This is a genomic window from Flavisolibacter ginsengisoli DSM 18119 (genome assembly GCF_900129295.1).
Lineage (GTDB): Bacteria > Bacteroidota > Bacteroidia > Chitinophagales > Chitinophagaceae > Flavisolibacter > Flavisolibacter ginsengisoli.
Window position 1 is genome coordinate 241,174 of the sequence record NZ_FQUU01000002.1, and the last position, 115,343, is coordinate 356,516.

Consider the following 115,343-nt stretch of genomic DNA (forward strand, 5'->3'; position numbering starts at 1 on the left):
GCTGATAGCCATCACCTAACTAAAATATTTCCAATAAAAAATAGGTTTATTTCTCTCAAGAAAACAATCAATGCAACTCCTGAGCTATGTAGTTCATTCTCCTTATTACCATATTATTTAAGGATCAACACCGGTTTGGTAGCATTACGATAAATGGCTTCAGAAATGCTTTTATGGGTTAAAGCGTAAAGAAAACTATACTTGCCTGGCAAGGCAATAATAATTTCTATCGGTTGCTTTGCTTCAAAATTCAAAATACCCTGTATAATATCTGTTTCATTAGTATAGAAGATCTGGTGCGGAAAGTTCTTTAGTATCTGGTGTAATTTTTCCTCAGTAGATTTAAATTTCTCATCCGGCTGAACATAACGCATGCCGGGATCTACATTTAATACATCCAAAATCACTTCTTCCCATGGCGACGATCTTGGAAGGCTGTTTATTTTTTCCAACCATTGTATGGCATTGAAGTTACAGGGTACGAGCGCGTGTTTGACGGGTTTATAAACGTAGCCTGCTGGCACGATTAGCACACGAACGGGACTTATTTTGGCAATGGTTATTACATGACCCGAAATATAACTATCACTTGAATAACTATAATGATCACTTCCCAAAATAATAAGGTCAACATCTTCTTCTTCTATTATTTCGATTACTGATTTGATCAAAGGGTATTCACTTACTGCCGTCATTATCTTAACCCCAGGCAATAAAGCTGCAACCTTGTGACAAATCTTATCAAGTGCAGCAATCGTTTCTTCTCTTTCCATTTGCTTATAATCCTGGCTTACATTGCCATATTCGGCGGAAACAATAATTGATTCAAACATTGAATCATAAAGAGATTTTAAAAGAATGATGCGGCCATAATTATATGTTCTGGACCAATGTATGGCAAACTCAAGCGCATTATCAGATGTATCAGAAAAATCGATAGGCACAAGTAATGTTTTCATATTGGTGTTGCTTTTTATTGGATACTAATCCATAAACTGTGGTGTATGAAGTTAATGAATTGTTTAGTTTGAGTGTACAACCATTAAGGCATTACTCCACCTTGATTGAACAGCCAGAATTTTAAAAAGCGCTAATTCAAATCCTATAATCTCAGTTACCGTTTTTATAAACTACTGTTCGCCATCAGCAAAAACACTGATGAGAATCATAGCATCACGAAACTACCTGAAATAGTTTTACTGCGTTAAAAAGCGCTCAAACCGTGTATTCTAATTCTGCAATATTTATTCTGTTCAATCAATTGTATTTATGAAAAGTAATTCAGTGATGAATAATGAACTGCCGGCAACAGATCCCCGCGTTAAACTTCTAGCAGCCAAAATAAAAAAGGAAAACTTCAAACCAGATGCACTTATAGAGATTCTTCATTCAGCTCAAAATTCTTATGGCTACCTTCCAATGAATGTACTTGCATATATAGCCAAAGCCCTTCATCTTCCACCTTCAAGGATCTATTCCACAGTTACGTTTTACCACTTTTTCTCTCTTAAGTCAAAAGGTGAACATACCTGCCTTGTTTGCACCGGCACTGCATGTTATGTTAAAGGGGCCCAGGCTATCTTAAATGAGCTGGAAAAAAAGACAGGTCTAAAAGCCGGGCAGGTATCTGCAGATAATAAATTAGGCGTTCAGGTAGCGCGATGTATCGGGGCATGTGGACTGGCACCCGTTGTGGTGTTGGATGATGAAGTGCAGGCAAAAGTTACAACTGATGAAATCATCAATAAGATCATAGATAAAATCGGGACAAAATGAACAGACAAGAATTTAAAGACCTGGTAATTGCTGAAACAGAAAAAACAAAAAACAGCACATGCAAGCATAAGATATGTATTTGCTGTGGTGCAGGTTGCATTTCTTCCGGATCTGAAGCAGTAATGAAAAAGTTACAGGAAGAAATAATAGAAAGGGGATTACAATCAGAAGTGGAAATTATACCAACAGGTTGTATGGGGCCCTGCAACCAGGGACCATTAATGAAATACCTTCCAGAGAATTCCATTTATCAAAAAGTAGATTGTTCAAATATCTCGCAGATCGTGCAAAGCCAGGTAATAGAAAAGAAACCCATTGAGCACCTTCTTCTTTTTGCCGACTCAAGGGAAAGGCCCTTTTCTAATGCAGATGAGGATCCCTTCTTTAGCAAACAATTAAAGATCGTTTTAAAGAATTGTGGTCAACTGAATCCCGAAAGGATTGAAGATTATCTTGTCCATGAGGGTTATAGAGCATTAGATAAAGCACTGTTTGAAATGTCACCTGAAGATGTGATAGCAGAGATCAAGCAAAGCCGGATGCGAGGTCGTGGTGGTGCTGGCTATCCAACTGGTCTTAAATGGGAAACAGTATATAAATATGTAAATGACCAGAAATACGTGATCTGCAATGGAGATGAAGGTGATCCTGGTGCTTTTATGGACCGCAGCGTTTTGGAAGGTAACCCTCATAGGGTTTTAGAAGGAATGGCAATAGGCGGTTACGCCGTTGGAGCCAGCAAGGGCTATGCTTATATAAGAGGCGAATACCCCTTGGCTATCAAACGTTTTGAAGCCGCCATCAAACAAGCTAAAAAAATGGGATTACTTGGGCCTAATATCCTTGGAAGTAATTTCTCCTTTGATGTGGAGGTAAGAATAGGAGCCGGGGCTTTTGTTTGTGGTGAAGAGACCGCCCTTATTGCTTCCATAGAAGGAAAACGTGGAACGCCGAGACCCAGGCCTCCATTCCCGGCAGAGAGTGGTCTTTGGGGAAAGCCAACCCTTATAAATAATGTGGAAACCTTTGCAGGCATTGCGCCTATTATCAATAATGGCGGTGAGTGGTATAGCGAGATCGGAACTCCCAAAAGTGCAGGTACAAAGGTTTTCGCACTCGCTGGAAAAATCAATTATTCCGGCCTTATTGAAGTGCCTATGGGCACATCACTCAGGGAGATCGTTTTTGATATTGGCGGAGGTATCCAGGGTGGTGGAGAATTTAAGGCTGCTCAAACCGGCGGGCCTTCCGGTGGATGTATACCCGCAGAGCACCTTGATGTGAAGATGGATTATGAAGCGTTGGTAAACCTGGGATCTATTATGGGATCAGGAGGATTGATCGTTATGGATCAATCATCTGATATGGTTGATGTTGCCAGGTTCTTTATGGAATTCTGTATGGATGAAAGTTGTGGCAAATGTGTCCCTTGCAGGGTAGGAACCAAAATGATGCATGACCTGTTGCAAAAGATCTGTGACAACAATGCCTCAAGAATAGACCTGGAAAGACTGGAAGAACTGGCTGTTTATGTAAAGGAAGCAAGTTTGTGTGGACTTGGAGGGTCTGCTCCTAACCCTCTGTTAAGCACCCTTCGGCATTTTAGAAATGAATATGAAACCAGGATAGGCAAATACGAAGAAAAGCACATTGAAGTACCCCAAACATCTGAAGTATGAACACAATAGATATTAAGATCAATGAAAGGTCACTAAAAGTGTTACCTGGAATTACCATCCTCCAGGCTTGCAGGGATAACGGAATTGATATATTGACAATGTGTCATTTAAAAGGTCTTTCTGATGTCGGTGCCTGCCGGCTATGCCTGGTAGAAATAGAAGGAATCAATAAATTATTGTCAGCCTGTACAACCAGGGTGGCCAGCAATATGGTCATCCGTACAGATACAGAAAAAATAAAACGCTACCAGCGTATCACTACAGAATTATTCTTCGCTGAAAGAAACCATGTTTGTTCTGTTTGTGTTGCCAATGGCAACTGTGAGTTACAGGAATTAGGATATAAGGTGGGAATGGATCATATACGCTATCCATTCCTGTTTCCTGAATGTAAGGTAGATACATCGCATCAATACTTTGTAATGGATCATAACCGGTGCATTATGTGCACCAGGTGTGTGCGGGCATGTAGCGAAGTTGAAGGTGCCTTTAACTGGGATGTGAAAAATCGTGGATTCCAGGTAAGAGTGATCTCTGATTTTGATACCCCCTGGGGTGAATCTATTACCTGCACATCTTGTGGCAAATGTTTGCAGGCATGCCCTACCGGAGCATTATGGTCAAAAGACGTTGTACAGGGTCAGTTGGAAAAACACCCTGAGATGATAACGGAATTGGTAGAGAAAAGGAAATTGTTATTGACCTGATGAGTGTTGCAGAAGGGTTTTTCTATAAATGCAACAATTACAAAGTCAATGAATGAAATTAAAAAAGTAACAATGACAAAGAAAAAAATAGGTACCGTATGGCTCGGGGGATGTTCGGGCTGTCACATGTCGCTACTTGACATAGATGAAAGAATATTGGATGTTGCCAGGTTGGCTGACATTGTAAAATGTCCGATTGTGGATGGCAAGGAATTTCCGAAGGTAGATATTGCACTGGTGGAAGGCTCCGTAACAAGTGATGAGCATTTACACGAAATACTTCATATCCGTAAACAGGCCAAACTATTGGTTGCATTAGGTGATTGTGCAGTGATGACAAATGTTACGGGTATGCGCAATTATTTGCAATTAAATGAAGTATTTGATACTGCATATGTCAATGCAATAAGTAATGACCAATCCGGCACAGTGCCCAATCACCCTGCGTTACTGCGTCTGCATGACAAAGTATTTCCGTTGCAGGAAGTGGTTAACGTAGATTATGTAATTCCTGGCTGCCCGCCAAGTGCGGATGCCATCTTTTATGTACTGTTCGAATTTTTAAATGACAGGGTACCCGATTTAAACGAAGTAAAAAAACTTAAATATGGTTAACGAAGATAGGAGACAGATCCTTATATCACCAGTCACCCGCATAGAAGGCCACGCCAAAATCACTATACGCCTGGATGACCATGGAGAGGTTGATGAAGCATTGTTCCATGTAAATGAATTCAGGGGCTTCGAAAAGTTCTGCGAAGGAAGACTATATACTGAAATGCCCATCATCACTCCACGTATTTGTGGAATATGTCCTGTCAGTCACTCCATTGCCAGCGTAAAAGCTTGCGAAATGATACAGGGCATACAACCTGCATATGCAGGAAATATATTGAGACGGCTGATACATATTGGACAAAATATTTCTTCACATGCATTGTCCTTTTTCCATTTATCATCTCCCGATTTTTTATTGGGTTATGACAGTGACCCGGTGAACAGAAACATTCTTGGCCTGGCTGAAAAGTTTCCTGACATAGCCCTAAAAGGGATCAGGCTGAGAAAATTTGGACAAGAGATCAGCCAGAGGATAACGGGCAAAAAGATCCATATCAGTGGCATTGCACCGGGTGGTATGGCTTTCCCCCTGTTAGAAGAAAACAGGCTCGCCTTATTAAACTGGATTCCCGAGGCAAAGGAAACCGTACAATTGGGATTAAGTATCATTAAGAAATTCCATGAAGAAAATGCAGAAATGGTGAACAGTTTTGCAGTTTCGCCAACATTATACCTGGGCACTGTAGGTCCACAGGGAGAACATGAATTATATGATGGCAAGCTCAGGTTCATCGATGAAAATGGAAATATCTTACAAGACCAGTTAGATCCAAAAAGATATTTGGAATTTATAGCCGAACGCTCCGTAAGTTGGTCCTACCTGAAATATCCATATTATAAGCCTCTGGGTTATGAAAAAGGCTTTTACCGGGTTGGGCCACTGGCTAGGTTGAATGTAGCCAGCAAAATGAAAACCCCGCTTGCTCAACTGGAGTTTGAAAATTTCAAGAATATTGCAGGCGGCAGACCAATTCACGGCACTTTTTATTATCACTATGCACGCCTTATAGAAGCTTTAAGCAGTGTGGAAGAAGCAGAAATACTTTTGAATGACCCGGAAATAACTTCTGATCATATTCAAACCCATGGAAAATGGAACTACACAGAAGGTATTGGCTGCTCTGAAGCTCCAAGAGGCACCTTATTCCACCATTATATTACAGATGAATCAGGCAAATTATTGAAAGTAAACTTGTTGATCGCTACAGGACAAAACAATCCTGGTATGAACAAGAGTATCACAGAGGTGGCAAAACAATATGTTAATGGAAATGACATCAAAGAAGGAATGCTAAACAGGGTAGAATCAACTATCAGGTGCTATGACCCCTGTCTTTCCTGTTCTACACATGCCATTGGAGCAATGCCTTTACAGGTGGAAGTAATGAACGCAAATGGACAAATCATACAAAGAATAGAAAGAGGTTAATTTCTCAGTGAACCGATCCATTCAAGGATGAGGCTAATTGCCTGCTGGCAATTAGCCTTTGCTTTTTCAGATATTGTATCACCTATATTAAAATCATGTCCCCTGACAGCGCAAATAAACAGGGACATCTTAATACCATAAACCTTTTCAGACAAGGCAGCCAACATTGCTGCATTTAAATGATGTGAAGAAGATAATGGTGACTCATCATGTGGATACAGTTTATACAGGTCAGCGTCCTTTCCTTCTATAGAAGCATCTGTTATAAGTACATGATCAAAATGCAAAAGATCTTCAACCAATTCAGCCTCGAGTTGCTGAACAAGCATGGTGTTTACTCCCGGAACCTGCATTTGTTCTATAGCATTGCATATATAATTTCCAATTCCATCATCCCCACGAATGGTATTACCTACCCCAACAATGCAGATAGTATAGGCTTTAGTGTTCTGCATAATTCATTTTAGCATATCCTGGGTAGTTGATCGCCGGTTAAAAAATTTACCACCCTTTTACCCCCTATGCGGCTTTTCATAACAACTTTACCAGGATGGTCCAATGTTACTTCGCCAATAATAGCTGCTTCTGTTCCATTACTGTCAGCATTGAGTTGAGCCAGGAAATCAGTAGCAACATTTCGGTTTACAATAGCTATAAAGATCCCCTCATTGGCCACATACAGAGGATCTAATCCAAGCATTTCGCAGGCGCCTTCAACCTGCTCCATTATCGGCAGGTTGTTTTGGTCAATTGAAAACCCCAATCGGGTCAATTCTGCCACTTCATTTAAAACGGATGCTATCCCCCCACGTGTAGGGTCTCTCAGGAATTTAATATCATTACCAAATCTATCCAGCAAACCAGTAATGGTGTGATTCAGATTTACTGTATCACTGACAATTGTTGTTTCAAATTCCAGCCCTTTACGCACACTCATGATAGCAATGCCATGGGTAGCAATACACCCGCTGACAATGATCTGGTCTCCTGGCTTAATACGCTTGTGGTGAATAGATGCACCTGGATGAATGATGCCAATGCCGGAAGTATTAATGAACAGCTTGTCCCCTTTGCCTTGTTCCACAACTTTAGTATCACCTGTTACAATTTTCACCTCAGCCTTATGCGCTGCCTGTTTTATACTTAAAAGCACCTGGAAGAAGTCAGACATCGAAAGTCCTTCTTCAATAATAAAAGAAAGGGACAGGTATTTAGGAATAGCCCCACACATCGCCAGGTCATTTACTGTTCCATTAACAGCCAATTCACCAATATTACCACCCGGAAATATAAATGGGCTTATCACATAACTATCGGTGCTGAAAGCTACATTACCACTCAAGGGAAAACTTGCACCATCATGCTGTTGATCCAGCAGATCATTTCCCAGGATATCAAACACGCCGTTTTGTAATAGTCTGTGCGTTAATAAGCCTCCGCCACCATGTCCTAAGGTGATCACATCAAAATCGAATTTGGGAAGCGGGCAACTCGTTTTCATACCGTTTGTATAGTTAATTCATGAATATTGACTTACCTGCGTTGATGCATAATGATAATAAGCAGCACAGGCCCCTTCACTGCTTACCATGGGAGCCCCAAGTGGGTTTTCCGGCTTACATTTATTTCCAAAATTGGGACATTGGAAAGGTTTCTTTAAACCCTTCATAATAGCACCGCTTATGCATTCTTTATTTTCTGCCACATAAGGAAGATTAAGATCGAACTTTAGCCTTGAATTATATTTCCTGTACATTTCGGTAACCTCATACCCACTACATGGTATATTACCAATACCTCTCCATGTTCTGTCACTGATTTCAAACACCTCATGAATTGTTTCCTTTGCCAAAATGTTACCTTGCCTATTCACTGCTCTTGCATATTGGTTCTGCACCTGGTATTCCCCATTTTCCAATTGCTGTACAGCCATCAGGATCCCCTGCAATAGGTCAACAGGCTCAAAACCTGTGATCACAATGGGAATTTTATATTTTTCTGCTATAGGGTAATATTCTTCCATTCCCATGATAGCACAGACATGTCCCGCTGCTAAAAATGCATCTATCGTATTTTCCTGATCCTGTAAGATAGCTTCCATGGCAGGAGGAACAAGCACATGTGATGTAAGTATAGAATAATTAGACAGATTTAGCTTATGAGCCTGGATGACACTAAGCGCATTGGCAGGGGCTGTAGTTTCAAATCCTACAGCAAAAAACACAACTTCCTTTGAAGGGTTTGCCACCGCCAATTGAACCGCTTCGAGTGGGGAATATAAAATCCGCACATCAGCGCCTTTAGCTTTCGCTTCAAGTAAATTGGTTGAAGACCCAGGCACTCTTAACATATCACCGAAAGAACATAGAATAACACCAGGTTGCTGTGCCAAATAAATAGCTTCATCAATAACGCTTACAGGAGTAACGCAGACCGGGCATCCCGGGCCATGTACCATAGTAATGCCAGGAGGCAGCATGTCCAATATTCCATTTTTAACCAGGCTATGTGTTTGGCCGCCACATATTTCCATTAAGGTCCATGAGCCTTGTGTAATGCGATGAAGCTCATAAAGATATTGCTGCACCAATCCGGGATCCCTATATTCTGAAAGATGCTTCATGTAACTGGGAATTTAAGTTCTTTCGCTTCATCCATTTTTTCAAGGTATTCCAGGGTTAGCAAAGCTTCCTGTTCGTCCACAATACTTATTGCAACTCCTACATGTACCAGCACATAATCACCAATCACAGCTTCAGGAACCATACATAAGTTTACCTCCTTCATAATACCATAAAAAGCAACCTTTCCAATTCTAAATACTCCATCATACTGGCCGGCAATAGAAATGATCTTTCCAGGTATGGCTAAACACATATAATTCAATTTTGAAGGTGAAGTGATTCTTTTTCTATCTGGATGCTATGTTCAATAGAATACCTGGCTAATTGGCCGAAACCTATGCATTCATCATTACAACTTAATTGATTGTGAAAATAAAGCCCGAAGTCTTTCTCAAAGAGTTGCAAAATAAGGTCGACAAGCAATGCATTTTGAAATACGCCCCCGCTAAATGCAATCTTATTGACTCCAAAATCCTTCGCAGTTTGCCCGATACATTGTGCCAATGAAACAAATACTTTAAAAGCGATTCGGCTGACAGGAGTACCGCCTAGTTTTTCCTCCATAATTTCCTGTACCATGAGGTTCCAATCAAGCCTGTTTCTAAACCTGGGAACAGGATAATACTCAAGACTTTTATCTGGCGAAAGTTCAGCCAGGGCTTGCAGCTTCATAGCAGCTTCTCCTTCAAACGTATTGATATGAAGGACATCGAGCATTGACGCTATTCCATCTAACAGCCTACCCATACTGGAGGTTAATAATGGAGATGGCTGAACTACCAATTTTTCCATGTAAACCTGCTCAGGTTCAGTAAAATGTTGTAATGCCTCTTTAAAAAACCGTTTATTGTTACAGAGTAATGAAAGAGCGGATAATCTTGGTTCAAGACTCATCTTATCGCCCTGCAGCCATGGAAAATAATCAAGGTGTGCTACCCGGCTCATATACCCCCCTTCCAGTAGGAAAAATTCCCCTCCCCATATTTGATGATCATCTCCATAACCTGTACCATCCCATATGATACCCATTATAGGTTCTTCAGCGTGCAACAGGCCATTTTCAGCAAGTACAGCCCCAAAATGTGCTTCATGATGTTGCACCTCTATCACGGGAATTTGAAGTTGATCTCCTAATTCTCTCCCAAAGTTTGATATGGCATAGTTGGGATGCTTGTCAACCAGGATAGTTTGTGGACTGAATTGCAGCATATCCATAAGGTGCTGTAAAGATTTCCTATAGCTCTGGTGCGCACCATAATCTGACTGGTCGCCCAAATATTGACTAATATATAAATTGTTACCAACTGCCAGCGTAAATGCACTTTTCAATTCTGCACCGGCTGCAAAGATCTCTTCATTAAAATAAAAAGGATTTGAATGATAATTAGGAGCTATTCCACGTGACCGCCGAATAATTATTTGCCTTCCTCCTGTGGTATACTGCATTACACTATCATCCTGGGGAGTTACGATGCGTCTATCAAACGTCAGCACATAATCAGCATATTGGGTTAAATGCAGTAAAGCCTCTTCATCATCGTATATAATGGGAGATCCACTTAAATTTCCACTTGTGGCCACTAATGGAACCTTAACAGCTGATGCTACAAGCGCAAGCAATGCTGTATAAGGAAGCATCACCCCTATCCTGTTTAAGCCCGGAGCAACTAATTCCTTACAAATTGAAGTATGTACTTTATCCTTCAACCTGCAAAGTACCACTGGAGCAATATTGCTTTTCAGGGCATTACTCTCCAGTTCGGAAATTATCAAATCCTGCTTTGCTATTTCTAAAGAGAGGTATAATAAAGCGAAAGGCTTTTGGAGGCGATGCTTCCTCTTTCTCAATAATGAAATGGCAATTTCATTGGTAGCATCACATACCAACAAATATCCTCCCACACCTTTTATGGCTACTATATTTCCTTCAAGTATGACATTCCTGATACCTGCTATAATTTCTGTCGCGCCAATAGCCAGCTCTTCACCTTTACTATTGTACCATTTTATAGGAATAGGGCATTCGGGACAAGAATTTGTTTGACTATGGTGGCGCCGATTATTAATATCAGCATATTCATTCTTGCAGTTGGTGCACATGGTCATGTCTGCCATTGTTGTTCTCATCCTGTCGTATGGAAGGCCGGTCATTATAGAATACCTGGGTCCGCATTCTAAACAAGTGGTGAAAGCATATCCATATCTCCTGTTATCCTTGTTGGATATTTCTGAAAGGCATGTTGGACAAATGGCTATATCTGGCGGAAGCATCATGTCAGGTTTACCACATTCAATGCTTTCATTAATGGTAAATGATGTAAAATGCTGCTGCCCTATTTGTCTCATGCTATGGGCAGTGACTAATGAATTAGCCGGTGAATGACTTGACAGGTATTGATAAAACTCCTGGGCAAGTTCCTTAGAAGCGTTCATTTGTATGCAAATGCCACCATTGGTATTAGAAACAGATCCATTAATATGCCTCTTGACCGCCTGTTTATAAATAAATGGTCGGAAACCAACGCCCTGTACCAAACCCTTAATATTGATCTCCCAGCTTTGCATATTATGAGGTTTGAGGCACCTGCATTTTTTGTTGTATCCAGGCAAACCATTCACTCAATCCTTTACCAGTTGTACAACTCACTTCCAAAATCTGCAGATCAGGATTCACTTGTAATGCATAGGATTTCGCTTTATCCATGTCAAAAGAAACATAGGGCAGCAAGTCTGTCTTATTAATGATGCAAAGTGTGGAAGTATGAAACATGTCAGGATATTTAAGGGGCTTGTCTTCCCCTTCTGTTACACTCATGACCACTACCCGCTCCTGTTCACCCAGGTCAAACATGGCAGGACAAACCAGGTTTCCCACATTTTCAATAAACAATACAGAATTTTCTTTAGGGTTTATTCCCTGCACAGCATGCAGTATCATATGAGCATCTAAATGACAACCCTTTCCTGTATTGATTTGTGTAACCTTTGTTCCTGTAGCATGTATGCGATCTGCATCATTACTGGTATATTGATCACCTTCTATAACGTAAAAACGGAAGTCTTTATTCAATTGTTTTAAGGTGCACTCCAGCAGGGTGGTTTTTCCCGAGCCCGGAGAACTGACCAGGTTGATTGCTAAAATATTTTTGGCCATAAAGTAACCCCTGTTCCTTTCTGCCAGCAGGTTATTGCCCGATAGAATATCCTTTTCAACATCTATTGAGCGTTTGCCTTCATGAGTATGTAAATGGCCGCCATCATACTCATGATGATGGCCATGGAAATGCTTCCCAGGTTCCCTGAAAGAAATGTTCTCTTCATCATTACAACCACATGTAACGCACATATGTTTTCGATTTTAGTATTAAAACAATCAAGTAACGATCATGCTTTTGATCCTTAGTTCCTGGCCATTCAGTATCGATACGGAATGACTATTACAATCCGGGCATGGATCAAATAATTCCTGAACAAAAAACTCAGATCCGCATACAATGCACCGAGCCCTTCCATCAATTCTCTTTATGTGCATGGCCGCATTTTCCAATAAAGTTTCTTTCACACCATATTCCCAGGCAAATCTTAAAGCTTCTACCTCCACTGTTGCCAGGCATCCTATCTCCAGTTCTATTTCTTCTACCCTCGCAGCTTTAACTTTAGCAGCTTCATTTTCCGCAATGGAAACAATACTCTGTACAATTGAAAGCTCATGCATCAATTAGTCTTTTTTCACCACCTTCCTCATCCGTATTATAAGGAATGCAACACCTGCTATCAACAATATCGGCAATGCGAAATGTACGGGCTCAACCAAATAATGAGTTACAGTAAACCCGTCTGTTGAACCATGACCCTCATGGGCCGTTACCAACATTGGCATCAGGATAAAAAGCACGGATGCGAAAGGCAATAATCGTTTCATAAATTCTTCTTTATTAAATAAGTAATATTAAATACATCAGCCACCATATTTACTAAGTACGATCATTACAGAAAATGATAGTTGTCATAATCGGGACTAATACTATTTTAGAATTCATCTCTATATTGTGAAATACATTGTTGGGAAAAAGTGACCAGGGTCGCTTTCATTTATTATATTCAGGAATTGCTTTTTGAGCAGGTAAGACATTGATAAAAAGATACCAGCTGAAATAAAGTTTTCGGGTAAGCACAATCCTAATTAAATATGCCCAAACCCATAAAGACCAAAGAAATCAAAACCGGCATTCCTTCTGATAAAAAGGCAACAAGCCTTGAAGATGAAGATGCAGATGATGACACGTGGAAATCAGTTCAGCCAAAACTGATCACAAGCCAGGAAACTATAGAAGTAGAAGGCCACGATATTATACTTACAAATGTTGAAAAAGAATTATGGAACGGCATTACCAAGGCACATTTAATTACATACTATCATTCAATTGCCGCTTTCCTCTTACCCTATTTAAAAGACAGGCCCCTTGCACTGAATATCAGTCCTGAGGGACCTTTTAAAGAGAGTGTCTTTATACGTGGATTAAAAGGACATTATCCTGCCTGGGCCCATATATATCAAACAGAAAGGAAACACAAGAAGGCGGGCAAAAGCGATACGATCGACTGGCTGGTATGTAATGACCTGGCCACCCTGCTTTACATGATCAATTTAGATTGCATTGACATTCATCCATGGAGTTCCCGAACTATGACTCCTGGATATCCTGATTATATTTCTATAGACCTGGACCCAAGCGATAAGGATTTTGAAAAGGCAATAGTTACCGCAAGAACAGCTAAGGAACTGTTTGATAAATACAGGATCAAATCATTTATAAAAACTTCCGGGAAGACAGGCCTCCATATATTTATTCCATGTTGCTCCATACAATTCGGTGAAGCAAGAATTATTGCTGAAAATTTGTGTAATGCCATACACCAACAATTACCAGCCATTACCACCATGGAAAGATCGGTAAGTAATAGGGGCAATAAATTGTATGTCGATCCCAGCCAGAATGATTTCAGTGACCGGCTTGCTGCAGCCTATTGTGTACGGGCCAATAAACTGCCCACTGTTTCCACACCACTGGAATGGAAAGAAATAAAATCTGGTCTCCACCCCAGGAAATTTACTATAGAAAACATTCTTAAAAGACTGGAAAAGAAAGGCGATCTATGGAAATATCTTCTTTCAGAAAAGATAAGGACCGGCAACCTAAAGGGTATCAATGCTTTTCGCTAATCTCTATTTACCCAAATTTTTAAAATAGTGAAAGCTCATTACTATCCTTACCTAATGGCGGTAGATCAGGCCAGTTAAAAGGTTCGTCTTTTTGTTTTTTATCTGGCCTCTCCTTTTGTGTTCTAATGGTATGTACAGGGTAGTACTCCATGTTTTCAGAAGGCAATTCATAATCCAGTATAGCTTCCATTTCTGCTTCCTGCAGGTCACTTGCAAGCCATCTTTCCTCCAGTTGTTTATCAGCCAGGAATAGAGGCATCCTATAAGGATTATCACCACTATTATGTATCTGGCGCATGATATCATTGCCTGGCCTGGTGATAAGTGCAAAACTGTTTTGGGAAGCGCTGTATAACCCCGGGATGCAAAACAATGACCTGTTTTTTAATTTCACATAATAAGGCACTTTCTTCTTCCATCCTTTTATTTCCCGGTGTTCGTAAATTCCGGTTACAGGAATCAGGCATCTACTGTTTCTCCTTCTATACCACCTGGATTTTTTATCATTTAAAATCCTTTCTGATTGGGCATTAAAAGAAACTATACCCGGAGCTACTTCTATCCCCCACTTTAATGGTGTTAAGGCCCGGATTCCATCATGGCATATAATAATGGGATAAGACTTTTCTTCCCTTATCTGGAAATGCCGGTTCATATTATAATCCAGCCCCAATTGCGGATCCAATACCAAACCGGGGAGGTAATCAGTAACCATTTCAATGGTAGTAGAAAAAGAAATATCATAACACATCAGGATAGCTTTTCTATTTCTTCAAATTTAACCTTTACCTGCCGTCCTTTGTAGCTAAGCCTTACAAATAATTCACCAAACTGAACCTCATAGTTTGTATTAACGGTTTCCCCTGCCTTAGGCGTCCAACCAAGTTCAGCTACATATTTTTTTGCTTTTTCCTTCATTCGGTCAGTAATGCCTGCTTCCCAACCTGGCCGAAAAACTGGGAAATAGATCTTGTAATCAGCTGGCATACCAGCAGCTATATACAGCCTTTCTCTGTGCGTACCATCTTCCCAATCATACAAAAAACGCATAGGGTCATACGCAATGGCTCCTAAATGATCCTGCGCAGTAGTTAACATCTCGTAGTGGCTGATCAGGAAATAGCCTTTTATACCCTGCTCATTTATGTTTCTAGCCCTGTCGAATCGCTGCCTTACAAAATACCGTTTGCCAGAACCTACAAAAGCCTCCAATAATTGAATAGTTAAAGGATGAAAGGGATTGAACATACTAACTTGCTTTTATGACCTGGTGTAGGCGCGTGGTGTAGGCACCAGAAAGATTCCCTTGTTTTAACTTCCAGTTCTGTCCATAATCCTGAACTCCAAAGCGAACTACATCCTTTCCAAACACCTTGTTAAGCTCATCTACCTTTTCCATCAACTTTTGGTCTTTTTCATAGGTCAGCGTTTCAAACAACCCAAGCTGCACTTCCTTTTGAGGAATAAGGTCCAGCATCATCACGCCTGCCTTTTGATAATTGTATCCTTCCCTGAAGATCATATCCAATGCTTTCATGGCATGTTTTAATAACAGGGTTGTTAGGTTGGTAGCCATCTCCAGTTCCAGTGTTATGGATTGGAAATATTGTGGGTCTTGTGGCCGATGGGGATTTGTTTGCAAAAAAACATGAACCCTGCGGGCACATGTTTTTTCCTTTCTCAATTTTTCACCACAGGAAGAAGTAAACTTGGCTATGGACTGCGCTACCTCGTTCTTCCTGGTGATCAGTTTTCCAAATGATCTGGAAGTACATATATTTTTACGCACTTTGGTAGTTTCTTCCCATGGAATGCAATTGATGCCTTTGAGTTCATGAAAAAGCCGTTGTCCTACCACACTCATTTCCTTTCGTATCCATTCTTCAGGTGCCCTGTTTACGAGGTCAAGTGCCGTAACAAACCCTTTACCCGATAACAAAGCTTCAAACTGTTTTCCAATTCCCCAGACATCCCCGATTTTTGTCGCTGAAAGAAGCATTTCCACCAATTCTTTTGTATCCGCAGAAAATACGCCTTCCCCTGGCCTGTTCTTTTTAGCATACCTGTTGGCCATTTTGGCTAGTGTTTTTGTAGGAGCGATTCCAACTGTTACCGGTATACCAGTACAGCGGCCTACCATATCCTTTATTTCACTGCCCAATTCTTCAAGGTCTTTATATTTCATTCCCGACAGATCTGCAAATATCTCGTCCACAGAATAAACTTCTGCCCTGGGCACTAATTCCTTTATCACCTGCATTACCCTTCTGCTCATATCATCATACAGTGTATAATTGGAAGAGAAAACATTCACTTCTTCCTTTTTTATCAGCTCATCTATCATAAAGGCGGGTTGCGCCATCTGGATGCCTAACTCTTTGGCTTCTTCGCTTCTTGAAATAGCACAACCATCGTTATTAGACAAAACAATCAATGCCCTTCCAAGCAAGCCAGGGTTAAATACCCGTTCACAGGAGCAATAAAAATTATTACAATCTATCAAGGCAATCATACGGGGTATTTTGAAACCTGTATTACCACAGCAGTAACTACGCCCCAGATCCTAAAATCCATATCTTCCGTAATGACCAGGGTTTTATACTTCCCGTTAGCCGGCACCAGGGTGTGACTGCCCTTATCCTTTACATAATATTTTACAAGGAACTCGCTGTCCACTGAAGCAATTACTATTGAATAATTTTTTGGTCTTAGTGATTTATCAACGACCAGCAAAGCTCCAGGGGGGATATGCGCATCGATCATTGAATCATTTACGGCCCTTACATAAAAAGTAGCAGCAGGCCTTTCAATAAGTTCCCTGTTCAGGTCTATCTCCTCCTCTGCATAGTCACTTGCCGGTGATGGAAAACCTGCTTGCACTGTACCTAAATATGGAATGGATTGACACATCATAGTTACTAAATTATTTAGCAAATCTTAGTCCTTTTTTCCAAACTGCCAATCACAACTTATCCACTACCTATTCTTTTAGACCATAAAAACGCTTAACCACAATTCCAAATAGTCATATAAAAATTGCTTTCTCCCTTAAAAGGAATTGTAGCCGGAAAGGTTATTATACCCTAATCAATTCAGAATTAACTGGTAACAAATATTTCAGGCACACTCCCTCCGCTTATCTTTGATCCATGCTTAAGATCGGATTATTTGGAACGGGGCACCTGGGAAAATTTCACCTTAACAACTGGAAGGAAATACCTGGTATAGAAATTACCGGCTTTTTTGACCCTAATGATGAAACTGCAGAAGTTATTACAGCAACCTATGGAATAAAACGTTTTACCGAACAAGACGCATTAATTGATGCCTGCGATGCCATTGACGTGGTCACTCCTACTCAATTTCATTACTATATATGTGAGAAAGCCATAAAAAAAGGGAAGCATGTATTTGTGGAAAAACCTATGGCTCATACAATGGAAGAAGCCAGGACGCTGGTAGCACTGGCAGCAGAATCTAAGGTGAAATTCCAGGTGGGTCATGTAGAGCGTTTCAACCCGGCCTTCCTGGCTGCAAAAGATCTTGAACTGAACCCCATGTTTATTGAAGTTCACCGGCTGGCCCAATTCAATCCCAGGGGTACAGAAGTTAGTGTTATCCTTGACCTCATGATCCATGATATAGACGTTATCCTTAGCCTGGTGAAAAGCGAGGTAAAATCTATTTCAGCCAATGGTGTTGCTGTAATGACAGATACGCCTGACATTGCCAACGTACGCATTGAATTCAATAACGGGTGTGTAGCTAATCTAACTTCCAGTCGCATATCCATGAAGAAGATGCGAAAGATCCGGTTGTTTCAAAAAGACGCGTATATTGGTATTGACTTCCTCGAGAAAAAAACTGAGGTCATCAAATTAAAACAGGAATCCGATAAGAATGTATTTTCCTTTGACATTGAAACACCAAAGGGCACAAAGACCATTGCTATTGCCAATCCGACTGTACCTGAAGTAAATGCAATCAAAATGGAGCTACAGGAATTTGTTGCAGCCATCCAAAATAACACCCAACCTATAGTAAATGAGATTGACGGTTTCAGGGCTATGGAAGTCGCACACCAGATTTTGTACAAGATCAATTATAACCTTACTGCTTCTTAGGCAAATGGGCAATCACAGAATCATCCACCCTTCCTGGTACGCCTTGTCAGATTATGCCATGGGTTTTCTTGCCTGGGCCGGATTTTTTTTCTTACGAAAGAGTTTACTGCAGGAAGTGTATGAAACCGATTACACTTTCTGGTTAGGCGTATTTTTTATCCCTGCCGGATGGCTTATTCTATATGCGCTTGTGGGCAGTTACCACTCCCTTTATAAAAAATCAAGGCTCACAGAAACCTTAAGGACCTTTGTTTGTAGTTTTTTGGGATGCATTCTATTGTTCTTCCTTTTCATTTTGGATGATGTACATAATAATTATACATATTATTATAAAGCCTTTGCTGCTTTATTCTTTATTCATTTCTCCCTTACGCTTATTGGCCGGCTGATCATTTTAACCTACGCCAAAATACAACTGGACTCAAAAGCGGTACGGTTCAAAGCGATAATTGTGGGGCACCCACTAAATGCAGAGAAAGTATTTGCTGAGTCTGAAAAGAATTTAGAAAGAGAGGGGTACTATGTGCAGGGATATATTGCTTCCGGAGAGGCAGTAGGGTTTTCATCTGTTATCGAAAAGCTTGGCGATTTAGAATATCTGGAACAAATTATTGATGAGCAAGAAATCAGCCTGGTTATCATAGCCATAGATAAGAATGAACAGCCGCTTATTGCAGCCATTATTAACAGGTTATCTGAAAAAGATGTTTCTATTAAGATCCAGGCAAATACACTGGATATTCTTGCTGGTTCAGTCAGAACCAGTAATATCCTGGGGCCTGTTTTAATTGATCTGCACACAGGTCTTATGCCTGAATGGCAATTGCATATTAAAAGGGTGATAGATGTAGTATTATCATTTTTGTTCTTGCTGTTGCTTTCTCCTTTACTTGTGTACATTGCCATTAAAGTGCGCCTTTCATCGGCTGGTGCAATCATTTTTATACAGGAACGAATAGGATTTAAAGGCAAGCCTTTTAAAATGTTTAAGTTCCGGTCGATGTATGAAAATGCTGAAAAAGACGGACCTCAATTATCATCAGATGGTGATCCCAGGATCACCAAATGGGGAAGGACAATGCGCAAATGGAGGCTGGATGAATTGCCCCAGCTTTGGAATATTTTGCGTGGAGACATGTCACTCGTGGGACCTCGTCCTGAAAGGAAATATTACATTGAACAAGTGGTCGCGCAGTTCCCCTATTACAAGTACCTTTTAAAAGTGAAACCTGGTCTCACTTCATGGGGCATGGTACAATATGGGTACGCAGAAAACATAGAAGGAATTATGGAAAGAAGCAAATTCGACCTGGTTTATATAGAGAACATTTCCCTTTTACTTGACTTTAAGATTTTACTGCATTCCATGAGGATCATATTATTAGGAAAAGGCAAGTAATTCCTGCTGCATTTCAGATTTGCAAAATTGAATTCTATTTTTGATCAAACATATTTCCTTGCAAAAACTATTTCTCATCCTGGCTGCATGCTGCTTTTTCCATAATGGCATCGCTCAATATTGGCAACAAAAGGTTTCATACGTTATAGATGTAACGCTTAATGACAAGGAAAAAACATTGGATGCCTATGAAAAGATAACCTACACCAATAACTCTCCTGATACACTATCATTCATCTGGTTTCATCTCTGGCCAAATGCTTATAAAAACGATAAAACAGCATTTAGTGACCAGTTACTAGTCAATGGAAATACAAAATTCTATTTTTCTGATAAGGAACAAAAAGGATATATAAACAGGCTGGATTTTAAAGTGAACGGTATACCGGCCCGAACAGTGGACCACCCGGAATATATAGACATTATTAAATTACTATTGCCAAAACCACTTGCCCCGGGACAGGAAGTAATCATTAGCACCCCATTTCATGTAAAGTTGCCTTTTAATTTTTCAAGGGGAGGATATGATGGCCAATCATTCCAGGTATCACAATGGTACCCAAAACCTGCAGTGTACGATCAAAATGGATGGCACCCTATGCCCTACCTTGACCAGGGAGAGTTTTACAGCGAATTTGGCAGCTTTGATGTTCGCATCACAGTACCTGCCGATTACGTTGTGGCAGCTACAGGCAATTTGCAAAACGAGGAAGAACTAAAATGGATGGCTACAAGGAATGATACATCAGGTACGTTCCCAGCCCCCAGGACCCATACCAAAGTAAAACAAACCAGGAAGCCAGGATCAAAAACTATTAGCAACAATCCTGTACAGGCCACCGCCCAACAAGCCCAAACAAAAACACTTCAATACCTGCAAAACAAAGTGCATGATTTTGCATGGTTTGCCAACAAGAAGTTTATTGTTAATCACGATTCCTGCCTGTTGCCTTCAGGAAGGCAAATCCAGGTATTTACTTACTATACAAGGGAAGAAAAAGAAACATGGAATGCATCAACTTCTTATGCAAAAGATGCGATACGTTTTTATTCCAGTGAGGTTGGAGAATATCCTTATGATATTGTAAGCGTGGTGCAGGGCCCACAAAGTTTCGGGGGAGGAATGGAATATCCAACCATTACCATCATTTCTCCCATGCCTTCTGCCAAAGAACTGGATGTAACCATTGCACATGAAATAGGACATAACTGGTTTTACGGCATTCTAGCCAGTAATGAAAGAGACCATCCGTGGATGGACGAGGGCCTCAACTCTTTTTATGAAAAGAAATACACGGAAGGCAAATATGGAAGATCCAGCCAGGAAGAAGAACTTTTCTTTCAAACGAAGGCCCTCAGACATACAGATCAGCCAATAGAAACAACTTCCCAACAGTTCAGCGAAAGTAATTACGGTCTTGTGGCCTATCATAAAACAGCTGAGTGGATGGCCTACCTGGAAGAAAAACTTGGAAAGGAAGCTTTTAGAAATGCCATGCAGCGTTATTTTAAGGATTGGCAATTCAGGCATCCCCAGCCTACTGACTTCCGGGAAGAGATAGAGCAAACGTCACCACAGGTGGCCAATGAATTGTTTCCTTTATTATCTAAAAAAGGCATCCTGCCAAACCATGAACTTAATGGTTCAACAATCATCTCTCCTGTAATAAAACATTCAGTCAGGAATTACCTGCTCAATCCAACCCGCAATGCACTGATCCTTTCACCTGCCATAGGCATTAACAGCTACGATAAGTTTATGATAGGTGCCATTATTACTAATTACAAATTACCACCATCAAAATTCCAATTGCTGGCCATACCCTTGTATGGAACAGGGTCCAAACAATTCAATTGGCTGGGCAAACTCAATTATACTATTACTTCCAACGGGATCATTCGTAAATCAGATGTATTTGTAAATAGCTCCCGATTTTCAATGGATGAATTCACAGGTACAGCAGGAGAAAAGATCAGGATGCAATTCCGAAAGATCACTCCCGGCATTAAACTAACCTTCAGGGAAAATGATCCGCGAAGTACAATCAACAAGTACATACAATGGAAAACCTTTTTTATAAACGAGGAATCTATTCATTTCACCAATGACAGCATCATATCGGGAACGGATACAACATTGGTCACCAGGTATTCAACTAATTCCAAAGACCGGTACCTGAACCAATTGAAGTTTGTTTATGAGAATTCCAGGGCACTTTATCCTTTCAATGCAAGCCTACTGGTTGAACAGTCAACTGACTTCATCCGCCCATCAATCACTGCCAATTATTTTTTCAATTACCCCAAAAAAGGCGGCTTGAATGTTCGCTTCTTTGCAGGTAAGTTTTTATACCTGAATGGAAAAACCATAGCTAAACAATTTGCCAACGACAGGTATCACCTGAATATGAGCGGGGCAAAGGGCTACGAGGATTATACCTATTCAGATTATTTCATTGGCCGCAATCGTTTTGAAGGTCTGGAAAGCCAGCAGATAATGATCAGGGATGGAGGATTTAAAGTAAGAACGGATCTGTTAGCAGATAAAACCGGCAAAACTGACGACTGGTTGACAGCTTTAAATTTCACAACCACAGTCCCGGATAATATCAATCCCCTTTCAGTATTACCAGTGAAGATCCCTTTACGTCTTTTTCTTGATGTAGGCACTTATGCAGAACCATGGAAGACCAATACAGGTGATAGCAGGTTTCTGTTCGATGCAGGCATCCAAATTCCTTTGCTGGCCGAAACATTGAATATTTATATACCATTGTTGTACAGCAAGACCTATGGAGATTACTTCAAATCTCATAAGCCTGAAACCTCTTTCTGGAAGAACGTTTCATTCAGTATTGATCTTTTTAATAGGGACATTAAAGCACTTAACCGCGAAGTGGAATTCTAATGAAGGAACAAATGCTGATACAATATGTTCCCCATGAAAACATCAATAAAGAGAAATGGGACCACAGCATCCTTACCGCTGGAAATGGATTGATCTACGCTTATTCCTGGTACCTGGACAGGATGGCGGATAATTGGGATGCCATTGTAATAGGCGATTATGAATTGGTGATGCCATTGCCATGGCGTAAAAAAATGGGAATAGATTACCTGTACCAGCCTGCCTTTGTTGCGCAGTTAGGCCTATTTGGAAATGATATTACTTCAGACCTGCTTCAACAATCTTTTCTTGCCATACCGGCGAAATTCAGGTACTGGGATATGCCGCTCAATCATGCAAATAATTATACTCTGGAGGAGTATCAATTGAATCAAAGAACCAATTACATTCTCTACCTGGATAAACCATACACAGAATTAAATAATAAATACAGGGAAACTACCAGGCGAAATATTAAAAAAGCATTGGGTTATGGTTGCATAGTAAAAAGTGGTATTGATATTAATGAGGTCGTCAGCCTTGCCAGTGAACAACCCCAACAAAATGAAACGACTGTACAGGATTACACAAACTTTGCCTATATCTATGGTCAATTAGCAAAGGGGAAAAAGGCCATAACTTATGGTATCTATTCTACCACAAACCAATTGCTTGCTTCCTGCGCACTTCTATTTTCCAACAATAGGTGGTATTACATCCTGGTAGGCAATCATCCTAACGGCAGAACAATGGGAGCCTCTCATTTATTGATAGATGCTTTTATAAAAGATCATGCAGGCAGGCAGGAGATCCTTGATTTTGAGGGCAGCGACCTGCGCAACCTGGCCTTTTTTTATAGCAGCTTTGGCGGTACGCAGGAAAGATATGCCACTATCAGGTTGAACCGTCTTCCATGGTATATAAGATGGCTTAAAGAATAATGCTTCACCTGCTTAAAAATCCCTAACATACCTATTCATCTCCTGTCTATCTTTGCGGCAAAATTTTGATACATGAATTTGCATGAGTACCAGGCAAAAGAACTACTGAAAAAATATGGCGTTCCGGTACAGGAGGGTATTGCAGTCAGCACCCCCCATGACGCGGAAGAAGCCTATCGCCAGATAAAAACCCAATACGGAAGCAACTTTGCTGTGGTTAAAGCACAGATACACGCAGGTGGCCGCGGTAAAGGAAAAGTTCGTGAAACAGGCATCAATGGTGTAAAAGTTGTTAAGTCGGTTGATGAAGTTTGTGAAGTATCGCAAAAGATTCTGGGCGGAACGCTTGTTACCATCCAGACCGGCGAAGCAGGAAAAGTGGTTAATAAGGTATTGATAGCACAGGACATGTATTATGATGGCCCCAGTGAGCGCAAGGAATTCTACCTTTCTATTTTACTGGACAGGTCAAAAGGTGAAAATGTGATCATGTACAGCACCGAAGGTGGAATGGATATAGAGGAAGTGGCCCACAAAACCCCTGAAAAGATCTTCAAGGAGTGGGTATACCCGGCCGGCTTGCTGCAGGGATACCAGGCACGTAAGATCGCTTTTAACCTGGGGTTAAAAGGGGATGCTTTTAAGAACATGGTAAAGTTTGTTACTAATTTATATAAAGCCTACCTGGGTCTTGATGCTTCCATGCTCGAGATCAATCCACTTTTCAAAGCTTCCGATGACAAGATCGTTGCTGTGGATTGTAAAATGAACCTTGATGACAATGCACTGATGCGCCACCCGGACCTTGCTGCGATGCGTGATGTGGCCGAGGAAGATCCTACTGAAGTAGAAGCAGGTAAGCATAACCTGAATTTTGTAAAACTGGACGGGAATGTAGGTTGCATGGTTAATGGCGCCGGCCTGGCTATGGCAACTATGGATATGATCAAGTTGAGTGGTGGAGAACCAGCTAACTTCCTTGACGTTGGTGGCACTGCCAACGCTCAAACAGTAGAAGCAGGATTTCGTATCATCATGAAGGACCCTAAAGTAAAAGCTATCCTGATCAATATATTTGGTGGTATTGTACGTTGCGACCGGGTAGCGCAGGGGGTGATAGATGCCTATAAAAATATGGGCAACATTGAAATACCAATTATTGTTCGCTTGCAGGGTACCAATGCTGAAGAGGCTAAGAAACTGATAGATGAAAGTGGCCTTAAGGTTCAATCAGCTATTTTGTTAAGCGAAGCAGCACAATTAGTAAACAAAGCTGTTGCTGCAGCTTAAATAATACATTTTACAATGTAAAAGGCTACGGGTATACCTGTAGCCTTTTCTGTTTTATCCTATAAACAATAAACTTAAGTTATTATAATATAAAATATATTTTAACTGAAGAAATAAGCTATAGTTTTGATTATGTCCGAATTCAATATTCCTATGATAGTGGATAACATTCGTTATCAATTTACATTTACCAGGATACATAGCCCCTTAGCTGAAAAGTATTTTGTAACTGCTAATAACTTTCTCTCTGAGCCATTTTCTTTTGAAATGAAAAAGGACGAAGCCGCCAACTGGAAAGTAATTCTACCTGCACCAGAATGGGCAATGGAAATAGAACAAAAACTGGCTGCTGCCATCCAGGAAAACCTTCCTGTTAATTCTATCTAAAAAGAGGAATTATCATTTATATTGGCCCTTCTTTGTAAAGCTTCTGTTTGATCAGGAAGAATAAGATTTCCTTGTTACTAACAGGGAATTCCTACCTACCCTTCTATTATTTGCCATGCTGCAATAGATTTGCATTACCCAATAATGAATGGTGCAGCCCGATAATTTTATAAATCAATGTCATGAATCGCATTGACAGGTTGTTAGGAATTGTCACATTTTTGCAAACCAAAAAATATGTACCCGCAGAAAGGATCGCGGTCAAATTCGATATTAGCATAAGAACGGTTTACAGGGATATTAAGGCATTATCAGAATTAGGCATACCCGTTAGTTTTGAGAATTCAAAAGGCTACTTCCTGGTACAGGGTTATTTTCTGCCACCTGTATCTTTTACCAATGAAGAAGCCAATGCCCTATTGTTAACTGAAGCATTGGTATATGGATTTGCGGATCATTCTATCCAAAAGCATTATTCCACCGCATTAAATAAGGTAAAAGCAGTTTTACGTTCCAACCAAAAAGATAGCCTTGACATGCTATCCAATGCCATCCGCATTCAAAAACCCTCCTGTTATGATCTGCACCTGGAATATTTATCGGTATTACAAAATGCTATTACTGCGAAAAGGATCATTGAGTTAGAATATAAAAGCCTGGAAGAAAAGGTAAGCACAAGAAAAGTGGAACCGATCGGCCTCGTATTTTATGCTTTCAACTGGCACCTGATAGGATGGTGTCATAAACGTATGGAGTACCGCGACTTTAAGGTTTCACGCATCTTATCAGTGCATCAATCAAACTTACCTTTCACTGTACCTGAACACATGCACCTCAACGATTACATGAAACTATTACCGGTAAAATATTAATAGTTTTCAGACTGCCATAGGGTTGACAGTGGCACCCATTTATTTTGCTCTTCTAAACATATACATATGACGTTCACTCAAAACTTTTTAAAAGAATTGGAAACAGAGGCCATTACTACACGAAAAATGCTTGACCGGGTACCAGATGATCAGTTTAGCTGGAAGCCGCATCAGAAAAGCATGAGCGTACTTGAACTTGCCACCCATATTGCAGAAATTCCCGGATGGATACCAATGGTATTGAATACATCTGAAATGGACTTTGCCAATAATGATTACAAACGTCCAACTATCAATAACCACCAGGACCTGATAAACTATTTCACTCAATCAATGGAAGCTGGAAAAGCAGCTTTGTTAAGTGCAAAAGATGAACAGCTAAACGATACCTGGACAATGCGTAGTGGAGAAAAAATATTTTCTTCAGACCCAAAACTGGAAGTACTGAGAGGAGTTTTCAGCCAGGTCATTCATCACAGGGCGCAATTAGGCGTCTACCTGAGAATGCTTAATATTCCCATTCCCGGCAGTTATGGACCAAGTGCCGATGATGCTGAATTTGCCTAAACTTCCAGTAACCCGGCACTGCCGGGTTATTTTAATATATCATGCTTCTTCATATAATTCCAATGGCAGATCATCAGGATCCCTGAAGAAACAAAATCGCCGGCCTGTATATTCATCAATTCGTATAGGCTCCACAGTGATGCTCTTGTTGACAAGATATTCCACAGCTTTTTCAATATTTTCTACCCGGAAAGCAAGGTGGCGTAAACCTGCCGCTTCCGGCGAGGAGGGTCGTGGCAAGGGATGAGGAAAAGAAAATAATTCAATGATATAATTACCATCCAGGCACAGGTCTAATTTGTAAGAGTTTCTTTCCTTCCTGTAAACTTCCTGTTTCACAGAAAAGCCCAACACCTGGGTATAAAATGCTTTAGAACGCAGGTAATTGCTGCAAATAATAGCAATATGGTGTATTCCCTTCAATCCTTCCATTTTCATCCTTTGTATCAAATGTAGATCGAATACTCAAAAGCAGTAGAAGTGCAAGCTGTTTGCCTATAAATTACACCAAATAATAATCCCCTGCTTCTTCCGCAGGGGATCAAAAAATTCAGGCGGTGGTAGTGACTTGCTTCAAAGGGACAGACGCCTGTGGCTTTTCAAAGGTTTGAATCAAATGGTTTTTAATGGATACCTGGATTTTAGTTGGTTTTTCTCAGATGATTAAATATCACTCCTATTTTTCTCTATACCATCATCATAGATGCCTAATTCAATAGCCTACTAATTAATTTTAATTACACCTAGTTATTATCCCTTATTTCTCCAGCCAGTTATTAAATTGCGCCATGGAAATTTCAAATGGTTTACCAAAAGAGATCAACATCAGGAAAATAGAGGAACGTGACAACAGGGAACTCGCCTCCATAATTCGTTCTACATTGAAAGAATTCGGGGCTAACAAACCCGGCACTGTATACTACGATAATACCACGGATTCGCTCTACCAGCTATTTGAAAAAACACCAGGATCTATTTATTATGTGGCAGAATACAATAATGAACTTGTTGGTGGCGGTGGCATTTTCCCTTCACCGGGTTTGCCTGGGGGCACCTGCGAATTGGTTAAAATGTACCTGTTGAAGAAAGTAAGGGGATTGGGATTAGGAAGATTGCTAATTGAAAGATCCCTGGATTTTGCTAAGGCTTATGGTTATACACAAGTATACCTGGAAACAATGCCCGAATTAAAATTAGCACTGAAAGCATATGAGAAGCTTGGCTTTAAATATATTGATTCAGCCCTTGGCAATACCGGGCATTTTGGTTGTGATCTTTTCATGACGCTTGACCTGAACAAGCATGAAGCATCAACATAAACTGAAAGATGGACAAGGGATTATTGTTGTTGTTGTAAAGGAAGGCATTCGTAAACCGGGCTGAATAAATAGATCCTTTTTGTAGCCACTTCTTCACATCTGAAACGTTTCCTTATTTTCTCTCCTTTTTTGAACACTCTTCCATCCGGGGTTTTAAACAACATGCCAATATTCACATCCTCTACAAAGACCAGGTGACCCTTTTTATCATCATAATTTTTAAGGGTGCGTAATAGCAATTCATCTGCACAACTGGAGGCAGCAGGATTGTGTAAAGATTGCATAAGGGCATGCCTGATATCATCAGGAAACACTTTATGCTCTATGAAGCGCGCCAGCAACTGCCCAAAAATAGCCTTCCATTCCCGGCCATGTGAGGCTACTTTATTGCCATACTTTTCGAAAGTAAGTAAATGCGCCAGCTCATGCAGCAACGTGATCAGGAAGGCATATTTATTCAAATTACCATTTACACTGATCCGGTGATTGCTGGCATGTGTGCGGTGACGGTAATCGCCGAGAATGCTTTTGCGGTCACGCGCAACAGTTAGATGCACATGATAAAACTGAAGATAAGCCAGTACTTCTTCCAGGGTATTGGGTGGAAGATATTCCTGTAGTGTTGAAATGGGGGCTTCTTTTTTACTCATGAGGACTCTTCCTCAACAATTTCATTAGGATTGATACTTCCATAAAACTATATACCAGGTACAGGGCCATGCAGGTAAACAAGGCAGGTTTATTATAGGTTGTCTTGTAAAGAGATACATAAATAAATACCACAATTACACAAAGAAATAGTTTAATCATCATGCCTGAATAAACAGAACGGACAAAGACATGCGGATTAGGATTTTTCAATCCTTTCTGTGCCAGGAAAAAAGAAACAAGTGTGATCAGTAAAAGTATCAGGTTTCCTATAATGAGCACGTCCTGCTCCATTCCCCACCTGGCTAACATACTCCTCCCTGAAATAAAAAAAACATTCAAGGCAATAAAAAATATAGCTATTGGGAAAAACGACTTAAAGTTCCTCTTGGCCATTATCTGTTTTCTTTTTTGAAGTATCCTTTACCAATTGATAGATCATGACCACCAATATAAAAAAGGGCAGTAACCATACCAGGAGTGGCATGGAAAACCTGGCCCATTGATCTATTTTCATTCCAATAAATACAGCCAGCCCCAGCGACACAAATAATTGTGTACCCCACCCGGCATATCGCATCAGGTCTGAATTTGGCCTATTTTGCTTCTGCTGTTTGTTCATCAACTGTACTCATTACTACCACGCTTGCCGGCACTGCACCCATCTGGCATTGACCATTAAATATTGCTGTTGGATCAATTTGCAGGGTGGCAGCATGGATATTTCCCTGCACATTACTTTCACCACGAAGTTGCAATACTTCCATTACCGTGATATTGCCATTGACCTTACCGGTAATATCTGCCTGCTTGCCATGAATATTGCCTTCTACGTATCCTGTAGGGCCTATAACTACCTTGGCTGAGGAGATCACGTTTCCGTGAATGGTACCATCTATACGCAGGTCGTTCTCACTTTTTACATCGCCCTGCAAATTAGTGCCTTCACTGATCAGTGTGGCACTGTTGCCGATCTTGTCGGAGATGCCATTGGTTTTTTCTTTGTTGAACATAGGAATTGGTTTATGGATTAAAAATAATCAATCATTTGAGATTTCCTCCTTCGGAACCTGGAATTGTGTGGTATCGAGCTTTAAATCAGCATTTCCCCCTAACACTTTTTTTAACCCGTCAATATACTGCACCTGGTAATTGACCTGCTTTTCCAGTGAATCTGTAACATATTTAAGCTGGCGGTACTCCCTGCCTATGCCTGCATTTCCATATCCGGGAATATAATATTTGAGGGGGGTAAAGACGATCAGTGCCACAGTGAGGCCTGTCAAAAGCACAAATATGGTACTCAGCATGATATAAACACTCATACGGGAAAGCCGAAAGGTAACCACCTCCTCATACGTGTCATCATTCATGACCACAAGCCGGTAGCGGTTCTGTAATCGCTGCAAGGTGGAACCGGCATCTAGTTTTGCCATAGAAATCTGTTATGGCGCTAAAGATAGAGAAAACCCTGTCACCCAATAATCAACCATTACTATGACCAAAATGAGCTTTCAATTATTCACATTAAAATATTAATTTATTCATACCCCGCCGTTACAACTGGAACCCCCATATTAACTATCCAGTTTTAAACTTCAGGATTCCTGTTTTGAAGTAACCAAAAGTCATGGAAATGAAGAGATAAACCATAGATATCCCGAGGATATCCCGAGGATAAGCCGACGATAAGCCGACTCTTATAGAGTCGGGATATCCCCGGGACATCTATGGTTTATGTATGTGATAACGGTAGGATACGATGCAGTTTGGTAGTAGTTTGAAATAAGCTGGAACAAGCCTTGATAGCCTGGCTTTTTCTTAGAAGAATTGGTAAATGGAGCAAAAAAATGCAGATATTGCTTGTAGACAGAGTCTGGAAACCAGGTTAAAAACCAAAATAAATACTTCGTATTTATACTAAAATCTTTGAATTTCAGTTTATAACAGTTTAGTTTGCGACCGAAAATGAGTATTACCCGTCCATTGTTATTAGGCCTTATTGGATTGCTTGGAAGTGCTGCTTTTGGGACATTATCAGCACAAATGGGCTTTAACCTGGAGGTAAAAAAGCCAAAGCCTTACGAGGAACGGGTTTTGAAAGCTGAAAAGACCCCTACTGATAAAAAGATCAAGCCTACCAAGCGATTTTTCCAAAACCTTACTACGCATTACAATTACTATTTCAACGCCAATAATAAGCTTAACGAGGTTATAGAAAGAGCTAAAGCAAGCCACAGGGACGATTATGCTCAGCTATTACCTTTCTATAATTATAGCCTTGATGCTACAGCTGGCGACCAGCAGGAGCTGGATTCCGTAATATATAAATCCCAGACTGGCCTGGTCATGCATGACCTGCGCAGCGACTGGGCAGACAATATGTACCTGCTTTGGGGCGCAGCCTATTATTTCCAGAAGAAATTCGATTCTGCCTCCCTCATGTTTCAGTTCATCAATTATGCGTTTGCAGAAAAGGAAAAGGATGGCTATTATAAATATATTGGCAGCCGCATGGATGGCAATAACGCCCTAAGTATCTCAACCAAAGAAGATAATAGCCTTGTAAAAAAAGTATTTTCCACCTCACCCAGCCGTAATGATGCTTTACTATGGCAGGTAAGGACCTTGATAGCAAATGATAACCTGGACCTGGCCGGAACACTTATTGCCACCCTGAAAAATGACCCCGGATTCCCCGAACGCCTGCATGATGAACTGGAAGAAGTCCAGGCATTCTGGTTTTACAAAAACGGCATATGGGATAGTGCTGCAGTTCATCTTTTACAAGCACTTGATGTGGCGCAGAATAAACAGGAGAAGGCAAGATGGGAATACCTTGCTGCGCAATTATTTGAAAAGAAAGGAAATATAGAGGAGGCCCGCAACTGGTATAGTAAATCAATAGGCCATGGCACAGATCCAATAATGGATGTGTATGCCCGGCTGAACCTGGTACGCATAAATAAGGAGGGCGGCGAAAACTATATTGACCAAAATATTGCTGAGTTGCTGAAGATGGCTAAAAGAGACCGGTTTGCTGATTACCGGGACATCATCTATTACATGGCCGCCCAGATGGAGATAGACCGGGGAAATTTTGCTGCTGCCCAGGAACTACTTTTAAAAGCATCAAAATATAATAATGGCAACCTGGCATCGCGCAGCAATGCTTTCTTAATGATTGCGGACCTGGCATATAATCAGAAAAATTACAAAACCGCAGCATCTTTTTATGATAGTGTCCGCACAAATGAGCTCAAAGAGGAAGAAGTAAAAAGAGTTGAATCCCGCAAGCCATCACTTGCCAAAGTGGTAGCAGATATGGCTGTTGTTTCCCGGCAGGACAGCCTGCAACGGATAGCTTTGATGCCCGAAAATGAACGTAAAGAACTCATAACCAAACTTGCCAAGAAACTTCGAAAGCAACAGGGCCTGGCTGAAGAGAACTCAGGGGCATATGCAAGTGGTAATCTGCCTGTCATTTCTCCGAATGCTCCTCCAGTAGATCTTTTCAATACTGAGACCAAGGGAGAGTGGTATTTCTATAATAATGGCTTAAGAACAGGTGGTGCTGCACAGTTTAAACAAGTATGGGGTAACAGGCCTAATACCGATAACTGGCGAAGGTTTTCTCAGGTTTCAAATCAGCTACTGGCCAAGGTTCCGGCAGGCGCCACGCCCAATGCGCCCCAGGCTGCGCCAACAACTCCTGTTGACAATACCCCGAGTTACGAAACTTTGATAAAAAATGTTCCGTTAACACCAGAAGCAGTTCAGTTTTCCAACGACTCCATCAAGAATTCGCTTTTTAACCTGGGTAATGTGTACCTGAATGAAATGGAAGATTATGCTTCGGCTATAGAAGCGTTTGAAAGATTGCGCAGCCTTGATGCCTCCTATGCGAAAATGGATGAAGTTTTATTTGGTTTATATTATGCCTATTCAAAAACAGGCAATACAGGAAAAGCCAGTGAAGTGAAAAACCTGCTTTCCGGGAAGTTTGCGGGATCAAGGTTTACCTCTATTGTAACTTCAGGAAAGGATCCTGCTGCAAAACAAGGAGTATCTCCACAATCAACCAGGGATTACGAAGCTATATATGACCTGTTTTTAGAAGGGAAGTTTGACGAAGCTGAAGCTGCAAAGAAAAGAGCTGATAGCATATATCAAACCAATTACTGGCAACCACAGCTACTTTACATAGAGGCCGTTTACCACATACGCCAAAGGGATGACAGCACAGCCAAAAGCGTTTTGAACACCCTGATAGCTCAAAATGGAAATACACCCCTTGGCGCAAAAGCAAAGAACCTTCTTAACGTGCTAAGCCGGCGACAGCAGATTGAAGATGAATTGAATCGCCTGAATATTCAGCGCCCGGCAGAGGATACTGCTAAAGTTGTTTTGCAGCCCGTGATCAAGCCCGAGGAACCCAAATACCAGATGGCACAAAGAGACACTGTGCTTGCTAAAAAACAAGACCAGCCTTTAGTAAAAGCTGTACCCCAACGACCAGTGGATACACTGGCTCAAAAACCTATTGTTGTACAGAAAAAAGTGAACACTGTATACCAGTTCGAACCTGCTTTTGGTCATTATGCAGTTATAGTTTTGGAAAAAGTAGATGGCATTTTCAGTGGTGAAGCCAAAAATGCATTTTCCAGGTATAATAAAGAAAATTATTACAACCAGGATCTTCCGGTTAATGTGGTGGACCTTGATTCAGTTCACAAGCTGATGTTGATAGGGTCATTTGATAATGCGCAGAAGGCTATTGAATATGTTCAAAAGGCACGTAAACTGGCTCCAAATGAAATTGTGCCCTGGCTGAAGCCTGAGAAATATTCATTTAGCATCATAACTTCTTACAACCTGGAAGTATTACAAAACCTTAAGGACTTAAACCAATACAAGAAATTTTTGGAGCAAAACTTGCCCGGTAAATTATAGGTGAAAAAATATATAAGGTATATGTAACCCAGGTGTTCTGAAACACGATAACCCTGGTTCCTGATTTTATTGTTTAGTTAATTGTAGCTGGCAAACTTTAACCTTGCATTACACCCTATTTTTTAGTTTTGAAGGTTTAAAAGAAGATAAAGGGATGATTATGCTAAATAAGCATTTTCTCTCTTATCTTGCCGGAACCCTGGACAAGGAAACAGAAGAAGTATTGGATTCTACTCTCCTGTTTTCAAAATCCCTTAAATATATCTCATGAAAAAAAGCGTACGAATCTTTTGGACCATTGTTCTCTCCTGCGTTGGCGTTTTTGTATTTTTTGTTTTTCTATGTATGGTAGGCGTGTTTGGTAAGCTTCCTTCCTTAAAGGAACTCGAAAATCCAAGCATTTTACAATCATCAGAGGTGTATGCATCTGATGGAACTTTGATGGGTAAATATTACAGGGAAAGAGGTAACAGAAGCAACTCTGATTACAGGGATATTTCAAAACATGTTATCAATGCCCTGGTAGCTACAGAAGATGAGCGTTTTTACAGCCACTCGGGCATAGATGTAAAATCTACTTTAAGGGCTGTGTTCCTGTTAGGTAAGGAAGGCGGAGGTTCTACCATTACCCAGCAATTAGCAAAAGCATTATTAGCCCAGGGAAGTAAGAACAGGGCATGGAGGGTAATAGAAAAGTTTAAGGAATATATAGTTGCCATCAGGCTTGAAAGAAACTTCACCAAGGAAGAGATATTAGCACTTTATTTAAATGCCGTGCCTTACGGAGACAATATTTATGGAATAAGATACGCGGCGCGCACTTTTTTTCAGAAGGAACCTGACCGTTTAAATCCTGTGGAAGCTGCCGTGCTTGTGGGTATGCTAAAAGGAAATTATTTGTATAACCCAAGGGTACACATGAAGGCGGCATTTGACCGAAAAAATGTAGTGATAGGCCAGATGGAAAAAAATGGATACATCACTCCGGCCGAAGCAGCAAGGTATAAGGTGATGCCCATTCCACTTAACTATAAAAAGCTGGATGAAAATTCGGGTTATGCTCCTTACTTCAGGGAAGTATTAAAGGACGAGCTGGAAGATATATTAGAAGGTTTGACAAACGCCAGTGGTGATCCATATAATGTGTACGATGACGGACTAAAGATCTATACTACTATCAACCCCAAGATGCAGCAATATGCTGAAGAAGCAGTAGCACAACAAATGCCTGTACTTCAAAAAGCTTTAAACAATCAAAGAAGTATCAAATCGGGAAGTGTATGGAAGGATCACCAGGATGTGCTGGATCGTGCTATGCGGAACAGTGACCGGTGGAGAAACCTGAAAGATGATGGACTGACAGATGAAGAGATAAAAAAGACATTTTCAGTAAAAACGGAAATGAAGGTTTTCGCCTGGAATAAAAACAGGGAAACAGATACGGTGATGACACCTATGGATTCTATCAAATATCACAGGCAAATGATGCAAACAGCCTTTATGGTAAATGATCCTGTTACTGGCGAAGTAAGGGCCTGGGTAGGTGGTATTGACTTTAAGACCTATAAATTTGACCATGCCAATTTAAAGACCAAACGGCAGGTAGGGTCTGCTATCAAACCCTTGTTGTATTGCCAGGCCATGGAAGAAAGAGGTTTTACACCTGAAACCATGGTAGAAGATGTGCAGCAGACTTTCGGTAAGGATCAATTGGTTCCAGCCACCGGCAAATCGTGTACGGGGCGTACAATGACCATGGCTTCAGCTTTAGCCTGGTCGCGAAATTGTGCCACGGCCTATATAATGAAACAGGTTGGGCCTGCACAATTCGCCAATTTTATAGAACGCCTGAATATTCCTACCAAGATAGAACCCTACCCTTCTATAGCGCTGGGATCTTGTGATCTTTCCTTATTTGAAATGATGTGGGGTTACTCTATTTTCCCTGGACATGGCTTCTCTACAAAGCCAAGCTTTATCTCACGTATCGAAGACAGGAATGGTAATGTGATCAAGCGGTTTGATCCTGGTATGAACCGTAAAGAAGCAGTGAGCGAAGTAACGGCATACAATATGTGTAAGATGATGGAAGGGCCAGTGACCAAGGGAACAGCAGCCGGGCTAATGCAGGCATTGGGTGCAAAGGAAATGGGAGGTAAAACCGGTACCACCAATGGTAATGCTGACTTCTGGTTCATGGGTTATTCGCCACAACTGTTAGCAGGTGTTTGGGTGGGAAGTGATGACCGTTTTATCAGTATTGAAAGTGCAGCATTTTTTGGAGGTACAGCAGCACGACCTATCTGGCAATCTTTTTTCAAGAAAGTGTATAATGATAAGACACTTGCTATAGACAGAAATGCAGAATTTGTGAAGCCTGCAGACCTGCAAAATGAGATCAACAATGCGGATATGATGAGAATCATTGATGAAACGGTTCCTTCAGATGACAATACAGGTACTAACGCGGATGAATATACACTGGATACCTCTCATAATATCCCGGCTGAGTCGCAGGCGCCCATTGATGAAAACGCACCTATTCAAAAGAACACCAATCCAAAGAAGGACACAACAAAGAAGAATACAAAGATTGGCGAAATGAATCAAACCGATCAGAAGCCCGAGAAGAAAGGCTTTTTCAAACGCCTGTTTGGAGGTAAGGATAAAAACAAGGATGAGAACAAGCCAAATGATTATTGATACTATATCGAAAACAAAAAGCCTCTTTATGGAGGCTTTTTGTTTTATAATGCATTTCATTTCCTTAGCCCGTTAGGCAAAAAAACAAATTATTAATTTATGGTTTAAGAACAACTTTTACGCAATCATCTACCTTGTTCTTGAACATGTCATATCCCCTGGTAGCATCTGAAAGAGGAATCTTGTGTGTGATAATATCATCCAGCACTACTTTGCCATCTCTTACAATTTCAAACAAATGGTCTATATATTTTTGAACAGGTGCTTGTCCAAATTTCATAATGAGCCCTTTATCAAATATGCGGTGAATAGGAAAGTTATCATATGGACTTCCATATACACCCACAACTGAAACAATACCGCCTCTGCGCACTGCCTGCGTGCACCAGTCAATAACTTTCATTGTTCCTTTCTCAGCATTCCACACAGCTTTTGCCTTTTCAAGAAAAGAACGTTCGGCTTCTGTTCCTACTGCATCTATGGCTACGTCCGGGCCCCTGCCATTTGTCATTTCCCTGAGCTTTTCCATTAAATGTTCATCGTGCGCATTGAGTGTTTCCACCTTATTGACCTCCTTCGCTTTATTAAGCCGGTAGTCTAAAGGATCAACTGCTATCACTCTTTTTGCGCCACGAAGCCAGGCCGCTTTTTGCGCCATAAGACCAACAGGCCCGCTACCGAAAATGACGACTGTTTCCCCGCCTTTCACTTCTCCCCAGTCAACAGCAGTCCATCCCGTAGGGAAGATATCTGTCAGGAATAACACCTGGTCATCGCTCAACCCATCTGGTATGATCTTAGGACCATAATTAGCCTTTGGTACCCGTACATATTCCGCCTGTCCCCCACTGTAGCCACCATACAGATCGGTATAACCAAACATACCACCACCTTTGCCTTTCATCATATCGCCTTCAGGCCCATAATGATCAGGATTGGTTTGTTCACAATGCCCGGGTAAATCATGTGCACAGAAAAAACATTGGCCACATGCGATTGGAAAAGGAACCACTACTCTATCGCCCTTTTTAACCTTTTTAACTGCTGGTCCAACCTCTTCCACAATACCCATGAATTCATGACCCAAAACCTGGTCACGCAGTTGAGGGAAAAACCCATCATATATGTGAAGATCTGAACCACATATGGCCGTTGACGTTACTTTAAGTATAATGTCATCCGGAGCTTCAATCCCCGGATCCGGCACATTGTCAACACTAATATCTCCAATCTTGTGAAACACCGCTGCTTTCATATGCTATTTTTTAAATTAGACAAGCAAATAATAAAATCCAGTGCAGTAAAAATCACGCCATGTGAAGGTTAAATTGACTGGTGAATAGCAGAGTCGGCACAACATTTTCAGTAGTATGTAAAAAGCTATTATGAATACCAGAAAAGATAACAGTAACAGGATACCAGAAAATGATCCATCCAAAGCAATTGATAGCAAAAAAGAGGTAGCCGACTCCAATGACGAAAAGATTGACCAGGATTTTCCAGGATACCCTCATTATCCAGCCAAAGAGGATATTATGGATCAGCGTACAGATACGCATCGCGTAGATATGGATGTAGAAAATATTCCCGCAAACCGTAATACAACAGGTGTTAGTCAAAGGTTTTCAAATGATTCCGATAGACAAAGGTCAGAAAACGCTATGCAACCTCAGCCTGGCTCTGGTAATGATGACCTCGGGATTAAAATGGGTAATGAAGCAGACGTTACAGATGATGAATTGGCAGTTCTTAATGCGACCGATGCCGAAATTGGGGTACCACAGAATATTTCCAATGAAGACCTGGCTGACCTTGATGTTCCCGGAAGCGACCTTGATGATGAGAATGAAAGCATTGGAGAAGAGGATGAAGAAAACAATTATTACAGCCTTGGTGGCGACAGGCATGAAGGACAGGAAGAAGATCCTTATTCTGATCCAAAGCGGGGTAATGATTAAGAAAGCCCAGGGATCAATAATGCTATATACTGTGCTTTATGAATAACGGCAAATATGTATTATTTATCTTTTGCTTCTTAGCGGCATATTGCAGCCCTATGCGAAAGATTAATATCAAGAACAGGTCAGGAGGTGATGTAGATGTTACCTGGAAATTAAAAGATCTGGATAGCCTGTATTTAAGCCCATTCTTTCTGAGCAATTCAAAAACAGTTGCCTTCCACTTAAAAAGCAATAAACCTTATAATGATATAAAAATGTCCTTTGGCATGGGCTCCTGGCCAAAGGACAGTTTATATGCCATAACAGAAAGATTGGAATCCTTAGAGATAAAATCACATGGGGGCACCATATTCCTGGACTCATCTGATAAAATATTTTCTTTTTTATACCACAGGAGAAAAGGAATAGGTAACCGTAAGATTGAAATACTGATCACAAAATGAATTCGGTCATTATTAACAATCATTGCACTTCGTTAATAAAAGGGATCAAATTATTTACAGATTCATTACCTGAATAACAGCATGGGAAGTATAAAATGGCATATTGGATGCTCCGGATTTCATTATAAAGAATGGAAGGAAGAATTTTATCCGGCGGGATTAGCCCAAAGTAAATGGTTCAATCATTATACGCAACATTTTAATACACTTGAACTCAATGTTACCTTTTATCGTTTTCCCACACTAAAATCATTGCAGGTATGGAATGAAAAATCACCTGATGGTTTCAGCTTTTCGTCTAAAGTGCCAAGGTCAATCACGCATTATAAAAAGTTTATCGATACCGAAAGAATGATGGATGATTTCTATTGTTTGTTAAAAGAAGGATTGGGCAACAAACTGGGTTGCGTGCTGACACAACTTCCCCCACAATTTAAATATTCTGAAGAAGGCCTGGAACGTATACTGAAACAGTTAAACCCTGGTTTTAATAATGTGATTGAATTCAGAAATGAAAGCTGGTGGAGAAAAGACGTTATGGATATCTTAACTGAACATCAGGTAAGTTTTTGCGGGGTAAGCTTTCCCAAGATCATTTACGATGATGCCATCATAAACAGGCCCTTAGCCTATTATCGCTTTCACGGAGTGCCAAGGCTGTTTTATTCAGAATATGAAGCATCCTTTATTGAGAAGATCTACCAACAACTAAGCAGCAATACCACTGTAACAGAAGCATTTATTTATTTCAATAATACGGCATCAACAGCAGCCCTGCATAATGCCCGGCAGTTTAAAAAACTGGCAGGAGAATAATCTTTACCTTAATGGAATGATAGCGCAAACTCCATGGATAGAAAGGACTTTTAATTTTGATTTTCCTTTAGGTCTGTTCCCCGTTATTTTTAGCAGGCTGGAAGGAAGCATCTTCAGGTTACATAGCCTGCTATTGAATGCAGACGAGGACCTATGCAGTATTAATGATAAAGGTTGGTCGGTAAAAGAACACACAGGACATCTCAGTGACCTGGAAGGATTGTGGAAGAAAAGACTTGAAGACTTCATGTCGAATAAAGCTATTTTAACACCTGCCGACATTAACAATCCAGGAACCAAAGAGGCGCGTCACAATGAAAAAACTCTGGAGCAATTGCTATCCCAATTCACTTTAAAAAGACAGGGAATGCTGGAGTCTGTTTATAATGCGGATACCGCCTTATTATCCCGTACATCAGTACATCCAAGGTTGAATATACCTATGAGGTTTATTGATGCCCTGTATTTTGTAGCTGAACATGATGACCACCATATCAGTGCGATCTCTACCCTGTTAAGAAAACCTGTAGGATAGGCTTTTCGGGTAACAATGATATAATGATCGTGAAGTGATTTATTGTACCACTTCTGTGATCACTTTCCCAATGGAAGCATCTGGCATCTGAATATGAAGCATCGCAGCAAGTGTAGGTGCAATATCTGTCATGTACACCTCCCGGTTAGAGTTGCCATGCTTTATTTTCCAACCGAACCATACGAGGGGTATATGCGTGTCATAAGGATTCCATAATCCATGTGATGCCCCTACCCTCCAGCTATCAACACCGGCAGGCTTGAATATGATTATTATATCTCCACTTAAGCTGGGATTATAACTATTATTCAAAACCGTCTTTAAATTTCCAGGAATTGATGAAAGATTAATATTGGACATATCTATGGCGAAATCTACAGAAGGATTTCTTTCAAGGAAATCTATGATATACCTCTTAACTTCTTTTTTATCGATACTGTTTTTTGCCAATACGGTATCATTTAAATAATATTGGTAATTAATATACCTGGCAATTATATTCTTGACTTTAAAATGATTTTGCAAGCTGTCATTCAAAGAAACTCTTAATGCTGCTTCTTCCAAACCAGCTACATTAATTTTATTATCGTACAGGAAAGTGGGGTTATGGGCTACACCATGATCTGATGTGAGAAATAAAAGGTATTGTCCTTTACCAATTGTCGCGTCCAGGTATTTAAAGAAGGTGGAAAGATCCTTGTCCAACCTTAGATAAGTATCTTCCACTTCAATTGAATTAGGTCCAAAGCTGTGTCCTATATAATCAGTAGAAGATAGGCTTAGAGCCAGGAAATCTGTGACTCCCCTTTTACCTAACTGTTCTGCCTTTATGGCTTCACGGGCCATGTCGAGGGTATATGTATTACCAAAAGGAGTGGTTCGGAAAGATTCATAACGGTTAGCAACTATTGTCGCTGTTTTGTGAGGGAAGGTAATATCTTCAGTCCCTAATTTATTTTCATATCGATTACTATCAGTGGTACTTTGATCATAGGACGCAATTGGATATAAGGTATTCCAGTTCTGTTTCAGATAGACATCAGGAGTTTTTTTAGCATTGAATGCTTTGACCCATGTTGGCAGATCTTTCATATAATAGCTGCTGCTGATCCATCCGCCACTTGCGTTATCAAACCAATAGGAGGCATTGGAAAGGTGTCCACCTGGCAAAATAGATGCCCTGTCTTTTAAAGCAATTGATATTGTTTTTGTTTTAAAATTGGTCGCCAGCCTCAATTGGTCAGTTATGGTATTAGCCCACAAATTTGCCGGCGACATCTCACCAGCAGTAGAACTGCTACCCACGGTACTTACTGTTGTATCATCGGTACAATACACTATTTTCTTCTGTGACTTGTCATACCAGTAATTACCCATGATACCGTTTAAAGCAGGTACACTACCCGTATAAATACAAGAATGACCAGCTGCAGTATGTGCAGGCAGGTAAGGAATAAAAGTATTCTCACAACTAAATCCTTCTGAAAGCAATCTTTTGAATCCTCCATCACCATACCTATCATAGTAACGGTATAAATAATCCCAACGCATCTGATCCACAACAAGGCCAACCACTAGTTTTGGTCTGTTCAATGATTGTCCCTGCCCTGCAATAGAAAGGACTGCCAACAATAAAACCGCAATTTTCCTCATCAAAAATTATTTAAGTGGCAAATTTAGTTGTTGAATGACCTCCGGGAAAATTGATGCATTATTATTAAGTGAATACCTTTAGCAGGATAATTTTATATGAAAAGATTTGTACTTCTACTTTTTACTTTTAGTAGCCTCCGGGTCACTTCTCAAAATAATATAGTGAGCCTTATCCAGGCAGAAAAGGATTTTGCTGCCTATTCAGTATCTCATAATACCAAAGCAGCATTTTTAAAATATCTTGACAGTGCGGGAGTAGTGTTTGAAAACGGCAATCCTGTGAATGGAATAGAAGCATGGAATAAAAAAGAAGTGCGGAAGGGAATTTTAAACTGGCATCCCCAATTTGCAGAAATATCAGCATCTGGCAACCTGGGATATACTACAGGTCCATGGACCTTTCAGCCCAAAACAATAACAGATAGTGTAGTTGCGAGAGGACAATATGCTACGGTCTGGCAACTTGACAAAAAAGGAAACTGGAAATTTATAGTAGATCTTGGTATTAATGAAACCCCCATCGCTGATATAAAGGAGGTTGAAGAAATAAATGTAAATCTGAAAACATACGCCCCTATTGATTTAAGCTCCCTTTTAAAAGCGGAGAAAGCTTTTATCTGGCAATTCAACAATGATAAGATAAAGGCATATAAACAATACCTTTCAAAAAAAACGGTTTTGAACAGGAACAGGCATTTACCAGCGACCCGGGCAGAGGAACTGGCCAATAGCATTAGCGAAACTCCTGCTGAAATTAAATTCCAGGTCGACCATTCAGGCATTTCTAACAGCGGAGACCTGGGGTTTGTTTATGGAATAAGTTTGTATAAGGATAAGAAAGAAAATTATTTACGTGTGTGGCGTAGAGAAAATCATGGTTGGAAAATAGCCATGGATGTGGTTCGATATTAAGATGATATAAGGTCTTTTACCTCATTAAAACTTAAGCATGCTGCCTTAAAACCTTATTCTTTTAACACATGATCGCTTTGATTGTTTTTGCATTCTTCCCTAACCTTAACCTTTCAAAACCCCTATTCATGCTGAATTTCTTATTTTTGCGACCGCAAACAGACAGGATTTATACCGGACCACTCTATTATTCAGCACTAATGAAAGGTGTAATTCGCTAAAAATTCATGTTATTCATAAATTAAAACTGTAAATGTGATATGGCAGATCTTTTTGAACGTCTTGTGAAAAATTATGGTCCCCTTGGGCAGCATCGCGAAAGAGCGCATGGTTATTTTGCATTCCCCAAACTGGAAGGAGAAATAGGAAGTAGGATGAAATTTAGAGGGAAGGATGTTATAGTATGGAGTTTAAATAACTATTTAGGATTGGCTAACAATCCTGAAGTACGCAAAGCTGATGCTGAAGCTGCAGAACAATATGGTCTTGCTACGCCAATGGGTGCTCGGATGATGAGCGGAAATACCAATTTTCATGAACAACTGGAAAAAGAGCTAGCTGAATTTGAAGGAAAAGAAGATGCCTGCCTATTGAACTACGGTTATCAGGGCATGGTAAGTATTATTGATGCCTTATGCAGTCGCCATGATGTAATAGTTTATGATGCAGAAAGCCATGCCTGTATCATTGACGGAGTCCGTTTACATCCTGGTCATCGATATGTTTTTAAACATAATGACCTTGAGGACCTGGAAAAACAATTACAGCGCGCTACAGCACTAGTTGAAAAACAAAATGCAGGTGGCATCCTTGTTATTACTGAAGGTGTCTTTGGAATGGCCGGGGACCAGGGTAAATTAAAAGAGATCATCTCTTTAAAGGACAAGTACGAATTCCGTATGCTTGTAGATGATGCACATGGTTTTGGTACATTGGGAAAAACAGGTGCCGGGGCCGGTGAGGCACAAGGAGTGCAGGATAAAATTGACCTGTATTTTTCAACTTTTGCCAAATCGATGGCTTCAATTGGTGCTTTTGTAGCAGGAGATAAAGCTATTATTGATTATATCAGGTACAATATCCGTAGCCAGATATTTGCCAAGAGTCTTCCTTTACCAATAACAATTGGAAATTTAAAAAGACTTGATCTTTTAAGAACCAGGCCAGAATTTAAAGACAAGCTTTGGGAGAATGCCATGAAATTGCAGAATGGCTTAAAAGAAAAAGGATTTGACATAGGAAATACTGATTCTCCTGTTACCCCCGTTTATATGAAAGGTGGTGTGGAAGAAGCAACTGCCATGGTTATGGACCTGAGAGAGAACTACGGAATTTTTGCTTCGGTAGTGGTATATCCTGTTATTCCTAAAGGACATATTATTTACCGCCTCATACCAACCGCCGTACATACCGACCAGGATATTGAAGAAACCCTGAAAGCTTTTGAAGAAACAAAGAAAAAGCTTGATAACGGGGATTACAAAGTTGAAGCTATTCCTGACATGGCAGAATACAGTGCAAAAAGATTTGAATATTTTGGCAGCAAACCCAAATCCTCCAAATAGGATAACATAATAATTATAGACAAAAGCACCGCCCCGGCGGTGCTTTCCTGTAAATAAGGCATTGTAAATCTTAACGTAATCCAAACAAATAGAGCATTCCTGCACTTGCTTAACTTGCTCCATTATTTTTGTAAGCCCTACATTTACCCATAAATCTTTCTAAACGCATGAGAAGTTTATTTTTATTTTTCTTTTTCATTCCCTTACTAACGATTGCCCAGAAACAAAAGATCACGCTTGAGGACATTTACAAAAAGCCAACCTTCAGAGGCGAATACGTACCTGGATTTGAAAAGGACGATGATGAGAAATTATTTGACCCCTCTACTGTAACTGATGCTTCAGGCAAAGGGATCGATACAAAAGATTATACTGTTAGTGCTGACAAGAAAAGAATACTTTTCTTTAATGGTCGTGAGCCTATATACCGCCGATCTTCGAAATCAACAGTGTATCTCTATGATATAGCATCAAAGAAAACGATACAACTGAATGAGGGTAAGGTGCTGCACCCTACCTTTTCACCTGATGGTTCCAAAATAGCCTATGTATTTGATAACAACCTGTATGTTTATGACATCGCCGGCGCCAAAACCACCCAGGTCACTACAGATGGAAAATGGAACCAGGTTATCAATGGTAACTGTGATTGGGTATATGAAGAAGAATTTGAATTTACACGCGCTTTTGAATGGAGTCCAAATGGTACTTATATAGCCTATTACAAATTTGATGAAAGCAAGGTAAAGGAATATGAATTTACTGTCTTTGACAAAGCTTACAATGAACAGTATACCTACAAATATCCAAAAGCAGGAGAGCAGAATTCCAAAGTGGATATTCATATATACAATGTTTTAAATGGCCAGGATGTTAAGGCAAAGTATCTCCAGGGGGACATTTATATTCCACGAATTAAATGGACACAACAGGACGATAAATTGGTTATCTACTGGATGAACCGTCACCAGGATGACTTGAAATTATTAATGACCGAGGCTTCAACAGGAAACCTTCAGACCTTGTATGAAGAAAGTAATAAATACTATGTAGAGATCAATGACAACTGGTGGTTCCTGAAGGATGGTAAAAACTTCATTTTCACCAGTGAAATGAACGGGCATAATCAATTATTTCTCTATAGTCTTGATGGGAAAAAGCGGGTAACTATCAGCAAAATGAAATATGACATCGCAGAAGTAAATAGTGTTGACGAAGATGCACGTATGGTGTATTATACCCTTGCCTATCCCACTCCAATGGACCGTAATGTATTTGCTTCTGATTTTGATGGAAGAAACACCTACATTCTTACAAAAGGAGCTGGCTGGCACAGGGTTGAATTCAATAAAGACCATTCACAGTTCTATGATTTTTACTCTAACATCAATACTCCACAAACAGTTGCCTTATATACTGTTCAAAAAGACAAAAAAGGTATAACAGCGATAAAAACAAAAACCGTCAATGAAAATGAGAAGCTGAAAAAAGCATTGGACAATTATGAATTGGGAACGGCCGACTTTCTTCGTATCCCTAACTCTAAAGGAGATACACTCAATGGATGGATGCTGAAACCCGGCAATTTTGATCCTAAGAAAAAATACCCTGTACTATTTTGTAACTATGGTGGGCCTGGATCACAACAAGTGGTCAATAGATATGGGGCGGCTAGCATGTGGCACCAGCTCTTAGCCCAAAATGGTATTATCGTAGTCAGTATAGACAATACCGGAACAGGTTTTAGAGGAGAAGAATTTAAAAAGAAGACGTACCTGCAATTGGGCAAATACGAGATAGAAGACCAGATAGATGCTGCTAAATACCTTGGTTCTCTGCCCTATGTAGATAAGAACAGAATAGGTCATTGGGGCTGGAGCTTTGGAGGGTTTATGAGTTCCCTTGCCATTACGAAAGGGTCGGATGTCTTTAAGGCGGCTGTAGCAGTAGCTCCTGTAACTTCCTGGAGGTTTTATGATAACATCTATACCGAACGTTATATGCGTACCCCCCAGGAAAATCCTGAAGGATATGATAATAATTCCCCAATCAATTTTACTGATAAAATAAAAGGGAAGTTTTTATTAATTCATGGAACTGCAGATGATAATGTCCATTTTCAGAATAGCGTGGAAATGGTAAAGGCTCTTGTAAAAAGCAATATAGATTTTGAAAGCGCTTATTATCCTAATAAAAATCATGGCATCTCAGGTATGGCTGATAACACCAGCTTTCACCTTTGGTCAAAAATGACGAAATGGATCTTTGAGAACCTAAGGGATAATACCACACCGCTGGGAAGCGACCAGGAAAAGAGCAAAAAAAGCTTTTAGCATTAATTATATAATTTTAAAACAGGCCGTTTCAAATTTCTTTGAAACGGCCTGTTTTATATTGATAGGCTGTGCAGGCTTATGTTTAATCTATCTATTACTGTTTATCAATTCTGCAGGATTAAAAAACATATACTAAGTCAACCATTTTTTAGTTGATAAACTTTTCAAGCTAGCACTATTTCATATTCCCTAACTTATTTTTTCTGGTTGTATCTTCATTATTCATGAAGAAAATTGCAGTTGCCATAACAGGCGCAAGTGGATCAATTTATGCAAAACTGGTATTGGAAGCTCTTACCCAATTAAAAGACCAGGTTAGTGAATTATCTGTTGTTATGACTGATAATGCCCGACTGGTGTGGCAGACAGAGTTAGGCAATGAACAGTATGAAACATTTGATGCCAAATATTTTTCAACCAAAGATTTCATGGCACCTTTCGCATCTGGATCAGCTCAATATGATGCGCTCATTATTGTACCCTGCTCTATGGGTACACTGGGAAGAATTGCTTCGGGTATTTCCAATGATCTTATAACAAGAGCAGCAGACGTAATGCTTAAGGAAAGAAAAAAACTAATTTGTGTAATTCGCGACACACCGTACAATCTTGTTCATATTCGAAATATGGAAACTGTTACTTTATCCGGGGGCATTATATGCCCTGCTTCTCCCTCTTTTTACAGTCTTCCTCAATCTATTGAAGAAGCAGTACGAACTGTTACTAATCGTGTGGTTGATCTTGTTGGCTTAACAAATCGTTCATATCGTTGGGGACAAAAGAACTTACCCGAGGATTAGATCAATTATTGTAATTACCACCAGCATTGATCCAGTCAACAATTTTTTGCTGGTCTGCAGCAGACAATGCAGCATTTGGTGGTTGGGGCATTTGAGTTGCTGTACCTGCCTGGTCCACCGCCCTGGCTTTTATCCTTGCTTTATTGGTGACTATGTTACAATCAACTGCCCAATTCATTCCTCCATTCTGTACCGTATTATTATGACAGGAAACACAGTTGGTTTGAAGAATGTTCTTTACCGCGCTGAATAATGCACCCGGAGCCACAGGATCTATTTTCACGGTTGCAGAATTGGAACATCCGTCAGCATTTTTAGCAACCACTGTATAAGTTCCAACCGCTAGGTTTGTGAATTGATTGGAAGCCTGGAATGCACTGTTATTTATACTATAAGTAAACCCAGTTCCACCAGTTGCTGTAATGGAAATAGTCCCTCCGGTGCCACCGCACGGCACACCATTAGTTGCCGTGCCATTGACAATAATATTCACACCGGAACAACTATTTTCTGCCACCACTGTAAAAGATTTACTTCCCGAACAACCATTGGAATTTTTGGCTGTAATATTATAATTACCGGGAGCAAGATTCGTAAAGTTCCCTGAAGATTGAAAAGCTCCATTATTAAGGCTGAATGTAAAACCTGTACTACCGGTTGCACTAGCTGCAATGCTTCCATTATTCTGTCCTGAAGTAGCATTGGTAACAGTTCCGGCAATGGCAATTGTTATACCTGCGCAGGGATCAGCAGGTGTATTGGTGCTTCCACCGCCTTTGCTACAGGAATAATAGAGTATACTCATTAAAAAAAGGACTAACAAGGATAAATGCTTCATACAATGGTTTTGGTAATTGTATATACGCTATCCTTTTATTTTGGTTGCTTGTAAGGATTGCTATGCTTTTATATATTCGGATAATGACATTAAAAAAGCGAGGCATTGGCCTCGCTTTTTTAATATTAGATGCACACAAGATTATATCTTGCCAAATTGTTTCCTGATTAGATTCAAAGCACTTCCAGCCTTAAACCATTCTATCTGCTGCTCATTATAAGTATGATTTAATTTGATCTTGTCAGCTTTCCCATCTGAATGATTTAATACAGCAGTAACCTGTTTTCCAGGGACAAAATCTGAAAGACCAATGATATCTATTGTATCATCCTCCTGGATCTTTTCGTAATCATCCTTATTAGCAAAAGTTAGGGCCAACATTCCCTGTTTTTTGAGGTTTGTTTCATGAATCCGTGCAAAGCTTTTAACGATAATAGCTCTAACACCCAGATGCCTTGGTTCCATGGCTGCATGTTCTCTTGAAGAACCTTCACCATAATTCTCATCTCCCACAACAACTGAACCTATACCTGCTGCTTTATAAACCCTTTGAGTAGCTGGTACAGGACCATATTCACCTGTTAATTGGTTTTTTACAGTATCTGTTTGATTATTGAAATAATTAACAGCACCAATGAGCATATTATTGGAAATATTATCAAGGTGTCCGCGATATTTTAACCATGGACCCGCCATGGAAATATGATCGGTGGTACACTTTCCTTTTGCTTTGATAAGCAATTTTAAACCCATTAAATCTTTTCCATCCCAAGGTGTAAAAGGACTTAATAATTGCAAACGTTGCGAACTTGGACTTACAGCAACTTCTACCTCTTTACCATTTGCAGAAGGCGCCAGGTACCCCGGGTCCTCCACTGAAAATCCTTTAGGAGGCAATTCATATCCCTTAGGTTCATCAAGCATTACTTCCTGGCCAATTTCATTAATTATCTTATCCTTTAATGGATTAAAAGAAAGACGGCCGGCTATAGCATAGGCTGTTACTATTTCAGGAGATGCTACAAAGGCATGTGTAGAGGCTAACCCATCGTTTCGTTTTGCAAAATTCCTGTTGAAGGAAGTCACAATGGTATTTTTCCTGTTAGGGTCATCGATATGGCGAGCCCATTGACCAATACATGGACCGCAGGCATTAGCTAACAATACCCCTCCTATTTCACCAAAAGTTTCCAAATAACCGTCCTTTTCAATTGTATATCTTACTAACTCCGATCCTGGAGTAACTGTAAATTCACTTTGGGCCTTTAAACCTTTTGTTTTCGCCTGGCCAGCAATGGATGCAGAACGGCTTATATCTTCATATGAAGAGTTGGTACAAGATCCGATAAGAGCCACTTCTATTTTATCAGGCCATCCATTAGCTGCAACAGCTTCCGCCATTCGGGAAATTGGAGTTGCAAGATCCGGCGTAAAAGGTCCATTAACATATGGCTCCAATTCATTCAGGTTGATCTCTATCAGCTGATCATAGTATTTTTCAGGATTTGCATAGACTTCAGGATCAGGACGGAGGTATTCTTTTACATGATCAGCAAGGTCAGCAACTGCTGCCCGACCTGTAGCTTTCAGGTAAGCACCCATTTTATCATCATAGGTGAAAAGAGAACAGGTAGCTCCAATCTCCGCTCCCATATTACAAATAGTAGCTTTACCAGTAGCGCTCAGGCTGTCCGCACCTTCTCCAAAATATTCAACAATAGCTCCGGTTCCGCCCTTTACAGTCAGTATACCGGCTACCTTCAGGATCACATCCTTGGCCGCAGTCCAACCATTCATTTTTCCAGTCAGTTTAACACCGATCAGTTTTGGCATTTTCAGCTCCCAGGGAAGTCCTGCCATAACATCCACGGCATCTGCGCCACCAACCCCAATGGCAATCATACCCAATCCTCCGGCATTAGGAGTATGCGAATCTGTGCCTATCATCATTCCTCCTGGAAAAGCATAGTTTTCCAATACAACCTGGTGAATGATTCCAGCTCCTGGCTTCCAAAAACCTATGCCATATTTATTAGATATGGAAGAAAGGAAATCGTATACTTCTTTATTTGTATCAATAGCTGCACTCAGGTCCTGGTCAGCACCAAGTTTAGCTTGTATCAGGTGATCGCAGTGGACTGTAGAAGGAACAGCGACTGTATCGCGCCCACAGGTATCAAATTGGAGCAAGGCCATTTGGGCTGTTGCATCCTGCATAGCCACCCTATCTGGTGCGAAATCAACGTAATCTTTACCTTTTTCGTACGTTTTAGTAGCTGGCTTAAAAATATGAGAATAAAGGATTTTTTCCGCAAATGTCATAGGGCGGTTCAAGAGGTTGCGGGCGGTTTGAACCTTGAAGGGTAATTCACTATAAACTTTCTTTATCAAATCCAGATCAAAAAGCATAGGTAGATTTTTAAGGTAGAGTTCGTTCAGGCATTGCTTTTGCTATCCTGTTTAAAAAGTGGTGCAAAGTTACTTAAAACCACGTTAGAATTTAGCCATGGAAGAGTTGTATTATGACAAAAAAATATAAATTAGCGACATGAAGAGGTTTAAAACATTTATTGAATGGCAGGCATTTGGAGTTTGTTCTGCTATTGGTGACAGATTGGGAATAGCAACATCGCGTATCCGTATGTGGTTTATGTATATCTCTTTTTTGACACTTGGTTCACCTATAATAGTTTATATGGTTCTCGCTTTTTGGATGAATATCAAAAGGTATATACTTGCTGCCCGCAGGAACCCGGTGCGTTATCTTTAATTTCTTTTAAGGAGAGTAGTGTTTCCCTAAAGCCTTATTGGTAATGCCAGATAAAACTTTATTACCAAAGGATAATCTGGTGTTTCTAAATGGTTTTTATGACCTTTAGTTCCCATAACCTGGACAGAGAAAGTGTGAAGAACCTGCAATTGGTTGGCGAAACGTTTCTATTTATTAAGCTTCTATTTACTTATAGGAGTTCTTTAAGCTTTTCCACTACCTTGTCCACTTCATCTATTGTATTGTATTTGCTAAAGGAAAACCGGACAGTTGTATAATGATCTTCTTTATGCAAAGCCTTCATTACATGAGATCCTGCATTAGCACCGCTGGAACAAGCGCTGCCACCTGAGGCACAGATATTATTAATATCAAGGTTCATTAAAAGAAACTCAGAATGATCAGTTTTGGGGAAACATACACTCAACACTGTATACAAGGCATCATCTCCACAATTAAAACTTACACCGGGTATATTTTCTTTTATTTTTTCGGCCATGTAAAGCTTTAATTTCCGTATGTTATTACTTTCTTTTTCATAATCATCCATTGCTATATCCAGCGCCTTTGCAAAACCAACAATGCCATATACATTTTCAGTACCGGCACGCATATTTCTTTCCTGTCCACCCCCGAAAATAAAGGGCTTTATGTTGATGTCTTCATTTACATATAGTATTCCTACACCCTTAGGTCCATGAAATTTATGACTTGACGCAGAAATAAAATGCACATGAATCTCACTGAGATTTATTGGATAATGACCCACAGTTTGAACACAATCAGAATGAAATATGGCATTATATTTTTGACACAATTCCCCTACTTTTTTGATGGGCAATAAAACACCTATTTCATTATTTGCATGCATTAAACTAACCAGGCATTTATGCCCCTTCTCTGTTTGTTCTTCCAATTGAGATTCAAGATCCACAAGGTCAATATGGCCATCTTCCTTAAGCTTAACATAACTCACTTCCACGTTGGTAGTATGTCCGTAATGCTCAACTGTATGCAGCACCGCATGGTGCTCTATTTGCGATGTAATGATATAGCTACAGCCAAGATCACGAATTGAAGCAGCAATAGCCGTGTTGTTACTTTCCGTTCCACCACTTGTAAAGAAAATAGAACCTGGCTTTACGCCCAGTGCTTTGGCTACAGATTTCCTGGCATTTTCTATAGCCAGGCGGGTTTCCCGGCCATAAGAATATATTGAAGAAGGATTTCCAAAATTTTCTTTCATATATGGAAGCATGGCTTCCAGTACCTCAGGTGATAAAGCAGTTGTTGCTGCATTATCAAAATAGATGCGTGTATCATTCATGGGTAATGAACTATTTTTTAATACCTTATCAGTAATGGTCACAGGCATAACCGATCAATATTTGAATTAAATGCCAACAAGGCTATGGTTTTTTAACTGCATTCTTTAATGTCCTGCATTAGTCTTTTGGCAATATTATTCGCAGTAGTCTCAAAGTTACTTTCTGCATAAATACGGATTATTGGTTCTGTGTTTGAGGTTCTCAAATGCACCCAGTCCGAATCAAATTCGATCTTCAGTCCATCCTCAGTATTTATAGGGTTATTCTTATACTTCTTTTTTATTTTATCGAATATGGAACCAACATCAATTCCATTTTCGAGTTCTATTTTATTCTTGGAAATAAAATAATCCGGATAGTTACCACGAAAAGATTTAAGTCCTTTTTTAAAATTGGCAAAATGACTTAAAAACAAGGCAATACCTATCAAAGCATCACGTCCATAATGGAAATCCGGTACAATTATTCCTCCATTACCTTCCCCACCTATAACTGCGTTAGATTCTTTCATTTTTCTTACCACATTGACTTCTCCAACCGCAGAAGGAAAATACTCGCCTCCATGTTTTTCAGTGACATCTTTTAATGCTTTAGTGCTACTCATATTACTCACCGTATTTCCCTTTCTCTTACTTAAAACATAATCTGCCACAGCCACAAGGGTGTATTCTTCGCCAAACATGCTACCATCTTCACACACAAAAGCAAGGCGGTCAACATCAGGGTCTACTGCAATTCCAAAGTCAGCCTTTTGCTTAACCACTTCATTGCTAAGTGCAGTCAGGTATTCTGGCAAAGGCTCAGGGTTATGGGCAAACCTGCCATTCACTTCACCATTCAAAACAACTACATCAGCAACGCCCAGTGCCCTTAATAACTGTGGAACAATCAAAGCGCCAGTAGAATTGATACAATCAACTACAACCTTATATTCTTTTTTAGCTATAGCCTCCTTATCAATTATTGGATAATTTAAAACCAGTTCTATATGCTTTTCCAGGTAGCTGTCATTTTCAAGGATGCTTCCCAGTTTATCTACAACTGCAAAACCCAATTCTTCTGACTTAGCCCTGCTCAAAACTTCAGCGCCCACTTCAGCATCTATAAATTCACCAGCATCATTCAACAACTTCAAAGCATTCCATTCCTTCGGATTATGACTTGCCGTAATAATGATCCCTCCATTTGCATTCTCAAGTTTGGTAGCTATTTCAACTGTAGGGGTTGTAGAGTATCCAAGATCTATTACATCAATACCCAGGCTCACAAGAGTATTCACTACCAATTGACTTACCATGCTTCCTGATATACGGCCATCGCGTCCTACCACTATTTTTGCAGGAAGGGACTTATTATATCTTCTTTCAGCAATAATATTTCCATAGGAAGCTGTAAACTTTACAACATCTATAGCTGTTAAAGATTCACCTGGCTTGCCACCAATAGTTCCTCGAATGCCTGAAATGCTCTTAATCAATGCCACAAAAACAAATTTAACCCCCTCGCCGACAGTTGGAGATTAGGGGTGGCAAAAATACGGTTTTAAGATTTCTCCCTGAAAGTTGAAATGCCTCCTGAGGTTACTTTTGTAAAAAACAAGTGATGCCCATAAAAGAATGGTATAAAGAATGGTTCAACTCTCCTTATTATCATAAACTATATTTTGAACGGGATGAAAATGAAGCACGGCAATTTATGGACAGACTAGTTGACCATTTGAAACCTCCATCCGAAAGTTTCATGCTGGACCTGGCATGCGGCAAGGGAAGACATAGTAAGTACCTGGCATCCAAAGGATTTGATGTTACCGGAATAGACATTTCAGCTGAAAGTATCAATTATGCCCTGCAGTTTGAAAACAGCCGCCTTCATTTCTTTCAGCATGATATGCGTTTACCGTCATGGATCAACTATTTTGATTATGTATTTAATCTCTTCACTTCATTTGGGTACTTCCCAACACGAAGAGAACACGATGATGCAATGAGGACAATGGCCCAATGTACTAAACCAGGTGGCAAAATATTAATTGATTATCTCAATGTACATTTTGTAGAAGAAGGCCTGGTCCATAATGAATTAAAACAAGTGGACGGAACAGAATACGAGATTCACCGGTGGCATGATGATGATTATTTTTATAAACGAATCATTGTCAAAGATGAACTCCTTGAACATCCTGTGGAATACACAGAAAAAGTTGCCAAATTTAGTCTGGGAGATTTTACAGAAATGCTCTCTTTTCAAAATTTGCAGATACTAGAGGTATTTGGTGATTATTATTTAAAACCATATAGTGTTACCACCACTCCCAGGATGATCATCCTTGCAGAAAAGAAACCATTAAAATTATCAAAAAACAGTATATAGTTTTCCTAGGGGTGCTTCAAATTTCCTACAGGCTTATTGTTGATAAGCATATATTTTGCCGTTTCATAATAAGCTGTGGCTATTTCAGACAATTTTCTTTGAATAGAATCTAGCTGGGACTTACTATAAGTAACTTCGTTATTTAGCTGATGTAATTCTTCTTTATTAAAGTTCAGGTTTTTAGTAAAATAGAAATGGTTGCTAACAATACCGATCCTTCCTTCATCATGCGCAATAGTAAAAGCATAATGTTCCCTGCCATTATTTTGAAGTAAATCTTTGCCAAGAGTCGTATTAAGATATGTTTGCCCAGCTATGCCAGCAAGGGTTGGCAAAACATCTATTTGCGAAACAACTTCGGATCTTTTTTGAGGAGGTAATAATTCAGGTGCATAAATTATAAAAGGTACATGTTCTTCAGTTAGCCTTTCATCAGTCCAGACTGAGGGATAAACAGCCTTAGCATTTCCTGAAACTCCATGATCACCAATAAAAACAAAAATGGTATTCTTAAAATAGCTTTCATTTTTTGCAGCTTCTATAAAATGCTTTATACTGAAATCAAAATAACGGAATGCATTATATTCTTCGACAGTTTCAAAACCCCATTTTTCAAGTTCAGCAGGTAAAGGTGCCTGTTTTTGGAATTCCTTGTCTCCATCAGGAATTGTAAATGGCCTGTGATTATCAGCAGTCTGAATAATGGCAAAAAATGGATTCTTTTGTTTAGAAAACACACTATTGGCTTCTTTTAAAAGATCCATATCACTTATGCCCCAAACATTAACAGGCTTTGACTTGAATTTTCCTTCAGTTATCAAATCAACACCACTAATATTTTTCACCAATCCTTCGAAATTATTAAAGCTAGGACTGCCGCCAAGGAAATAAAATTTTTGATAACCCTTAAAATCATTAATAATAGTATGCTGGTGAATTGCCTCAGGATTGCGGCTACTAAACTTTGACAATTGGACATCGGGAATGCCTGTTAACGTCGCAAAAAGACCTCTGGCAGTTGAAAAATGAGGTGTAAAACAATGGGTGAAGAATATGCTACTATCTGCTATTGATTGGAAAAATGGAGTTGTGTTCAAAGCATTGCCACTCAGGCTGCTCTTATACATACTAAATGACTCACAGAGCACCAAAACAATATTAGGCCTGGATGACAGGCTATTTGATGAAGGATGAATTACCCGGTTATAAGAAAAATTATCCCTATCAAGATCCATTAGTCCAGCCATAACAGGAAATAGCTCTTTTGCTTTGGATTCACTGAATTGAGGCTTCCGGAACTTTAATGTGGAGAAGAAGTTTTGGAGAGGATTTAAAGCCAGGTAAGATTTGAAGCTGTCACTGTATGTAAATGCCGCATTCCATTTTAAAGGTTGACTCCCGATTCTCCCATAAGCAATCATAGCCAGGAACAATGCCGTTGCTAAAAACCATTTCCTGTCATATTGTATGGCCTTTCCCTGGGTCTTCAATGATACTTGCCCATGGAGTTTACGGAACATATTACGGATCAAAAGGACAGATAAGACAAGACCTGCTACCATCCATATTATTGGATAGGATTGCCATAACATAGCAGCTGAAATACCTGGATCTTCGGCAAAATTCAGTGCACTGGCATTCAATCTGGTCTTATTATAGGAAAAACAACCAAAATCCGCAGCAAAAAAGAAAAAAATAAAAAAGGTTGCTATTGCAAGGTACCAGGTCCAGAATTTCTTGGTCTGTTCTGAATAAAACGGCGACCATTCCCGAAAGAAGCTTGCCACTACAAGGGGCAAAAGGATAAAGCTTATCCAGCGAAGATCATATCGCAGTCCCAATAAAAATGATGGAATATGGTCACTGAGAAGCTTACCATCTGGTTTAAATGCAATAAAGGTGATGAAACGCTGAAGAGTGAACATCAATAAAAAGACTACCATAAGGTTTAGAACCCAATGTAAAGTTTTAGGTAATCTTAATTTGAAGAGCATGGCAGCGAGAAGTTTTATAACAGAACTGCAAAAAAACTGATTTTTAATGGGTTCGCCAATGACTATTCGCCCAATAGACCTTGTTTAGAGACCATTTGTCACAATGTTTAACATCTCCTGGGGCAAGACAATAAGAATAAACCCTTTTTCCTCCTTTTATACAGGTTTCCCATTTTCAAAATACTGTAAAGTATCAGCTCTACGTTCTTTATTTTAAAATATAAAGCATGGATTGACCCAGGTTTACTTATTCTTCTTATTGTGATAGAGTAAATAGCGGGCAGTTTCATAGTAAGCTTCGGCATACTTACTCAATACAGATTTTACACTGTCTGCTACCTTAGCAGGTATTGGATTATTGTTACGAATTGAAGCCAGTTCAACTCCCGGCTTTCCCAATGTCTTCCTTAAGTAATAATCTCCACCTATCATACCTATCTTTTTCTCATCAGGATCAATGATAAACGCACTTGAGGAACGAAAAGGATCAGCATATAAAGCAGAGTCGAAAAGATTCCGGCCCATTCCTGTGTTGACGTATGGCTCTGAAATAAAGCCTGCAATGGAAGGCAAAACATCCAGCTGTGAACAGTTATTGGTTTTCCTGTAACCCTTAAGACCTGGATAATAAAATAAAAGTGGTACATGCACCGTAGTCAAAGCCTGTTGGTTCCAGGCATGGGGGAACATATTACCAGCATCACCCCTTATACCATGATCACCTACAAATACAAAAACCGTATTTTTAAAATAAGTTTGTTTCTGAGCAGCTTCAATAAACTTTCTGTAAGAAAAATCAGTGTAACGAAATGCATTGAGTTCATCATTACTGACAAACCCATATTTCTTCAATGAATCTTCGGGCAGATCTACCTTTCTAAATTCATTTAAATCTTCCGTTGGAATGGTATAGGGCCGGTGGTTATCAGCAGTTTGAATGATAGCAAAGAAGGGCTTTTTTTGTTGTCCCAATATTTTATTGGCATTTAAGAAAACATTTTTATCGCTAATTCCCCATACATCTATTTTCTCAGCATTATAGTCGTCCTGCTCGTAAAGTTTCAAACCGTCAATATTGTACTTAAGCAATCCTCTTATATTGGCCCAACTGGCACTCCCGCCAATAAAGTAATATTTTTCATACCCATGGAATGAGTTGAGTATAGTATTCTGGTCAACAATGACCGGGTTTCGGCTCGATGTTTTTGGAGCTTCCACATCAGGTATTCCGGTAACGGTCGCCCAAACACCACGGGCCGTGCCATAACTTGGCGTAAAACAATGGTCGAAAAAGATTCCTTGTTTGCTTAGCGAATCAAAATAGGGAGTTGGATTCAAAGGATTGCCCCACATGCTACTTTTATAAGCGCTAAAACTTTCACAGATTACCAGGATAACATTGGGTTTCTGGCCAGCTGGTAAGGGTCCGTTGGGATACACTGCCCTGGCATAATTCAAGGAGTTACTGTCTAATTGTGCCACTCCAAGATAGTTTGCCATCAATCTATAATTGGACCTGGCCTTTTTCTCATTAAAAGTTGAACTTCTGAAAGAAAGGGTACTAAAAAAGCTTTGCATGGGATTTAGAGCCAATTGAGCTTTGAATGAATCTTTTAAGGTGAAAACATCGCTCCACCGAAGTGGGAATTGGCTTAAAGTTCCCCAAACGGCCGCTATAAGCAGGGCTAAAAAAGGGATGGTCCAAAGCTTAGCCTTACCACTAGTGCTGGATGGAAGCTTTTGAAAAATATGTAGTAACCTGGAAAATAATATACCAATAACGATTACAAATACAATGATCAGTAAAAAGCTACGGATGACCGGGTAGGTTTGCCATACCATATGTAATGAAATACCTGCATCCTGCATATAATTCAGCACTGAAGCATTCAAACGCTGATGCAGGTAATCATAATGAAAGAAATCAGTGATGTATAAAAACAAGGACAGAAAAAACAATAAAGAAAGAAAAACAACCCAGAATTTTTTGGCATTCCTGTTCTTAAATGGATTTAAAAATGGTACTGCACATAGGATGAGCATCAATAATCCAAGCACACAGGCTACCCGAAGATCAAGCCGAAGACCCATAAAAAAAGCATCCAGCGGAAAAGGGTACTGGTGAGGTTTATAGTAGACATAAAAAAAAAGCCGAAAACAGGTAAGTAACAACAGAAATAACAAAATGACACTGGAAATCCATCTTAACAGTCGTGGTAACTTAGGCATAACTCGAAAGCGTCAAATTTAATTAATTACTTTTACGGCTTAAGTTAAAGTACATGCAGAAAGTTTTCGAAGCGGACAGGTACTTATTCCAATTGGTCAATAATAAATGGAGCAATCCTTACTTTGATACCTTAATGCCCTTGGTTCGAAATGCCAATTTCTGGATTCCATTGTATCTTTTTCTTCTTGTTTTTGCCCTGTTTAACATTCCAAAAAGCGGTTGGTTTATATTATTTGTGGTGTGCACCGCTGCTTTAACGGATGTATTAAGCAGTCACATCATTAAGAACCATATATTTAGGCTTCGGCCTTGCCAGGACCCCTCACTGATTGGCACTATCCGGGTTCTGGCTAGCTATTGTCCCCAAAGTTCCAGCTTTACCTCATCTCATGCTGCAAATCATTTTGGTCTGGCCACTTTTGCCAGCGTTACGCTTTACCGTTATGCAGGCAAATGGATCTACCTGACCTACCTCTGGGCATTTCTCATTATCTATGCGCAACTTTATGTGGGCGTACATTACCCCATTGATGTTTTTTGTGGAGCTCTATTGGGTGTAATGGCAGGACTTTTGACTGCATGGATATATCAAAAAAAATGGGCTGGCCCTAACTTAGATAACCAAATTTGATAATGGAAATTTTAATATTGCTGGGATTAATCATACTAAATGCAGTTTTTGTAATGTCTGAAATTGCCTTGGTTTCTGCCAGGAAACCAAGGTTGGAAAGCATGGCAGAGAAAGGGGATAAAAAAGCCGGTGTGGCTTTAAAATTATCGAATAATCCTGAATTATTTCTGTCGGCCGCCCAAATCGGGATCACCTTAATTGCTATTTTAACCGGCGTCTATTCCGGTGAACGCTTTAGTGTATACCTTGAACCATCTATTCATAAAATTGATGCCTTACAAGCTTATTCTAAAACAATTTCAACTACAATAGTTGTAATAATTGTCACCTTTCTTTCTATTGTATTTGGCGAGCTAATACCTAAAAGAATAGGTTTGCTTAATGCAGAACGAATAGCAAAGATAGTTGCGCCAATTATGCACGGTTTTGCCAGGTTTACACATCCTATTGTTTGGCTCCTTAACAGAACTAGTAATCTTTTCTTTACCATTTTCAATATCCGTAGAACTAAAGATGAAACAGTGACAGAAGAAGAAATAAAGGCTATTATTTCTGAAGGAACTGAATCAGGCACTATTGAGGAAGAAGAAAAAGAAATGATTGAGAGAATATTTCATTTGGGAGACAGAAATATTACTTCTCTCATGACCCATAGAAGTGATATCATCTGGTTCGATATTAATGATAATGAAGAAAATATCCGGGAAAAGATAGTACTGGAACCCCATTCAGTATATCCAATTTGCGATGGAGAAATAGACAATATAAAGGGAATGGTCTCAATAAAAGACCTCTACATTATTGATGATTTTACATTATTTAAAGATGTAGTTCAGCCAGCCATGTTTGTACCGGAGAACAATACTGCATACCAGGTAATGGAAAAATTCAAGGAAACCAAAAGCCATTCATGCTTTATTGTAGATGAATATGGAAGTTTACAGGGTATGATCACATTGAATGACATCCTTGAAGCAATTGTTGGTGATATACCTCAAACAGGCATACAGGATTACGAGATCGTGGAAAGGGAAGATGGAAGTTACCTGGTGGATGCACAGATCCCTTTTTATGATTTTTTAAGCCGGTTTGGCAAAGCAGATTGGGCAAGCAATGAAGAATATTCTTTTGACACGTTAGCCGGATGTATTCTTCAGGAACTTGAAAGGATCCCCAAAACAGGTGATAAATTATCCTGGAGGGGTTTTGAAATAGAAGTAATGGATATGGACGGACATCGTATCGATAAGGTTATGGTTATACCTGGGAAGGAAATAACAGATGAAATGGAAGAAAATGAATAGATATCATGCTAAATTCTTACATGCCTTTTAATACTTAAAATAGGAAGCTGGCCCGTGTTGCAGGATAATCAAGTTTAGTACTTTGGCGCCTGCCATTAACTACAACATGAACTATATTGATCTGGCCATCATTAAAATCATGAAGAAGGGAATTTACAATATCTACCTTTTTACAGGTAGAAACTCCATTTACCTGGAAATAGCAATAAGCAGACTCCTTATCTTTTTCGTAACCGATATATGAAAGCTTAACAGGTTTACCTTCTATAAAAACAGATAAATGCTTAGAGACATAATCAGGAATTAATTTATCTAAAACAACTTTACTTATCCCATCAGAAAAATCAACAGGTGTTTTATAATCCTTATTCAAGGTTGTTTCAAAATCTTCTGCAAATAATTTACAACTTATCTCAAGCGTCTTCTCTTTTGAATTTTGGTTAATCTCCGTAACAGATATATAAAACGGATGATAAGCAACTTTATCAGAAGGAAAGCCAGTAAAAACCGGATTTGACAAGATTTGTTGTTTATTTGGCGTAAACGAGGTTCCCCACCAAAGTATACTTAAGGCAAACCATTTATATATTTTAACAACCATTAGCAAAGTTTATTTTTCATTTACAAAAGTCTGGTTTATTTTGAACCCTTAACTGTAAAAAAGGTTAAAACAGCCTAATTCTCAAGGTATGGAAGAAGAACTATCTTTTTTCATATCCTTACTTTCACAAGAAATGAATGACTTTGTTTTTTACTTTAAGATTGGTTGGGAACATATAATCAATATAGAAGCCCTCGACCATATTTTTTTTATAGCGGCTCTAGCTGCTGTGTATATGCTTAAAGACTGGAAGCAAGTTTTGGTTCTTGTAACAGCTTTTACTCTAGGACATACCATTACTTTGGTTTTGAATTCGCTTGACTTCATTGAAGTTTCCTCTTCCTGGGTAGAATTCCTGGTGCCTTGTACTATAATATTCACTGCAGTATCCAATTTGTTCCTGAAAAATTTCTCATCCCGCGCCATAAGAATCAATTATTTCCTAGCCTTGTTTTTTGGTCTAATACATGGATTGGCCTTTGCCAATACATTGCGAATGATTATTTCACAGGACCAGAGCTTTGCTTTGTCTATGTTTAGTTTTAGTGTTGGCCTGGAGATAGGCCAAATTCTCATAGTTTTTTTAATACTGTTGTTAGCAGAAATTTCAGTTGGGCTCTGGAAATTAACAAGACGCGACTGGATAATTTTCCTGTCTTCAGCTGTTATGGCACTAGCTATTGAAATGGCAGCTGAAAGGTGGCCTCATCAAAAAGATCATGCTAATAGGATTTCAATAGGTAATACGTATCAAAAAAGTGTATACTGACTACCCAAATTTTGGTCAAGGAATTATCTATATTAAATTTTCTGATAGAAATAAAAAATGTTGAAGTTTCTGTAAGGATATTAGTTTGTAAAAAAACGTATTTACTTTTTAACACTATAAATAATAAAAGCACATGAAGAAGGTTTTCTTGTTTTTTGCATCAGCCGGGCTCATAGCCACTGCAAATGCACAAAACATTCAAAACAATCCAGGCTCAAATCATGCCAACAAATTTGAGCAAATGGGTACTAGCCTCCCGACTCCAAATGAATACAGGACGGCAAGTGGAGCTCCGGGACCTAAGTACTGGCAACAACGTTGTGATTACGATATCAAGGCAACCCTTGATGAAAAAAATCTTAAATTGACTGGCAGTGAAACGGTAACTTACTTTAACAACTCTCCTGATGTTCTTACCTATTTATGGTTACAGTTGGATGAGAATCAGCATTCCAAATCTAAAAATGCTAATTATCAAAACAGTAATAGCATGCCTCAAAATGCCACTTTACAGCAAATAAAGGCAATGGAGGATAACAATAAGGAAAATGAGTATGGAGTGAACATTGTTAAATTATCTGATGCCACAGGTAAATCGCTAAAGTATACAGTAAATAAAACGATGATGCGTGTGGACTTACCTGCGCCTTTAAAACCAGGCCAGAAGTTCATATTCACATGTGACTGGAATTATAAGATTGCCGACCGTATGACTTTAGGTGGTCGGGGTGGATATGAATATTTTCCTGAAGACGGTAATTATTTGTTCACTATGACCCAGTGGTACCCGCGTCTTTGCGTGTATAGCGATTTCCAGGGTTGGCAGAATCACCAGTTCACAGGCCGTGGAGAATTCGCCCTGACCTTTGGAAACTTCAAGGTTCAAATGACAGTACCTGCAGATCATATTATTGGATCAACAGGTGAATGCCTGAATTACCAGCAGGTTTTAAGTCCTTCACAATATAGCAGGTGGCAAAAAGCTCAAACTACAAAAGAGCCAATTGAAGTAGTAACCCTCGCTGAAGCAACATCTGCTGAAAAACAAAAAAGCACTAAAACAAAAACCTGGATATTTAAGGCAGAAAATGTAAGAGATTTTGCCTGGGGTTCTTCAAGAAAGTTTGTTTGGGATGCAATGCCAACAACTGTAGAAGGCAAAAAGATCATGTGTATGAGCTTTTACGGAAAAGAAGCCTATGGTTTATACCGTAAATTCTCTACCAAAGCAGTAGCACATACCATCAGGAGTTATTCTAAATTCACTATACCTTACCCCTACCCTGTAGCCCAAAGTGTAGAAGCTGCAAATGGAATGGAATATCCAATGATATGTTTCAATTATGGCCGGACAGAAAAGGACGGCACTTATAGCGAGAATACCAAATATGGAATGCTGGGTGTAATCATACATGAAGTAGGTCACAATTTCTTTCCTATGATTGTGAATAGTGATGAACGCCAGTGGAGTTGGATGGATGAAGGTCTTAATACATTTGTAGAATACCTCACAGAAGAACTATACGACAATAAGTTTCCTTCTCGTCGCGGACCAGCCTTTACCATTACAGATTACATGAAATTGCCAAAAGACCAGTTGGAGCCTATTATGACCAACTCAGAAAACATTATTGGTTTTGGTCCAAATGCTTATAGTAAACCTGCCACCGGTCTTAATATTTTGCGAGAGACAATTATGGGACGCGAATTATTTGATTATTCATTTAAAGAATACGCCCGTCGTTGGGCATTCAAACATCCAACACCAGCTGACCTTTTCCGCACAATGGAAGATGCCAGCGGGGAAGACCTTGACTGGTTTTGGAGAGGATGGTTCTATAGTACAGATGCAACTGATATCTCGCTTGATTCGGTAAAATACGCCCGTGCTGTAGCCTCTAAAGAATTGCCAGCCAACAGACGCCGTGGAGGTAATGAAAGCAATATGCAATCCTTACCAAAGCCTGTTGTTAATTCTTTTGATGATATTTCCAAGATCAGGAACCGCCAGGATCCAAATATTAAATTCCAGACAGATGTAGATACCTCTCTCCGTGATTTTTACTGGAGATATGACAGGGGACTGGAACCTTATGATTCTACAAAATATGAGGTAGCCTCTAGTGGACCTAATGTAGAAGTTTTGAATGATGCTGAACAGCAGGAAGTGGCCACAAAATATTTCTACGAATTAAGCTTTACCAATAAAGGTGGTCTTGTAATGCCAATCATTATAGAATGGACGTTTAAAGATGGATCTAAAGAAGTGGACAGGATACCAGCACAGGTATGGCGACTGAATGAAAACCATGTTACCAAGTTCTTTATGAAAAATAAAGAGGTAGCCGGTATCAAATTAGACCCAATGCGCGAAACAGCAGATATTGATGAAAGCAATAATTCCTGGGGAAATGTTCAACAGGAACCTTCAAAGTTTGCTGTATTTAAAGCCAAACAAGGAGCAGCCCGTGGTCAAAGCCAGGGGATCAATCCTATGCAAAAAGCAAAAGAAAAGAAAGATTTCTAAGCTATAATTCCATAAACAAAAAGACCACCCCGAGGGTGGTTTTTTTGTTTCAATTAGAATAGAATGAATTTATCAGGTACTATTTTACTTTGTGTCTAAAATTTCCATTCTGGCAGAAGCATTATTTCTGATAGCGATTCGCCCCTCTTTTCCCATGCTATAGTAAAAAGTCCATTAGTGATGACAATAAAATTTACCGGAACACTCATGTTATAGCGCAAAACCTGCTGAAGCACATTTTCATTCAAACTTACCTGTGGAGCCTTACACTCTATCATCATCCATGGCTTATGGTTAGCATCATAAACTAAAACGTCAAAACGCTTTTTTAATTCATTCAGTTGTATTTCCTTTTCTACAGCTATTAATGAAGAAGGATACCCTAAACCCTGTACAAGGTAATTTATGAAATTCTGACGAACCCATTCTTCTTCTGTCAAGAGCAGCCATGATTTACGTATAGCATCAAAAACGAAGCGCTTTTCACCCTCATTTCTGATACTGAATTGCGGCTCAGGAAATTGAACTGCTATCATGCATCAAACCTAATCATTAAATTCGTAGCCATGAAGACTAAAGATGATATCGTTCACAATTGGCTGCCGAGATATACGGGACAGCCCCTTGAAGATTTTGGAAAGTATATATTACTTACAAACTTCAGTAATTATGTACAACTATTTGCAAAATGGCATGATGTTAAGATAATAGGTACTGATAAGCCAATGCAATGCGCTACGGCAAATGGTATTACAATTATAAATTTTGGTATGGGTAGCCCTACAGCTGCAACTGTAATGGATCTTTTAACTGCCATTCAACCTGAAGCAGTATTATTTCTTGGAAAATGCGGAGGCCTGAAAAAACGAAATAAATTGGGTGACCTCATTATACCTATTGCAGCAATAAGAGGTGAAGGAACATCTAATGACTACTTCCCAATGGAAGTTCCCGCCCTTCCAGCGTTCGCATTGCAAAAAGCCATTTCAACTACCATCCGTGAATATGAGGTAGACTACTGGACTGGCACTGTATATACTACCAACAGGAGGGTTTGGGAACATGATGAAGAATTCAAGGAATATCTCCAAAAGATCCGGGCTTATGCTATTGACATGGAAACGGCTACTATCTTTTCAGTGGGTTTTTATAATAAGATCCCAACCGGGGCATTGTTGTTAGTCTCAGATTCGCCCATGACCCCAGAGGGTGTTAAAACCGAGGAAAGCGATAAAAAAGTAACCGAGCAATTTGTAGAACGACATATTCGTATAGGTATAGATTCATTAAAGCAGTTGATCAATAATGGACTCACTGTTAGACACCTTCGTTTTTAATTACTGCACATGAAACTATCAATCTTCCTCGTAGTTATTTTCTCCACCTGGTCATGTAATACAATGAAACATGCCAGTAGTTCCTGCTTTAAGGGCAGGCTGGAGATCAAAGGAGCTTGTATGAACTATACTATAAAGCTGCTTCAAGGTGACCTTGATACAACTCTTATAGTAAAAAGCTGGATAAATGAAAGTACAGGGAGATCTTATTCAAATGTATTTGCATTAGGTAGCAGGTGTTCGTTCCCAGGGGATATACGGGAAGGGCAGGAATTTTATTTTGTCCTTGATACATCTACTGTGCAAAATTGCGCAGTATGTATGATGTATTATCCTGTTCCTTCCAAACAATTATCTATTAAGGTGCTTCCGGAAGCATGCAAATAAGTTATTTGATGAATCCAATTATTAGCATTCGTGATCTGTCTATTGATTTTGTGAAGGAAGGGGAAACAACCCAGGCCGTTAAACACATTTCATTTGATGTGCATAGGGGGGAAATTGTTGGCATTGTTGGAGAAAGTGGTTCTGGAAAATCTGTCACCTCACTTTCCATTTTACAACTTCTGCCTGCGCCACCTGCAAAATATCCCAATGGTGAAATCTTATTTTCCCAGGAGGGGTTGGAGATTGTAGACTTGCTACACTGTTCCAAAGCATCTATACAGGAGATCAGGGGACATAGGATCGGAATGATATTCCAGGAACCTATGACTTCACTCAATCCAGTAATTACCTGTGGCAAGCAGGTGATGGAAGCTTTACAGGTTCATAAAAAAATATCTTTTGCTAAAGCAAAACAACAAACTATTGAATGGTTTGAAAAAGTAAAATTACCTGACCCTTTGACTACTATTAATAAATATCCCCACCAATTAAGTGGTGGCCAGAAGCAAAGGGTTATGATCGCCATGGCCATGTGTTGCAATCCTTCACTACTAATTTGTGATGAGCCCACCACCGCATTGGATGTCACTGTTCAAAAAACCATTCTATCTCTGATCAAAGAACTGCAGCAGCAACAAAACATGGGTATTATATTTATTACTCATGACCTTGGAGTTGTAAAGGAAATAGCCGACAAGGTGATTATAATGTATAAAGGTGAAATAGTTGAACAAAATTCTACAAGCAATATATTTTTACACCCTGAACATCGCTATACAAAGGCACTGATTGCCTGTCGCCCGGCTTTGCATTCAAAAGGAGAAAAACTTCCCATAGTCAGTGACTTCATGGAGAAGAAAAAAGAAAATGTCATTTCTAAGCAACCTGCTTCAGTAAGCATTCCAAAAAAGGAAATAGTCATGGAGGTGAGAAACCTGGTGGTTCAATATCCTTCCCGTAGTAACTTTTTGGGTAAAATAAAAAGCCATTTTACAGCGGTAGATCATGTCAGCTTTACTATCCTCAAAGGTGAAACTTTAGGTTTGGTTGGTGAATCAGGATGTGGAAAAACAACACTTGGACGGACAATTTTAGGGCTTATTGAGCCTACCGGTGGAGAAATACTTTATGATGGAAAGAATATCACTCACTTAACTAAAGATGAGATCAAACAACTAAGGAAAGATGTGCAGTTAGTATTCCAGGATCCTTACTCTTCTCTTAATCCTCGCCTTACAATTGGGGCAGCCATAGCAGAACCCATGAAAATTGCGGGTCTGCACCAGGACAGCCATACCAGAAAACGCCAGGTAGCTAAACTTTTAGACCAGGTCAATCTCTCGGGAAAAGTTGCAGATCGCTATCCCCACGAATTCTCAGGTGGCCAAAGACAACGTATAGTAATTGCAAGAGCATTAGCTTTAAACCCCAACTTCCTTGTTTGTGATGAATCCGTTTCGGCGTTGGATGTAAGCGTTCAGGCCCAGGTATTGAATCTGCTAAATGAATTAAAGAATGAACTGGGGCTAACATTATTATTTATTTCTCATGACCTTTCTGTGGTTCGTTTCATGAGTGATCGAATCATGGTGATGCATAAAGGCAAAATTGTAGAAGAAGGCATTTCGGAAAATATTTACAATAATCCCCAAAATCCATATACTCGTGAATTATTGCAATCAGTGCCTGGTACCTGATTGAAACTAAGAAAATAGTTTGCAGAAAGTAATGCCATAAATATCAGAATTCAAAAAATTATTATATAAGTCTTAGTAGATATTTATAAAAAACTGGCCGGTTTTTTATAAATATCTTATTTTTGCGGCCTTTAAGCCAAATGACCTTCCCCGGTGCCGTAAGACCGAGGTGTAAATGTTAAGGGTTATAAGCACAAGGATATTCCCTGGCTTCCCCTTCTCTTGCCCCTGCACACTGCCCCGATCAAGTCCGAGGCTATACATAAATACTAAAATAGTCCATGAAGCTTTCACAATTTAAGTTTGACCTTCCCTTAAATCTAATTGCCCAACATCCTGCTAAAAAACGTGAAGATGCCCGAATGATGGTTGTACATCGTAAAACGGGACAAATCGAAAACAAATTATTTAAGGATATACTCGAGTACTTCGATGACAAAGACGTTTTTACTGTAAATAATACAAAGGTTTTTCCCGCAAGAATGTATGGCCGTAAAGAGAAAACAGGCGCAAAAATCGAAGTATTCTTATTACGTGAGTTAAATAAAGAACATCGTCTCTGGGATGTAATTGTTGATCCCGCAAGAAAGATACGCGTAGGCAACAAATTATACTTTGGCGATACCGAGGAACTGGTGGCTGAAGTAATTGATAATACTACTTCACGTGGTCGTACCATCAAGTTTCTTCATGAAGGTTCTGAAGATGAATTCAGGCTGGTTCTAGAAAAATATGGAGAAACCCCATTACCAAAATATATCAAGCGCAAGCCGGATGAGGAAGACCGCGAACGTTACCAGACTGTTTATGCAAAGCATGAAGGTGCTGTAGCTGCCCCTACCGCAGGGCTGCACTTTAGCCGCGAACTTATCAAGCGTTGTGAGATCAAGGGCATCCGCTTTGCCGAGGTAACCCTCCACACTGGCCTAGGTACTTTCCGTCCTATTGAAGTTGAAGATCTCAGTAAACATAAAATGGATGCCGAATATTACCGTATTGAAGATGCTGCCTGCAATATTGTAAATAAGGCAAAAGAAACGAGTCATCGGATCTGTTCTATAGGCACTACAACAATGAGAGCACTGGAATCTTCAGTAACTGCACAAAAACTTTTAAAACCTTCAGAGGGATGGACAAATATATTTATTCATCCTCCTTACGACTTTAATATTGCGGATTCATTAGTTACCAATTTCCATCTTCCAAAAACAAGTTTGTTGATCATGACCTGTGCATTTGCTGGTTATGACCTTACAATGGAAGCTTATAAAAAAGCAATTAAGGATAAATACCGCTTCTTCAGTTATGGTGATGCCCTGCTGATCGTTTAACAAGTTTTGATATAATTAAAAAAACCTCCTTATTGGAGGTTTTTTTATTATTTCCTTATAATTTATTTCTACAATCCAAACAAACCACTGTTTAATTGTTGCAACACTTTTTTCTTTTCATCAGCTGCCACAAGCACAGAAATATTGTGTATACTTCCGCCATAGGAAACCATGCGAACATTAACATTAGCCAGGCAGTCAAAAACTTTCTTTAGGGTATTGGCATCGGATGCTATCTCATTTCCCACAATGGAAACAATTGTTTGATTTCTGTCTACTGCAACCGTACTGAATACTTCCAACTCCCGAATAATATCAGGTAGTGAAGTTTGATTATCTATCGTCAAAGAAACAGCTACCTCTGAAGTAGTAATCATATCAATGGGTGTACGATATTTTTCAAACACCTCGAAAACCTTTCTCAAAAATCCATACGCAAGCAGCATCCTGCTACTCTTAACATTAATGGCAATGATCCCATCCTTGGCAGCAACTGCCTTAACACCTTTGGAGGCTGCTTCCTCAGCTATTAATGTTCCTTTTGCAGATGGTGCCATGGTATTTAAAAGCTTTACAGGCACCTTATACTGTTGTGCAGGCCATATGGAAGCAGGGTGAAGAATTTTAGCTCCAAAATAGGCCAACTCCGCAGCTTCATCAAAGCTCAATTGTTCAATGGGAACAGTTTTATTTACAATCCGTGGATCATTATTATGCATCCCATCAATATCTGTCCATATTTCACACACGGAGGCCTTGATAGCTGCTGCTATCAGAGAAGCACTATAATCGCTTCCGCCCCTTTTCAAATTGTCAACCTCTCCTTTTGAATTCCTGCATATGTAACCCTGGGTGATAAATAAAGACTTCTGTCCAAATTGCTTTAAAAGCCTGTTCAACTTTTCTCTGATCACTTCCACCTGTGGTTCATCATTTGCATCAATGCTCATGAACTCCAGTGCAGGCAGCAATTCATGGTCTATTCCCTTCTCCGATAAATAAACACTGAATAATTTGGTGGAAAGCAGCTCGCCCTGCGCCAGGATATCCTTATTGAGCGCTTCATTATAAGATATGCGTAATATAATATTGAGGAACTCAAAATGCTCCTTTAAAATATTCTCAGCCTTCTGTATTGAGACTGGCTGTTTAACCAATTCAGCAACGAATTTTTTATATTGATCTTCTAATTGGTCAATCTTGCTTTTTGCTAACTCCTTATCTCCATTGGATAAAGCAGTTCCTATTTCTACCAAAGCATTTGTTGTTCCTGAAACAGCACTGAGTACTACAATCTTTGGCTCATTATCAGTGGTGATAAGAGTGGCAACATCATGCATACGTGCCGGCTTACCTACAGAGGTACCACCAAACTTCATTACTTTCATTTCCTAAAACCTTTATTTGGCCGCAAATATAGGCCTACCAATTTTTTCAGGACTTGACATTAACCATTTCTACTCCAAATTTTTCCGCCAGGTATTTCAGGTCGTCCACCACGGGTCCTAGCAATGGAATCCCATTGATCATGCGTACATTTTCCATTTCTCTCTCAGGGTCGCCAGGAATGATTACTTTTTCGAACCCCGAAGCTGGCCTGGCTTCCCGAAAGCGTTTTATCCATTGGTCCATGTGTTTTTTAAATTCTTCAGCAGGTCGGAAAGCATCAATACGCATGGCACCAAAGAAATGCCCGATACCTTTGCCTGGCATATAGGTAGGCATAGGAACATAGGCAGGAAAAGGGGGAACCCAGGGACCATAATTGGCACCACTTAGTACCGCGGAAAATATATCAACAATAGCCCCAAGAGCATACCCTTTATGACTTCCATGTTCTTTATCTCCACCAAGTGGCAATAAAGCACCTCCGGCCTTTAATTCATGGGGATCTGTAGAAGATTTCCCTGTTTTGTCCTGTATCCATCCGGGAGGCGCAACGCCACCCTTTCTTTGCAATATTTCCAATTTACCATTGGCAGCGGTAGTAGTAGCCATATCCGCCACAAATGCTGGTTGTTCCCCGGCAGGGATCGCAACACAAATGGGGTTTGTTCCCAGTAACCTTTCTACAGAGAAAGTAGGTGCAACAAGTGGGCTGGCATTGGTCATTGAAATACCTATCATGTCTTCTTCCAGGGCCATCATTGAATGATACCCGGCAATACCAAAATGATTACTGTTTTGAACACTCACCCAACCTGTGCCCACCTGTTTCGCTTTTTCAATTGCTATCCTCATAGCCTTAGGGGCAACTACTAATCCTAACCCGCTATCTCCATCCACTGTGGCAGTAGAGGGCGTTTCGTGCAGGATTTTTATTTGAGGGCAGGCATTGACCCTTTTTGCATCCCACAAACGGACATATCCACTTAAGCGTGCTATTCCATGGGAATCCACTCCTCTTAAATCTGCAGAAAGTAAAACCCGGGAAGCTAATGCTGCATTTTCTTCATCACAACCTATTTGAAGAAAAATATTCCTTGCAAAATCCAATAATTGCCTGTAACTGAAAATCTGGGACATGCGCAAAGAAACAACAAAACGGGGAAGCGATAAAAGCCCTTGCTTTACAACACCATGTTCATCAAATGCTTATAATAAAAAAATGCTCCCGTTTCCAGGAGCATTTTAATTAATACTTAGACTTGCGAAATAAGTTATTTTTAGAATGGAAGGTCGTCTGCAACATCATCAACGCTGGCAGGTGCTGAAGATTCCTGCCGACTGGCTGAAGGTGCTTCATACTGGCTGCCGCCTCCGCCTACATTATCTCCTTTACGTCCCAGCAATTGAACTTCTCTTACTCTTAAAGAAAGAGAGGCTCCTGCTGTACCATCTGCACGGGTAAAGCTTCGAACTTCAGGTGCACCTTCCACAAAAACCTGTGTACCTTTTTGAAGGTATGGGGCCACCGCTGTTCTATCAGTCCAGTAGGCACAATCAACCCATGTCGTTTTCTCCTGGTTATTGCCTTGGCTGTCCTTGTACTTTTCAGTATGGGCTACTGTAAAGTTGATTACATTTCTTCCGTTTACTGTGTTTACTACGCAATCTTTTCCAAGATTGCCAATTACTTGCATTTTAATCATAGTGCTCAATATTAGGCGGAAAAGATACGGATTTTTGGCCTCTTTAACACCTCAGAAAATATAAGAAAATTGTTATTCTTTAGCCCCCATCGAGGCAAGAATTTGTCAATCTCCGAAGGCTATCCTGGCTGCTAATATAGCCCTCCTGATTAATGCAATTGTTTATCGTTAAAACCCTAAAATTTAGGCGGTGGTCATTATATTTACCATCAATCTTTACTTATGAATAGATTTCTGATTAGTTGCCTTTCACTCCTTATATTCAACAGTTCTTTTGCAGGCAAAGTTGATACCGTTAGTATTTACAGCAATGCCATGCATCGTTCTTACAATTGTGTGGTTATTACTCCGGATTCTTATAAAAAGAAAGAGAGTTTTCCAGGTATATACTTATTACATGGTCATTCAGGGGCTTACAATAATTGGATTAAAAAAGTGCCCAAATTGAAAGAATATGCTGACCAGTACCAGGTGATCATCATTTGCCCTGATGGAGCTTATAGCAGTTGGTATTTTGATAGTCCTGTAGATAGTACAATGAAATTTGAAACTTATATTTCAAAGGAAGTACCGGCATTTATAGACGCTCATTACAAAACAATTAAGGATCGCCTTGGAAGGGCAATAACTGGTCTTAGCATGGGCGGACATGGTGGGTTATTCCTTGGGTTCAGGCATTCAGATTTCTTTGGTGCCTGTGGAAGTATGAGTGGGGCACTTGTTATTGATTATATTACTGATCCCCATTATGAAGTTGACAAAAGGCTTGGCGATACCTTAAAGAACAGGCATTACTACAAAGAACTATCTATTATGCATGAAATGGAACATTTCAGAAAAGATTCATTGGCAATAATCATGGATTGTGGTACCGAGGATTTTATTGTTCAAATGAGCAGGGAAGCACATAAGAAAATGCTTGATCTTAAAATCCCTCATGACTATATTGAAAGGCCAGGAAAACATGATTGGGCTTACTGGTCTAATGCTATACAGTACCAGCTTTTATATTTCCACAATTTTTTTGAACAGTATACAAGCAGGCAAAAAGAAACTGCTTTAACCAGCTCAAGGAGATTCTAAAAGCAGGAATTATCACTTCCGCATAATAATAAAGGCAATATGATTAAGTGCCTTTATTATTATCCGCCGGTGCTTCCGGTGCGCACTTTTATTTTCTTCTTACCGGCATTCTTTTTTTCAAAATCCAGGACAGCCTGGGGTTTTGACATTACTTTCTTTTCGTCCTTTTTTACCGTGGCTTCGCCAGTGGCTGGATCAATTGGCGCCATATCATCTTCAACAACCTTTGGCTTTTCTTTTGGCTTATCCATTACCCATTCTTCTGTCTTTTCAATAGTTCCCATTTGTGGATCATAGAATCGCCATGTTCCATTCTTGTATGAGTTAGGTTCAACCTTTATTGCCTTTCTTCCCACAACTTTTGTAGGGTCCTGCAAATCGTACACATTGACAGTATCATAAGGATTTTTAGGGTCTATGGCTCTCCATGATTCTTCCCTCATCAATTCACCCTGGTAGTTAAAATATGTGTTCTTGCCATCCTTATATCCATACCTGTAGTTTTCAATAGCGATCAGATCACCCTCTAAAGAAAAACGGCGCCAGGTGCCCTCTTTTTTATCATTCCAGAATATTCCTTCTTCCTCATATCCTCTTTCACCTCTCAGGTCATCTATATGCACCACCCAGGGACCTTGCTTCTGCCCCTTCATATCAATACGGTTTAAGGTGTCGCCCTTTGCTCCAATAATATAGTTTTTCCATTGAGCCTGTGCAGAGACAGAGATCAACAGGATAAGAATGAATAGGTAGCGCATAGTTTAGTATGTTTGGAATCCTTTAAACGTACAAAGGAAGATTTTATGCATTCAAAATTAACTTATTGTCTCCCTATCCTTACCCTTCTCCTCGTTACAATTTTGTCAAATGCACAAGTCGGGTACACTCCGGGTGATATTCGTTTGAAAAGCTTAAAGCAAAGGCAGGCACTGGTAGAAAGGTCCTTAGTAAATAATGTCAAATTCCGTAATATCGGCCCTACAGTCATGAGTGGCAGGGTTGATGACATTGAAGCCAATCCCGACGACCCTACCGAATTCTATGTTGCCTACGCTTCAGGAGGCTTGTGGCATACCACTAATAACGGGCAATCATTCACTCCCATTTTTGACAGTTCAGAAGTTATCAGCATTGGAGATATAGCAGTAAACTGGAAAACACGAACCATATGGGTAGGTACCGGAGAAGTAAACAGCAGTAGATCTTCCTATTCAGGTATCGGAGTATACAAAAGCAAGGATGAAGGTAAAACCTGGGAATACCTGGGGCTTCCGGAATCTCATCATATTGGAAAAATAGTGCTGCATCCTACTGATGACAATACGGCCTGGGTTGCGGTTTTAGGACATTTATATTCTCCAAATAAAGAAAGAGGCGTTTATAAAACCACAGATGGTGGCAAATCCTGGAAACAAACGCTTGCTATAGACGACAATACCGGGGCAGTTGACATGGATATAAATTTGCAAAATCCTGACGAGCTATATGCCACAGCCTGGTATCGCACCCGTAGGGCATGGAATTTTGAGGAAAGCGGGAAATCCAGCGGCGTATATAAAAGTATTGATGGAGGTACAACGTGGCAATTGATCTCAACGCCTGGATCCGGGTTACCTACCGGGGCTAATATTGGCAGAATGGGTGTGGCAGTATACCCAAAAGATCCTCAAATAGTTTATATCATTGTAGACAATCAACAGGCTAAGCCCGATACTGCAAAAAAAGATAGCCTGGTATATGCGATAAATGAATTAAAAGATTTGTCGGTTGAACAATTTGCAAACCTCGATGAAAAAAAGCTGGACACCCTTTTTAAAAGGAATGGTCTTTCTAAGAAATACAATGCACGAATGGTCAAAGAAATGGTTGCCCATAACCAGTTAAAACCAACATCATTGTACGATTATTTCTATGTAAATACAGGATTTGAATCAAACCCTATTGGCGCGGAAGTTTACCGGAGTGATAATGGAGGCAAAACCTGGAACAAGACAAATAAGGCAGAAATTCCCATTTTCTTTTCCTATGGATATTATTTCGCTAAGATCTATGTTTCTCCTTATAACCCTGATAAAGTCTTTGCCCTTGGTCTTACATCTCAGGTGTCACTGGACGGTGGCAAAACATGGAAAAGTATGGATAAGCAAAACGTTCACAGCGACCATCATGCATTGTGGATAGATCCTAAAAGAGATTCTCATCTTATCAATGGAAACGATGGAGGTGTCAATATTACTTATGATAATGGTGAGCATTGGTTCAAAGCTTATACACCAGCAGTGGGTCAGTTTTATAATATCACTGTAGATAATGATAAACCCTACAATGTATATGGTGGTTTACAGGATAATGGTGTATGGTATGTCCCGTCAACAAATTATCGTAATTCCTTTAACGGAAATGGCCAGACCCAATTAGAGGACAGGGCCAAAAATATTGGCGGTGGGGATGGAATGCAGGTTCAGGTTGACCTCCGCGATAATACGACCACTTATTATGGATCTCAATTTGGAAATTACTCACGAAGCAACCGCATAACAAAGGAAGGCACAAAAAACATTACGCCTAAACATGAGTTAGGGGAAAAGCCTTTAAGGTTTAACTGGCAGGCACCCATATTACTTAGTTCCCATAATAATGACATCGTTTATTTTGGAAGCAATAAGTTTCATCGCTCATTTAACCAGGGAGATACTATGATCGCTCTTACAGGTGATCTGACAAAAGCATCAAGAACTGGCAATGTTCCTTATGGCACTTTAACCACCATTTCAGAATCACCAATCAGGTTTGGGCTTATCTATACCGGTTCAGATGATGGTAATGTCTTTGTAACAAAGGATGCTGGTGCTAATTGGGAACTAATTAGTGCAAAACCTAAAAAGAAATCAATCCTTCCGCAAGAACGTTGGGTCAGCCGCATTTTCGCTTCCCGGTTTAAGGAAGGAAGAGTTTACCTTTCTTTTAATGGGTATCGCAATGATGATTTTGCTCCTTATCTATTTATAAGCAATGATTATGGAGCCACATGGAATATGCTTGGAAAAGATCTTCCCATGGAGCCGATTAATGTTGTCAAGGAGGATCCTAAAAATGGAAACATTATATATGTAGGAACTGATGGCGGCCTGTATGTAAGTTTCGATAATGGAAGATCTTTCATGGCATGGAATGCCGGGTTGCCTAAATCAATTCCTATCCATGATATTGCCTTCCAGGAAAGAGAGAATGAAATAATCCTGGGCACCCATGGACGCAGCCTGTATGTTGCATCTTTAGATAAGATCCAGGAGGCAGCTCCAAAACCATAAACATTCTAACTGCTTTCTTGGTAGGGCACAATACAGATCACATAAATAATCCGGAGACTTTATTAAACCATTACCGGGACTAAAGAATTATACATGATATGATTGATATTGATGTATAAAGCATTTACATCAATTCATACTTACGGTATATCTTCCAAGCATACCATTTCTTGATTGTCCGTCAATTGATTTGGATTCTATGCCAATAAAGTATTTATCAGGTGCTAAAGACACAGATGCAGACAGACTTCCGGCATCATCAATACTCTTTACACAAACTCCCTGCTTGTTATAGATCTTCATTCTCAATGCGAGGTTAGCTCCCTCACCATTTCCTAAACACTTCGGTTCGGCCTTTATTATCGAAGCACCATCTTTTACATCCATATAAAAGTAGTCTATGTCTGATCCATTATTTATAATTCCTTCCGCTTTCTCCTGGAACTTATCGGACCGTTGCATTTCAGAATTCTCATCCGGTTTCAGACCTAAAACATTTGATATAATGGCTACATCATCCTGTATATTATTATAACCATTTGCTGTTGGCCCCTTATACCAGGTGGTTACATTTCGGTAATAACCTATGCCCATAATAGGTGCCCATCCAATCCGGCCGTCACCCACTCCTTCATTGTATTCAGAAATAAAATTTCCTGAATTATCATATAGTGCCTGGTGTTGAAGGTTTAATGTATGTCCTAGTTCATGTGATATTGCCTCAGCAATAAACTTTTCATTGTAACTAAGCAAGGTGCTAAAAACAAAACACGGTGTGTTATTGCCCCATGTAAATGAATTATTATAGGAAGTGCCACCTACCACTCCAAACCAGTCCCATGTTTCTGTGATGATAACACGCATTCTTTTCTGGGGGCTTGTAGCATTATATACATTTTCATCAGTAGTCACCACAACATTAAATGGAGAAAAATCTTCGCTAACCCTATCCAGTATTTTATCTTCATCAATAGCAGCAACATTAGCAGGGGCACAATTGATTGGACCTGAAATATTCCACAAAGTATTTGTTACTACCTGGCCGTCAAAGTCCAGGTATATTGTTGCATTTGGAGGTGTAATAGTACCAGTTTGTTTTGGTTTCTTCTTAAATCCACTGACATCAGCCGATGGAGCCCGCCTTGTTGTATTAAAAACCTGCAAACCGAATTTACAAGCCTCTGGTTTTGAAATAACTTTAGTTTCTGAAACAGGTGGTTGAACTGCAGCAGGTGTTTCAAGGTTCTTTTTTGTGCAGGATATTATAAGTATCAGGAGCACTACAGGTGAAATTCTCATAAATATTCCTTCATTTACCTTCCGGTATGGAATCATGGTCAGCTGGAACTTGAGGTGATCAGGATTTCAAAAGGAAGTGGCTTTCTAAATTTAATGAATTTATATATGATAAAAAGGAAAAATGTGCCAATTCTTTTTAGCCTGTAAATACTATTAAATTAAGCTCATCCTTATGAAGAAAGGTGTAGAAGTGTGGAATTCTCTTGACAATAGGCTTTCACCTAACCATAAATGGGTATTTATTTTTCAACGTTACCAAACTATGTAAATCTTAAAATATTTTGAATCGCTCTACACATGACCGCTCTAATGCTTCCCTGTCATCCGGATGTGCAATATTGATCAAAGCCCTTGCCCTTTGTCGCAGGTTCTTTCCAAATAAATAAGCAATTCCATACTCTGTTACTACATAATGTACATGCGCCCTGGTTGTCACTACCCCTGCACCGGACTTTAATACAGGCACTATACGAGGCACTCCCCTGGCTGTTCGTGATGGTAATGCGATAATAGGCTTTCCTCCTTCACTCAATGCAGCACCACGCATAAAATCCATTTGTCCGCCTACGCCGGAAAATTGGTAGGTGCCAATGGAATCAGAACATATTTGCCCGGTAATATCAATCTCTATGGCGCTGTTGATAGCCACCATTTTGTTATTCCGCCTTATAATATGAGGATCATTTACATAATCGATATCCAAAAACTGGAAGGCAGGATTATCGTCAACGTAATCATAAAGTCTTCGAGTTCCAAGGGCAAAGCCAGCAACGGCCTTATGGGGATGAATGCGCTTATACTTATTGTTAATAATATCCTTTTCAAAGAGATCAACAATTCCATCTGAACACATTTCTGTATGAATTCCAAGATCCTTATGCCCGGCTAATGAATGAAGCACTGCATCGGGAATAGAGCCAATACCCATTTGAAGGGTACTCCTGTCTTCTATAAGAGAAGCAACATATTCACCAATGCGCATTTCAGCAGGTCCTGCCTTTTCACCAAAACTAGTTTCATACAGAGGTTCATTACAATCCACCATTGCATAAAAACGGCTGCTGTGTATCAAACCATCACCATGGGTCCGGGGGACGTTGGGATTCACCTGAGCCACTACATATTTGGCTGTATTGACTGCCGAACGGGCAATATCTACTGAAACCCCCAGGGAGCAATACCCATGTATATCAGGAGGTGATACCTGCACAAGAGCGACGTCAATAGGCAGGATATTCTGTTTGAACAGTTCAGGTATTTCACTCAGGAATACGGGCACATAATCAGCCAATCCTTCATTTACAGCATTTCGTATAGCTGCAGATACAAAAAGAGAATTGATCTTAAAACTATCAACCAACCCGGGTTTATCTACATATATATCACCATAAATACTGATAAAGACTAATTCAACATCTTTAAGACGATATGATTGCTTGGCAAGTGCCCTTAATAAACACGTAGGTGTCTGGGCACTCCCCTGTACAAACACCCGGTTACCTGATTGAATAATTTCAAGAGCCTCTTCTGGTGTTTTAAAGACAATGGGAACTTTCATACTAATGCAAAATGACAAAATAAAAAGATGACCATGTATGATTAATATTATATAATAACCTAATTATGATCAAATTTGCAGGCATAGCTTTAGTATAGAAAGGAAATAGAAATTTAGTTGCATGCAGCCAAAGGCAAAAGAGATCCGATATTTTTTTTACAGCCAGGCTTTTGCCGATGGCCTAAGAACCACTATTTCCATCCTGCTACCCTCACTAATACTTTCCTATTTTAAACTTCTTAATGCAGGTTTAAGTATTTCCCTGGGCGCATTATGTGTTAGTCTTGCCGATGCACCAGGACCTATGATACACAAACGCAATGGGATGCTCTTTGCTGCCGTCTTTGTATTTATCATTACGTTGCTCACTTCCCTGGCCAGTGCTAATGTCTATACCATGGGCATATTGATCTTATTGTCTACTTTTTTTTTCTCCATGTTCAATGTGTATGGTGTCAGGGCAAGTGCCGTAGGTAGCGGGGCCATTCTTGCCATGATATTGACAATGGATAAAATCGTTCCTAAACCACAGATCTTAAGTGAGGGTATATTGATCCTTCTTGGGTCTATGTGGTATTTCCTTGTTAGCATAGCGTTTTACAAGATCCAGCCTTACAGGGCAGGTCAAAGAATTCTTGGTGAATGCATCCGTACCATTGCAACCTTTCTTTCAATCAAGGCCGATTTTTATAATCCCAAAACAGACCTGGAAAAGGATTATTCTAAAATGGTTGCACAACAGGTGGCTGTCAATGAAAAGCAGGATGCGGTAAGGGAAATATTATTCAAAACCCGGCAGATCGTCAGTGAAAGTACAGCAACGGGGAGGAAATTGGTTTTAACCTTCGTTGAAACCATAGATCTTTTTGAAGACATCACAGCCACTTATTACGATTATGCTTCCTTGAGAAAAAAATACGAGAACACAGGCGTACTGGAAAAAATTTCCTGGTTTATTAAAGATGTGGCCTTTGAACTGGACCAGATGGGAATAGCCATCCAGGTGAATAGCCCATATAAACAACGTTTTGATTTTGAAAAACAACTTCTTCAATTGAAAGAAGACATAAATGAAACTGGCAAAGAAGAAGGTGCAAGTAACCTTGTTTTGAGAAAGATACTTGTCAATGTTAGAAGATTGGTGCAGCGGGTGCTGGAACTGCAGGAATACTTTGAAAAAGGCGCTCCCGGAAAAGAAAAAACCACTTTAGACCATTCCCATTTCGTTACCCACCAATCTCTTGATCCAAAAATATTCCTTGACAACCTATCCTTACAATCTTCTGTATTTAAACATGCCTCACGGGTGGCGATAGCCTCTATATTCGGATATATATTCGTAAACCTTTTTGCCTACGGACATCATAGTTATTGGGTGTTGATGACCATAGTCTTTATGCTGAAACCTGCTTTTAGCCTGACCAAGCAAAGAAATATAGAACGGATAATAGGCACTGTCATTGGCGGATTATTAGGGATAGCTCTATTACTTTTCGTTTCAAATAAAGAAGTACTCTTCGGTATTATGGTAGTGTTAATGATCCTCAATTATTCATTGGTAAGGATCAATTACCTGGCAATGGTACTGTGCCTGACACCATTTGTACTAATCCTGTTCAGTCTTTTAGGAGTCAGTGTACTGGATGTAGCCAAAGAAAGAATTCTTGATACTGTATTGGGCTGCACTATAGCATTCAGTGCCGGATACTTTTTATTCCCAACATGGGAAGCAGAGCACCTGAAAGGTTATTTATTAAAAATGCTACAGGCAAATAAAGAATACCTGAACAAGATTTATGAGGGGCTTTGTGGCAAGCAGATCAACCTGCTTGAATATAAATTGGTCAGAAAGGAAGTCTATGTGAGCTCTGCCAACGTAGCTGCTGCATTTCAACGCATGCTGTCTGAGCCTAAAAACAAACAAAGGAATAGCAAAGTCATGCACCAATTCGTGGTTTTAAACCATATCCTTTTCTCTAACATCGCCACAGTGGTTACTTCCCTGCTTAATAAAACTCCAGCGGGGCATGCACCAATATTGATCCAATCCGTTAAGCGATCTACTGTATTAATCAATCAAACTATTGACAAGGTGGGCGGAGAGAATTCATTAAAGAATGAAAGACCTGTCGAGTCCATTCCACAATCAATGACGAGCCTTACTGCGGATGATCAATTAATTAAAGACCAGTTGGATTTTATTCAGCGGGTAATCATAGACCTTGATAAAACAACCACCCAACTTATTTCATCAAAAAATACTGAATAGCCAGCTCATATCCTTTCAGGCCCAGGCCTATTATACTGCCTGCCGCTTTGCCGGACACATGTGATAGTTTCCTGAAATCTTCCCGGGCATGCACATTCGAAATATGCACTTCAATCACAGCCGTGGTGATGGCAGCAAGTGTATCACCTATTGCCACTGAAGTATGAGTGTACCCACCTGGATTTAGAATGATCCCATCATGATCAAAACCAACCCTTTGCAGTTCATTGATCAATTCACCTTCAACATTGCTCTGAAAATAATGCAGATCTATTTGAGGGTATTTCTTTTTTAAACCTTCAAAGAATTGTTCAAAAGAGGTGGAACCATAGATACCAGGTTCACGCTTTCCTAGTAGGTTTAAGTTAGGCCCATTAACGATGGAGATCTTCATGCTCACGAATTTAATTCATCTGGGGTTAGAAGACTATAGATATGTAAACTTATATAGCGACCATTTTTTACTTCACAATCCTGCATGGTTCCTTCATGAGTAAAACACATTCTTTCCAAAGATTGCATACTGGAATTGTTTCCTGCTTCCACAAAAGCCTCAAGGCGATGTATGCCTTTCTCATGCTGCCAGTAATCAATAACCGCTTGCATTGCCTCTTTCATAAATCCTCTTTTCCAATAAGCCGGCAATAACCAAAAGCCTAATTCTGCCCTATTGTGCTCTATTTTGTAATGATATACAGAGATCACTCCCATGGGCTTTGCAGAAGCCTTATCAACGATCTTCCACGAAATGCCGGTTCCCTTTTCCATCATTTGGGTATACCACTCCATCTGCACGGAGGTTGCTTCCAATGAATTGTATGACACGCCATAGAATGGTATTACGTCAGGATGACTCAGTCCCTCAAAGATAAATGGTTGGTCAGCCCGTAGAATTTCTTGCAGTACCAGGCGTTGGGTAAATAATTCCGGAAACATAAAAAATCCCGCATTTGCGGGACTTAAAATTAAGCGATATGCTTTTGAATCATCTCAATAAATTCATCAAAGAGATAACGGCTATCGTGAGGACCAGGTGTACTTTCGGGATGGTATTGCACTGAGAAGGCTGGCTTTCCCTTCACACGAATACCCTCAATTGACTGGTCATTAAGGTTAACATGCGTAATCTCAATATTTTCCGCTTTCCTCACTGCTTCAGGATCTACACCAAAACCGTGGTTTTGTGTAGTGATTTCACACTTACCGGATATCAGGTTCTTTACAGGGTGGTTCATGCCTCTATGGCCATGGTGCATTTTAAATGTTGGAATATCATTAGCCAGGGCTAAAATCTGGTGACCCAGGCAAATGCCAAATGTTGGTTTTTCTTCTTTAAGAATACCTCTCATAGTAGACACCGCATATTCCATGGATGCAGGATCCCCGGGACCATTACTGATAAAATACCCTGAAGGGTTGAAAGCTTTCAATTCTTCCAAAGATGTCTTTGCAGGAAACACCTTTACATAGGCACCTCTTTCCACCATACAATTAAGGATATTCTTCTTGGTGCCATAATCAAGCACAGCTATCTTAACCGGTGAAGCAGGGTCGCCCAATTCATAAGGCACCTTTGTGCTCACAATGGAAGCCAACTCTAAACCTGACATGTCAGGTACTTCATTTAATTTATCCTTTAATACCTGCGGATCAAGTATTTCAGAAGAAATGATGCAATTCATTGCACCCTGGTTCCTTATTTGGGAAACCAATGCACGGGTATCTACACCTTCTATGGCTACAATATTCTGTAATTTCAGGTATTCATCAAGCGACATCTGCGCTTTTCGGCGGGAAAACAATTCTTCCAGGTTTCTTCCTATCAAGCCCTTGATTTTGATGCTGTCACTTTCCACATCTATATCAGCAACTCCATAGTTTCCGATATGAACAGTATTCATAATAAGCACTTGGCCATAGTAACTTGGATCAGTAAATACTTCCTGGTAGCCTGTCATTCCTGTATTAAAGCAGATTTCCCCACCTGTGGTGCCAATAGCCCCAAAGGCCTTACCATAACAGGTTGTACCATCTGCCAGAACTAAAATTGCTTGTCTTTGTTCCATTGATTATTTTAAAGATTATGCAAAGAAAAATATTCAAATAATTTACCAACGTTAAACTTATCCACGCTCCTGAATTTTTAGCAAATCCTATAGCTGGAGCATAAAAAAAGGCAAGATTAAAAAATCTTGCCTTGATATATGAAACATGCAATCATTAGCTCGCTTGTTCTCCAGTTGCTTCTGTTTGAGTTTCTGCTGCAGGAGCTGAAGTTTCAGCCTGCGCTGACGGAGTATCAGAAGTTGCCTTCTTCCTGGCACCACCTGCGCGGCGGGTTCTTTTAGCACCTTCTTTCTTTTCTACCTTACCCTTACCATAGATCTCATTGAAATCTACCAGTTCAATCATTGCCAGTTCGGCATTGTCACCAGGACGTGTGCCTAACTTAATAACCCTTGTGTAACCACCCGGGCGACCTGCAATTTTCTCACTGATCGTGGTAAATAATTCAGTAACTGCTGCTTTGTCCTGCAAATAGCTGAATACAACACGGCGTTGGTGTGTTTCATTCTTTTTGCTTTTAGTGATCAATGGCTCTACATAAACACGCAGTGCTTTTGCTTTAGCCAAAGTGGTTACAATTCGCTTGTACTGAATTAACTGGCAAGCCAGGTTGCTTAACAACGCTTCGCGGTGTGCTTTCTTACGACCGAGGTTGTTGATTTTGTCTCCGTGACGCATGACATTTAAGTTTTAAATTCAGCTGCACCGTGTCAGGATTTGCAGCCTACTGTTATAGAATAAGTCAAAAGTCAAAGAGAAAATTCAAAAAGGTTTCCTATGTTTCAAGTCACCTTTTCTACTTTTGACTTTTTACTTTTTATTTTAATAATCGTCCTTATCAATTCCTAATTTACCAAGGTCCATACCGAAGTGCAGGCCTCTTTCGTTTAACACCTGTTCGATCTCTGACAGGGATTTCTGACCGAAGTTTCTGAACTTCATCAAATCTTCCTGCTCATACTGAACAAGCTCGCTTAGTGAATTGATCTTGGCTGCTTTCAAACAGTTGAAGGCACGTACAGAAAGATCAAGATCTTCCAATGGTGTCTTCAATACCTTACGTAATTGTAAAGTTTGTTCGTCAACGATATCTTCTTTCTTTTCTTCTTTATTATCGAAGGTGATGTTCTCGTCAGTAATGATCATCAGGTGCTGTATCAGGATACGGCTGGCCTGCTTTACTGCTTCTTCAGGATGAATGGTACCATCAGTGTTTACTTCCATCACTAACTTTTCATAGTCAGTACGTTGCTCAACACGGGTATTTTCTATACTGTATTTTACATTCTTTATAGGAGTGTAAATAGCATCAACAGGAATATATCCCAAAGGAGCATCCTTTGGTTTGTTCTCTTCTGCAGGAACATAACCACGACCTTTGCCTATTGTGATCTCCACATCTAATTTGGATGAATTATCCAAAGTGCAGATCAACAATTCAGGATTCATGATCTGGAAAGACTGTGTTCCTTCAGCCATCATACCGGCAGTGAACTCAGTTCTGTTCTTTATAGAAAGAGTGATCTTTTCATTTTGAACGTCATGATCAACGATCTTCTTTAAACGAACCTGCTTCAGGTTCAGAATGATCTCAACCACGTCTTCAGAAACACCCTTGATTGTTGCAAATTCATGATCTACGCCTTCAATTCTTACACCTATGATGGCATAACCCTCTAAAGAGTTAAGCAACACACGGCGAAGGGCGTTTCCGATGGTTACGCCATAACCTGGCTCCAGCGGACGGAATTCGAATTGCGCTTCGAAATCAGTAACTTTTTGAAGAACGATTTTGTCGGGCTTCTGAAAATTTAAAATTGCCATTTGTTATTTCAGATTTAAGGTTTGTTTTTTAATTACCAGCGGGTTCACATCAGATCACCTGCTCTTGTTTACCTTTCCTCACAGCAGTCCATCCATAAAAGATGGAGCATCCTCTATGATTACTTAGAATACAATTCGACGATCAGCTGCTCTTTAATGTTTTCCGGAACGCTTTCTCTTTCAGGATAAGTAATGAATGTTCCCTGGAACTCAGCTTCATTATAATCTACCCAGGTAAACTTAGGATTACGGCCACGGATCTGGCTGGTAACCGAAGTGTTGTCTTTTGATTTGTCTTTCAAGGCAACAACATCACCTGGCTTTAACTGGTAAGAAGGAACGTTAACTACATCACCGTTCACCATAACGTGCTTGTGGCTCACCAATTGACGGGCAGCAGGACGGGAAGGAGCAATACCCATACGGAAAACTGTGTTGTCCAAACGGGATTCCAGAAGTTTAATTAAATTTTCACCGGTAACACCTTTACGACGGGAAGCTTCTTCAAAGGTCTTGCGGAATTGTTTCTCTAATACACCGTAAGTGTACTTAGCTTTTTGCTTTTCACGCAACTGGAGTGCATATTCACCTAAGCTTTTACGCTTACGTTGTGCACCATGCTGTCCAGGAGGGTTAGAATTCTTACCTAACCATTTTCCATTTCCTAAAATGGGCTCTCCGAATATACGGGAGATCTTGGTCTTGGGACCATTGTAACGTGCCATAGTTTTTTTTCATTTCCGCTTTTTAGAAACCGGTGCGTTCATCGTTGAAAGCGGTAAAAATTAATGAAGCACCCTTTTATTAAATGAAACCAAATTGGCTCAACTATATGTAAAGTGGCCATAAAGCCACCTGCTATTATACTCTTCTTTTCTTTGGAGGACGGCAACCATTGTGAGGTAACGGAGTTACATCCTTGATCATGGTTACTTCAATTCCTGACTGGGCCAAAGCACGGATAGCACTTTCTCTACCGGCACCAGGACCTTTTACAAATACATCTACTCTCTTCACTCCTGCATCCAGTGCTACCTTGGCAGCATCTGAAGAAGCCATTTGTGCAGCATAAGGAGTGTTTTTCTTAGAACCTTTAAAACCCATTTTACCAGCACTTGACCAGGAAATAACCTGTCCTTGCTTGTTGGTAATAGAGATGATAAGGTTGTTGAAAGTAGCGTTTACGTGGGCATCGCCATAGGTATCAACCTTAACGATCCTCTTTTTTGCAGCGGCCTTTGCGCTTTGCTGACCTTTTCCGCCGCCTTGTTGTGCTTTTGCCATTTTACTTAGGTAATCTTTTTAATGATAAACTTCCTGCTTTGGCAGAAAGTCCTGGACCAATCCTCCACCTGCACCGGGGTATCCGCAATTGTTCCAGTAAATAGGTGCATATAGAAAGAAGGCTCAGGAAGTAAGGAACAAGATTAAAGAAGATCTCTTTATCCTTGTTCCCTAAACCTACGCCTTCAGATCTTACTTCTTAGGTGCTTTCTTCTTACCAGCAACCGTCTTACGCTTTCCTTTACGTGTACGGCTATTGGTTTTAGTACGCTGACCTCTTACCGGCAAACCTTTACGATGGCGAAGACCACGGTAACAAGCGATATCAAGTAAACGCTTGATACTCATTTGCACTTCTGAACGCAATTGTCCTTCTACCTTAAACTCTTCAGTAATGGTAGTACGAATGTTGTTCAGATCTTCATCATTCCACTCATTTACCTTCTTGCTACGGTCAATACCATGTTTGTCAAGAATGTAACGGGCAGTGGCGGGTCCTATTCCGAAGATATAGGTTAGGCCTATTTCGCCTCTTTTGTTTTTTGGTAAGTCAACGCCGGCAATACGAGCCATAGTTATTTGTAATTTTTAATTTTCAATTTTCATTTCAGATCATCAACCAGCATCTGCCAATTGACAATGAATTATCCTTGTCTTTGCTTAAAGCGGGGGTTCTTTTTGTTAATTACATAAAGTCTTCCCTTGCGACGTACAATCTTGCAGTCGGCGCTTCTTTTCTTAATGGATGCTCTAACTCTCATTGTTAGGTTATTAATCGTTTATTTATTTATAACGGAAAATGATCCTGCCCCTTGACAGGTCATAAGGGCTCATTTCCACGCCAACTTTATCTCCTGGCAAAATCCGTATGTAGTGCATTCTCATTTTGCCTGAGATCGTAGCCAGTATTTCATGTCCGTTTTCAAGCTTTACCCTGAACATAGCATTAGATAAAGCTTCGATAATAGTTCCGTCCTGTTTAATTAATGGCTGTTTCGACATACAGATTTTGGGAGCGCAAAGATATAGGTATTTCCCCCATAAAAAGAAAAAAGAGCCGTTTTTTACGACTCTAATGCCTGTTTTTCCCAAAAAATTAAGAAGTTTTAATCTATTTGAGCCCTTTCCAGTGGCACTTTGGTCATGGCAAGGTAGTGATTTTGCAATTCATGCAAATATATGGGGTGGTTAAAATGTCGGTGATCCTCGCGGTACCAGACGTCCATATTTGTATAGTTGCCTGGGTCATGAACCAGGATCCTGAACGGTCCTCTTTTGTATTTAACACCCTCTTCATTTTCTTCTTTTTCAAAACCCAGTGTATTCATTAAATGCGCTTCTGTTAAGGGAACCGGAACTATTTCTTCCGGAGGATACCAGAACTCCTGTACTCCATTATCAATACAGGCCAGGTTGTCCATCCGGTTAATTTCCACAACAGAACCAATTCTTTCATCCCCATCATGCAGAACATGAACTATGTCCCCTGCTTTAAGATCTCCAACTTTTACCATAACTGAATAATTTAGTTTTAAATATAAAAAATACTCAGGAAAGAACTTTCAGCCAATCACAAAAAATTAAGCTTTAAGGAATAAAAAGAATACCAGGTTTTATTGAATCCTTTCTTTCCCCTCGACCTCACTGAATAAGATAGCCTGTAGTTATTGCTCCAAAAGCACTTAATAATCACAAACATTTTGTTTGCCACCCCTCGGTTGATTACAATTACCCAAATAATTAGACCCCGTTGAAATGACCTTACAGGCAACTTAAGTACAGGATATCCCGAAGATATCCCGAGGATATCCCGAGGATAAGCCGACGATAAGCCGACTCTTATAGAGTCGGGATATCCTCGGGACATCTATGGCTTATATATGAAATATTATTGGGATAAAGTGCAACTTGGCCGGGAACAAAGTGCCTTAAGCACCGCCGAAAAAAGGGAAAAGACAATCCAGGCCTGGATTGTCTTTTCCCTTTTAATTTGATTTTAGACTGAATTATTCAGCCCAGCTCATCACATAATTATCATTTTCTATATCCAGAGCCTGTTTGGTTAGCATTAATGGATGAAAAGTATCCACCATAACAGCCAGTTCTTTGGTTTCTTTAGCCCCGATGCTTTTCTCTACTGCACCAGGATGCGGACCATGAGGAATGCCTGCGGGATGCAGCGTGATCATGCCCCGGGTGACATTTTTACGGCTCATAAAATCACCGTCTACATAATATAATACCTCGTCGCTGTCAATATTACTGTGATTATAAGGAGCTGGTATAGCTTCCGGGTGATAATCAAACAGGCGCGGACAGAAAGAACAAACAACAAAATTGTTTGCCTCGAAGGTCTGGTGAACGGGAGGTGGTTGATGCACCCTACCTGTTATAGGCTCGAAATCGTGAATAGAGAAGGCAAAAGGATAACAGCATCCATCCCAACCTATAACGTCAAAAGGATGGGCTGAATAATGAATATTATACTGTATGCCTCGTTTTCGGGTACGTACCAGAAAATCTCCTCTTTCGTCATGGGTAAATAAATTCTGAGGTGCCCTTATATCTCTTTCACAAAATGGTGAGTGTTCCAGCAATTGGCCATTCTTACTCAGGTATTTTTTAGGGAACCTGATTGGGCTAAAAGATTCCACTATAAACAAACGATTGTCCTCACCATTGAAACTGATTTGGTAAATAGTACCCCTGGGAATAACGAGATAATCTCCATAACCAAAACTTAGCTCGCCATACATGGTCCTTAATATGCCGCTACCTTCATGAACGAAGATCATTTCATCAGCATCGGCGTTTTTAAAGAAATAATCCTCCATACCCTGCCGGGGGGCAGCTAAAACTATATGAACATCATTATTTACAAGCACTGGTATCCTGCTGTCAAGGAAATCATTTTCAGGCTTTATCTTAAAGCCTTCAAAACTGCGGTGGCTTAACATTTTTTCCTCTGCAATTTTCGGGGCCACATTTATGGGCTTTTCTGTTTTTATGATCTGGGTGGGAGGATATACATGGTAAAGCAGGGAATAGTCGTTAGAGAAACCTTCAGTAGAAAATAATTGTTCAGCATATAATGAACCATCTGGCTTGCGGAACTGAGTGTGTCTCTTATGGGGTATCTCACCCAGTTTATGATAATAAGGCATAGTGCAATTTGAATAGTTTGAGAATACCCGGTATTATCAGAACCAATAAAAAATATAATACCGGAAGATATAGATGAGCATGGCTATAGTAAACCCGAAAGATCCAGGGTAGCTAGCAGGAAAATATATTTCCACCTGCGTTTATCTATCCAATAGGTAAAGTTTCTACAAAACAACATAGCCAGCATTCGCAGCAACTAATATAGCTATTTCCCAAGATATTGAAAGGTGGCAACCATGAATTACTTAACAGGAGGTTTTCAGGGAATGTAGGGAACCTGGATGGTTAACAATAAATGAAGGCAGCGATGTTTAATCATAATAGCCTTTATGCGCTGATTTATTTTTGGCTAAAGGTGATTGAGCATAAGAGTACATTAGTTTCCTGGTTAGCTTATCTTTTTAAGTGCATTAAGCTTGTCGAGGTAATGAATTACTTCCTCATCGCTTACTTGTGAGAAATCACTATAAAACAAACCAACACTTCTGAAGGATTCAGGGCATAGCAGTATAACCATTTCTTCAACAAAAGGTTCTAGTTTTTCCACTGCAGATTGTGAGGCTACAGGTACTGCCAGAACAATTTTATACGGTTGGCTTTTTCTAAGCACCTGGACGGTGCCTAAAATTGTGTTACCAGTTGCTATGCCATCATCCACCAGGATCACTGTTTTACCAGTAAGGTTTTGCGGTTCCTTATCTCCCATGAAACTTATTTGCATTTCTTTTAACCGTTCGCGAATATTGGCAATTTCTGTTTCAATATAATGCTGGGTTACGTTTTCGTGTGGCAGTACAAAACTGTCTTTAAGGCCAACGGCACCGATGGCATATTCTTTATTATTGGGATGGCCAAGCTTTTTTACAAGGATGACCTCGAGGGGAATGTTTAATTCTTTGGCAATTTCATAAGCAACAGGTACCCCACCCCTTGGAACAGCCAGTACAACCCCCGGAATATTTTTGTACTTGCGCAATCTTGTGGCAAGCATTCTTCCCGCCTCACTTCTGTTTGTAAACATGTTATAAATTTTAATCGTTTAGCAAGGGTATAGGCTGCAGGTGCTTTTCAAACCAGTTTCCAGCCAAAAGACAAACCTGATCCATAGTGCCTTCTTCTTCAAATAAATGGGAGGCACCTGCCACCACCTCCAATTTCTTTTCTGTCGATAATTGATTATAGGCTTGCTTGTTGAGCTGCAATACCTGGGAATCAAGGCTGCCTACGATAAGCAAAGTAGCAGCCTTCACTTTTGGAAGGGCAGAAAAAGCAAGATCAGGTCTTCCTCCCCTGCTAACTACAGCAAGGACCTGGGATAATTTAGAAGCTGCTACCAATGCAGCTGCAGCACCCGTGCTGGCACCGAAATAACCTATTTGAACATTCTTACCCCAGTTCTGCCCTTCCACCCATAGTGTTGCCTTCAAAAGTCTATCTGCCAGCAGGTTTATATCAAAGCGGGTTGAATAGTTTTTATCTTCTTCATAAGTTAACAGGTCAAATAACAATGTACCCAAGCCAATGCTATTGAGATAGGTTGCTACTAACTGGTTGCGTGGGCTTAACCTGCTGCTTCCACTTCCGTGGGCAAATACTACCAGAGCATGTGCATTTGCAGGAAGTGCCATGTCTCCTTTCAGCTCGACATTTTCCAGGGGAATGCTGATGGTAATTTTGTCGTAGGTATCCATAAAATCACTTAAAATATAAACGCTCATTCTTTACTGGTGTAAACCTATTTCAGTATCCCTTCAGAGGCAATGACCACCATCACTCCTTTCTTTGACAGTGCTCATTGCCAGACCTGGGGAATTGGTTTTGCTTTGGGAAAACCCTTAATTATGCGCAGGTACTTTACAAAAGAATTAGCACCTAATGAAGAAAGAACCATTTCTATTATTAAGGATAAGGCTGAGGTGTTAACGAACCAGGCTGACCTTCAGCCATTGTTTGACAGGATCGGCGATGCTCAATTTGTAATGCTTGGAGAAGCGTCGCATGGCACGCACGAATACTATACATGGCGTTCACAGATCACAAAAAAACTCATAAAAGAAAAGGGGTTTCAATTTATAGCCGTGGAAGGAGACTGGCCGGATTGTTACCAGGTGAATCGTTACATTAAAAACTATGCAAATGCTGGAGGCAGTGCGCTGGGTGTATTAAAACGCTTTAACCGCTGGCCTACATGGATGTGGGCTAACTGGGAAATGGTTGCAATGATTGATTGGTTATATAAGTATAATAAACCTTTACCTGCTAGCAAAAAAATAGGGTTTTATGGACTTGATGTTTACAGTCTATGGGAAAGCCTGGAAGCCATTCGGGAATATTTAAAACATATTGATCCAAATGCTTTGAAGGTAGCTGAAGAAACATTCCATTGTTTTGAACCATACAAAGCTGATGAAGGCCGGGGATATGCCCGGGCAACTCAATTTGTTCCGGAGTTGTGTACTGATGAAGTGGTAGAATTGCTTAAAAAGATACAGGAACATTTACCTTCTTATAATTCAGATCATGAAAATGTTTTTAACGTTGAGCAAAATGCAATCGTAACACTCAATGCAGAAAGGTACTATAGGGCCATGGTAAAAGGGGGGCCTCACTCCTGGAATGTAAGGGATCATCATATGTACGAAACGCTCAATCGCTTAACTGACTTTCATGGGAAAGGTGCAAAGGTTATCATCTGGGAACACAATACACATATTGGAGATGCCAGGGCAACAGACATGACTACTGAGGGCATGTATAATGTTGGGGAGTTGGCCAGGATAAAACACCATGAACACGGAGTGGTATTAGTTGGTTTCGGATCATATAAAGGAGAAGTGATAGCAGCAAAAGGCTGGGGTGCACCCATGAAAGTAATGGCCGTGCCTCCAGCAAGAAAAGGAAGCTGGGAATATATATTGCACAAAGCCAGCCCTGAAAATAAGTTATTGATAATGGATGATTTCATGGATGAAGAATTAATGGAAACTCATATCGGCCATCGGGCCATAGGCGTAGTATATAATCCGGAATATGAAAAGTACGGCAATTATGTTCCCAGTATTCTACCATTACGTTATGATGCGTTTATCTACCTGGATCATACAACTGCCTTACACCCCTTACATATCCAGCCTGATGGACACCAGATACCTGAAACTTATCCATTCGGCGTATGACAAAAATTCTGTTACTCCTTTTGAGGACTAATTATTCATCATTTAAATTATTTTATTATGAAAAATGATCTCGAAATTCAACAGGATGTAATGAACCAATTGAAATGGAATCCCTTTTTAAAAGCTTCCGAGATCGGTGTATCCATTAAAAATGGAATAGTTACACTTTCAGGGCAGGTGGACAGTTATGCTCAAAAGCTGGAAGCTGAACGAACTGTCAGAAAAGTTGCAGGTGTAAAAGCTATTGCAGAAGATATTCAGATTGGCGTTTTACCAAGCTACAGAAAGAGTGACACTGATATTGCTGCTTCAGTTTTGAATGCATTGAAATGGCATAGTGCAGTACCTGAGGATAAACTGGAAGTAAAAGTAGAAGATGGAGTGGTAACACTTGGAGGCGAAGTAGAATGGGAATATCAAAGGAATTCTGCCCGCAATGCAGTTGTAAACCTTCTAGGTGTTCGTAGTGTGATCAACAATATTGCCATTAAGCCCAAAGCTTCTGCAGGTGATGTAAAGTCAAAGATCACTTCGGCATTATTGCGAACAGCAACTATAGATGCAGAAAGAATATCTGTTGATGTCGTTGGCAATAAAGTAATACTAAAAGGAAAGGTTCGCTCCTATACTGAAAAAGAAGATGCCGAGGAAGCTGCCTGGTTTGCTCCTGGTATTGCTACAGTTGAAAGTCACCTTGAATTGATACCCCAGGAAGAGTTAATGTTTTAAACCACAATAACAGGCAATGTCTGCTAAAGCATTGCCTGTTTGTTTTTACTAAACACAAACAACTTAGTTGTGTTGCCCCTTTCATACTTTCCTGGGAAGGGGATGGATTTCGTGCACTCATTTAATCATCAATATCTGATGTAAGATTTTCGGTCAGGTATTTGATGCGTTATGATGATAACATGACCCATTGCTTAAATATTAATTTATGAGTAAGGAATTCAAAGTTGGTGACCATGTAAGCTGGAACTCTGAAGCCGGCCATGTTTCCGGCAAGATCATTAAAATACATTATGCAGACTTTAATTATAAGGGTTATACACACCATGCTTCGAAAGAAGAACCACAGTATGAAATAAAAAGTGATAAGTCTGATCATATTGCAGCACATAAAGGCTCCGCTCTTACAAAATTCAAGAAATAGCTTTTCCAGTTTTCCTGGGGAGCAAAATTACTTCCCCGTGACAGGAACAATAGCTGGTGCAATGGGATGTTCAGCCCTGAATTCATAGCCTAATAGTTTGGCTATGGTCTGTGCAAATTGTTGCTGATACCATTGTCCTTCGTATTTAATTTCTCCACCTGTGTTAACACCGGGACCCATTACTGCCAACCATATTTCATTGGCACCTGGCACATCACTTCCATGATCCCTCCATTGGTCCTTTATAATATCTCCCCGCCCGTGATCGGTAGTAATAAACAGAGAAGTTTTATTGCGATAGTGTGGATCGGATTGCACCTTTTCCCAAAGTTCCCTGATCCAGGCGTCTACCTGGTGCGCTGCATCCAGGTAAGAACGGTATTTACCTGAATGCGCCCATTCATCAGTTTCACCGTAAGCTATATATAAAACCCTGGGCTTATTTTTATTCAGTTCTTCTATAGCAGCATAGTGCGTGAATACATCAAGACATTCCCCCATACGCCATGGCTTGTAAGAGTCACGCCTCATTTTATTGATCAATAGCTGGTTGGCATTGGGATACTTCCCCCCAACAAGGTCAAACGCAGATATAACCGGCATGCCACTTCGTTTCTCATTTAAAATGCGGTCAAAAGCATTCCATGCACCAAATACCGAAACCTTTCCTTGAAACCCAGGTTGTTTGTTTAAATATTCCAGCACATTTGTATTTGGGTTAGGAGGATATTCATTGGAATTAATTGCAGTATCAGCAAAGCCTGTCATGATCTCACTGTAACCTGGATAACTGAACCAATAAGGATTGGCGGTGTTCACTTTATTACCATAATTCCGGTTACCATACAGTTGTCCATTTGTTGCTATTACAGACCATAAAAAAGGCATTAGTTTCTTTCTCCGCTCTTCACTATTGGTATTCCAATAGGCCTGGTATAAATAAGAACTATCACCTTCGTTGTATTTATTATTATTGGCAATTGATGAATCCATACCGCCAAATACTTCCTGCCATCTAAATCCATCTGTTGTAACTATAATAATGTTTTCGGCAATTAATTGAGATGGAATAGAAACTGTTTTATGCTGGGCCTGGGCAACAATCCCCATTAGCACAAAGCTGAAAAAAAGAATCTTCTTCATAATGGTAGTAAAGAAATAAAAGCCTTTGTTCTAGAGGTGACCAATAAAATCATCAGACCTTATTTCAACTAAGATAATGAAGAAGTATTCTTTTTACCGATTAATTGCCGTTCTCCATTTCAATGATTGAATAATCCCTCCATTGTTGCTGCTATATAATAAATTGCTCCAATGGTTGGCCCTCCGGCATATTCAATATGACGCTTATTTAAAATATTAGCACCTCCTATTTTCAGTTGGGATTTAACCGATGGCAAGTGAAAGCTAACCTGCGCATCAATCGTCTGGAAGGCCGGGATGTTGCCATTTACAAGAGGGCTTTCCCATACATAACTATCCTGCCATTTCCAGGCAATGGCAAAGCCAATATTTTTAAAGATCTCCCTGTTGCTGAATGCAATATTGGTTGACCAAAGTGGTGTATTAAATCCTGTTACAAAAATATCTTTCGCATCCAGTTCCTTAATATTATTATAGTTGATATTTCCTGAAAAACTATAGCGCCTGTAAAAATTATAAAGAAAGCCCATAGCTGCTCCATAGTTCCTGTAGGTATTTTTTGAATTTGTATAAACTCTATAGCGATCCTGTCCCTGGCTTGCAGCTGTATTAGAAGTAGCGGTTGTTGCATCCCTGTTCCTGTCAAGCATGGCAAGCACAGCTTCATCAGTTCCCACCTTTTCATTTTTAGGCACAAATACCTGCACCTGTCCTAAAAATCCATCATACTGATTACTGTAGGCATCGAAATCAATAATCAATTTATTATCGAGCAAAACTGTCTTATACCCCACTTCCAGGGAATTGATCTTTTCCGGCATGGCTTTGGGAAGGTTTGCTATTACCAATAAATTACGATTGGCAAGAGCAGCCGAATCACTATTACCTTGTGCACTTACTTTTGCATTAAAATTAATAACAGATGCCTGTGTGTAACTATTTTCAAGGTATCCCAATCCCTCATTAATATAGGAAAGACTACCGACCCTTTTGACCCTTCCATTATTTACATAGGATAATGCCTCAAATAAGGCTGGGAATCTATAGCCTTGCTGGAAGGTCAAACGGAAATTGTGCTTATCATGTAAGGTGTATACAGCGGCTATCCTTGGAGTAAACTTTGGATTAAATTCAGGATTATAATCATAGCGTAAAGAAGCAAAAAGTTTTAATTTGGAGTTAAGCAGGTTTTTGGTCAACTGGGAAAAAGCGCCATACTTTTTATAATATACATTATTTCCAAAACTGCCATCCTTCAATGGAAGATTTCTTTCTGGTATTGGCCTTGAGAAATCAACGAAATTATTTCCATCAGGTATTATCTCATATACACGTGCATCTGCGCCTACCAGGATATCAACAAACCTAATTTTCCCTGACAAATCATATTGAGCTTCTCCATGGTATAACCTGCTTTTTTGAATAAGAGCTGCACCACCTGTTTCCGGTGCATCGGGTATAGAAGCAGAACGAATATCCCAATTATTGATAGAGATGATCTGATTTTTCAGGGCTTCAAATGCCGCGGTTCCAGGCACTACATGGCTGGCATCTGCAATGCTGCGGGCGTAATTTGCAGCCGCCGCCAGGTTGGATGAAGTTAAAGCGCCACCATTAGCGCTACTATAGGCTAATAATGCATTCTTATACTTAGTTGCCCAGGCAGAATTAGACCCACCACTGTAAAGATCCAGGTTATCTGCAAGTGGTTTGACATTATAGGAATCACCCGTATTCTCCAATGAGATATAGGTTTTTACCAGGAATTTGTTTCCTTTCAATTCCAATGCATGGTTTTGAACAATCACATTGTCCAGTTGAATTTTATTTCCGCGTTGAAATACGCCATCCATCTTGCCTGCTCTATAGGTATAGGATAGTTCTGCTTTTTCTGAAAACCGGTAATGCAGCGATGCATCCAATTTGAGATTATCCACCTGTGGTTTTACAAGGTCCGTTTCCCAATATCCTGTGCGTGCTACCCGTAATGTTTGATTGGTCTTGCCATTAATAGTAAGTCCGCTTAATGATACCAGGTTACTTCCCGCCAATGCATCATCGCCATATTTGTTCCAGCCGTCAAATGCTGTATTATTAATCCCGTTCAATTCCGGGTAGGAAGGATTTGAGGTTTTTAAATTATTTGGATTTTGATCAGCCCTTGTATTTGACCGCCAGTCAATTCCCTGCATATAGCTTAAGTTCACTTTAAACGCAAAATGATTGTTATATGCCCTGGCAAAACGGATGGCAGATTCTGTAAGGATGGCAGGTGTATGATCAATTCCATCTACATGGTTGATCCCTGTTTTATGATAAATACTTAAGCCCTGGAAATCAAACGGGTTTTTTGTGATAAGGTTAGCCATTCCATTTATAGCATTCATTCCATATAATGCCGATGCTGCTCCCGGTGTGATCTCTACACTTTGAATATCAAGTTCAGAGGGCCCTATGGCATTGCCAAGCGGTACACCCAAGGTAGCGGCCTGCATATCTATTCCATCAACCATTTGCATGAAACGGAAATTATTAGATGTATTAAATCCTCTTGTATTGGGCACCTTAAGGGTTAAGCTGGCAGTGATCATCTGTACTCCTTTAACTTTTTCAAGGGCATCATAAAAACCCGGAGATGGAGTTTCCTTAATGGCCCTTATATCCAGCTTTTCAATGGCAACAGGAGAACGAAGAATATTTTCAGGTACACGGGATGCTGATACTACAACCTCACTTCCTAGAACCACTCTTGTAGATAAAGCGACCTTTAATTGTGAACTAATACTTGTCACCTCTACTTCATCAGGCGCAAAACCAACTGAGCTAAATAAAAGTATAAAAGGAAGCTTTTGCCTGGTTCGTAAAACAAACGCTCCATTACTATTGGTAAGCGTACCTACTACAGTGCCTTTGATATTTACTGCAACACCGGGTAAAGGGTCTTGATTTTCGCGTCCGGTAACCAGCCCCGAGATTTCAATGGTTTGCTGTGCAAATAAGAAAATAGAAATTAATAACAACGATGATAATAAGAAGGCTTTTTTATTTTGTCCTGACTTAATAAATGTGGGAAGTATGTATGATGTATAATTTATGGAATGCATTGTTAGTTGATTATGGATGATGTAAAACAAAGTGCCTGACTATTGCATAGATTCAACTGCCAGCGCAATCTGTGTATGCTCTTTTATAAAAAGTTCTAGTGGGAGAATTGAATTAAACGAAACTACATCGGACAAGAGAAGGTCCTGGATATTGAGTCTTTTGCAGGTGGCAATTAAAATAATAATAATAGAGACTGGCAGTTATTAAAGGCTGTTTCATATTTCTTACAAAACTTTGATTAGAATGCGCACACTCCAGAGCACCACTATAACACCCAATAAAATAAAAGAAGCTTTTTTAGGCAATTTGCCTGAAAGCCTGGCAGCAATAGGGGCAGCTATCAGGCCCCCAATGACTAAAGCAAGTATAACCTGCCAATGCTGAACGCCTATCAGCGTAAAAAAAGTAAACGCGCTTGCCAGGGTCACAAAGAATTCGGTAAGACTGACTGATCCTACTACAAAGCGCGGCGTTCTACCCTTGGTTATGAGGGTAGCAGAAACAATTGGCCCCCAGCCCCCACCGCCAAATGAATCCAGGAACCCTCCAACACCCGCTAACCATCCGTAATGTCTGAATTTCTTTTTTACATTGGTTTTTTTAAAGGCATTGATAAAGATCTTTATTCCCAGGAACAAGGTATACACTGCCATGGCTGGCCTTAAATAGGAAATGTGTGACTCGCCCAATTTAACAAGCAACACTGCACCAAGCACCGCACCGAGAATACCCGGGATCAGAAGCGCCTTGAACATCTTTTTATTTACATTTCCAAATTTATAATGGCTGTACCCGGATGCACCGCTGGCAAACATTTCAGCAGTATGAATACTCCCGCTGATAGCTGACGGACTTACATTTGCAGACATCAGTACAATTGCACTCGTAACTCCATATCCCATACTGGTGGCCCCATCAACCATTTGGGCAAGAAAACCTGCAAGGATCATCCATAAAAAATTGCGGTCGAGTGTTTTAGACCAATCTACCGCCGTTACCGCAAATTCTTTTAAGGGTATGTAGGAAAAGATAAAATGGCCTAATAACATTAAGGCAAAAACCGTGATACTTATAGTGGCAATTCTTTTCCATTGCTTTTCTTTTTCTGCATTATCCTTTTCCACAAGTCCCCGCGTAAGTTCATCCAGCTTTTTAACCCTGGTAGCAAAGCTTCCATTCAGCCTGTTACGTATGATATGAAGATTGTCAGTAGCATTATTTATTTCTGCCGGTATAGCAGCATTCAACACTTCTTTCAACCTTTTGGCCATGGTAGGAGATTTTCCATTAGTGGAAATGGCAATTTTTACTGAACCCTTCTGGACGATCGATCCAAGGTAAAAATCACAAAGCCCGGGTGTATCGGCAACATTTACCAATAAGTTTTTCTCTTTTGCTAACACCCGTATCTCCTGGCTAACATTCTTATCATTAACAGCTATGACAACAATATCTTTTAACAATAGATCTGCTGGCTCAAAATCTCTTTCAATAATAGTTACATAAGAAGCACTTGCTGAAAAATGCTTCACTTTATCTGACACTTTACCTGCCACCACAGTGATGTGGGTATTAGGTGCATTTTGAAGCATTGCTGTTAATTTTTCCAAGCCTACATTTCCCGCACCAACGAGCAGAACTTCCAAGTTTTCCAGCTTCAAAAAGACAGGGAACAGGCGATTGACACTTTCTTCTAACTGTTCTATTTCTTCCTTATGTAATACCTCTGTTTCCATATATTTTTTTATTGCTGTTCAAAATATTTTCTCCAGGCAAAATCCCCCAGGGTCTCACCACTTGACCGGTTCAAACTGTAATCAGCAAACACTTCATCTAAAGTTGTTAGTATCTCTTGCTCATCCAGGTTATCTCTGAATTTTTGATTTAAGCGCTCTCCCAACCTGTCACCTCCCAGGTAAAGATTATAGCGCCCGTATGCTGTTCCAATAAAACCTATTTCTGCTAAAGGAGATCTGCCGCATCCATTGGGGCAACCGGTCATCCTCAAACTGATCTCTTCAGATTCGAGGCTGTGTTTCTTTAGCAGCGGTTCGATTTTGGTGATTAGTGTGGGCAAATAACGCTGGGCCTCAGCCAGTGCTAGTGGACAAGTATTGAAAGCAACACAGGCAATGGAATTCTTTCTCATTAAACTGGAATTGTCAGTATGTTCTATAATTCCAAATTGGTTCAGAATTCCTTCGATTTCATTTTTATCCAATTCATCAATGTCGCTAAGTATCAGGTTTTGGTTGGGTGTAAAACGAAATTGTGCAAGACCTGTTTCTGCCACCTTCAATAAGGCAGTTTTCAAGGCTAGGTTTTCATCGTCCACTACCCTGCCATTCTCAACAAAAATTGTATAGTGCCATTTTCCTGAACTACTTTGCCTCCACCCGTAATAATCCTTTCTTTCAGTAAATTGGTATGGCATGGCTTTCCCCAAAGGAAATCCGCATCGCCGCTCCAATTCAGTTTTGAAGACATCTACTCCCATGTTATCAATTGTATACTTCAGACGTGCCTGTTTGCGATCACTTCGATTACCAAAGTCCCTTTGTATGGTTAGTACTTCATATACCGCCTTCATCAACTTATCGTTGGCTGGAACAAAGCCTATTACTGTGGCTAATCGAGGATAGGTTGAAGGGTTGCCATGCGTGGAACTTAATCCTCCGCCTATTGCCAGGTTAAAACCAAGCAGGCTTTCATTTTCAATGATTGCAATCAATCCCAGGTCATTCCCAAATACATCTACATCATTATTAGGTGGAATGGCTATGCCTATCTTGAATTTTCGCGGCAAATAATGGTCCTGGTACAATGGGTCTATTTCCTCCTTTTTATCTGCCAGCACTTCTTCATCAAGCCATATCTCGTAAAAGGCTCTTGTTTTTGGAAGCAGCGCTTCACTTAATTTTCCTGCGTAATCATGTATTTGTTTATGTAATGGAGATTGGGAAGGATGACTGCTGCAAATAACATTGCGGTTCACATCACCACACGCTGCGATAGAATCTAATGTAACAGCATTAAAATCCTTTAAGGTTGGCTTTATATCCCTTTTTAAAATACCATGTAATTGTATGGTTTGCCTTGTAGTGATCTTTATAACACCGGTTGAGTAATTACCTGCAATATGGTGGGCAGCGATCCATTGTTGTGGAGTGATCAATCCTCCGGGAATCCGCAAGCGGATCATAAACGAATAAAGCTTATCCAGCTTTTTCAATGCTCTTTCTTCCCTTAGATCACGATCATCCTGTTCGTACATGCCATGAAACTTTATCAGAGCATGATCCTGTTCACGGACAGCTCCTGTCAACTCATCCTGCAAGCTCTCTTTCAATGTGCCTCTTAATCCATCACTTGCCGTCTTGATCTTTTCTACCACCGATAAGTTCTTTTGTTCTGCCATTGGTATTTCTTTTTTCCAGGAAGATTCCTGTAACAATTACTTAATAGACATCTTTTAATAAACGGCCATTTTCTTTCATATCAAACAGATAATTCATAGCCTGTGATTCATCCAGTTGCTTATACTCAGTTATGATCTGCAATAAGGTATTTTCAACATCAACACTCATTGGATCCTTTGTCCCACATATATACACATAGGCACCCCCTTCAATCCACTCAAACAATTCACCGGCATGTTGTAAAAGCTTATGCTGCACATATAACTTTTGGTCCTGGTCCCGGCTAAATGCTACATTCATCCTGGTTAAAGCTCCTACCTGCAACCAGTTTTGCCATTCAGCCTGGTAAAGAAAATCAGTAGTAAAATGCTGATCACCGAAAAACAACCAACTCCTGCCTTCCGCACCTTCTGCATCACGCTGGGCTACAAATGATCTGAAAGGTGCTATCCCAGTTCCTGGCCCGATCATGATAATATCTTTATCCTGGGGCGCCATTTTAAACAACTGGTTTTTGTGAATATAAAAATCAAAATCATCTCCCTCTTTTAGTTGAGACAGGTAATATGAACACAAACCGTTTCTTTTCTGTTCATCAAGAAGGAAAGTGTTTTTGGCTACCGTAAGGTGCACTTCATCCTGGTGTGCCAATGGCGAAGAAGCAATGGAATACAACCTTGGCGTGATTGGATCCAGGGCCTCGACGATCGGCAGGAATTGAGAAGGCTGACTTATCGGATAGATCCTTAAAAGGTCAATCAGATCCATCCTTGTAGGCGGAATATCCTGTTGTACGATTTCACTATATTTTTTAACCACTCTTTCAGAAAGATGGATCACAGATAACCTTGATCTCAAAAGCTCTCCAAGTGGTGTTTCTGTATTCTTATAACTTACCGGGCTGTTTTCATCTGCACCAGCCAGGTTAATAATTTTGTCTACTACATTTTTGGAATTCATGGGAATTAACCCAAGTGCATCTCCAGGTTCATATTGGACTCCATTAGCAGCAATTTCAATGTGATAGGTTTCTTTAGATGAACCTGAACCATTAAGGTTGATAGTAGTTAATATTTTGCCTTTATAATGCTGCTTGGTTTTAGTGTTTGATGTCTGAACCACCTGTGGTGCAGCCGGAGCAGAAGTGTTGAATGAATCCAGTAAACTCGTAATCCAATTTTCAGCCTCCACTTCATAATCAGTATCAAGCTTGTGAAGGGGCATAACACGTATGGCACCTAACCTTTGAAGTTGGGCATCTACATCTTCACCTGCTTTACAAAACAAAGGATAGGCTGTATCACCCAACGCCAGGACACCATATCGCACACTGGACAGGGAAACATTTTCCTGGTGCAGGTGGTCATAAAACTTTTTAGCAGTAGCAGGTGGTTCACCTTCACCTTGTGTACTTATGATAGTAAAAAACCACTCCTCTTTCGAAAGATCTGAGAGACGATATTGATCCAATGAAACCAGTTTGGACTGGATCCCGTTTTTCTTAGCACGTGCAGCAAAACTGGTAGCCAGCTTTTTAGAGTTCCCGGTTTCTGTACCATAAGCGATGGTTATTTTACGCACATTTGCTGCAGTAGATTCCTGTTTTCTATCCAATGAAGCCACACCGGATAAATAACCATTTAGCCAGATGATCTCCTCCTTCGAAAGGTTAGCTACTAAGTCCTGGACTATTTTCATTTTTGGATCTGGTAACATCTTATTTATTTATGCAGTTAAACCAAAAGATTCCTGTGATACCCTATTGCGTTCATGATCAGCATCGAAATACCTTCCGTTTGTCCTTGTTCCATTGAACCAGTCAAACTTGTCATGTAATGACACTACTTTGCCAATTATGACCAGGCTGGGGGATAAAAAATTCCTGTGTTCCCATTTCTCTTCAAATTCATACAATGAACCGGTATATATTTTTTGGAAAGGAGTAGTTGCCTGCTCTATTATCGCCAGCAACCTGGCTGGATCTATGGCATGGCGCACCAGATTGCTGATGACATCTGGCAAGGTTTCCGACGACATATAGAAAACGAGGGTATCGTCAGTTTGTGCCAGTTCCTTCCAGTATTCCTCCAAAACAACATCGGAACGATAAGCAGTTAAGAAACGAACTGCCGTTGCATAGTTCCTTGCTGTGAGCGGAATTCCTGCATAAGCAGCTGCACCAAGAGCCGCAGTGATTCCTGGGACAATTTCAAATGGTATTGAATATTTATGCAGAACCTCCAGTTCATCCAGTATGTTGGAAAACATGGATACATCGCCTCCTTTTAACCGAACCACAGTTTTACCTTCATTTGCATACAATACCATCAATTCGTTGATAGTTGCCTGTGGAGTAGATTCGCCTTTCCGGCATTGCTTGCCAACATATACAACTTCAGTATCCGGAATCGTATATCTCTCAATAATTTCAGGGCTTGCCAACCTATCTGTCAACACAATATCTGCCTGTTGCAGTAAGCGCATTCCTTTCACTGTAATCAGATCAGGATCGCCACAACCTGCACCAACTATGTAAACTTTTCCCTTTTGCATATTATTCATCGCCGGCATCTTTTGAACTTTAAAATGATTAGTGTATATATTATTGGATCAGGCAAGCCCCTACTGTCATATTACTGGTCTGGTCTATAAGGATTGCTGAGCCATTTACCGGAAGCTCCAGGTAACTGTCGAAAGCAAGGGGTTCAGCTGTTTTGATGGTAGCCTTTACCACATCATTCAACTTCACTGCACCGGGGTAAGATTCCTGTGAAAGCGTATTTACATCAAGCTTGTATTGAATATCCCTGACCAGTGCTTTGACCCGTCTACTTCCATGTTGAAGAATATACCTGTTACCTGCATTCAATTCATTACTGTCCATCCAACACATCAGCACTTCAAACTCGTTCTGAATTTTGGGTAATTCATTTGATCTGACAATCACGTCGCCGCGACTTATATCTATATCATCTTGCAGGTGAATGGTTACGCTTTGACCGGCGTAAGCAGTTTGAACTTCTTTTTGGTTCACTTCTATTTGTTTAATGCTGGTTGAAATACTTGAAGGGAAGACCCTGACTTCATCACCCTTAGAATAGGTACCACTGGAAATTTTACCAGCATACCCCCTATAATCGTGTAATTCTTCAGCCTGAGGTCTTATAACATATTGCACAGAAAATCTTGAAACTGAGTTCTTACTCTTTATTACTTCTATATTTTCAAGGTGAGTAAGAAGTGAATTACCCTCAAACCATGCAAGGTTTAAAGAATTGGTAATAATATTATCTCCTTTCAAGGCACTAATGGGAATATAATATACATCTTCAAGTTGCAGCTCCCTGGCAACATCCTGGTACTGAGAAACAATTTTAGTAAATACGTTTTTATCATACCCTACCATATCCATTTTATTGATAGCCACTATAACATGTGGTATTTTTAAAAGGGAAGCAATAATGGAATGGCGTCGCGTTTGCTCTATAACTCCATTCCTTGCATCTATTAGTATAATAATGCAATCAGAATTTGAGGCGCCTGTGATCATGTTCCTTGTATACTGGATATGGCCTGGAGCATCAGCGATAATGAACTTACGCACCGGGGTAGAAAAATATTTGTAGGCCACATCTATAGTAATACCCTGCTCCCTTTCGGCTCTTAAACCGTCAGTTAATAATGCAAGATCAATATCTGCATGCTCATTGGTCTTGCTTTGCTTCTTTAAAGTTTCAAGTTGGTCTGCCAAAATGCTTTTACTATCATAAAGCAAACGGCCAATCAGAGTGCTTTTACCATCATCAACACTACCAGCTGTAATAAATCTTAATAGGTCCATTATACTTAGCTTTAAACTTTTTAATTAATCAGAAGTATCCGTTTATTTTACGGTCTTCCATGGCTGCCTCAGAAATCCTGTCATCTATTCGGGTTTCGCCTCTTTCGCTAATTCTTGTGGCAGTGATCTCTGCAATCACCTCATCAAGCGTAATAGCGCGGCTTTCCACAGCAGCGGTGCATGTCATGTCACCAACAGTACGATACCTTACTCTTTTACGGGTAATGATGTCAGATGCTTCGAGTTTAATATGTTCAGATGCCGCTATAAGTTGCCCCTCATACTCCAGGATTTCTCTCTCATGTGAGAAGTAGATTGCGGGTAGCTCAATATTTTCTCTTTTGATATAATTCCACACATCCAATTCGGTCCAGTTGCTGATTGGGAATACCCTTACATTTTCTCCTTTGTTGATCTTTCCATTATACAAATTCCATAACTCAGGCCTTTGCTTACGCGGTTCCCATCCTCCAAACTCATCTCTTACAGAAAAGATCCTTTCTTTTGCACGGGCTTTTTCTTCATCCCGCCTGGCTCCCCCAATACAAGCATCAAATTCAAACTCCTCTATTGTATCCAGGAGTGTAAATGTTTGCAGTGCATTACGACTGGCCAATTTTCCTGATTTTTCTTTCAATCCTTTTTTCTTAATAGTATCTGCAACTTTTCTAACTATAAGTCGCTCTCCAATTTTTTCAACCAGTTCATCTCGGAAAGCCAATGCTTCAGGAAAATTGTGACCTGTGTCAATATGTACTAATGGAAAAGGAAATGCACCCGGGCGAAAAGCTTTTAACGCCAGGTGAACAAGGGTAATGGAATCTTTGCCCCCTGAAAAAAGCAATGCAGGGCGATCAAATTGTCCAGCTACTTCCCTTAAAATATAGATAGCTTCAGATTCCAGTTGTTCGAGATAATCCAGTTGATAACTCATTGAAATATTTATTTACTTACAATTGTGTGAACATGTAATCCACATTCTTTTTTACTTTCATCTTCCCACCACCATCTTCCCGCCCGAAAATCTTCTCCCGGTTTTATCGCCCGTGTGCATGGGGCACAGCCGATGCTTACATATCCCCGGTCATGCAATGCGTTGTATGGGATATTGTGTTCATCTATATAATTTCTAACCTGCTCTGTTGTCCAATCTAACAATGGATTGTATTTAATAATCTGGTTTGTATCATCCCATTCCAAAACTTCCAGGTCATTCCTGTTTGCGGAATGCTGTGCTCTAAGGCCAGTGACCCATACGGCATTGCCTTCCAGCGCAGATTTAAGGGGTTGAACCTTACGGATGGCACAACAATTTTTTCTAAGCTCCACGGACTGGTAAAAAGCATTAGGGCCATAGCTTGTAACAAACTGCTTCAGCTCAGCTTCATTAGGATAATAGGCTTGTATAGAAATGTCATACTGTTCAAGTGTCCTAGTCCACGTAGTGTATGTTTCAGGGAATAGACGACCTGTATCAAGGGTAAATATTTGAACAGGAGCCGACCGGCTTATTATATCTATGATTACCTGGTCCTCATAGCTAAAACTTGTTGAGAAAACAACTTTCCCCGGGAAAACTTCGCAAAGTTTTCTCAGGGTGTCAGATACAGATAACTGTAAAACAGTCTTTTTCAATGACAGGAAACTGTCATGTAATAAAACAGACATACTGTTAAGTATTAATTAGTAAACCAATAAATAGTAAGCAACCGGGAAAACTGCAGTGAAGGAAACTACTGCATACAACAGGAAGAATTACAGCAACAACAACAAGCATCCAAAGTATTGGAAGTATTGCTTGTAATCATTAAGATAAACATTGTTGCCTTTTTCATTTTAAATATATTATACGTGATTGAATCCAATCACCCATCAAGACTTACCAGGAGCTTTATTGTAGCAGGGCTAAAAAAAAAGCACTCCTGATAAATCAGAAGTGCTTTAATTATGTAACAATTGTTAGAATAAATTAAGCATCTGACTTATCTCTCCCGCTTGCGGGATGGAAGTAGCACCGTTTTCACTAATTCCTAAGAATCAGGAGCGGTTGCTAAGGTATCATCGGGCCAATTCCCTACACCTTTCTTGATAAGTAACTATAAGAACTGCTACAAATGTAGGTTGAGATTTGACACAACCATCATTTATTTGCAGCTATTTTTTCAACAATGTTTCAATTATAGTTATGCCAATACCATTTTGCCAGCATTCGTATAGATTTTAACCTTTCTTAAACCTGTTGACTTTGTTATTGGTTTTATCAAAATCATCTTTAGGTGTTGCGGGCTGGGGAACTGATTTCCTGTTAGAAGTTTGCGAACGGGAACGTGTGGCCTTTTTTACTGTTGTACCAGAACTGCGGGTTGTTCTTGTAGCTACAGGCAATTCCACTTTGATCCATTCGCTTGATTTCTGTGCTGTCAGCATAACTGTTTCATCCTGGCACAAGGCAGTATAACTAGCCAGGCAAAAGAAAAATAATATTATTGATCTGATCATAGATTAAAAATTTAAATGAACACCAGCAATAAAACTACGTCCATCAGAAGAAATTATAGGTTGAAAACTGATGCCCCCCTCAGCCTTCCAGGCTCTTTTATTTTTATTACCTTTTAAGAAAGTATATACCATGTCTGCAACTAATATACCCGCACTAACTCCGGAAAGTATAAAAAAGTTATTCCTTGAGTTTTTTGAATCCGATAAATATTGAGTTGCTTCGGCCTGGTTATAACCTCTTACACCAATTATATTTCCATCTGCATCTAATTGGAATTCGCGATATTGAGCCAATTGTAAATATTTATTATACTCCCTACTGGATTTCAATTTATAATATACAGCGCCTCCGATTGATCCTGCATATAAAGCTGTTATGATAAAAACCTTTGGATTTCTCTCATTTCCATAATGGTCTCCGCTTACAAAATAATGTCCTAATCCTGGAAGTAATATATTAACAAGTGCGTTTCCAGGCCCGCCTTTTAAAGGAGGCATTTCATATTGAACAGGCTTTCGAACTACATTGCTATCCTTTTTTTTTATGGTATTGCCCGCATTAGTTATTGGTTGAGCATTTGTGGAAGCTGCTTTTACCGAAATTGTACAAAGGTCAGTTGCCCGGGTGCCCTTATCATCAGTAACAGCTAATTCAAAAGTATAAATTCCCGGCTGGTAGTTGCCTGTAACATAAGATTTATATGATGCTGGTGAAGCTATATTCAGGTTAGTAGGCCCCGACAACTGCCGCCATTGCACTGCAACAATTTTCCCATCCTCGTCAAAAGAGCGTATACCATCTAGAATTACTACCAGGTTCAATGGCAACTGTATGGATATATTTCCACCGGCATTAGCTTTTGGAGGTATATTGAGGGGAAGTGGTGGAACTTCTATTTTAGCAACAGGTTTTTGATAGTTCACTAAAACCTTTGCCTGTAATTCATCACCATTTTTCAAGGTACCTGGAGCTGGCTTCCAGGAATAACTATATGTTTTTTCTGTTTGAATATCGGCACTGTCTGTCAAAATAGCCTTTGAAAACACTTCTTCAATATCCTCACCTCTTTTTCGATAAATCATTAACTGGATAGATTCGTATCTCAGGCTATCACCATTCCTGTTTAATTTATACCTCACTCTGAATTGAGAAGAATTTTCTTTTTCAATGTTTACATTATTGACAATTTCCTGTGCCTTGATGGCCGATAGCCATAGCAGAAATACCAGGCAAAGCAACATTGCTTTATTTAATTTGAATAGCTGCATCGCCCGAGGTTTTTGAAAGTATAATATCATTATCTGTTCCAGACAATTTCAAAATATCAAGTGAAGAAGGATTGGCAAGACCGGGAATAATGGAATAATTCAATGTAGTACCTCCATTGATAGGGATCTTTAATAACCGGCCGACATGAATAGCCCAGATATTACCACTTCCATCCAGTTCAAAAACCCTGGGTGGGCCAGCCAGCAATCCCCCTGTATTTGTGGCGTTATAATTTCCCAACACGGTGCCGGACCTATTTACACGCATAATGCCTGAAACTGTAGTAAAGAATATGTCACCATTGGGCTGTACCTGAATATCGGACGCACCATTACTCATACCCTTGACATCGACAGTATTAATTTCTGAACTATTTGTATTGATATAATACAAAACATCCTTGTTAGAAGCTATTAACCAAATTCGCTCTGTGGTACCATCATACGCAAGCGAAGAGAAATGAGTATTTTTCAGGTTAATAAGTTTATTGTTTTTCCTCACTTCCCTATCTCCAATTGTCCATAAGTTACCTGCTTTATCAACTGCCATTGAAGTGATGGTGGTATTGCGGTCAAACCCTGTTTCATCAAAAAAAGAATTCCAAGTTAAACCTGACCTATCCAATTTTGCTATTTCCTTTTTTCCATATACCCAGAGATCATTATTGACATCAGTAAATAGGGAGGTCTCATTATTAAAAGCCAGGGAACCAGGCAGATTTATCGCATTTGACCAATGACCGGCCGTATCTGTTTTATATAATTTACCGTTGGTACCCAGGAAATAGATTTCCTGGGCGGAAAACACTTCAACATCAGCAAAACTGGTATTAGGCGCATTATTTATCTCTTTGTAACTAGGAACATTCAGTGTTGTACTAAAACTATATTCACCACAGGAATTTTTTGCACCCAGTGTAAGAGTATAAACACCTGGATTGGTGTATATTTTTTTTCCAGGATTTTGTTGATCGGAAGTAGTGCCATCACCAAAATCCCAGCTATAGCTTGTAGCATTGATCACTGGCTCACGTTTAAAATCAAATTCCAGGTCGTCTGATGTATAACTCCATTCATTATTTGGTAACACACCCACTGCATTGATCTTAACCTGGGTAGATAACCTGACAGTATCACAACCATTTTTATTGACAACAGTAACCGTCATTTTATAGGACCCGCTATTGGGATAAGTATAACTAATATGAGGCGACGATGAAAATGCCTCCGGTAAAACTGTTCCATTTCCAAAATCCCATTGATACCAGGCACCGTTTTTTGTTGCAGAAGCATCAACGTCAATTGTAGAACAACCAGATTGTGTAACCTTTTGAGAGGGTATCGGTTTATTGCATACAGGGATCGTTGCAATGAAATAATTAATACCACAGGCATTCGTAGCCTTTAATGTTACAGTATACTTCCCATCATAAGAATATATCTTATTAACAGTAGTAGAACTGGAAGTGCTTTTAGTACTATCTCCAAAATCCCAGACATAGGTAACCTGCGATGAACTTGTAGTTGCATTAGTAAATTGAACCGTAGAATCATTTAACAGCTTGTATGAAAACTTTACATCTGCCAGGCACCGGCTGATCTTTATATCATCAGTCCAATAGGCTTCCCCACAGTCATTAGTCACCGTATACTTGACCCTGTAACTGTTATCTGCTGTATTTGTATTTTGTGCCGGGTATTTATGTGATGGAGGAATTTCACCATCGAAGGTTGTGCCATCACCAAAATCCCAATGATGGGAAGTTATTTTGCCGTTAAATGAAGAGATGGATGAAAAACTAACTTCAAGCGTGCTTGGATTAACATTGTAAGCTACAAAATCCACATAAGGAATAAAACAGGTTTCCTTAGGGGTATCAATAAATTTTTTACACCCCATAAAAAGGATGCAAACGGTTATGAAAATCAGTTTGCTAATTTTCATAACGCTGGTATTCAATTAGTTTTGTTTCCACAGGATTCATATTATTAATGTTAAATTGCATCCTACCCTGGCTGGCAATGGTGAAAATTGCTTGCATGTAAAGAATGGTGTTTAAAAAGTTGGTATCATTCATGTACAGAAAAAATTATACCACTTTATGGCGGTAATTTTTTACTTGTTACCATAGTTTACCCTGAAAAACGAAACCCTTATCATGTCTTTACCATCAGTTGAGCAATATTCCCGTGTTATTGAAAGAAAAGATCCAACTACACTTTCCACACTTTTTGATCATGAATTCAAGTATACAGATACAGGTTTTGGTAAAGAGTATTCCTTTAAGGTTGGCACTTCAGCAGTAGTATTTAAAGCTGTTAAGGAGGGCAAAACCTATGCAGTTCGGTGTTTTTTAAGAGGAGAACTGGAGACTTTCAAAAGATATGAACTACTTTCTGCATTCCTAGCAGAAAAAGATCCGTCCTGGCGTGTAAACTTTGAATTTCTTGACAATGAGGTTTTAATTGATGGTCATTATTATCCAGTGGTTAAAATGGATTGGGACGAAGGCGAACCCCTTCACCGGTTCATTGATAGGTATATGTCTGATTACCAGGTACTTTCCCTTCTTCAACAAAAATTGGTGGAACTCTCAGCCGAACTTGAAAAAGCAGGTGTAGGGCATGGAGACCTTAAATACAATAATATTCTCATCCATCCGGATGCAGCAGGATTTACGATTAAGCTGATAGATTATGATTCTATGTTTATTCCCGCTTTTCGGGGTAGAAAAAACCTCGAAACAGGAAGCCCGGGCTTCCAACCTTTAAAAAGGCTGTCTTCTCATTTTTTTGAATCTATAGATCGATTTTCTTTCTGGGTAATGCTTACCACTCTTGAAGCTGTAAAAGCAGACCAAAACATTTGGGAAAATATTGAACAAGGTGGATTCAACAATGAACATTCCTTGTTTACGGCATCTGATTTTTTTAATCCTTCCGCATCAAAAACAATTCAGAAATTAAAGGGATTCAAAAATGAGGACCTGGATTTTTACCTTGATAAACTTGTAAGTTTTAGTCAATACAGTGACCTGAATTCTATAGAAAAACCTAAGCTATACAAAGATGTTTCAGGCATACCTGTATCTCATCAAAAATTGGCATTACCTAAAGCTCCAATAGAAAAAATTAAAGAACCGCAAGAATTAACTCAGACATTTGAATTTGAAATTAAGAGTATACCATCAGGTAAAGACGTATTGGTTAATGATGTAAAGAGAGGCATTACACCTTTAAGAATTAGCCTGTTTAAAAAAGAATATGATCATGTAACAATTACTAATGGCGTAAAGAAGATAAATGTTCCGATACATGATAATAAAAAAGTCTATGAATTTGATTTTACAGAAAAAGAATTAATTACCCCTGCCCAAATAACAGAACAGGATGAAATCCTGGAGTTTAAGGCTGATCGGTATAATATACGGGAAGGCGAATTAGCCACCATTAACTGGAAAGTAAGAGGCAATAGCAAAATACATATCTCCAATATGGGAGAAGTAGCAGAAAAGACAGGTACAAAAAAAGTGGCACTCAGGAATACAACTGATTATGTATTGACCATTGGTTCAAAAAACCGTTCACTTACTATAAATGTTCAACCCAGGCCGGAGCCAATTATTCCCCAAGTACCTCCTCCTTTTAAGGAACCTGGTTCAAATAAACAACCTTACACTATTCCAGTACCTGCATCCTCATCAAAAAAAGTTTTCCAATGGAAAATGTTTGTAATTGTTTTTTTGGTGGTGCTTGCAATTAGTTACCTGTTGTTTAATTATAATTCAGGAAATAAAAATAATTCTCAGGTTGTTACTTCCAACAAAAAAGCTGTTTCTGTTCCGGTAGCATCAATGACCAAGCCAGTATTATTTAGCAAAACCAAAGTAACCAACTTCCTGGAAAACCTTTATGCATCATACAATAAAAGAGATATCCAGTCTATAATGAGTTTCTATTCTCCTAAGATCAATGAGTATTATAGTTCCGGCCAAATAAATAAAGATTCACTACAGGTTCTTATTAATGACCTTTTTATTACGCCGGCTTCCTATAAATGCATACCAGATTTTTCGAGTTTAGTAATTCAACCTGGCGATGAAACATGCCAGGTCATTATAACAATTAATGAAAAATTGAAAAAGAAAAGGAGAAGCAGGACAGAAAATTATAACACAACGATAAAGTATACAATTGACCCTTCCTTTAAAATAATGGGTGAAAGAACAGGGAATTAAAATTCTACCCCGTCAGGGATTTGTAAACACTTCCGTTGGATCACATATTTTAAATAGCAATTGGCATATTGTTTTCAAAATCACCCTTATATTTCTATTTATTACAAAAACGGAAATCCAGTTAATCAAAAGATAGATGAAGAGAATATTGTTGCTTTCTGACACTCATGGCTTTTTAGATGAATCGGTTTTTATACACGCAGAACCTTGTGATGAAATATGGCATGCTGGTGACTTTGGAACAATTGAAATAGCTGACAGGTTAATCAACTTTGGAAAAGAAAACAATAAGAACATTGTTGTCAGAGGTGTATATGGAAATATTGACGGGTATGATGTAAGAAGTGTATATCCCGAAAAGTTAACCTGGCAATGTGAAGATGTCAAAATTTATATGAAGCATATTGGTGGTTACCCTGGGAAATATGCACCAGGTGTAAAACAGGAGATCAGGGATAATCAAGCAAAACTTTTTATTTCCGGGCATTCACATATATTAAAAGTTATTTACGATGATAAAATTGATTGTCTTCATATGAACCCAGGAGCTGCCGGAAAGCAAGGGTGGCATAAAGTACGTACCCTATTGCGGTTTAATATAGATGGCGCTGATATAAAAAATTGTGAGGTGATAGAGCTAGGTGCACGTTAACGTTAAAAGCCGGGAATACCCGGCTTTTCAATTTCTTTAATTATATTATTTTAATACCAGCCCCTACCGGCACCAATTTCGCGGAAAGGCCATGGTATTGATGCAAGGATGATCAATAATGCCAAGAAGTAGAAAATAAGGGTTCTACGATGTTTTGCTTTGTCACTAATCCGTTTTTTGCCCTGGGCTTTTCCAATATGTAATAATATGATTGCTATCAACATGCCAACAAGGTGTTCAACACCATAAAATCTAGTCAAAGGATCTTTCATTGCATTACTCATCCCGCCTGCCGACTCTATCATTTTATAACCATGTGCACCAAAATACCATAGGACTATGCCAATTACCAACATTAAATCCGCAGAAATAGTAAGTAGCAAACCAAGGCGGTTATCAGTTCTTATATAGGGACGGTTGCCAGCAATCAGGCTATTTATAATGGCAAATAGAAGTAATAATAAAACAACCCACCGACCAATGCTATGCACATGTAGTAAAATGTTGTATAAACTTGTATCCATGCTATTTGATTTGATTGTTGCCAAATCTACAACAGAAACGGCAATCACCAACCGGAATAGGCAAATAGCTTTTTTTATACCATTACCGAT

105 protein-coding genes and 1 riboswitch are annotated in these 115,343 nt (G+C 39.8%); of the genes, 43 read left to right on the forward strand and 62 right to left on the reverse strand.

Annotation, left to right across the window (positions count from 1 at the left end):
• Positions 1 to 113: 113 nt before the first annotated feature.
• Entirely contained in the window at positions 114 to 959 is an 846-nt protein-coding gene (locus BUA53_RS03125) for a universal stress protein (protein ID WP_072833785.1), read from the reverse strand.
• Positions 960 to 1,269: 310 nt separating this feature from the next.
• Here BUA53_RS03125 and BUA53_RS03130 point away from each other — a divergent pair, with 310 nt between their 5' ends.
• The 5 genes from BUA53_RS03130 to BUA53_RS03150 all read left to right on the forward strand — a co-directional run bounded on the left by BUA53_RS03130 (position 1,270) and on the right by BUA53_RS03150 (position 6,209).
• Complete coding sequence (locus BUA53_RS03130; RefSeq protein WP_072833786.1) at positions 1,270 to 1,776, forward strand: NAD(P)H-dependent oxidoreductase subunit E; 507 nt, start codon at positions 1,270 to 1,272, stop codon at positions 1,774 to 1,776.
• The gene (gene nuoF / locus BUA53_RS03135; RefSeq protein ID WP_072833787.1) at positions 1,773 to 3,455 is read left to right on the forward strand and encodes an NADH-quinone oxidoreductase subunit NuoF; all 1,683 of its coding nucleotides are present in this window, start codon (positions 1,773 to 1,775) and stop codon (positions 3,453 to 3,455) included. The genes BUA53_RS03130 and nuoF overlap by 4 nt, the downstream gene beginning before the upstream one ends.
• A complete protein-coding gene (gene hoxU, locus BUA53_RS03140) occupies positions 3,452 to 4,162 on the forward strand; it encodes a bidirectional hydrogenase complex protein HoxU (protein ID WP_072833788.1) in 711 nt (236 codons plus the stop codon). Before nuoF ends, hoxU begins: the two co-directional genes overlap by 4 nt.
• A 72-nt stretch (positions 4,163 to 4,234) precedes the next feature.
• Positions 4,235 to 4,777, forward strand: coding sequence for an NADH-quinone oxidoreductase subunit B family protein (locus BUA53_RS03145; RefSeq protein ID WP_072833945.1), 543 nt, complete (start codon positions 4,235 to 4,237; stop codon positions 4,775 to 4,777).
• Positions 4,770 to 6,209: a Ni/Fe hydrogenase subunit alpha gene (locus BUA53_RS03150; RefSeq protein WP_072833789.1), complete on the forward strand. Its 1,440-nt coding sequence runs from the start codon at positions 4,770 to 4,772 to the stop codon at positions 6,207 to 6,209. The genes BUA53_RS03145 and BUA53_RS03150 overlap by 8 nt, the downstream gene beginning before the upstream one ends.
• On the opposite strand, the gene BUA53_RS03155 is transcribed toward BUA53_RS03150, so the two are convergent.
• The 8 genes from BUA53_RS03155 to BUA53_RS03190 are packed head-to-tail and all read right to left on the reverse strand — an operon-like array spanning position 6,206 to position 12,755.
• Positions 6,206 to 6,664, reverse strand: a complete 459-nt coding sequence (locus BUA53_RS03155; protein ID WP_072833790.1) for a hydrogenase maturation protease — start codon at positions 6,662 to 6,664, stop codon at positions 6,206 to 6,208. The two genes, BUA53_RS03150 and BUA53_RS03155, sit on opposite strands and share 4 nt — an antisense overlap.
• A gap of 8 nt (positions 6,665 to 6,672) precedes the next feature.
• Entirely contained in the window at positions 6,673 to 7,710 is a 1,038-nt protein-coding gene (gene hypE, locus BUA53_RS03160; RefSeq protein WP_072833791.1) for a hydrogenase expression/formation protein HypE, read from the reverse strand.
• An 18-nt stretch (positions 7,711 to 7,728) separates the two neighbouring features.
• On the reverse strand, positions 7,729 to 8,832 hold the full coding sequence (gene hypD, locus BUA53_RS03165) for a hydrogenase formation protein HypD (protein ID WP_072833792.1): 1,104 nt from the start codon (positions 8,830 to 8,832) through the stop codon (positions 7,729 to 7,731).
• On the reverse strand, positions 8,829 to 9,086 hold the full coding sequence (locus BUA53_RS03170) for a HypC/HybG/HupF family hydrogenase formation chaperone (RefSeq protein ID WP_072833793.1): 258 nt from the start codon (positions 9,084 to 9,086) through the stop codon (positions 8,829 to 8,831). The genes hypD and BUA53_RS03170 overlap by 4 nt, the downstream gene beginning before the upstream one ends.
• 5 nt (positions 9,087 to 9,091) lie before the next feature.
• Positions 9,092 to 11,398, reverse strand: coding sequence for a carbamoyltransferase HypF (gene hypF, locus BUA53_RS03175; RefSeq protein ID WP_072833794.1), 2,307 nt, complete (start codon positions 11,396 to 11,398; stop codon positions 9,092 to 9,094).
• A 1-nt stretch (position 11,399) separates the two neighbouring features.
• Complete coding sequence (gene hypB, locus BUA53_RS03180; RefSeq protein ID WP_072833795.1) at positions 11,400 to 12,179, reverse strand: hydrogenase nickel incorporation protein HypB; 780 nt, start codon at positions 12,177 to 12,179, stop codon at positions 11,400 to 11,402.
• A gap of 27 nt (positions 12,180 to 12,206) precedes the next feature.
• Positions 12,207 to 12,548, reverse strand: a complete 342-nt coding sequence (gene hypA / locus BUA53_RS03185) for a hydrogenase maturation nickel metallochaperone HypA (RefSeq protein WP_072833796.1) — start codon at positions 12,546 to 12,548, stop codon at positions 12,207 to 12,209.
• Positions 12,549 to 12,551: 3 nt separating this feature from the next.
• Positions 12,552 to 12,755, reverse strand: coding sequence for a hypothetical protein (locus tag BUA53_RS03190; RefSeq protein ID WP_072833797.1), 204 nt, complete (start codon positions 12,753 to 12,755; stop codon positions 12,552 to 12,554).
• Positions 12,756 to 13,022: 267 nt separating this feature from the next.
• Here BUA53_RS03190 and BUA53_RS03195 point away from each other — a divergent pair, with 267 nt between their 5' ends.
• Complete coding sequence (locus BUA53_RS03195) at positions 13,023 to 14,057, forward strand: DNA polymerase domain-containing protein (protein ID WP_072833798.1); 1,035 nt, start codon at positions 13,023 to 13,025, stop codon at positions 14,055 to 14,057.
• A 19-nt stretch (positions 14,058 to 14,076) separates the two neighbouring features.
• Here BUA53_RS03195 and BUA53_RS03200 read toward each other — a convergent pair whose 3' ends face one another.
• From BUA53_RS03200 to BUA53_RS03215, 4 genes are read right to left on the reverse strand one after another with little or no spacing between them, the layout of a single operon-like run.
• Positions 14,077 to 14,808: an SOS response-associated peptidase gene (locus tag BUA53_RS03200; protein WP_072833799.1), complete on the reverse strand. Its 732-nt coding sequence runs from the start codon at positions 14,806 to 14,808 to the stop codon at positions 14,077 to 14,079.
• Positions 14,808 to 15,305 (reverse strand): hypothetical protein, encoded by a 498-nt coding sequence (locus BUA53_RS03205; protein WP_072833800.1) that lies wholly within the window; start codon positions 15,303 to 15,305, stop codon positions 14,808 to 14,810. Before BUA53_RS03205 ends, BUA53_RS03200 begins: the two co-directional genes overlap by 1 nt.
• 1 nt (position 15,306) lies before the next feature.
• Positions 15,307 to 16,569, reverse strand: coding sequence for a Y-family DNA polymerase (locus tag BUA53_RS03210; RefSeq protein ID WP_072833801.1), 1,263 nt, complete (start codon positions 16,567 to 16,569; stop codon positions 15,307 to 15,309).
• Complete coding sequence (locus tag BUA53_RS03215) at positions 16,566 to 16,970, reverse strand: LexA family protein (protein WP_072833802.1); 405 nt, start codon at positions 16,968 to 16,970, stop codon at positions 16,566 to 16,568. Before BUA53_RS03215 ends, BUA53_RS03210 begins: the two co-directional genes overlap by 4 nt.
• A 236-nt stretch (positions 16,971 to 17,206) precedes the next feature.
• Here BUA53_RS03215 and BUA53_RS03220 point away from each other — a divergent pair, with 236 nt between their 5' ends.
• From BUA53_RS03220 to BUA53_RS03255, 8 genes are all read left to right on the forward strand, one after another.
• A complete protein-coding gene (locus BUA53_RS03220) occupies positions 17,207 to 18,181 on the forward strand; it encodes a Gfo/Idh/MocA family protein (protein ID WP_072833803.1) in 975 nt (324 codons plus the stop codon).
• A 4-nt stretch (positions 18,182 to 18,185) separates the two neighbouring features.
• Complete coding sequence (locus BUA53_RS03225) at positions 18,186 to 19,580, forward strand: sugar transferase (protein ID WP_072833804.1); 1,395 nt, start codon at positions 18,186 to 18,188, stop codon at positions 19,578 to 19,580.
• Between the two features lie 58 nt (positions 19,581 to 19,638).
• Entirely contained in the window at positions 19,639 to 22,488 is a 2,850-nt protein-coding gene (locus BUA53_RS03230; RefSeq protein ID WP_072833805.1) for a M1 family metallopeptidase, read from the forward strand.
• Positions 22,488 to 23,408, forward strand: coding sequence for a hypothetical protein (locus BUA53_RS03235; protein WP_072833806.1), 921 nt, complete (start codon positions 22,488 to 22,490; stop codon positions 23,406 to 23,408). Before BUA53_RS03230 ends, BUA53_RS03235 begins: the two co-directional genes overlap by 1 nt.
• A 72-nt stretch (positions 23,409 to 23,480) precedes the next feature.
• Complete coding sequence (gene sucC, locus BUA53_RS03240; protein WP_072833807.1) at positions 23,481 to 24,698, forward strand: ADP-forming succinate--CoA ligase subunit beta; 1,218 nt, start codon at positions 23,481 to 23,483, stop codon at positions 24,696 to 24,698.
• Positions 24,699 to 24,830: 132 nt separating this feature from the next.
• Positions 24,831 to 25,085 carry a hypothetical protein gene (locus BUA53_RS03245; RefSeq protein WP_072833808.1) on the forward strand — a complete coding sequence of 85 codons (255 nt, stop codon included), beginning with the start codon at positions 24,831 to 24,833 and terminating at the stop codon, positions 25,083 to 25,085.
• Between the two features lie 182 nt (positions 25,086 to 25,267).
• Positions 25,268 to 25,957, forward strand: a complete 690-nt coding sequence (locus BUA53_RS03250) for a helix-turn-helix transcriptional regulator (protein WP_072833809.1) — start codon at positions 25,268 to 25,270, stop codon at positions 25,955 to 25,957.
• A 66-nt stretch (positions 25,958 to 26,023) separates the two neighbouring features.
• Positions 26,024 to 26,524, forward strand: a complete 501-nt coding sequence (locus tag BUA53_RS03255) for a DinB family protein (protein WP_072833810.1) — start codon at positions 26,024 to 26,026, stop codon at positions 26,522 to 26,524.
• A 39-nt stretch (positions 26,525 to 26,563) separates the two neighbouring features.
• On the opposite strand, the gene gloA2 is transcribed toward BUA53_RS03255, so the two are convergent.
• Complete coding sequence (gloA2, locus tag BUA53_RS03260) at positions 26,564 to 26,956, reverse strand: SMU1112c/YaeR family gloxylase I-like metalloprotein (RefSeq protein WP_072833811.1); 393 nt, start codon at positions 26,954 to 26,956, stop codon at positions 26,564 to 26,566.
• Positions 26,957 to 27,312: 356 nt separating this feature from the next.
• On the opposite strand from gloA2, the gene BUA53_RS03265 reads away from it, so the two are divergent.
• A complete protein-coding gene (locus BUA53_RS03265; protein ID WP_072833812.1) occupies positions 27,313 to 27,843 on the forward strand; it encodes a GNAT family N-acetyltransferase in 531 nt (176 codons plus the stop codon).
• Positions 27,844 to 27,863: 20 nt separating this feature from the next.
• Here the strand turns inward: BUA53_RS03265 and BUA53_RS03270 are convergent, their stop codons facing one another.
• From BUA53_RS03270 to BUA53_RS03290, 5 genes are all read right to left on the reverse strand, one after another.
• Positions 27,864 to 28,493 carry a SprT-like domain-containing protein gene (locus BUA53_RS03270; RefSeq protein ID WP_072833813.1) on the reverse strand — a complete coding sequence of 210 codons (630 nt, stop codon included), beginning with the start codon at positions 28,491 to 28,493 and terminating at the stop codon, positions 27,864 to 27,866.
• Positions 28,486 to 28,803 carry a hypothetical protein gene (locus BUA53_RS03275; protein WP_139256322.1) on the reverse strand — a complete coding sequence of 106 codons (318 nt, stop codon included), beginning with the start codon at positions 28,801 to 28,803 and terminating at the stop codon, positions 28,486 to 28,488. The genes BUA53_RS03270 and BUA53_RS03275 overlap by 8 nt, the downstream gene beginning before the upstream one ends.
• Before the next feature lie 64 nt (positions 28,804 to 28,867).
• The gene (locus BUA53_RS03280; RefSeq protein ID WP_072833815.1) at positions 28,868 to 29,113 is read right to left on the reverse strand and encodes a hypothetical protein; all 246 of its coding nucleotides are present in this window, start codon (positions 29,111 to 29,113) and stop codon (positions 28,868 to 28,870) included.
• A complete protein-coding gene (locus tag BUA53_RS03285) occupies positions 29,088 to 29,504 on the reverse strand; it encodes a bactofilin family protein (RefSeq protein WP_072833816.1) in 417 nt (138 codons plus the stop codon). Before BUA53_RS03285 ends, BUA53_RS03280 begins: the two co-directional genes overlap by 26 nt.
• Positions 29,505 to 29,531: 27 nt before the next feature.
• On the reverse strand, positions 29,532 to 29,927 hold the full coding sequence (locus BUA53_RS03290; protein WP_072833817.1) for a hypothetical protein: 396 nt from the start codon (positions 29,925 to 29,927) through the stop codon (positions 29,532 to 29,534).
• A 532-nt stretch (positions 29,928 to 30,459) separates the two neighbouring features.
• On the opposite strand from BUA53_RS03290, the gene porW reads away from it, so the two are divergent.
• Together porW and BUA53_RS03300 are read left to right on the forward strand one after the other, a co-directional pair.
• Complete coding sequence (gene porW / locus BUA53_RS03295; protein ID WP_072833818.1) at positions 30,460 to 33,444, forward strand: type IX secretion system periplasmic lipoprotein PorW/SprE; 2,985 nt, start codon at positions 30,460 to 30,462, stop codon at positions 33,442 to 33,444.
• Positions 33,445 to 33,711: 267 nt separating this feature from the next.
• Positions 33,712 to 36,147, forward strand: coding sequence for a transglycosylase domain-containing protein (locus BUA53_RS03300; protein ID WP_072833819.1), 2,436 nt, complete (start codon positions 33,712 to 33,714; stop codon positions 36,145 to 36,147).
• A 97-nt stretch (positions 36,148 to 36,244) separates the two neighbouring features.
• On the opposite strand, the gene BUA53_RS03305 is transcribed toward BUA53_RS03300, so the two are convergent.
• Entirely contained in the window at positions 36,245 to 37,402 is a 1,158-nt protein-coding gene (locus BUA53_RS03305) for a zinc-dependent alcohol dehydrogenase (protein ID WP_072833820.1), read from the reverse strand.
• Between the two features lie 130 nt (positions 37,403 to 37,532).
• Between BUA53_RS03305 and BUA53_RS03310 the strand changes: the two genes are divergently transcribed.
• From BUA53_RS03310 to BUA53_RS03325, 4 genes are all read left to right on the forward strand, one after another.
• Positions 37,533 to 38,105: a hypothetical protein gene (locus BUA53_RS03310; protein WP_072833821.1), complete on the forward strand. Its 573-nt coding sequence runs from the start codon at positions 37,533 to 37,535 to the stop codon at positions 38,103 to 38,105.
• A 98-nt stretch (positions 38,106 to 38,203) separates the two neighbouring features.
• A complete protein-coding gene (locus BUA53_RS03315; protein WP_139256324.1) occupies positions 38,204 to 38,551 on the forward strand; it encodes a hypothetical protein in 348 nt (115 codons plus the stop codon).
• 81 nt (positions 38,552 to 38,632) lie between these two features.
• Complete coding sequence (locus tag BUA53_RS03320; RefSeq protein WP_072833823.1) at positions 38,633 to 39,367, forward strand: DUF72 domain-containing protein; 735 nt, start codon at positions 38,633 to 38,635, stop codon at positions 39,365 to 39,367.
• The gene (locus BUA53_RS03325; RefSeq protein ID WP_084079780.1) at positions 39,333 to 39,902 is read left to right on the forward strand and encodes a DinB family protein; all 570 of its coding nucleotides are present in this window, start codon (positions 39,333 to 39,335) and stop codon (positions 39,900 to 39,902) included. Before BUA53_RS03320 ends, BUA53_RS03325 begins: the two co-directional genes overlap by 35 nt.
• Before the next feature lie 39 nt (positions 39,903 to 39,941).
• Here the strand turns inward: BUA53_RS03325 and pafA are convergent, their stop codons facing one another.
• On the reverse strand, positions 39,942 to 41,555 hold the full coding sequence (gene pafA, locus BUA53_RS03330; RefSeq protein WP_072833824.1) for an alkaline phosphatase PafA: 1,614 nt from the start codon (positions 41,553 to 41,555) through the stop codon (positions 39,942 to 39,944).
• Positions 41,556 to 41,651: 96 nt separating this feature from the next.
• On the opposite strand from pafA, the gene BUA53_RS03335 reads away from it, so the two are divergent.
• The 4 genes from BUA53_RS03335 to BUA53_RS03350 all read left to right on the forward strand — a co-directional run bounded on the left by BUA53_RS03335 (position 41,652) and on the right by BUA53_RS03350 (position 47,168).
• Positions 41,652 to 42,467: a nuclear transport factor 2 family protein gene (locus tag BUA53_RS03335; protein ID WP_139256325.1), complete on the forward strand. Its 816-nt coding sequence runs from the start codon at positions 41,652 to 41,654 to the stop codon at positions 42,465 to 42,467.
• 260 nt (positions 42,468 to 42,727) lie between these two features.
• Positions 42,728 to 44,032, forward strand: a complete 1,305-nt coding sequence (locus BUA53_RS03340; RefSeq protein WP_072833826.1) for an aminotransferase class I/II-fold pyridoxal phosphate-dependent enzyme — start codon at positions 42,728 to 42,730, stop codon at positions 44,030 to 44,032.
• Between the two features lie 167 nt (positions 44,033 to 44,199).
• A complete protein-coding gene (locus BUA53_RS03345) occupies positions 44,200 to 46,365 on the forward strand; it encodes a S9 family peptidase (RefSeq protein WP_072833827.1) in 2,166 nt (721 codons plus the stop codon).
• 227 nt (positions 46,366 to 46,592) lie between these two features.
• A complete protein-coding gene (locus tag BUA53_RS03350; protein ID WP_072833828.1) occupies positions 46,593 to 47,168 on the forward strand; it encodes a UbiX family flavin prenyltransferase in 576 nt (191 codons plus the stop codon).
• A 1-nt stretch (position 47,169) separates the two neighbouring features.
• Here BUA53_RS03350 and BUA53_RS03355 read toward each other — a convergent pair whose 3' ends face one another.
• On the reverse strand, positions 47,170 to 48,006 hold the full coding sequence (locus BUA53_RS03355; protein WP_072833829.1) for a c-type cytochrome: 837 nt from the start codon (positions 48,004 to 48,006) through the stop codon (positions 47,170 to 47,172).
• Between the two features lie 141 nt (positions 48,007 to 48,147).
• Positions 48,148 to 50,415: an aconitate hydratase gene (locus tag BUA53_RS03360; protein WP_072833830.1), complete on the reverse strand. Its 2,268-nt coding sequence runs from the start codon at positions 50,413 to 50,415 to the stop codon at positions 48,148 to 48,150.
• Positions 50,416 to 50,554: 139 nt separating this feature from the next.
• Between BUA53_RS03360 and BUA53_RS03365 the strand changes: the two genes are divergently transcribed.
• Complete coding sequence (locus tag BUA53_RS03365) at positions 50,555 to 50,776, forward strand: PspC domain-containing protein (protein WP_072833831.1); 222 nt, start codon at positions 50,555 to 50,557, stop codon at positions 50,774 to 50,776.
• Between the two features lie 190 nt (positions 50,777 to 50,966).
• Here BUA53_RS03365 and BUA53_RS03370 read toward each other — a convergent pair whose 3' ends face one another.
• Together BUA53_RS03370 and glmM are read right to left on the reverse strand one after the other, a co-directional pair.
• Positions 50,967 to 52,151 (reverse strand): cysteine desulfurase family protein, encoded by a 1,185-nt coding sequence (locus BUA53_RS03370; RefSeq protein ID WP_245792999.1) that lies wholly within the window; start codon positions 52,149 to 52,151, stop codon positions 50,967 to 50,969.
• A 44-nt stretch (positions 52,152 to 52,195) separates the two neighbouring features.
• Entirely contained in the window at positions 52,196 to 53,587 is a 1,392-nt protein-coding gene (gene glmM, locus BUA53_RS03375) for a phosphoglucosamine mutase (RefSeq protein ID WP_072833832.1), read from the reverse strand.
• Positions 53,588 to 53,706: 119 nt separating this feature from the next.
• On the opposite strand from glmM, the gene BUA53_RS03380 reads away from it, so the two are divergent.
• On the forward strand, positions 53,707 to 54,474 hold the full coding sequence (locus BUA53_RS03380) for a class I SAM-dependent methyltransferase (protein ID WP_072833833.1): 768 nt from the start codon (positions 53,707 to 53,709) through the stop codon (positions 54,472 to 54,474).
• Between the two features lie 5 nt (positions 54,475 to 54,479).
• Here BUA53_RS03380 and BUA53_RS03385 read toward each other — a convergent pair whose 3' ends face one another.
• Both BUA53_RS03385 and BUA53_RS03390 read right to left on the reverse strand, forming a co-directional pair.
• Entirely contained in the window at positions 54,480 to 56,417 is a 1,938-nt protein-coding gene (locus BUA53_RS03385) for an LTA synthase family protein (protein ID WP_175546007.1), read from the reverse strand.
• Positions 56,418 to 56,711: 294 nt separating this feature from the next.
• Entirely contained in the window at positions 56,712 to 58,559 is a 1,848-nt protein-coding gene (locus BUA53_RS03390; RefSeq protein WP_072833835.1) for an LTA synthase family protein, read from the reverse strand.
• A gap of 191 nt (positions 58,560 to 58,750) precedes the next feature.
• Here BUA53_RS03390 and BUA53_RS03395 point away from each other — a divergent pair, with 191 nt between their 5' ends.
• Both BUA53_RS03395 and BUA53_RS03400 read left to right on the forward strand, forming a co-directional pair.
• A complete protein-coding gene (locus BUA53_RS03395; protein ID WP_072833836.1) occupies positions 58,751 to 59,329 on the forward strand; it encodes a phosphatase PAP2 family protein in 579 nt (192 codons plus the stop codon).
• 2 nt (positions 59,330 to 59,331) lie between these two features.
• Entirely contained in the window at positions 59,332 to 60,633 is a 1,302-nt protein-coding gene (locus BUA53_RS03400; protein WP_072833837.1) for a hemolysin family protein, read from the forward strand.
• 34 nt (positions 60,634 to 60,667) lie between these two features.
• Here BUA53_RS03400 and BUA53_RS03405 read toward each other — a convergent pair whose 3' ends face one another.
• The gene (locus tag BUA53_RS03405) at positions 60,668 to 61,234 is read right to left on the reverse strand and encodes a DUF6702 family protein (protein WP_084079785.1); all 567 of its coding nucleotides are present in this window, start codon (positions 61,232 to 61,234) and stop codon (positions 60,668 to 60,670) included.
• Between the two features lie 88 nt (positions 61,235 to 61,322).
• Here BUA53_RS03405 and BUA53_RS03410 point away from each other — a divergent pair, with 88 nt between their 5' ends.
• Both BUA53_RS03410 and BUA53_RS03415 read left to right on the forward strand, forming a co-directional pair.
• Entirely contained in the window at positions 61,323 to 62,003 is a 681-nt protein-coding gene (locus tag BUA53_RS03410; RefSeq protein WP_072833838.1) for a HupE/UreJ family protein, read from the forward strand.
• Between the two features lie 133 nt (positions 62,004 to 62,136).
• Entirely contained in the window at positions 62,137 to 64,530 is a 2,394-nt protein-coding gene (locus tag BUA53_RS03415; protein ID WP_072833839.1) for a M1 family metallopeptidase, read from the forward strand.
• Positions 64,531 to 64,625: 95 nt separating this feature from the next.
• On the opposite strand, the gene BUA53_RS03420 is transcribed toward BUA53_RS03415, so the two are convergent.
• Complete coding sequence (locus BUA53_RS03420; protein WP_072833840.1) at positions 64,626 to 65,066, reverse strand: type I restriction enzyme HsdR N-terminal domain-containing protein; 441 nt, start codon at positions 65,064 to 65,066, stop codon at positions 64,626 to 64,628.
• A gap of 30 nt (positions 65,067 to 65,096) precedes the next feature.
• Between BUA53_RS03420 and BUA53_RS03425 the strand changes: the two genes are divergently transcribed.
• The 4 genes from BUA53_RS03425 to queA all read left to right on the forward strand — a co-directional run bounded on the left by BUA53_RS03425 (position 65,097) and on the right by queA (position 69,282).
• Complete coding sequence (locus BUA53_RS03425) at positions 65,097 to 65,867, forward strand: AMP nucleosidase (RefSeq protein ID WP_072833841.1); 771 nt, start codon at positions 65,097 to 65,099, stop codon at positions 65,865 to 65,867.
• Positions 65,868 to 65,876: 9 nt separating this feature from the next.
• Complete coding sequence (locus BUA53_RS03430) at positions 65,877 to 66,254, forward strand: hypothetical protein (protein WP_139256326.1); 378 nt, start codon at positions 65,877 to 65,879, stop codon at positions 66,252 to 66,254.
• Between the two features lie 8 nt (positions 66,255 to 66,262).
• The gene (locus BUA53_RS03435; RefSeq protein ID WP_072833949.1) at positions 66,263 to 67,951 is read left to right on the forward strand and encodes an ABC transporter ATP-binding protein; all 1,689 of its coding nucleotides are present in this window, start codon (positions 66,263 to 66,265) and stop codon (positions 67,949 to 67,951) included.
• A gap of 281 nt (positions 67,952 to 68,232) precedes the next feature.
• Positions 68,233 to 69,282: a tRNA preQ1(34) S-adenosylmethionine ribosyltransferase-isomerase QueA gene (queA, locus tag BUA53_RS03440; protein WP_072833843.1), complete on the forward strand. Its 1,050-nt coding sequence runs from the start codon at positions 68,233 to 68,235 to the stop codon at positions 69,280 to 69,282.
• 68 nt (positions 69,283 to 69,350) lie between these two features.
• On the opposite strand, the gene BUA53_RS03445 is transcribed toward queA, so the two are convergent.
• The 3 genes from BUA53_RS03445 to BUA53_RS03455 all read right to left on the reverse strand — a co-directional run bounded on the left by BUA53_RS03445 (position 69,351) and on the right by BUA53_RS03455 (position 72,374).
• Positions 69,351 to 70,670 (reverse strand): aspartate kinase, encoded by a 1,320-nt coding sequence (locus BUA53_RS03445; RefSeq protein ID WP_072833844.1) that lies wholly within the window; start codon positions 70,668 to 70,670, stop codon positions 69,351 to 69,353.
• Positions 70,671 to 70,716: 46 nt separating this feature from the next.
• Entirely contained in the window at positions 70,717 to 71,808 is a 1,092-nt protein-coding gene (locus tag BUA53_RS03450; protein WP_072833950.1) for an Ldh family oxidoreductase, read from the reverse strand.
• A gap of 140 nt (positions 71,809 to 71,948) precedes the next feature.
• Complete coding sequence (locus BUA53_RS03455; protein WP_072833845.1) at positions 71,949 to 72,374, reverse strand: single-stranded DNA-binding protein; 426 nt, start codon at positions 72,372 to 72,374, stop codon at positions 71,949 to 71,951.
• Positions 72,375 to 72,596: 222 nt separating this feature from the next.
• Between BUA53_RS03455 and BUA53_RS03460 the strand changes: the two genes are divergently transcribed.
• Entirely contained in the window at positions 72,597 to 73,457 is an 861-nt protein-coding gene (locus tag BUA53_RS03460; RefSeq protein WP_072833846.1) for an alpha/beta hydrolase, read from the forward strand.
• A gap of 59 nt (positions 73,458 to 73,516) precedes the next feature.
• Here BUA53_RS03460 and BUA53_RS03465 read toward each other — a convergent pair whose 3' ends face one another.
• Positions 73,517 to 74,215 (reverse strand): toxin-antitoxin system YwqK family antitoxin, encoded by a 699-nt coding sequence (locus BUA53_RS03465; protein ID WP_072833847.1) that lies wholly within the window; start codon positions 74,213 to 74,215, stop codon positions 73,517 to 73,519.
• 45 nt (positions 74,216 to 74,260) lie between these two features.
• On the opposite strand from BUA53_RS03465, the gene BUA53_RS03470 reads away from it, so the two are divergent.
• On the forward strand, positions 74,261 to 76,768 hold the full coding sequence (locus tag BUA53_RS03470) for a VPS10 domain-containing protein (RefSeq protein WP_084079787.1): 2,508 nt from the start codon (positions 74,261 to 74,263) through the stop codon (positions 76,766 to 76,768).
• A gap of 129 nt (positions 76,769 to 76,897) precedes the next feature.
• Here the strand turns inward: BUA53_RS03470 and BUA53_RS03475 are convergent, their stop codons facing one another.
• Both BUA53_RS03475 and BUA53_RS03480 read right to left on the reverse strand, forming a co-directional pair.
• A complete protein-coding gene (locus BUA53_RS03475; RefSeq protein WP_139256327.1) occupies positions 76,898 to 78,067 on the reverse strand; it encodes a M57 family metalloprotease in 1,170 nt (389 codons plus the stop codon).
• Between the two features lie 271 nt (positions 78,068 to 78,338).
• Positions 78,339 to 79,625: an acetyl-CoA hydrolase/transferase family protein gene (locus BUA53_RS03480; protein ID WP_072833850.1), complete on the reverse strand. Its 1,287-nt coding sequence runs from the start codon at positions 79,623 to 79,625 to the stop codon at positions 78,339 to 78,341.
• A gap of 121 nt (positions 79,626 to 79,746) precedes the next feature.
• Here BUA53_RS03480 and BUA53_RS03485 point away from each other — a divergent pair, with 121 nt between their 5' ends.
• A complete protein-coding gene (locus tag BUA53_RS03485; RefSeq protein ID WP_072833851.1) occupies positions 79,747 to 81,894 on the forward strand; it encodes an FUSC family membrane protein in 2,148 nt (715 codons plus the stop codon).
• On the opposite strand, the gene BUA53_RS03490 is transcribed toward BUA53_RS03485, so the two are convergent.
• The 14 genes from BUA53_RS03490 to BUA53_RS03555 form a co-directional block, all read right to left on the reverse strand.
• Positions 81,869 to 82,288 (reverse strand): type II 3-dehydroquinate dehydratase, encoded by a 420-nt coding sequence (locus BUA53_RS03490; protein WP_072833852.1) that lies wholly within the window; start codon positions 82,286 to 82,288, stop codon positions 81,869 to 81,871. The two genes, BUA53_RS03485 and BUA53_RS03490, sit on opposite strands and share 26 nt — an antisense overlap.
• A gap of 2 nt (positions 82,289 to 82,290) precedes the next feature.
• Entirely contained in the window at positions 82,291 to 82,830 is a 540-nt protein-coding gene (locus tag BUA53_RS03495; protein WP_072833853.1) for a GNAT family N-acetyltransferase, read from the reverse strand.
• Positions 82,831 to 82,859: 29 nt separating this feature from the next.
• Complete coding sequence (gene carA / locus BUA53_RS03500; protein ID WP_072833854.1) at positions 82,860 to 83,960, reverse strand: glutamine-hydrolyzing carbamoyl-phosphate synthase small subunit; 1,101 nt, start codon at positions 83,958 to 83,960, stop codon at positions 82,860 to 82,862.
• A 154-nt stretch (positions 83,961 to 84,114) separates the two neighbouring features.
• Entirely contained in the window at positions 84,115 to 84,639 is a 525-nt protein-coding gene (rplQ, locus tag BUA53_RS03505) for a 50S ribosomal protein L17 (RefSeq protein ID WP_072833855.1), read from the reverse strand.
• Between the two features lie 144 nt (positions 84,640 to 84,783).
• Positions 84,784 to 85,785, reverse strand: coding sequence for a DNA-directed RNA polymerase subunit alpha (locus BUA53_RS03510; RefSeq protein WP_072833856.1), 1,002 nt, complete (start codon positions 85,783 to 85,785; stop codon positions 84,784 to 84,786).
• 119 nt (positions 85,786 to 85,904) lie between these two features.
• On the reverse strand, positions 85,905 to 86,510 hold the full coding sequence (gene rpsD, locus BUA53_RS03515; protein WP_072833857.1) for a 30S ribosomal protein S4: 606 nt from the start codon (positions 86,508 to 86,510) through the stop codon (positions 85,905 to 85,907).
• 136 nt (positions 86,511 to 86,646) lie between these two features.
• On the reverse strand, positions 86,647 to 87,069 hold the full coding sequence (gene rpsK / locus BUA53_RS03520; RefSeq protein ID WP_072833858.1) for a 30S ribosomal protein S11: 423 nt from the start codon (positions 87,067 to 87,069) through the stop codon (positions 86,647 to 86,649).
• Between the two features lie 192 nt (positions 87,070 to 87,261).
• A complete protein-coding gene (rpsM, locus tag BUA53_RS03525; RefSeq protein ID WP_072833859.1) occupies positions 87,262 to 87,642 on the reverse strand; it encodes a 30S ribosomal protein S13 in 381 nt (126 codons plus the stop codon).
• Positions 87,643 to 87,713: 71 nt separating this feature from the next.
• On the reverse strand, positions 87,714 to 87,830 hold the full coding sequence (gene ykgO, locus BUA53_RS03530; RefSeq protein ID WP_072833860.1) for a type B 50S ribosomal protein L36: 117 nt from the start codon (positions 87,828 to 87,830) through the stop codon (positions 87,714 to 87,716).
• 22 nt (positions 87,831 to 87,852) lie between these two features.
• Positions 87,853 to 88,071: a translation initiation factor IF-1 gene (infA, locus tag BUA53_RS03535; protein WP_072833861.1), complete on the reverse strand. Its 219-nt coding sequence runs from the start codon at positions 88,069 to 88,071 to the stop codon at positions 87,853 to 87,855.
• A gap of 104 nt (positions 88,072 to 88,175) precedes the next feature.
• Entirely contained in the window at positions 88,176 to 88,583 is a 408-nt protein-coding gene (locus BUA53_RS03540; RefSeq protein ID WP_072833862.1) for a hypothetical protein, read from the reverse strand.
• Between the two features lie 492 nt (positions 88,584 to 89,075).
• Positions 89,076 to 90,233 (reverse strand): homogentisate 1,2-dioxygenase, encoded by a 1,158-nt coding sequence (locus tag BUA53_RS03545; protein WP_072833863.1) that lies wholly within the window; start codon positions 90,231 to 90,233, stop codon positions 89,076 to 89,078.
• A gap of 389 nt (positions 90,234 to 90,622) precedes the next feature.
• Entirely contained in the window at positions 90,623 to 91,255 is a 633-nt protein-coding gene (locus tag BUA53_RS03550) for a phosphoribosyltransferase (RefSeq protein WP_072833864.1), read from the reverse strand.
• Positions 91,256 to 91,265: 10 nt separating this feature from the next.
• Positions 91,266 to 91,952, reverse strand: coding sequence for a dienelactone hydrolase family protein (locus BUA53_RS03555; protein ID WP_245793000.1), 687 nt, complete (start codon positions 91,950 to 91,952; stop codon positions 91,266 to 91,268).
• Between the two features lie 42 nt (positions 91,953 to 91,994).
• On the opposite strand from BUA53_RS03555, the gene BUA53_RS03560 reads away from it, so the two are divergent.
• The 3 genes from BUA53_RS03560 (at position 91,995) to BUA53_RS03570 (ending at position 94,563) form a co-directional block, all read left to right on the forward strand.
• Complete coding sequence (locus BUA53_RS03560; protein WP_245793001.1) at positions 91,995 to 93,410, forward strand: erythromycin esterase family protein; 1,416 nt, start codon at positions 91,995 to 91,997, stop codon at positions 93,408 to 93,410.
• A 57-nt stretch (positions 93,411 to 93,467) separates the two neighbouring features.
• On the forward strand, positions 93,468 to 94,139 hold the full coding sequence (locus BUA53_RS03565; RefSeq protein ID WP_072833865.1) for a BON domain-containing protein: 672 nt from the start codon (positions 93,468 to 93,470) through the stop codon (positions 94,137 to 94,139).
• Between the two features lie 208 nt (positions 94,140 to 94,347).
• Positions 94,348 to 94,563, forward strand: a complete 216-nt coding sequence (locus BUA53_RS03570) for a hypervirulence associated TUDOR domain-containing protein (protein WP_072833866.1) — start codon at positions 94,348 to 94,350, stop codon at positions 94,561 to 94,563.
• 27 nt (positions 94,564 to 94,590) lie between these two features.
• On the opposite strand, the gene BUA53_RS03575 is transcribed toward BUA53_RS03570, so the two are convergent.
• The 12 genes from BUA53_RS03575 to BUA53_RS03630 all read right to left on the reverse strand — a co-directional run bounded on the left by BUA53_RS03575 (position 94,591) and on the right by BUA53_RS03630 (position 111,784).
• On the reverse strand, positions 94,591 to 95,706 hold the full coding sequence (locus BUA53_RS03575; RefSeq protein ID WP_072833867.1) for an alkaline phosphatase family protein: 1,116 nt from the start codon (positions 95,704 to 95,706) through the stop codon (positions 94,591 to 94,593).
• 119 nt (positions 95,707 to 95,825) lie between these two features.
• Entirely contained in the window at positions 95,826 to 98,810 is a 2,985-nt protein-coding gene (locus BUA53_RS03580) for a TonB-dependent receptor (RefSeq protein ID WP_084079789.1), read from the reverse strand.
• A 225-nt stretch (positions 98,811 to 99,035) separates the two neighbouring features.
• The gene (locus BUA53_RS03585) at positions 99,036 to 100,547 is read right to left on the reverse strand and encodes a TSUP family transporter (protein WP_072833868.1); all 1,512 of its coding nucleotides are present in this window, start codon (positions 100,545 to 100,547) and stop codon (positions 99,036 to 99,038) included.
• Between the two features lie 8 nt (positions 100,548 to 100,555).
• Positions 100,556 to 102,265 carry an NADPH-dependent assimilatory sulfite reductase hemoprotein subunit gene (locus BUA53_RS03590; RefSeq protein ID WP_262494385.1) on the reverse strand — a complete coding sequence of 570 codons (1,710 nt, stop codon included), beginning with the start codon at positions 102,263 to 102,265 and terminating at the stop codon, positions 100,556 to 100,558.
• Between the two features lie 4 nt (positions 102,266 to 102,269).
• Positions 102,270 to 103,946, reverse strand: a complete 1,677-nt coding sequence (locus tag BUA53_RS03595; RefSeq protein WP_072833870.1) for a diflavin oxidoreductase — start codon at positions 103,944 to 103,946, stop codon at positions 102,270 to 102,272.
• Between the two features lie 9 nt (positions 103,947 to 103,955).
• Positions 103,956 to 104,792 carry a uroporphyrinogen-III C-methyltransferase gene (gene cobA, locus BUA53_RS03600; protein ID WP_072833871.1) on the reverse strand — a complete coding sequence of 279 codons (837 nt, stop codon included), beginning with the start codon at positions 104,790 to 104,792 and terminating at the stop codon, positions 103,956 to 103,958.
• A 40-nt stretch (positions 104,793 to 104,832) separates the two neighbouring features.
• Positions 104,833 to 106,071 (reverse strand): sulfate adenylyltransferase subunit 1, encoded by a 1,239-nt coding sequence (locus BUA53_RS03605; protein ID WP_072833872.1) that lies wholly within the window; start codon positions 106,069 to 106,071, stop codon positions 104,833 to 104,835.
• A 28-nt stretch (positions 106,072 to 106,099) separates the two neighbouring features.
• On the reverse strand, positions 106,100 to 107,005 hold the full coding sequence (gene cysD / locus BUA53_RS03610) for a sulfate adenylyltransferase subunit CysD (RefSeq protein ID WP_072833873.1): 906 nt from the start codon (positions 107,003 to 107,005) through the stop codon (positions 106,100 to 106,102).
• Between the two features lie 8 nt (positions 107,006 to 107,013).
• Entirely contained in the window at positions 107,014 to 107,739 is a 726-nt protein-coding gene (locus BUA53_RS03615) for a phosphoadenylyl-sulfate reductase (protein ID WP_139256329.1), read from the reverse strand.
• Positions 107,740 to 108,050: 311 nt separating this feature from the next.
• Positions 108,051 to 108,166, reverse strand: a riboswitch (SAM riboswitch).
• Positions 108,167 to 108,291: 125 nt separating this feature from the next.
• A complete protein-coding gene (locus tag BUA53_RS03620) occupies positions 108,292 to 108,570 on the reverse strand; it encodes a hypothetical protein (protein ID WP_072833875.1) in 279 nt (92 codons plus the stop codon).
• Positions 108,571 to 108,573: 3 nt separating this feature from the next.
• The gene (locus tag BUA53_RS03625) at positions 108,574 to 109,839 is read right to left on the reverse strand and encodes a PKD domain-containing protein (RefSeq protein WP_072833876.1); all 1,266 of its coding nucleotides are present in this window, start codon (positions 109,837 to 109,839) and stop codon (positions 108,574 to 108,576) included.
• Positions 109,817 to 111,784 (reverse strand): PKD domain-containing protein, encoded by a 1,968-nt coding sequence (locus BUA53_RS03630; protein ID WP_072833877.1) that lies wholly within the window; start codon positions 111,782 to 111,784, stop codon positions 109,817 to 109,819. Before BUA53_RS03630 ends, BUA53_RS03625 begins: the two co-directional genes overlap by 23 nt.
• A gap of 214 nt (positions 111,785 to 111,998) precedes the next feature.
• Between BUA53_RS03630 and BUA53_RS03635 the strand changes: the two genes are divergently transcribed.
• Positions 111,999 to 114,077 (forward strand): protein kinase family protein, encoded by a 2,079-nt coding sequence (locus BUA53_RS03635; protein WP_072833878.1) that lies wholly within the window; start codon positions 111,999 to 112,001, stop codon positions 114,075 to 114,077.
• Between the two features lie 136 nt (positions 114,078 to 114,213).
• On the forward strand, positions 114,214 to 114,729 hold the full coding sequence (locus BUA53_RS03640; protein ID WP_072833879.1) for a metallophosphoesterase family protein: 516 nt from the start codon (positions 114,214 to 114,216) through the stop codon (positions 114,727 to 114,729).
• Positions 114,730 to 114,779: 50 nt separating this feature from the next.
• Here the strand turns inward: BUA53_RS03640 and BUA53_RS03645 are convergent, their stop codons facing one another.
• Positions 114,780 to 115,253, reverse strand: a complete 474-nt coding sequence (locus BUA53_RS03645) for a hypothetical protein (RefSeq protein WP_072833954.1) — start codon at positions 115,251 to 115,253, stop codon at positions 114,780 to 114,782.
• Positions 115,254 to 115,343: the final 90 nt, after the last annotated feature.

Coding starts and splice junctions, on each gene's coding strand:
- BUA53_RS03125 (WP_072833785.1), bottom strand. CDS start 959: ATGAAAACATTACTTGTGCCTATCGATTTTTCTGATACATCTGATAAT.
- BUA53_RS03130 (WP_072833786.1), top strand. CDS start 1,270: ATGAAAAGTAATTCAGTGATGAATAATGAACTGCCGGCAACAGATCCC.
- nuoF (WP_072833787.1), top strand. CDS start 1,773: ATGAACAGACAAGAATTTAAAGACCTGGTAATTGCTGAAACAGAAAAA.
- hoxU (WP_072833788.1), top strand. CDS start 3,452: ATGAACACAATAGATATTAAGATCAATGAAAGGTCACTAAAAGTGTTA.
- BUA53_RS03145 (WP_072833945.1), top strand. CDS start 4,235: ATGACAAAGAAAAAAATAGGTACCGTATGGCTCGGGGGATGTTCGGGC.
- BUA53_RS03150 (WP_072833789.1), top strand. CDS start 4,770: ATGGTTAACGAAGATAGGAGACAGATCCTTATATCACCAGTCACCCGC.
- BUA53_RS03155 (WP_072833790.1), bottom strand. CDS start 6,664: ATGCAGAACACTAAAGCCTATACTATCTGCATTGTTGGGGTAGGTAAT.
- hypE (WP_072833791.1), bottom strand. CDS start 7,710: ATGAAAACGAGTTGCCCGCTTCCCAAATTCGATTTTGATGTGATCACC.
- hypD (WP_072833792.1), bottom strand. CDS start 8,832: ATGAAGCATCTTTCAGAATATAGGGATCCCGGATTGGTGCAGCAATAT.
- BUA53_RS03170 (WP_072833793.1), bottom strand. CDS start 9,086: ATGTGTTTAGCCATACCTGGAAAGATCATTTCTATTGCCGGCCAGTAT.
- hypF (WP_072833794.1), bottom strand. CDS start 11,398: ATGCAAAGCTGGGAGATCAATATTAAGGGTTTGGTACAGGGCGTTGGT.
- hypB (WP_072833795.1), bottom strand. CDS start 12,179: ATGTGCGTTACATGTGGTTGTAATGATGAAGAGAACATTTCTTTCAGG.
- hypA (WP_072833796.1), bottom strand. CDS start 12,548: ATGCATGAGCTTTCAATTGTACAGAGTATTGTTTCCATTGCGGAAAAT.
- BUA53_RS03190 (WP_072833797.1), bottom strand. CDS start 12,755: ATGAAACGATTATTGCCTTTCGCATCCGTGCTTTTTATCCTGATGCCA.
- BUA53_RS03195 (WP_072833798.1), top strand. CDS start 13,023: ATGCCCAAACCCATAAAGACCAAAGAAATCAAAACCGGCATTCCTTCT.
- BUA53_RS03200 (WP_072833799.1), bottom strand. CDS start 14,808: ATGTGTTATGATATTTCTTTTTCTACTACCATTGAAATGGTTACTGAT.
- BUA53_RS03205 (WP_072833800.1), bottom strand. CDS start 15,305: ATGTTCAATCCCTTTCATCCTTTAACTATTCAATTATTGGAGGCTTTT.
- BUA53_RS03210 (WP_072833801.1), bottom strand. CDS start 16,569: ATGATTGCCTTGATAGATTGTAATAATTTTTATTGCTCCTGTGAACGG.
- BUA53_RS03215 (WP_072833802.1), bottom strand. CDS start 16,970: ATGATGTGTCAATCCATTCCATATTTAGGTACAGTGCAAGCAGGTTTT.
- BUA53_RS03220 (WP_072833803.1), top strand. CDS start 17,207: ATGCTTAAGATCGGATTATTTGGAACGGGGCACCTGGGAAAATTTCAC.
- BUA53_RS03225 (WP_072833804.1), top strand. CDS start 18,186: ATGGGCAATCACAGAATCATCCACCCTTCCTGGTACGCCTTGTCAGAT.
- BUA53_RS03235 (WP_072833806.1), top strand. CDS start 22,488: ATGAAGGAACAAATGCTGATACAATATGTTCCCCATGAAAACATCAAT.
- sucC (WP_072833807.1), top strand. CDS start 23,481: ATGAATTTGCATGAGTACCAGGCAAAAGAACTACTGAAAAAATATGGC.
- BUA53_RS03245 (WP_072833808.1), top strand. CDS start 24,831: ATGTCCGAATTCAATATTCCTATGATAGTGGATAACATTCGTTATCAA.
- BUA53_RS03250 (WP_072833809.1), top strand. CDS start 25,268: ATGAATCGCATTGACAGGTTGTTAGGAATTGTCACATTTTTGCAAACC.
- BUA53_RS03255 (WP_072833810.1), top strand. CDS start 26,024: ATGACGTTCACTCAAAACTTTTTAAAAGAATTGGAAACAGAGGCCATT.
- gloA2 (WP_072833811.1), bottom strand. CDS start 26,956: ATGGAAGGATTGAAGGGAATACACCATATTGCTATTATTTGCAGCAAT.
- BUA53_RS03265 (WP_072833812.1), top strand. CDS start 27,313: ATGGAAATTTCAAATGGTTTACCAAAAGAGATCAACATCAGGAAAATA.
- BUA53_RS03270 (WP_072833813.1), bottom strand. CDS start 28,493: ATGAGTAAAAAAGAAGCCCCCATTTCAACACTACAGGAATATCTTCCA.
- BUA53_RS03275 (WP_139256322.1), bottom strand. CDS start 28,803: ATGTTAGCCAGGTGGGGAATGGAGCAGGACGTGCTCATTATAGGAAAC.
- BUA53_RS03280 (WP_072833815.1), bottom strand. CDS start 29,113: ATGAACAAACAGCAGAAGCAAAATAGGCCAAATTCAGACCTGATGCGA.
- BUA53_RS03285 (WP_072833816.1), bottom strand. CDS start 29,504: ATGTTCAACAAAGAAAAAACCAATGGCATCTCCGACAAGATCGGCAAC.
- BUA53_RS03290 (WP_072833817.1), bottom strand. CDS start 29,927: ATGGCAAAACTAGATGCCGGTTCCACCTTGCAGCGATTACAGAACCGC.
- porW (WP_072833818.1), top strand. CDS start 30,460: ATGAGTATTACCCGTCCATTGTTATTAGGCCTTATTGGATTGCTTGGA.
- BUA53_RS03300 (WP_072833819.1), top strand. CDS start 33,712: ATGAAAAAAAGCGTACGAATCTTTTGGACCATTGTTCTCTCCTGCGTT.
- BUA53_RS03305 (WP_072833820.1), bottom strand. CDS start 37,402: ATGAAAGCAGCGGTGTTTCACAAGATTGGAGATATTAGTGTTGACAAT.
- BUA53_RS03310 (WP_072833821.1), top strand. CDS start 37,533: ATGAATACCAGAAAAGATAACAGTAACAGGATACCAGAAAATGATCCA.
- BUA53_RS03315 (WP_139256324.1), top strand. CDS start 38,204: ATGCGAAAGATTAATATCAAGAACAGGTCAGGAGGTGATGTAGATGTT.
- BUA53_RS03320 (WP_072833823.1), top strand. CDS start 38,633: ATGGGAAGTATAAAATGGCATATTGGATGCTCCGGATTTCATTATAAA.
- BUA53_RS03325 (WP_084079780.1), top strand. CDS start 39,333: ATGCCCGGCAGTTTAAAAAACTGGCAGGAGAATAATCTTTACCTTAAT.
- pafA (WP_072833824.1), bottom strand. CDS start 41,555: ATGAGGAAAATTGCGGTTTTATTGTTGGCAGTCCTTTCTATTGCAGGG.
- BUA53_RS03335 (WP_139256325.1), top strand. CDS start 41,652: ATGAAAAGATTTGTACTTCTACTTTTTACTTTTAGTAGCCTCCGGGTC.
- BUA53_RS03340 (WP_072833826.1), top strand. CDS start 42,728: ATGGCAGATCTTTTTGAACGTCTTGTGAAAAATTATGGTCCCCTTGGG.
- BUA53_RS03345 (WP_072833827.1), top strand. CDS start 44,200: ATGAGAAGTTTATTTTTATTTTTCTTTTTCATTCCCTTACTAACGATT.
- BUA53_RS03350 (WP_072833828.1), top strand. CDS start 46,593: ATGAAGAAAATTGCAGTTGCCATAACAGGCGCAAGTGGATCAATTTAT.
- BUA53_RS03355 (WP_072833829.1), bottom strand. CDS start 48,006: ATGAAGCATTTATCCTTGTTAGTCCTTTTTTTAATGAGTATACTCTAT.
- BUA53_RS03360 (WP_072833830.1), bottom strand. CDS start 50,415: ATGCTTTTTGATCTGGATTTGATAAAGAAAGTTTATAGTGAATTACCC.
- BUA53_RS03365 (WP_072833831.1), top strand. CDS start 50,555: ATGAAGAGGTTTAAAACATTTATTGAATGGCAGGCATTTGGAGTTTGT.
- BUA53_RS03370 (WP_245792999.1), bottom strand. CDS start 52,151: ATGCCTGTGACCATTACTGATAAGGTATTAAAAAATAGTTCATTACCC.
- BUA53_RS03380 (WP_072833833.1), top strand. CDS start 53,707: ATGCCCATAAAAGAATGGTATAAAGAATGGTTCAACTCTCCTTATTAT.
- BUA53_RS03385 (WP_175546007.1), bottom strand. CDS start 56,417: ATGGTAGTCTTTTTATTGATGTTCACTCTTCAGCGTTTCATCACCTTT.
- BUA53_RS03390 (WP_072833835.1), bottom strand. CDS start 58,559: ATGGGTCTTCGGCTTGATCTTCGGGTAGCCTGTGTGCTTGGATTATTG.
- BUA53_RS03395 (WP_072833836.1), top strand. CDS start 58,751: ATGCAGAAAGTTTTCGAAGCGGACAGGTACTTATTCCAATTGGTCAAT.
- BUA53_RS03400 (WP_072833837.1), top strand. CDS start 59,332: ATGGAAATTTTAATATTGCTGGGATTAATCATACTAAATGCAGTTTTT.
- BUA53_RS03405 (WP_084079785.1), bottom strand. CDS start 61,234: ATGGTTGTTAAAATATATAAATGGTTTGCCTTAAGTATACTTTGGTGG.
- BUA53_RS03410 (WP_072833838.1), top strand. CDS start 61,323: ATGGAAGAAGAACTATCTTTTTTCATATCCTTACTTTCACAAGAAATG.
- BUA53_RS03415 (WP_072833839.1), top strand. CDS start 62,137: ATGAAGAAGGTTTTCTTGTTTTTTGCATCAGCCGGGCTCATAGCCACT.
- BUA53_RS03420 (WP_072833840.1), bottom strand. CDS start 65,066: ATGATAGCAGTTCAATTTCCTGAGCCGCAATTCAGTATCAGAAATGAG.
- BUA53_RS03425 (WP_072833841.1), top strand. CDS start 65,097: ATGAAGACTAAAGATGATATCGTTCACAATTGGCTGCCGAGATATACG.
- BUA53_RS03430 (WP_139256326.1), top strand. CDS start 65,877: ATGAAACTATCAATCTTCCTCGTAGTTATTTTCTCCACCTGGTCATGT.
- BUA53_RS03435 (WP_072833949.1), top strand. CDS start 66,263: ATGAATCCAATTATTAGCATTCGTGATCTGTCTATTGATTTTGTGAAG.
- queA (WP_072833843.1), top strand. CDS start 68,233: ATGAAGCTTTCACAATTTAAGTTTGACCTTCCCTTAAATCTAATTGCC.
- BUA53_RS03445 (WP_072833844.1), bottom strand. CDS start 70,670: ATGAAAGTAATGAAGTTTGGTGGTACCTCTGTAGGTAAGCCGGCACGT.
- BUA53_RS03450 (WP_072833950.1), bottom strand. CDS start 71,808: ATGTCCCAGATTTTCAGTTACAGGCAATTATTGGATTTTGCAAGGAAT.
- BUA53_RS03455 (WP_072833845.1), bottom strand. CDS start 72,374: ATGATTAAAATGCAAGTAATTGGCAATCTTGGAAAAGATTGCGTAGTA.
- BUA53_RS03460 (WP_072833846.1), top strand. CDS start 72,597: ATGAATAGATTTCTGATTAGTTGCCTTTCACTCCTTATATTCAACAGT.
- BUA53_RS03465 (WP_072833847.1), bottom strand. CDS start 74,215: ATGCGCTACCTATTCATTCTTATCCTGTTGATCTCTGTCTCTGCACAG.
- BUA53_RS03470 (WP_084079787.1), top strand. CDS start 74,261: ATGCATTCAAAATTAACTTATTGTCTCCCTATCCTTACCCTTCTCCTC.
- BUA53_RS03475 (WP_139256327.1), bottom strand. CDS start 78,067: ATGAGAATTTCACCTGTAGTGCTCCTGATACTTATAATATCCTGCACA.
- BUA53_RS03480 (WP_072833850.1), bottom strand. CDS start 79,625: ATGAAAGTTCCCATTGTCTTTAAAACACCAGAAGAGGCTCTTGAAATT.
- BUA53_RS03485 (WP_072833851.1), top strand. CDS start 79,747: ATGCAGCCAAAGGCAAAAGAGATCCGATATTTTTTTTACAGCCAGGCT.
- BUA53_RS03490 (WP_072833852.1), bottom strand. CDS start 82,288: ATGAAGATCTCCATCGTTAATGGGCCTAACTTAAACCTACTAGGAAAG.
- BUA53_RS03495 (WP_072833853.1), bottom strand. CDS start 82,830: ATGTTTCCGGAATTATTTACCCAACGCCTGGTACTGCAAGAAATTCTA.
- carA (WP_072833854.1), bottom strand. CDS start 83,960: ATGGAACAAAGACAAGCAATTTTAGTTCTGGCAGATGGTACAACCTGT.
- rplQ (WP_072833855.1), bottom strand. CDS start 84,639: ATGCGTCACGGAGACAAAATCAACAACCTCGGTCGTAAGAAAGCACAC.
- BUA53_RS03510 (WP_072833856.1), bottom strand. CDS start 85,785: ATGGCAATTTTAAATTTTCAGAAGCCCGACAAAATCGTTCTTCAAAAA.
- rpsD (WP_072833857.1), bottom strand. CDS start 86,510: ATGGCACGTTACAATGGTCCCAAGACCAAGATCTCCCGTATATTCGGA.
- rpsK (WP_072833858.1), bottom strand. CDS start 87,069: ATGGCAAAAGCACAACAAGGCGGCGGAAAAGGTCAGCAAAGCGCAAAG.
- rpsM (WP_072833859.1), bottom strand. CDS start 87,642: ATGGCTCGTATTGCCGGCGTTGACTTACCAAAAAACAAAAGAGGCGAA.
- ykgO (WP_072833860.1), bottom strand. CDS start 87,830: ATGAGAGTTAGAGCATCCATTAAGAAAAGAAGCGCCGACTGCAAGATT.
- infA (WP_072833861.1), bottom strand. CDS start 88,071: ATGTCGAAACAGCCATTAATTAAACAGGACGGAACTATTATCGAAGCT.
- BUA53_RS03540 (WP_072833862.1), bottom strand. CDS start 88,583: ATGGTAAAAGTTGGAGATCTTAAAGCAGGGGACATAGTTCATGTTCTG.
- BUA53_RS03545 (WP_072833863.1), bottom strand. CDS start 90,233: ATGCCTTATTATCATAAACTGGGTGAGATACCCCATAAGAGACACACT.
- BUA53_RS03550 (WP_072833864.1), bottom strand. CDS start 91,255: ATGTTTACAAACAGAAGTGAGGCGGGAAGAATGCTTGCCACAAGATTG.
- BUA53_RS03555 (WP_245793000.1), bottom strand. CDS start 91,952: ATGAGCGTTTATATTTTAAGTGATTTTATGGATACCTACGACAAAATT.
- BUA53_RS03560 (WP_245793001.1), top strand. CDS start 91,995: ATGACCACCATCACTCCTTTCTTTGACAGTGCTCATTGCCAGACCTGG.
- BUA53_RS03565 (WP_072833865.1), top strand. CDS start 93,468: ATGAAAAATGATCTCGAAATTCAACAGGATGTAATGAACCAATTGAAA.
- BUA53_RS03570 (WP_072833866.1), top strand. CDS start 94,348: ATGAGTAAGGAATTCAAAGTTGGTGACCATGTAAGCTGGAACTCTGAA.
- BUA53_RS03575 (WP_072833867.1), bottom strand. CDS start 95,706: ATGAAGAAGATTCTTTTTTTCAGCTTTGTGCTAATGGGGATTGTTGCC.
- BUA53_RS03580 (WP_084079789.1), bottom strand. CDS start 98,810: ATGCATTCCATAAATTATACATCATACATACTTCCCACATTTATTAAG.
- BUA53_RS03585 (WP_072833868.1), bottom strand. CDS start 100,547: ATGGAAACAGAGGTATTACATAAGGAAGAAATAGAACAGTTAGAAGAA.
- BUA53_RS03595 (WP_072833870.1), bottom strand. CDS start 103,946: ATGTTACCAGATCCAAAAATGAAAATAGTCCAGGACTTAGTAGCTAAC.
- cobA (WP_072833871.1), bottom strand. CDS start 104,792: ATGAATAATATGCAAAAGGGAAAAGTTTACATAGTTGGTGCAGGTTGT.
- BUA53_RS03605 (WP_072833872.1), bottom strand. CDS start 106,071: ATGGACCTATTAAGATTTATTACAGCTGGTAGTGTTGATGATGGTAAA.
- cysD (WP_072833873.1), bottom strand. CDS start 107,005: ATGAGTTATCAACTGGATTATCTCGAACAACTGGAATCTGAAGCTATC.
- BUA53_RS03615 (WP_139256329.1), bottom strand. CDS start 107,739: ATGTCTGTTTTATTACATGACAGTTTCCTGTCATTGAAAAAGACTGTT.
- BUA53_RS03620 (WP_072833875.1), bottom strand. CDS start 108,570: ATGATCAGATCAATAATATTATTTTTCTTTTGCCTGGCTAGTTATACT.
- BUA53_RS03625 (WP_072833876.1), bottom strand. CDS start 109,839: ATGCAGCTATTCAAATTAAATAAAGCAATGTTGCTTTGCCTGGTATTT.
- BUA53_RS03630 (WP_072833877.1), bottom strand. CDS start 111,784: ATGAAAATTAGCAAACTGATTTTCATAACCGTTTGCATCCTTTTTATG.
- BUA53_RS03635 (WP_072833878.1), top strand. CDS start 111,999: ATGTCTTTACCATCAGTTGAGCAATATTCCCGTGTTATTGAAAGAAAA.
- BUA53_RS03640 (WP_072833879.1), top strand. CDS start 114,214: ATGAAGAGAATATTGTTGCTTTCTGACACTCATGGCTTTTTAGATGAA.
- BUA53_RS03645 (WP_072833954.1), bottom strand. CDS start 115,253: ATGGATACAAGTTTATACAACATTTTACTACATGTGCATAGCATTGGT.